General features: G+C 71.6%; 104 protein-coding genes and 1 tRNA gene. 55 read left to right on the top strand and 50 right to left on the bottom strand.

Annotated elements, in window-relative coordinates; translation table 11 throughout:
- Positions 1–289 precede the first annotated feature (289 nt).
- The 6 genes from pgl to tkt all read right to left on the bottom strand — a co-directional run bounded on the left by pgl (position 290) and on the right by tkt (position 8,619).
- A complete protein-coding gene (pgl, locus tag EDF64_RS07415; RefSeq protein ID WP_133519397.1) occupies positions 290–1,060 on the bottom strand; it encodes a 6-phosphogluconolactonase in 771 nt (256 codons plus the stop codon).
- A gap of 110 nt (positions 1,061–1,170) precedes the next feature.
- Positions 1,171–2,115: a glucose-6-phosphate dehydrogenase assembly protein OpcA gene (locus tag EDF64_RS07410; protein ID WP_133519396.1), complete on the bottom strand. Its 945-nt coding sequence runs from the start codon at positions 2,113–2,115 to the stop codon at positions 1,171–1,173.
- Positions 2,112–3,650, bottom strand: a complete 1,539-nt coding sequence (gene zwf, locus EDF64_RS07405; protein WP_133519395.1) for a glucose-6-phosphate dehydrogenase — start codon at positions 3,648–3,650, stop codon at positions 2,112–2,114. Before zwf ends, EDF64_RS07410 begins: the two co-directional genes overlap by 4 nt.
- 23 nt (positions 3,651–3,673) lie before the next feature.
- A complete protein-coding gene (locus EDF64_RS07400) occupies positions 3,674–5,272 on the bottom strand; it encodes a glucose-6-phosphate isomerase (RefSeq protein WP_133519394.1) in 1,599 nt (532 codons plus the stop codon).
- Entirely contained in the window at positions 5,272–6,384 is a 1,113-nt protein-coding gene (gene tal / locus EDF64_RS07395; RefSeq protein ID WP_133519393.1) for a transaldolase, read from the bottom strand. Before tal ends, EDF64_RS07400 begins: the two co-directional genes overlap by 1 nt.
- 141 nt (positions 6,385–6,525) lie before the next feature.
- Positions 6,526–8,619: a transketolase gene (tkt, locus tag EDF64_RS07390; protein WP_133519392.1), complete on the bottom strand. Its 2,094-nt coding sequence runs from the start codon at positions 8,617–8,619 to the stop codon at positions 6,526–6,528.
- Positions 8,620–9,023: 404 nt separating this feature from the next.
- Here tkt and EDF64_RS07385 point away from each other — a divergent pair, with 404 nt between their 5' ends.
- On the top strand, positions 9,024–9,950 hold the full coding sequence (locus EDF64_RS07385; RefSeq protein WP_133519598.1) for a heme o synthase: 927 nt from the start codon (positions 9,024–9,026) through the stop codon (positions 9,948–9,950).
- Between the two features lie 605 nt (positions 9,951–10,555).
- Here EDF64_RS07385 and EDF64_RS07380 read toward each other — a convergent pair.
- Complete coding sequence (locus EDF64_RS07380; protein ID WP_133519391.1) at positions 10,556–11,530, bottom strand: COX15/CtaA family protein; 975 nt, start codon at positions 11,528–11,530, stop codon at positions 10,556–10,558.
- Between the two features lie 268 nt (positions 11,531–11,798).
- On the opposite strand from EDF64_RS07380, the gene sufB reads away from it, so the two are divergent.
- From sufB to EDF64_RS07355, 5 genes are all read left to right on the top strand, one after another.
- Entirely contained in the window at positions 11,799–13,217 is a 1,419-nt protein-coding gene (gene sufB / locus EDF64_RS07375; RefSeq protein WP_133519390.1) for a Fe-S cluster assembly protein SufB, read from the top strand.
- Positions 13,218–14,504, top strand: a complete 1,287-nt coding sequence (sufD, locus tag EDF64_RS07370) for a Fe-S cluster assembly protein SufD (protein ID WP_208108855.1) — start codon at positions 13,218–13,220, stop codon at positions 14,502–14,504.
- Complete coding sequence (locus EDF64_RS07365) at positions 14,504–14,830, top strand: non-heme iron oxygenase ferredoxin subunit (protein WP_133519389.1); 327 nt, start codon at positions 14,504–14,506, stop codon at positions 14,828–14,830. Before sufD ends, EDF64_RS07365 begins: the two co-directional genes overlap by 1 nt.
- A gap of 86 nt (positions 14,831–14,916) precedes the next feature.
- Positions 14,917–15,693, top strand: coding sequence for a Fe-S cluster assembly ATPase SufC (sufC, locus tag EDF64_RS07360; RefSeq protein ID WP_133519388.1), 777 nt, complete (start codon positions 14,917–14,919; stop codon positions 15,691–15,693).
- Positions 15,693–16,022, top strand: coding sequence for a metal-sulfur cluster assembly factor (locus EDF64_RS07355; protein WP_071293993.1), 330 nt, complete (start codon positions 15,693–15,695; stop codon positions 16,020–16,022). Before sufC ends, EDF64_RS07355 begins: the two co-directional genes overlap by 1 nt.
- 255 nt (positions 16,023–16,277) lie before the next feature.
- On the opposite strand, the gene EDF64_RS07350 is transcribed toward EDF64_RS07355, so the two are convergent.
- Entirely contained in the window at positions 16,278–16,877 is a 600-nt protein-coding gene (locus EDF64_RS07350) for a biotin transporter BioY (RefSeq protein WP_133519387.1), read from the bottom strand.
- A gap of 115 nt (positions 16,878–16,992) precedes the next feature.
- On the opposite strand from EDF64_RS07350, the gene EDF64_RS07345 reads away from it, so the two are divergent.
- Positions 16,993–18,591, top strand: a complete 1,599-nt coding sequence (locus EDF64_RS07345) for an ABC-F family ATP-binding cassette domain-containing protein (RefSeq protein WP_133519386.1) — start codon at positions 16,993–16,995, stop codon at positions 18,589–18,591.
- Between the two features lie 120 nt (positions 18,592–18,711).
- Here EDF64_RS07345 and EDF64_RS07340 read toward each other — a convergent pair whose 3' ends face one another.
- The 3 genes from EDF64_RS07340 to EDF64_RS07330 are packed head-to-tail and all read right to left on the bottom strand — an operon-like array spanning position 18,712 to position 20,410.
- Positions 18,712–19,686, bottom strand: a complete 975-nt coding sequence (locus tag EDF64_RS07340) for an SURF1 family cytochrome oxidase biogenesis protein (RefSeq protein WP_133519385.1) — start codon at positions 19,684–19,686, stop codon at positions 18,712–18,714.
- Positions 19,683–19,991, bottom strand: coding sequence for a hypothetical protein (locus EDF64_RS07335; protein WP_432207018.1), 309 nt, complete (start codon positions 19,989–19,991; stop codon positions 19,683–19,685). The genes EDF64_RS07340 and EDF64_RS07335 overlap by 4 nt, the downstream gene beginning before the upstream one ends.
- Positions 19,991–20,410: a DUF3099 domain-containing protein gene (locus EDF64_RS07330; RefSeq protein ID WP_133519384.1), complete on the bottom strand. Its 420-nt coding sequence runs from the start codon at positions 20,408–20,410 to the stop codon at positions 19,991–19,993. Before EDF64_RS07330 ends, EDF64_RS07335 begins: the two co-directional genes overlap by 1 nt.
- Before the next feature lie 165 nt (positions 20,411–20,575).
- Between EDF64_RS07330 and fabG the strand changes: the two genes are divergently transcribed.
- Complete coding sequence (gene fabG, locus EDF64_RS07325; protein ID WP_133519383.1) at positions 20,576–21,289, top strand: 3-oxoacyl-ACP reductase FabG; 714 nt, start codon at positions 20,576–20,578, stop codon at positions 21,287–21,289.
- 103 nt (positions 21,290–21,392) lie between these two features.
- On the opposite strand, the gene serB is transcribed toward fabG, so the two are convergent.
- Together serB and EDF64_RS07315 are read right to left on the bottom strand one after the other, a co-directional pair.
- Positions 21,393–22,031, bottom strand: coding sequence for a phosphoserine phosphatase SerB (serB, locus tag EDF64_RS07320; RefSeq protein ID WP_133519382.1), 639 nt, complete (start codon positions 22,029–22,031; stop codon positions 21,393–21,395).
- An 80-nt stretch (positions 22,032–22,111) separates the two neighbouring features.
- The gene (locus EDF64_RS07315) at positions 22,112–23,353 is read right to left on the bottom strand and encodes a glucose-1-phosphate adenylyltransferase (RefSeq protein ID WP_133519381.1); all 1,242 of its coding nucleotides are present in this window, start codon (positions 23,351–23,353) and stop codon (positions 22,112–22,114) included.
- A 47-nt stretch (positions 23,354–23,400) separates the two neighbouring features.
- Here EDF64_RS07315 and glgA point away from each other — a divergent pair, with 47 nt between their 5' ends.
- The 3 genes from glgA to EDF64_RS07300 all read left to right on the top strand — a co-directional run bounded on the left by glgA (position 23,401) and on the right by EDF64_RS07300 (position 25,775).
- Positions 23,401–24,600, top strand: coding sequence for a glycogen synthase (glgA, locus tag EDF64_RS07310; protein WP_133519380.1), 1,200 nt, complete (start codon positions 23,401–23,403; stop codon positions 24,598–24,600).
- A 9-nt stretch (positions 24,601–24,609) separates the two neighbouring features.
- On the top strand, positions 24,610–25,392 hold the full coding sequence (locus EDF64_RS07305; protein WP_133519379.1) for an ABC transporter ATP-binding protein: 783 nt from the start codon (positions 24,610–24,612) through the stop codon (positions 25,390–25,392).
- A 134-nt stretch (positions 25,393–25,526) separates the two neighbouring features.
- On the top strand, positions 25,527–25,775 hold the full coding sequence (locus tag EDF64_RS07300) for a type B 50S ribosomal protein L31 (protein WP_071293968.1): 249 nt from the start codon (positions 25,527–25,529) through the stop codon (positions 25,773–25,775).
- Between the two features lie 511 nt (positions 25,776–26,286).
- Here the strand turns inward: EDF64_RS07300 and EDF64_RS07295 are convergent.
- Positions 26,287–27,045: a 3'-5' exonuclease gene (locus EDF64_RS07295; RefSeq protein WP_432207017.1), complete on the bottom strand. Its 759-nt coding sequence runs from the start codon at positions 27,043–27,045 to the stop codon at positions 26,287–26,289.
- A 140-nt stretch (positions 27,046–27,185) separates the two neighbouring features.
- Entirely contained in the window at positions 27,186–28,895 is a 1,710-nt protein-coding gene (gene treS / locus EDF64_RS07290) for a maltose alpha-D-glucosyltransferase (protein WP_133519378.1), read from the bottom strand.
- Positions 28,896–29,131: 236 nt separating this feature from the next.
- On the opposite strand from treS, the gene EDF64_RS07285 reads away from it, so the two are divergent.
- The gene (locus EDF64_RS07285; protein ID WP_347813180.1) at positions 29,132–30,325 is read left to right on the top strand and encodes an alpha/beta fold hydrolase; all 1,194 of its coding nucleotides are present in this window, start codon (positions 29,132–29,134) and stop codon (positions 30,323–30,325) included.
- Positions 30,322–31,404 carry a glycosyltransferase family 4 protein gene (locus EDF64_RS07280; RefSeq protein WP_133519377.1) on the top strand — a complete coding sequence of 361 codons (1,083 nt, stop codon included), beginning with the start codon at positions 30,322–30,324 and terminating at the stop codon, positions 31,402–31,404. Before EDF64_RS07285 ends, EDF64_RS07280 begins: the two co-directional genes overlap by 4 nt.
- A gap of 188 nt (positions 31,405–31,592) precedes the next feature.
- On the opposite strand, the gene EDF64_RS07275 is transcribed toward EDF64_RS07280, so the two are convergent.
- The 3 genes from EDF64_RS07275 to EDF64_RS07265 all read right to left on the bottom strand — a co-directional run bounded on the left by EDF64_RS07275 (position 31,593) and on the right by EDF64_RS07265 (position 33,913).
- The gene (locus EDF64_RS07275) at positions 31,593–32,342 is read right to left on the bottom strand and encodes a hypothetical protein (protein WP_133519376.1); all 750 of its coding nucleotides are present in this window, start codon (positions 32,340–32,342) and stop codon (positions 31,593–31,595) included.
- Positions 32,343–32,417: 75 nt separating this feature from the next.
- Positions 32,418–33,056: a histidine phosphatase family protein gene (locus EDF64_RS07270; RefSeq protein WP_133519375.1), complete on the bottom strand. Its 639-nt coding sequence runs from the start codon at positions 33,054–33,056 to the stop codon at positions 32,418–32,420.
- On the bottom strand, positions 33,053–33,913 hold the full coding sequence (locus EDF64_RS07265) for a Sir2 family NAD-dependent protein deacetylase (protein WP_133519374.1): 861 nt from the start codon (positions 33,911–33,913) through the stop codon (positions 33,053–33,055). The genes EDF64_RS07270 and EDF64_RS07265 overlap by 4 nt, the downstream gene beginning before the upstream one ends.
- A gap of 72 nt (positions 33,914–33,985) precedes the next feature.
- On the opposite strand from EDF64_RS07265, the gene EDF64_RS07260 reads away from it, so the two are divergent.
- The gene (locus EDF64_RS07260; protein WP_133519373.1) at positions 33,986–34,837 is read left to right on the top strand and encodes a TrmH family RNA methyltransferase; all 852 of its coding nucleotides are present in this window, start codon (positions 33,986–33,988) and stop codon (positions 34,835–34,837) included.
- On the opposite strand, the gene EDF64_RS07255 is transcribed toward EDF64_RS07260, so the two are convergent.
- The 3 genes from EDF64_RS07255 to EDF64_RS07245 are packed head-to-tail and all read right to left on the bottom strand — an operon-like array spanning position 34,834 to position 38,206.
- A complete protein-coding gene (locus tag EDF64_RS07255) occupies positions 34,834–36,411 on the bottom strand; it encodes an AtzH-like domain-containing protein (RefSeq protein WP_133519372.1) in 1,578 nt (525 codons plus the stop codon). The genes EDF64_RS07260 and EDF64_RS07255 overlap by 4 nt on opposite strands.
- Entirely contained in the window at positions 36,408–37,502 is a 1,095-nt protein-coding gene (locus tag EDF64_RS07250; protein WP_243736289.1) for an acetamidase/formamidase family protein, read from the bottom strand. The genes EDF64_RS07255 and EDF64_RS07250 overlap by 4 nt, the downstream gene beginning before the upstream one ends.
- On the bottom strand, positions 37,499–38,206 hold the full coding sequence (locus tag EDF64_RS07245; RefSeq protein ID WP_133519371.1) for a FadR/GntR family transcriptional regulator: 708 nt from the start codon (positions 38,204–38,206) through the stop codon (positions 37,499–37,501). Before EDF64_RS07245 ends, EDF64_RS07250 begins: the two co-directional genes overlap by 4 nt.
- A 144-nt stretch (positions 38,207–38,350) precedes the next feature.
- On the opposite strand from EDF64_RS07245, the gene EDF64_RS07240 reads away from it, so the two are divergent.
- The 4 genes from EDF64_RS07240 to EDF64_RS07225 all read left to right on the top strand — a co-directional run bounded on the left by EDF64_RS07240 (position 38,351) and on the right by EDF64_RS07225 (position 42,335).
- Positions 38,351–39,646, top strand: coding sequence for an amidohydrolase family protein (locus tag EDF64_RS07240; RefSeq protein WP_133519370.1), 1,296 nt, complete (start codon positions 38,351–38,353; stop codon positions 39,644–39,646).
- Positions 39,639–40,265, top strand: coding sequence for a DUF1097 domain-containing protein (locus EDF64_RS07235; protein ID WP_133519369.1), 627 nt, complete (start codon positions 39,639–39,641; stop codon positions 40,263–40,265). The genes EDF64_RS07240 and EDF64_RS07235 overlap by 8 nt, the downstream gene beginning before the upstream one ends.
- Positions 40,266–40,334: 69 nt before the next feature.
- The gene (locus EDF64_RS07230) at positions 40,335–41,252 is read left to right on the top strand and encodes a helix-turn-helix transcriptional regulator (RefSeq protein ID WP_133519368.1); all 918 of its coding nucleotides are present in this window, start codon (positions 40,335–40,337) and stop codon (positions 41,250–41,252) included.
- A 249-nt stretch (positions 41,253–41,501) separates the two neighbouring features.
- Complete coding sequence (locus EDF64_RS07225; RefSeq protein ID WP_133519367.1) at positions 41,502–42,335, top strand: helix-turn-helix domain-containing protein; 834 nt, start codon at positions 41,502–41,504, stop codon at positions 42,333–42,335.
- Between the two features lie 128 nt (positions 42,336–42,463).
- On the opposite strand, the gene EDF64_RS18135 is transcribed toward EDF64_RS07225, so the two are convergent.
- Entirely contained in the window at positions 42,464–43,150 is a 687-nt protein-coding gene (locus EDF64_RS18135) for a hypothetical protein (protein ID WP_166645642.1), read from the bottom strand.
- Between the two features lie 224 nt (positions 43,151–43,374).
- On the opposite strand from EDF64_RS18135, the gene EDF64_RS07210 reads away from it, so the two are divergent.
- Together EDF64_RS07210 and EDF64_RS07205 are read left to right on the top strand one after the other, a co-directional pair.
- Positions 43,375–44,652, top strand: coding sequence for an NAD(P)/FAD-dependent oxidoreductase (locus tag EDF64_RS07210; RefSeq protein WP_133519364.1), 1,278 nt, complete (start codon positions 43,375–43,377; stop codon positions 44,650–44,652).
- A 21-nt stretch (positions 44,653–44,673) separates the two neighbouring features.
- Entirely contained in the window at positions 44,674–45,354 is a 681-nt protein-coding gene (locus EDF64_RS07205; protein WP_133519363.1) for a hypothetical protein, read from the top strand.
- A gap of 39 nt (positions 45,355–45,393) precedes the next feature.
- On the opposite strand, the gene EDF64_RS07200 is transcribed toward EDF64_RS07205, so the two are convergent.
- Positions 45,394–45,753, bottom strand: coding sequence for a UBP-type zinc finger domain-containing protein (locus EDF64_RS07200; RefSeq protein ID WP_133519362.1), 360 nt, complete (start codon positions 45,751–45,753; stop codon positions 45,394–45,396).
- Between the two features lie 134 nt (positions 45,754–45,887).
- On the bottom strand, positions 45,888–48,740 hold the full coding sequence (locus tag EDF64_RS07195; RefSeq protein WP_133519361.1) for a helix-turn-helix transcriptional regulator: 2,853 nt from the start codon (positions 48,738–48,740) through the stop codon (positions 45,888–45,890).
- Positions 48,741–48,987: 247 nt separating this feature from the next.
- Here EDF64_RS07195 and EDF64_RS07190 point away from each other — a divergent pair, with 247 nt between their 5' ends.
- The gene (locus tag EDF64_RS07190; protein ID WP_133519360.1) at positions 48,988–50,214 is read left to right on the top strand and encodes an MFS transporter; all 1,227 of its coding nucleotides are present in this window, start codon (positions 48,988–48,990) and stop codon (positions 50,212–50,214) included.
- A 65-nt stretch (positions 50,215–50,279) separates the two neighbouring features.
- Here EDF64_RS07190 and EDF64_RS07185 read toward each other — a convergent pair whose 3' ends face one another.
- The gene (locus EDF64_RS07185) at positions 50,280–52,901 is read right to left on the bottom strand and encodes a helix-turn-helix transcriptional regulator (protein ID WP_243736288.1); all 2,622 of its coding nucleotides are present in this window, start codon (positions 52,899–52,901) and stop codon (positions 50,280–50,282) included.
- 285 nt (positions 52,902–53,186) lie between these two features.
- Between EDF64_RS07185 and EDF64_RS07180 the strand changes: the two genes are divergently transcribed.
- Complete coding sequence (locus EDF64_RS07180; RefSeq protein ID WP_243736287.1) at positions 53,187–54,338, top strand: Dyp-type peroxidase; 1,152 nt, start codon at positions 53,187–53,189, stop codon at positions 54,336–54,338.
- Positions 54,335–55,135: a family 1 encapsulin nanocompartment shell protein gene (locus EDF64_RS07175; protein ID WP_133519357.1), complete on the top strand. Its 801-nt coding sequence runs from the start codon at positions 54,335–54,337 to the stop codon at positions 55,133–55,135. The genes EDF64_RS07180 and EDF64_RS07175 overlap by 4 nt, the downstream gene beginning before the upstream one ends.
- Before the next feature lie 96 nt (positions 55,136–55,231).
- Here EDF64_RS07175 and EDF64_RS07170 read toward each other — a convergent pair whose 3' ends face one another.
- From EDF64_RS07170 to EDF64_RS07155, 4 genes are all read right to left on the bottom strand, one after another.
- Entirely contained in the window at positions 55,232–56,083 is an 852-nt protein-coding gene (locus tag EDF64_RS07170; RefSeq protein ID WP_166645640.1) for a helix-turn-helix domain-containing protein, read from the bottom strand.
- A 139-nt stretch (positions 56,084–56,222) separates the two neighbouring features.
- A complete protein-coding gene (locus tag EDF64_RS07165; RefSeq protein WP_133519355.1) occupies positions 56,223–56,609 on the bottom strand; it encodes a nuclear transport factor 2 family protein in 387 nt (128 codons plus the stop codon).
- Positions 56,593–57,309 (bottom strand): DUF1275 family protein, encoded by a 717-nt coding sequence (locus EDF64_RS07160; RefSeq protein ID WP_133519354.1) that lies wholly within the window; start codon positions 57,307–57,309, stop codon positions 56,593–56,595. The genes EDF64_RS07165 and EDF64_RS07160 overlap by 17 nt, the downstream gene beginning before the upstream one ends.
- Before the next feature lie 3 nt (positions 57,310–57,312).
- Entirely contained in the window at positions 57,313–58,470 is a 1,158-nt protein-coding gene (locus tag EDF64_RS07155; protein WP_133519353.1) for an FAD-dependent monooxygenase, read from the bottom strand.
- A gap of 309 nt (positions 58,471–58,779) precedes the next feature.
- Between EDF64_RS07155 and EDF64_RS07150 the strand changes: the two genes are divergently transcribed.
- From EDF64_RS07150 to EDF64_RS07140, 3 genes are read left to right on the top strand one after another with little or no spacing between them, the layout of a single operon-like run.
- Positions 58,780–60,012: a D-alanyl-D-alanine carboxypeptidase family protein gene (locus tag EDF64_RS07150; protein ID WP_166645639.1), complete on the top strand. Its 1,233-nt coding sequence runs from the start codon at positions 58,780–58,782 to the stop codon at positions 60,010–60,012.
- A complete protein-coding gene (locus EDF64_RS07145; protein WP_133519351.1) occupies positions 60,009–60,578 on the top strand; it encodes a GNAT family N-acetyltransferase in 570 nt (189 codons plus the stop codon). The genes EDF64_RS07150 and EDF64_RS07145 overlap by 4 nt, the downstream gene beginning before the upstream one ends.
- Positions 60,579–60,588: 10 nt before the next feature.
- Complete coding sequence (locus tag EDF64_RS07140; protein WP_133519350.1) at positions 60,589–61,965, top strand: serine hydrolase domain-containing protein; 1,377 nt, start codon at positions 60,589–60,591, stop codon at positions 61,963–61,965.
- A 4-nt stretch (positions 61,966–61,969) separates the two neighbouring features.
- Here EDF64_RS07140 and EDF64_RS07135 read toward each other — a convergent pair whose 3' ends face one another.
- Positions 61,970–62,611 (bottom strand): hypothetical protein, encoded by a 642-nt coding sequence (locus tag EDF64_RS07135; protein WP_133519349.1) that lies wholly within the window; start codon positions 62,609–62,611, stop codon positions 61,970–61,972.
- A gap of 47 nt (positions 62,612–62,658) precedes the next feature.
- Positions 62,659–63,453, bottom strand: coding sequence for an SGNH/GDSL hydrolase family protein (locus EDF64_RS07130; protein WP_133519348.1), 795 nt, complete (start codon positions 63,451–63,453; stop codon positions 62,659–62,661).
- 23 nt (positions 63,454–63,476) lie between these two features.
- On the opposite strand from EDF64_RS07130, the gene EDF64_RS07125 reads away from it, so the two are divergent.
- From EDF64_RS07125 to EDF64_RS07105, 5 genes are all read left to right on the top strand, one after another.
- Positions 63,477–64,640 carry an acyl-CoA dehydrogenase family protein gene (locus EDF64_RS07125; RefSeq protein WP_133519347.1) on the top strand — a complete coding sequence of 388 codons (1,164 nt, stop codon included), beginning with the start codon at positions 63,477–63,479 and terminating at the stop codon, positions 64,638–64,640.
- 39 nt (positions 64,641–64,679) lie between these two features.
- Entirely contained in the window at positions 64,680–65,930 is a 1,251-nt protein-coding gene (gene dinB, locus EDF64_RS07120) for a DNA polymerase IV (RefSeq protein ID WP_133519346.1), read from the top strand.
- Positions 65,931–66,085: 155 nt separating this feature from the next.
- Positions 66,086–67,885, top strand: a complete 1,800-nt coding sequence (locus tag EDF64_RS07115; protein ID WP_133519594.1) for a DEAD/DEAH box helicase — start codon at positions 66,086–66,088, stop codon at positions 67,883–67,885.
- Between the two features lie 34 nt (positions 67,886–67,919).
- On the top strand, positions 67,920–68,138 hold the full coding sequence (locus tag EDF64_RS07110) for a hypothetical protein (protein WP_071293938.1): 219 nt from the start codon (positions 67,920–67,922) through the stop codon (positions 68,136–68,138).
- A gap of 32 nt (positions 68,139–68,170) precedes the next feature.
- Complete coding sequence (locus tag EDF64_RS07105) at positions 68,171–69,499, top strand: NAD(P)/FAD-dependent oxidoreductase (RefSeq protein ID WP_133519345.1); 1,329 nt, start codon at positions 68,171–68,173, stop codon at positions 69,497–69,499.
- Between the two features lie 475 nt (positions 69,500–69,974).
- Here EDF64_RS07105 and EDF64_RS07100 read toward each other — a convergent pair.
- A tRNA-Leu gene (locus EDF64_RS07100) sits at positions 69,975–70,060 on the bottom strand.
- A 161-nt stretch (positions 70,061–70,221) separates the two neighbouring features.
- Here EDF64_RS07100 and EDF64_RS07095 point away from each other — a divergent pair.
- The 3 genes from EDF64_RS07095 to mshC all read left to right on the top strand — a co-directional run bounded on the left by EDF64_RS07095 (position 70,222) and on the right by mshC (position 73,672).
- The gene (locus EDF64_RS07095) at positions 70,222–71,538 is read left to right on the top strand and encodes a M20/M25/M40 family metallo-hydrolase (RefSeq protein WP_133519344.1); all 1,317 of its coding nucleotides are present in this window, start codon (positions 70,222–70,224) and stop codon (positions 71,536–71,538) included.
- Positions 71,539–71,600: 62 nt separating this feature from the next.
- Positions 71,601–72,431: an undecaprenyl-diphosphate phosphatase gene (locus EDF64_RS07090; protein WP_133519343.1), complete on the top strand. Its 831-nt coding sequence runs from the start codon at positions 71,601–71,603 to the stop codon at positions 72,429–72,431.
- Positions 72,428–73,672, top strand: a complete 1,245-nt coding sequence (mshC, locus tag EDF64_RS07085) for a cysteine--1-D-myo-inosityl 2-amino-2-deoxy-alpha-D-glucopyranoside ligase (RefSeq protein ID WP_133519342.1) — start codon at positions 72,428–72,430, stop codon at positions 73,670–73,672. The genes EDF64_RS07090 and mshC overlap by 4 nt, the downstream gene beginning before the upstream one ends.
- Positions 73,673–73,803: 131 nt before the next feature.
- Here mshC and EDF64_RS07080 read toward each other — a convergent pair whose 3' ends face one another.
- Complete coding sequence (locus EDF64_RS07080; protein ID WP_133519341.1) at positions 73,804–74,733, bottom strand: proteasome assembly chaperone family protein; 930 nt, start codon at positions 74,731–74,733, stop codon at positions 73,804–73,806.
- Between the two features lie 160 nt (positions 74,734–74,893).
- Here EDF64_RS07080 and EDF64_RS07075 point away from each other — a divergent pair, with 160 nt between their 5' ends.
- The 9 genes from EDF64_RS07075 to EDF64_RS07035 all read left to right on the top strand — a co-directional run bounded on the left by EDF64_RS07075 (position 74,894) and on the right by EDF64_RS07035 (position 85,378).
- Positions 74,894–75,604: an HAD family hydrolase gene (locus tag EDF64_RS07075; protein WP_243736286.1), complete on the top strand. Its 711-nt coding sequence runs from the start codon at positions 74,894–74,896 to the stop codon at positions 75,602–75,604.
- Positions 75,601–76,707, top strand: a complete 1,107-nt coding sequence (locus EDF64_RS07070; RefSeq protein WP_243736285.1) for a tRNA (adenine-N1)-methyltransferase — start codon at positions 75,601–75,603, stop codon at positions 76,705–76,707. The genes EDF64_RS07075 and EDF64_RS07070 overlap by 4 nt, the downstream gene beginning before the upstream one ends.
- Before the next feature lie 43 nt (positions 76,708–76,750).
- Entirely contained in the window at positions 76,751–77,680 is a 930-nt protein-coding gene (locus tag EDF64_RS07065; protein ID WP_133519340.1) for an FKBP-type peptidyl-prolyl cis-trans isomerase, read from the top strand.
- Between the two features lie 71 nt (positions 77,681–77,751).
- Positions 77,752–78,780 carry a helix-turn-helix transcriptional regulator gene (locus EDF64_RS07060; protein ID WP_133519339.1) on the top strand — a complete coding sequence of 343 codons (1,029 nt, stop codon included), beginning with the start codon at positions 77,752–77,754 and terminating at the stop codon, positions 78,778–78,780.
- Positions 78,773–79,744, top strand: coding sequence for a helix-turn-helix transcriptional regulator (locus EDF64_RS07055; RefSeq protein ID WP_133519338.1), 972 nt, complete (start codon positions 78,773–78,775; stop codon positions 79,742–79,744). The genes EDF64_RS07060 and EDF64_RS07055 overlap by 8 nt, the downstream gene beginning before the upstream one ends.
- Positions 79,745–80,053: 309 nt before the next feature.
- Positions 80,054–80,806, top strand: a complete 753-nt coding sequence (gene tatC, locus EDF64_RS07050) for a twin-arginine translocase subunit TatC (protein ID WP_133519591.1) — start codon at positions 80,054–80,056, stop codon at positions 80,804–80,806.
- Positions 80,803–83,244 (top strand): DEAD/DEAH box helicase, encoded by a 2,442-nt coding sequence (locus EDF64_RS07045; protein WP_133519337.1) that lies wholly within the window; start codon positions 80,803–80,805, stop codon positions 83,242–83,244. The genes tatC and EDF64_RS07045 overlap by 4 nt, the downstream gene beginning before the upstream one ends.
- An 11-nt stretch (positions 83,245–83,255) precedes the next feature.
- A complete protein-coding gene (gene lnt, locus EDF64_RS07040; RefSeq protein WP_243736284.1) occupies positions 83,256–84,923 on the top strand; it encodes an apolipoprotein N-acyltransferase in 1,668 nt (555 codons plus the stop codon).
- Positions 84,924–85,027: 104 nt separating this feature from the next.
- On the top strand, positions 85,028–85,378 hold the full coding sequence (locus EDF64_RS07035; RefSeq protein WP_071297044.1) for an RNA polymerase-binding protein RbpA: 351 nt from the start codon (positions 85,028–85,030) through the stop codon (positions 85,376–85,378).
- Between the two features lie 116 nt (positions 85,379–85,494).
- Here EDF64_RS07035 and EDF64_RS07030 read toward each other — a convergent pair whose 3' ends face one another.
- Positions 85,495–86,748: an SPFH domain-containing protein gene (locus EDF64_RS07030; protein WP_133519336.1), complete on the bottom strand. Its 1,254-nt coding sequence runs from the start codon at positions 86,746–86,748 to the stop codon at positions 85,495–85,497.
- A complete protein-coding gene (locus EDF64_RS07025) occupies positions 86,745–87,218 on the bottom strand; it encodes an NfeD family protein (RefSeq protein ID WP_243736283.1) in 474 nt (157 codons plus the stop codon). Before EDF64_RS07025 ends, EDF64_RS07030 begins: the two co-directional genes overlap by 4 nt.
- Before the next feature lie 154 nt (positions 87,219–87,372).
- Between EDF64_RS07025 and EDF64_RS07020 the strand changes: the two genes are divergently transcribed.
- From EDF64_RS07020 to EDF64_RS07000, 6 genes are all read left to right on the top strand, one after another.
- Positions 87,373–88,134 (top strand): SDR family oxidoreductase, encoded by a 762-nt coding sequence (locus tag EDF64_RS07020; protein WP_133519335.1) that lies wholly within the window; start codon positions 87,373–87,375, stop codon positions 88,132–88,134.
- Positions 88,135–88,161: 27 nt separating this feature from the next.
- Positions 88,162–88,617: an NUDIX hydrolase gene (locus EDF64_RS07015; protein ID WP_133519334.1), complete on the top strand. Its 456-nt coding sequence runs from the start codon at positions 88,162–88,164 to the stop codon at positions 88,615–88,617.
- Between the two features lie 80 nt (positions 88,618–88,697).
- Positions 88,698–91,064, top strand: a complete 2,367-nt coding sequence (locus EDF64_RS07010; protein WP_133519333.1) for an ATP-binding cassette domain-containing protein — start codon at positions 88,698–88,700, stop codon at positions 91,062–91,064.
- 117 nt (positions 91,065–91,181) lie between these two features.
- Entirely contained in the window at positions 91,182–91,496 is a 315-nt protein-coding gene (locus EDF64_RS07005; RefSeq protein ID WP_133519332.1) for a DUF4190 domain-containing protein, read from the top strand.
- A 120-nt stretch (positions 91,497–91,616) separates the two neighbouring features.
- The gene (locus tag EDF64_RS18130; RefSeq protein WP_166645638.1) at positions 91,617–91,793 is read left to right on the top strand and encodes a hypothetical protein; all 177 of its coding nucleotides are present in this window, start codon (positions 91,617–91,619) and stop codon (positions 91,791–91,793) included.
- Between the two features lie 216 nt (positions 91,794–92,009).
- On the top strand, positions 92,010–92,402 hold the full coding sequence (locus EDF64_RS07000; protein WP_133519331.1) for a VOC family protein: 393 nt from the start codon (positions 92,010–92,012) through the stop codon (positions 92,400–92,402).
- Between the two features lie 160 nt (positions 92,403–92,562).
- Here EDF64_RS07000 and EDF64_RS06995 read toward each other — a convergent pair whose 3' ends face one another.
- The 6 genes from EDF64_RS06995 to EDF64_RS06970 are packed head-to-tail and all read right to left on the bottom strand — an operon-like array spanning position 92,563 to position 98,741.
- Positions 92,563–92,976: an RbsD/FucU family protein gene (locus tag EDF64_RS06995; protein ID WP_133519330.1), complete on the bottom strand. Its 414-nt coding sequence runs from the start codon at positions 92,974–92,976 to the stop codon at positions 92,563–92,565.
- On the bottom strand, positions 92,973–94,031 hold the full coding sequence (locus EDF64_RS06990; protein ID WP_133519329.1) for an aldo/keto reductase: 1,059 nt from the start codon (positions 94,029–94,031) through the stop codon (positions 92,973–92,975). The genes EDF64_RS06995 and EDF64_RS06990 overlap by 4 nt, the downstream gene beginning before the upstream one ends.
- 49 nt (positions 94,032–94,080) lie before the next feature.
- Positions 94,081–95,631 (bottom strand): alpha-L-fucosidase, encoded by a 1,551-nt coding sequence (locus EDF64_RS06985; protein ID WP_133519328.1) that lies wholly within the window; start codon positions 95,629–95,631, stop codon positions 94,081–94,083.
- 20 nt (positions 95,632–95,651) lie between these two features.
- Positions 95,652–96,521: a carbohydrate ABC transporter permease gene (locus tag EDF64_RS06980; RefSeq protein WP_133519327.1), complete on the bottom strand. Its 870-nt coding sequence runs from the start codon at positions 96,519–96,521 to the stop codon at positions 95,652–95,654.
- Positions 96,514–97,473 carry a carbohydrate ABC transporter permease gene (locus EDF64_RS06975; protein WP_133519326.1) on the bottom strand — a complete coding sequence of 320 codons (960 nt, stop codon included), beginning with the start codon at positions 97,471–97,473 and terminating at the stop codon, positions 96,514–96,516. The genes EDF64_RS06980 and EDF64_RS06975 overlap by 8 nt, the downstream gene beginning before the upstream one ends.
- Positions 97,470–98,741: an ABC transporter substrate-binding protein gene (locus EDF64_RS06970; protein ID WP_133519325.1), complete on the bottom strand. Its 1,272-nt coding sequence runs from the start codon at positions 98,739–98,741 to the stop codon at positions 97,470–97,472. Before EDF64_RS06970 ends, EDF64_RS06975 begins: the two co-directional genes overlap by 4 nt.
- A gap of 266 nt (positions 98,742–99,007) precedes the next feature.
- Between EDF64_RS06970 and EDF64_RS06965 the strand changes: the two genes are divergently transcribed.
- Positions 99,008–100,003 carry a LacI family DNA-binding transcriptional regulator gene (locus EDF64_RS06965; protein WP_133519324.1) on the top strand — a complete coding sequence of 332 codons (996 nt, stop codon included), beginning with the start codon at positions 99,008–99,010 and terminating at the stop codon, positions 100,001–100,003.
- Between the two features lie 208 nt (positions 100,004–100,211).
- Entirely contained in the window at positions 100,212–100,622 is a 411-nt protein-coding gene (locus EDF64_RS06960) for an arsenate reductase ArsC (RefSeq protein WP_133519323.1), read from the top strand.
- Positions 100,623–100,647: 25 nt separating this feature from the next.
- Here the strand turns inward: EDF64_RS06960 and EDF64_RS06955 are convergent, their stop codons facing one another.
- Together EDF64_RS06955 and EDF64_RS06950 are read right to left on the bottom strand one after the other, a co-directional pair.
- A complete protein-coding gene (locus EDF64_RS06955; RefSeq protein ID WP_133519322.1) occupies positions 100,648–101,679 on the bottom strand; it encodes an alcohol dehydrogenase catalytic domain-containing protein in 1,032 nt (343 codons plus the stop codon).
- A gap of 98 nt (positions 101,680–101,777) precedes the next feature.
- Positions 101,778–102,458, bottom strand: coding sequence for an SDR family NAD(P)-dependent oxidoreductase (locus EDF64_RS06950; protein WP_133519321.1), 681 nt, complete (start codon positions 102,456–102,458; stop codon positions 101,778–101,780).
- A gap of 102 nt (positions 102,459–102,560) precedes the next feature.
- Here EDF64_RS06950 and EDF64_RS06945 point away from each other — a divergent pair, with 102 nt between their 5' ends.
- Positions 102,561–103,397 (top strand): helix-turn-helix domain-containing protein, encoded by an 837-nt coding sequence (locus tag EDF64_RS06945; RefSeq protein WP_133519320.1) that lies wholly within the window; start codon positions 102,561–102,563, stop codon positions 103,395–103,397.
- A gap of 3 nt (positions 103,398–103,400) precedes the next feature.
- On the opposite strand, the gene EDF64_RS06940 is transcribed toward EDF64_RS06945, so the two are convergent.
- From EDF64_RS06940 to EDF64_RS06925, 4 genes are all read right to left on the bottom strand, one after another.
- Positions 103,401–105,104: an endo-1,4-beta-xylanase gene (locus EDF64_RS06940; RefSeq protein ID WP_133519319.1), complete on the bottom strand. Its 1,704-nt coding sequence runs from the start codon at positions 105,102–105,104 to the stop codon at positions 103,401–103,403.
- A 45-nt stretch (positions 105,105–105,149) separates the two neighbouring features.
- On the bottom strand, positions 105,150–105,803 hold the full coding sequence (locus tag EDF64_RS06935) for a nuclease-related domain-containing protein (RefSeq protein WP_133519318.1): 654 nt from the start codon (positions 105,801–105,803) through the stop codon (positions 105,150–105,152).
- Positions 105,804–105,968: 165 nt separating this feature from the next.
- Entirely contained in the window at positions 105,969–106,565 is a 597-nt protein-coding gene (locus EDF64_RS06930; RefSeq protein ID WP_133519317.1) for a GNAT family N-acetyltransferase, read from the bottom strand.
- 61 nt (positions 106,566–106,626) lie between these two features.
- The gene (locus EDF64_RS06925; protein ID WP_133519316.1) at positions 106,627–107,847 is read right to left on the bottom strand and encodes a beta-ketoacyl-[acyl-carrier-protein] synthase family protein; all 1,221 of its coding nucleotides are present in this window, start codon (positions 107,845–107,847) and stop codon (positions 106,627–106,629) included.
- 56 nt (positions 107,848–107,903) lie between these two features.
- Between EDF64_RS06925 and EDF64_RS06920 the strand changes: the two genes are divergently transcribed.
- Positions 107,904–108,500 carry a TetR/AcrR family transcriptional regulator C-terminal domain-containing protein gene (locus EDF64_RS06920; RefSeq protein WP_133519315.1) on the top strand — a complete coding sequence of 199 codons (597 nt, stop codon included), beginning with the start codon at positions 107,904–107,906 and terminating at the stop codon, positions 108,498–108,500.
- A gap of 82 nt (positions 108,501–108,582) precedes the next feature.
- Here the strand turns inward: EDF64_RS06920 and dhaM are convergent, their stop codons facing one another.
- Genes dhaM through dhaK form a run of 3 tightly spaced genes read right to left on the bottom strand, consistent with a single transcriptional unit; the run spans position 108,583 to position 110,986 of the window.
- Positions 108,583–109,314 carry a dihydroxyacetone kinase phosphoryl donor subunit DhaM gene (dhaM, locus tag EDF64_RS06915; RefSeq protein ID WP_133519314.1) on the bottom strand — a complete coding sequence of 244 codons (732 nt, stop codon included), beginning with the start codon at positions 109,312–109,314 and terminating at the stop codon, positions 108,583–108,585.
- Positions 109,311–109,952: a dihydroxyacetone kinase subunit DhaL gene (gene dhaL, locus EDF64_RS06910; RefSeq protein ID WP_133519313.1), complete on the bottom strand. Its 642-nt coding sequence runs from the start codon at positions 109,950–109,952 to the stop codon at positions 109,311–109,313. The genes dhaM and dhaL overlap by 4 nt, the downstream gene beginning before the upstream one ends.
- 32 nt (positions 109,953–109,984) lie before the next feature.
- Positions 109,985–110,986 carry a dihydroxyacetone kinase subunit DhaK gene (gene dhaK / locus EDF64_RS06905; RefSeq protein ID WP_133519312.1) on the bottom strand — a complete coding sequence of 334 codons (1,002 nt, stop codon included), beginning with the start codon at positions 110,984–110,986 and terminating at the stop codon, positions 109,985–109,987.
- Positions 110,987–111,298: 312 nt separating this feature from the next.
- On the opposite strand from dhaK, the gene EDF64_RS06900 reads away from it, so the two are divergent.
- Together EDF64_RS06900 and glpK are read left to right on the top strand one after the other, a co-directional pair.
- A complete protein-coding gene (locus tag EDF64_RS06900; RefSeq protein WP_070418991.1) occupies positions 111,299–112,021 on the top strand; it encodes an MIP/aquaporin family protein in 723 nt (240 codons plus the stop codon).
- Positions 112,022–112,067: 46 nt separating this feature from the next.
- On the top strand, positions 112,068–113,579 hold the full coding sequence (glpK, locus tag EDF64_RS06895) for a glycerol kinase GlpK (protein WP_133519311.1): 1,512 nt from the start codon (positions 112,068–112,070) through the stop codon (positions 113,577–113,579).
- Positions 113,580–113,743 lie beyond the last annotated feature (164 nt).

The raw sequence follows: 113,743 nt of genomic DNA, 5'->3' as shown, positions 1-113,743 counted from the left end.
GCGGGGCGAGGGGTGCGGTGGCGGCGGCCGATCGTGCGACCTCGCGGCGAGGCGCCGCGCCGCGCCGCTCCCGCATCGTCGCGGTTGCACGACGCGCCGCGCGCGTTCCGCCGAGGTCGCACGAACTGCCGCGCGCACGCCGCGCGGGCGGCAGATCGCGCGACCTCGCGCCTGGCGCCTCGCGCCTGGCGTCTCGCGTTCGGGCGCGCGGCCCGAGACGCGACCGACAGACGGACGGGAGGCGCGGTGCCAGCTGGCACCGCGCCTCCCGTCCGGAATGCAGTCGCGTCTAGTAGGTCGACGCGATGAGGTTCTCGGGGACGTCGCGCGCGGCGTCCTGGTCGACGAAGAACACGGTGCGCTTGCGCCCCTGGACGCCCCCGACCGGGACCTCGTCGACGGCGGCACCCGCGAGCGCGAGCCCGAGGACGGACGCCTTCTCGGCACCGGAGAGGATGACCCACACCCGCTGCGACGCGTTGATCACCGGGAAGGTGAGCGTCAGGCGCTGCGGCGGCGGCTTGGGGGAGTCGTCGACCGACAGGACCGCACGGTCGGTGACCTCGAGCTGCGGGAACTCGGGGAACAGCGACGCGGTGTGGCCGTCCGGGCCGACGCCGAGCAGCGTGATGTCGAACCGCGGAGCGACCGCGCCCTCGGGGGCGGCGTCCTGCAGCTCGCGCTCGTACTGCGCGGCGGCCTCGTCGATGGTGATCCCCGCGTCGGACGCGGCGATCGGGTGGATGTTCGACTCCGGGATGTCGACGTGGTCGAAGAAGTCCGTCTGCGTGCCGGTGATGTTGCGATCGGCATCGCCCGCCGGGACCCAGCGCTCGTCGACCCACCACACGTGCACCTTCGACCAGTCCACGCTCTCGCGAGCCTGCGACTGGCCGATGGCGGCGAGGACGAGCGACGACACCGAGCCACCGCTGATGGCGATGTCCGCGCGCTCCTGCTCGTCCAGCACGTCGATGATCTTCGTGATGAAGCGTGCGGCGACCGAAGCGCCGAGGGCCTGCTTGTCCGGGTGCACCAGCACCCGCCGTTCGTTGGTCACGTGACTCCCGTGTTCGTGGCGGCCCATCGGTGCGAGGACCGCCTTCGGTCCGAACGACCGGCCGGTCCTGGTGCTCGGGCGAGCGGGACCGGCCGGTCGTGTGGGGTGTGTCAGCCGGCGATCGACTCGCGCAGCTGCGGCACCCCGTGCTTGACGACGTCTCCGAAGAGGACGTCCGGGTCGAGTCTACGGAGTTCCTCGGCCAGGCAGTCGCGCAGGTTGCGGCGCGGCAGCGACAGGTCGTGCGTCGGCTGCCCGGGCATCGAGAGCGTCGCGACGTCCACCAGGGACCGCTCGAGCTCGATGGTGCCGGACTCGCGCACGAGCTTCACGCCGTGGATGCCGCTCGACCCGGTCGCCCGCGGCGACGTGACGACCGACACGGGCACCTCGAGCTGCAGCTGCAGCCACGCGGCGAGGAGGATCGTCGACGGGCTGTCGTACGCCCCGGAGACCTCGACCGCGGTGACCGGCTCGTACGGCGGCTGGTCGAGCGCCGCGGCGAGCTGGTTCCGCCACAGGGTGAGACGGGTCCACGCGAAGTCGGTGTCGCCCGGCACGTACGAGGCGCCGAGGGCCTCGATCGCGCCGTTCGGGTCCTTCTGCGCGGCGGCGTCCGTGATCCGGCGCTGGGCGATGCGGCCCAGTGCCGACGCGGAGGGCTGCTCCGGCGCGGTCTGCGGCCACCAGGCGACGACGGGGGCGTCCGGCAGCAGGAGGCCCGTGACCAGGCTCTCCTCGTCGGTCGCGGTCTCGCCGTACGCACGGAGGACGATGACCTCGCTCGCGCCCGCGTCGCTGCCGACTCGGATCTGCGCGTCGAGGCGACCCGGCGACTTGGTGTCGCCGTCGTTCTTCGACACGATGATGACGCGCATCGGGTGCTCGCGCGAGGCTTCGTTCGCGGCCTCGATCGCCTCTTCCTCGTGGCCCAGGGCCGTCGAGATGATGAGGGTCAGGACACGACCGAGGGCGACGGCGCCGCCCTCCTCGCGGATGTGGACGAGCTTCTTCTGGATCTTCGAGACCGTGGTGTTCGGCATGTCGATCTTCATGGACGCCTCCAGGTCCGGCCGTCGCGGGCGAGCAGGGCATCGGCGGACGCCGGACCCCACGTGCCGGGACGGTACTGCTCGGGCTGGCCCTGCGTGGCCCAGAACTCCTCGATCGGGTCGAGGATCTTCCAGGACAGCTCCACCTCTTGGTGCCGGGGGAACAGGGGCGGGTCGCCGAGGAGCACGTCGAGGATGAGTCGCTCGTACGCCTCGGGGGACGCCTCGGTGAACGCGTGGCCGTAGCCGAAGTCCATCGTCACGTCGCGCACCTGGGTGCCGACGCCGGGGACCTTCGAGCCGAAGCGGAGCGTGACGCCCTCGTCCGGCTGCACGCGGATGACGAGCGCGTTCTGGCCGAGGGGCGACTGGGTGTTGCCGTAGACGTCCTCGGGGACGCGCTTGAACACGATCGCGATCTCGGTGACACGACGGCCGAGACGCTTGCCGGCGCGCAGGTAGAACGGGACGCCCTGCCAGCGACGCGTGGCGATGTCGAGCTTGATCGCCGCGTACGTCTCGGTGCCTGACTCCGGGTTCATCCCGGCTTCGTCGAGGAACCCGAGCACCTTCTCGCCGCCCTGCCATCCGCCGGCGTACTGCCCGCGGGCGGTCGACGTCGCGAGGTCGGCGGGGAGCCGCACCGCCGACAGCACCTTCTCCTTCTCGGCGCGGAGGTCCGCGGCCTTGAACGAGACGGGTTCCTCCATCGCGGTGAGCGCGAGGAGCTGCAGCAGGTGGTTCTGGATGACGTCGCGCGCCGCACCGATGCCGTCGTAGTACGCGGCACGTCCGGCGACGCCGATGTCCTCGGCCATCGTGATCTGCACGTGGTCCACGTAGTTCGAGTTCCAGATGGGTTCGTACATCTGATTCGCGAACCGGAGCGTCAGCAGGTTCTGGACGGTCTCCTTGCCGAGGTAGTGGTCGATGCGGAACACGTCGTCCGGAGCGAAGACGCTCTCGACGATCGCGTTGAGCTCGCGCGCGGTGCGGAGATCGGAGCCGAAGGGCTTCTCGACGACCACACGGCTCCAGGACCCGTCGCGCTTCTCGGTCAGCCCGGACAGCTTCAGCTGCTCGGTGACGACCGGGAACATCTTCGGCGGGATCGACAGGTAGAACGCGTGGTTGCCGAGCGTGCCGCGCTCCGCGTCGAGGTCGTCGACGGTGCGCTTGAGCTCGCGGAACGCCTCGGGGTCGTCGAACGATCCCTGGACGAAGCGGATGCCCTGTTCGAGCTGACGCCAGACGTCCTCGTCGAACGGGGTGCGGGAGTGCTCCTTGACGGCGTCGTGGACGAGCTGGGAGAAGTCTTGGTCCTCCCAGTCACGCCGAGCGAACCCGACGAGGGCGAACCCGGGCGGCAGGAGCCCCCGGTTCGCCAGGTCGTAGACCGCGGGCATCAGCTTCTTGCGGGACAGGTCGCCCGTCACGCCGAAGATGATGAGGGTGCTGGGTCCCGCGATCCGGTTCAGTCGACGATCCGTCGGCAGCCGGAGCGGGTTGTGCTCCGGGGTGATTGCCACCGGTGACATGAGTCGGTGAACTCCTTCGAGAGTCAGAGGGTGACGGCGGACGCGAGTGCTGCTGTGGCAGCGGCGACGTCCGACGTCGTGAGGGTCAGGACCGGGCGGCCGTGCTGCGCGAGGACACTCGCGTCGCCGGAGGCCTGGGCCTGGATGAGCTGCCCGAACGTGAACGGACGGCCCGGGATCGCCAGGTCGTCGGGTTCGTCGGCCACGATTTGCAGGAACACGCCGTTCGCAGGCCCGCCCTTGTGGTACTGGCCGGTCGAGTGCAGGAACCGCGGGCCGTAGCCGAAGGTGACCGGACGGCCGGTGCGCGCCGCCAGGGCGTCGCGCAGCGCTTCGAGCTCGCGGTTGGCGGTGCGGTCCACGTAGGCCTGCACGGCCAGGTAGCCGGTCGCGTCCACCTGGGACAGGAGGCCCGTGACGGCTTCCGCGATCGAGGTCCCGACCGGCAGTCCCGGCGTCGCGCGGACGGCGGTGCCGCCCTCGGTCAACGCGGGCTCGGTGGGGGCCGGACGGTCGTCGAGCAGCGCGCGCGCCGCGACCTTGGCGGCCTCGACGTCGGGCTGGTCGAACGGGTCGATGCCGAGCAGGCGCCCGGCGACGGCGACGGCGTACTCCCAGACGAGGAGCTGCCCGCCGAGGGTGCCGGTGATCTCGACCTCGCCCTCGGCGACGTGGCGTTCTTCCTCGCGTGAACCGACGAGGCGGATGATCTGCACGTCGGGCAGACCGGCGGTGACCTCGGGGGAGTCGACGTCGAGGACCACCGGGAGCAGGCCGCGGCCGCTCTTGCCGGTGGACTCGGCGATCAGCTGCTCCACCCAGTCGCCGAAGCCGACGATGTGGGTGCCGTCGGGGACGATGCCGATCTTGTCGCGCAGCGGGCTCGTGCCGCCGAGGACCGCGCCGAGCACGAGCCCCGGGTTCTCGTCGATGTCGACGGAGAGGAGCGCCGAGATGGCGTCGGCCTCGTCGAGGAGCTCGGCGATGTCCGCGCCGGCGAGGCCGGACGGCACGAGGCCGAACGCGGTCAGCGCGGAGTAGCGGCCGCCGACGGTCGGGTCGGCGGTGAAGACGCGGTAGCCGGCCGCGGTCGCCTCGGCCTCGAGCGGGGAGCCCGGGTCGGTGACGACGACGATGCGCCCGGCCGGGTCGATGCCGGCGTCACGGAAGGCCTGTTCGTACACACGACGCTGCGAGTCGGTCTCGAGGGTCGAACCCGACTTCGAGGACACGACGAGCACCGTGCGCGCCAACTCGTGCTCGACGGCGGCCCGGACCTGTGCCGGGTTCGTCGAGTCGAGGACCGTGAGCGGCACGCCGGAGGTCCGGGTGATGACCTCGGGCGCGAGCGAGGAACCGCCCATGCCGGCGAGGACGACGTGGTCGATCCCCTCGGCACGGAGGCTCTCGCGCAGGGCGACCACCTCGGCGACGAGCGGGCGGGAGACCGAGACGGCCTCCACCCAGCCGAGGCGCTTCGACGCCTCGGCCTCGGCGTCCGGACCCCAGAGTTCCGGGTCCTGGGCGGTGATGCCCGAGGCCACCAGGTCGGCGACGAGGCGCGGGACCACCGAGTCGATGGCCCGCGCCGCGTCACCGCTGGCAGCGATGGAAACCGTCACTACTTGGCGCCCTCGAGCGCGGTCTTGACGGTGTCGACGAGCTCGCCCCACGAGACGTTGAACTTGTCGACGCCCTCCTTCTCGAGCAGCGCCACGACGTCGTCGTAGTCGATGCCCTGGGCGGCGAGCTGGTCGAGCACGCCCTGCGCGGCGTCGAACGTGCCGGCGATGGCGTCGCCGTGGATCTCACCGTGGTCGAACGTCGCGTCGAGCGTCTTGCCCGGCATGGTGTTGACGGTGTTCGGGGCGGCGAGCTCGGTCACGTAGAGCGTGTCGGGGAGCGACGGGTCCTTGACACCGGTCGAGGCCCAGAGCGGACGCTGCGTGTTGGCGCCGGACTCGAGCAGGCCGAGGGCACGCTCGGAGGCGAACGCCTCGGTCCAGACCTGGTAGGCGAGCTGCGCGTTGGCGATGCCGGCCTTCGACTTGAGGGCCCTCGCCTCGTCGGTGCCGACGGCGTCGAGGCGCTTGTCGATCTCGGAGTCGACGCGCGACACGAAGAACGAGGCGACCGAGTGGATCTTCGAGAGGTCGTGGCCGGCGGCCTTGGCCTTCTCGAGACCACCGAGGTAGGCGTCGATGACGGCGCGGTACCGCTCGAGCGAGAAGATCAGGGTGACGTTCACCGAGATGCCGGCGCCGATGACCTCGGTGATCGCCTCGAGGCCCTCGAGCGTCGCGGGGATCTTGATGAGGACGTTCTCGCGGCCGACCTTGTCGAACAGGAACTTGGCCTGCTCGATGGTCTTCGCGGTGTCGTGGGCGAGGCCCGGCTCGACCTCGATCGAGACGCGGCCGTCGAAGCCCTTGGTCTCGTCGTAGATCGGCTTGAAGACGTCGGAGGCGTTCGCGACGTCCTGCGTGGTGATCTCGAAGATCGCGCTGGTCACGTCGGTGCCGGCGGCGGCCAGCTCCTTGACCTGTGCGTCGTAGCGCTCGCCCTTGGCGAGGGCCGAGGCGAAGATCGTCGGGTTGGTGGTGACGCCGACGACGTTCTTCTGCTCGATGAGCTCGGTCAGCTTGCCGGTCTCGAGGAGCTCGCGGGAGAGGTCGTCGAGCCAGATGCTCACGCCGACCGCGGAGAGGGCGGCGGTGGGGGTGTTCTCAGCCATGTGTTTCTCTTCTTCTTTCATCGACTGGTCCGGAAGGACCGTGAAGTCGGGGTCTGGGGGACCGGGAGGCGCGTGGCGGGGCCGAACCGCGCCTCCCGGAAGAAGGGCCGGATCCGGCGAACCGGACCCGGCCCCTGCGGGTCAGGAAGCCGCGAGCGATTCCTTCGCGGCGGCCACGACGTGTTCCGTCGTGAAGCCGAACTCCTTGAACAGCGTCTGGTAGTCGGCCGAGGCACCGAAGTGCTCGATCGAGACGCTGCGGCCCTTGTCGCCGACGATGTCGCGCCAGCTCATCGAGATGCCGGCCTCGACGGAGACCCGCGCGGTGACGTCCTTCGGCAGGACCTGGTCCTGGTAGTTCTCGCTCTGGGCGCGGAACCACTCGAGCGACGGGGCGCTCACGACACGGGCGTTGATGCCCTCGGCCTTGAGCTGCTCACGGGCCTCGACCGCGATCTGCACCTCGGAGCCGGTCGCGATGAGGATGACGTCCGGGGTGCCGTTCGGCGCCTCGGCCAGGATGTACGCGCCCTTCGAGACGTTCTTCGCCGAGGCGAAGACCTCACCGGAGGCCTCGCCCTCGCCGCGCTCGAACACCGGGAGGTTCTGACGGCTCAGCGCGATGCCGGCCGGGCGGTCCTGGTGCTTGAGCATCTCGAGCCACGCGTACGCGACCTCGTTGGCGTCGGCCGGACGGACGACGTCGAGACCCGGGATCGCGCGGAGCGCGGAGAGCTGCTCGATCGGCTGGTGCGTCGGACCGTCCTCACCGAGGGCGACGGAGTCGTGCGTCCAGACGTAGATCGCCGGCGCCTGCATGAGCGCGGCGAGACGGACTGCCGGGCGCATGTAGTCGCTGAAGATGAGGAACGTGCCGCCGAAGGGGCGGGTGTTCCCGTGCAGGACGATGCCCGACAGGATCGAGCCCATCGCGTGCTCGCGGATGCCGAAGTGCAGCACGCGGCCGTACGGGTCGGTGCTCCATGCCTTGGTGGCAGCGTCGAGCGGGCCGAAGGACTTGGCGCCCTCGATCGTGGTGAGGTTCGACTCGGCGAGGTCGGCCGAACCGCCCCAGAACTCGGGCATCAGCGGCGCGATGGCGTTGATGACCTTGCCCGACGCGGCGCGGGTCGAGACGGCCTTGTCGGTCGGGAAGACCGGCAGCGCGCCCTCGAGGCCCTCGGGGAGGGTCTTGGACTGCACGCGGTCGAACAGCGCCTTCTGCTCCGGGTGGGACTCTGCCCACGCGTCGAAGGTCTCCTGCCACTCGGCGTGCTGCGCCTGGCCCTTGGCGATCGCGCCACGGGTGTACTCGAGGACCTCGGGGTCGACGTGGAAGGTCTGCTCGGGGTCGAAGCCGAGGACCTCCTTCAGGCCCTTGATCTCCTCGGCACCGAGCGCGGAGCCGTGGATCTTGCCGGAGTTCTGCTTGGTCGGCGACGGCCAGCCGATGATCGTCTTGAGGACGATGAGCGACGGCTTGTTCGACTCCGCCTTGGCGGCCTCGATCGCGGCGTACAGGGACTCGACGTCCTCGGTGTACTCGCCGGTCTTCTTCCAGTCGACGGTCTGGACGTGCCAGCCGAGGGCTTCGTAGCGGTCCGGCACGCTCTCCGAGAAGGAGATGTCGGTGTCGTCCTCGATCGAGATCTGGTTCGAGTCGTAGAAGACGACCAGGCGACCGAGCTGCTGGCGACCCGCGAGGCTCGCGGCCTCGTTCGTGACGCCTTCCTGCATGTCGCCGTCACCGGCGATCACGTAGGTGAAGTGGTCGAAGGGCGACTGGCCCTCGCCGGCTTCGGCATCGAAGAGACCGCGCTCGTAGCGCTGCGCGTAGCCGAAGCCGACGGCGGACGCGAGGCCCTGGCCGAGCGGGCCGGTCGTGATCTCGACGCCGTCGGTGTGGCCGTACTCCGGGTGACCCGGGGTCTTCGAGCCCCACTTGCGGAGGTGCTGGAGGTCTTCGAGCTCGAGGCCGTAGCCGTGCAGGTAGAACTGCACGTACTGCAGGATCGAGGCGTGACCGGCCGACAGGATGAAGCGGTCGCGGCCGATCCAGGTGGAGTCGCTCGGGTCGCGACGCATCACCTTCTGGAAGAGCAGGTGTGCGAGCGGTGCGAGGCTCATCGCGGTGCCGGGGTGACCGTTGCCAGCGGCCTCGACCGAGTCTGCGGCGAGTACGCGGGCCGTGTCGACGGCCTTCCGGTCGATGGCGTCCCAGGTGAATTCAGCCACTTGGATGTTGACCCTTCTTGATGCGACATGTGCGAGGGCTCGTGCCATCGCACGGACATGATCGCCATCCCGGGGCCTACGTCGTGTCGCCGTCTCGCGGCCACCGACCGGCTCTTCGCGGCCGACGTCATCGGGGCACGCACTGCGGGAGGGCGACTCCAGCATAGTGACCATGCACTCAGAAGGGGTTCAGGTGACGCGAGTCGTGGACTCGGCATCGTCGTCGCACCAGCCGAGCCGGGCGTGTCGATCAGGAGCGGGGCACCTTCGCGGCGCTTCGATCACGTAAACTGTCGGAGACCCGTGGACATTCCGGGTCAGCGCACGCCCGGACGCCGCCGCAGTCGTCCACCGAGTGTGCGAGCTGATGCGAACAGACTGAGGTTCCCTTGCCGACTGCCACCGTGACCCGGCCCGACACCGATCGACCCCGGTCGGCGCTGTCCCGCAAGGTCCGTGCGTACGTCTCCCTGACGAAGCCGCGGGTCATGGAGCTCCTCCTCGTCACGACGGCGCCGACGATGTTCCTCGCCGAGCGCGGCGTCCCGGACCTCTGGCTCGTCTTCTGGACCATGCTCGGTGGCGCGATGTCCGCCGGCTCGGCCTCGGCGTTCAACTGCTACATCGACCGCGACATCGACCGCCTGATGAAGCGGACGAGCACCCGACCGCTCGTCACCGGCGAGCTCTCCGACCGCGAGGCCCTCGTGTTCTCGTGGGTGCTCGGGGTCCTGTCGACCGCGGTGCTCGGCTTCCTGGTGAACTGGCTCGCCGCCGCCCTGAGCGTCATCGCGATCCTCATCTACGTGTTCGTCTACACGCTGTGGCTCAAGCGCCGCACCCCGCAGAACATCGTCTGGGGTGGGTCGGCCGGCTGCATGCCCGTGCTCATCGGCTGGGCGGGCGTCACCGGTTCGCTGACCTGGGCGCCGGTCATCCTCTTCATGGTGATCTTCCTCTGGACGCCGCCGCACTACTGGCCGCTGTCGATGAAGTACCGCGACGACTACGACGCCGCCGACGTGCCGATGCTCGCGGTCGTCCGGGGTCGCACCGTCGTCGGGCTGCAGGTCGTCCTGTACGCCTGGGCGACGCTGGTCTGCTCGCTGCTCCTCATCCCGGTCGCGCACATGGGGCCGCTCTACACGGTGGTCGCGCTGGCCGGCGGGATCTGGTTCGTGGTCGAGTCGCACCGCCTGTACTCGCGGGCGATCCAGCACGTCGAGCACGTGCAGCCGATGCGGGTCTTCCACAGCTCGATCACGTACCTGACGCTGCTCTTCATCGCGGTGGGCATCGACCCGCTGCTGCCGCAGGTCTTCACCTTCTAGCCGGGCGCGGGCGCGCGCTAGCCGGGCGCGGGCGCGCGCTGCGCTTGCGGGCTGGCGCTGGGTCCGTCGACTCGGTGCGACATCGTCGTCGTCGTACGACAGCGATGGTGTCGTCCGTTGCGTGCGCGGGTCGTTGCGCACGCGTGGTTGCGACAGGGTCGTCGTCGTACGACAGCGACGGTGTCGTCCGTTGCGTGCGCGGGTCGTTGCGCACGCGTGGTTGCGACAGGGTCGTCGTCGTACGACAGCGACGGTGTCGTCCGTTGCGTGCGCGGGTCGTTGCGCACGCGTGGTTGCGACAGGGTCGTCGTCGTACGACATCGGCGATGTCGTACCGGGTGCGCGGCAGACCGCCTGCGCGCGGCGCGTGCGGTGGGCGCGACCGGTCGCCGGCCTGGAGGCGCGTGGCGGGGCCGCACCGCGCCTCCAGGCCGGCCGCTGGTCGCGTCCCGCGCCGCGCTGCCGATGCGTGCGCACACTGCGACGTCCCACGCGTCGATCGACGGGTGGGACGTCGTTCGATGCACCCGCACCGGATGCGTGCGCAACGAACGACACCCCACGAGTCGATCGACTCGTGGGGTGTCGGACGTGCGACGTGCCGATCAGGCGGGGAGCGCCTCGCGCACCGCGTGGCGGCCGCCGGTCCCGCGCGTCGAGAGCGCGACCACCGTCGTCGCTCCCACGAGGAGACCGGCCAGGACCATGTGCGTGCCGACGAGCCCGACCGGCAGCCCGGTGCGCGCCTGGGTGAGGCCGACCGCGATCTGCAGGAACTCGACGACGAGGAGCAGCAGCGCCCAGCGGCTCGACAGGCGCAGGCGGACGGCGCCGACGACGAGCACGAGGGTGAGCGCGAAGAGCACGTAGGCGGGGATCGCGTGCAGGTGCTCCATGACGGCGGGGTCGAAGCCGGTGCGGTGCAGGCGGCCACCGTCCACGGCTTCGTCGGCGCCGGCGTGCGGGCCGCTGCCGGTGGTGAGGATGCCCACGAGGACGGTCACGACGACCGCGGCGATCGTGCCGCGGACGACGCCCGTGTACCAACCGGGGACGAGCCTGTCCGCGGTGCGCGGGCCGTTCATCGCGCGGAACACGAGCGTGGCGGTCACGGCGGTCAGCGCGGCGGACACGACGAAGTGCAGCCCGACGACGAACGGGTTGAGGTTCGTCCAGACGCTCATGCCGCCGATGACGGCCTGCACCGGGATCGCTGCGCCCTGGGCGAACGCGAGCCAGAAGAGCTCCGGGCGCGTCCGGCGCATCCGGACCACGAGCAGGAACATCGCGATGGCCACGATGACGAGCACGAAGGTGAGGAGCCGGTTGCCGAACTCGATGATGCCGTGGACGCCCATCTCCGGCGTCGACACGAGCGAATCCGCCGTGCACTTGGGCCAGGTCGGGCATCCGAGGCCGGACGCGGTGAGGCGCACGAGGCCGCCGGTGCCGATGAGGACGACCTCGACGACGAACGACGCCCAGGCGAGCACGACGACGCGCTGGTCGACGATCCGGGGGAGGGACCACCACCGCGGGGTCCGGACGTCCTGGTCGACGGGGGAGACGACGCGAGTCACGAGGGTGGTGCCTTCCTGTTGTTCCGTGCGGCGAACCTGTAGGATTCGAGGGTTCAGCAGCAGTCAAGTCTAGGCAGGCGCCGGCTCCGAATGGGCCGAGATCGCCGGTGGAACCCAGGACTGCGTGGAACCATCGACGTTGCGAGGGAGCAACACCGTGCCCGCCGTGCACAGATCAGCGTGTCGGCGGTCCGCGGTGGAATGGCGTCCAGACGCCACGGGTTGACACCCGGAAGACGCTGCCCCGCGAGAAGGAAACGAGGAGACCATGTCCGACGTGCTCATCGACCGTCCCGAGCTCGAGGGGCTCGGCCAATACGAGTTCGGCTGGTCCGACTCCGACAAGGCCGGGGCCTCCGCCCGTCGTGGCATCTCGGAAGAGGTCGTCACCGACATCTCGAACCTCAAGAACGAGCCCGAGTGGATGCTCAAGAACCGGCTCAAGGGCCTGTCGCTCTTCGGCCGCAAGCCGATGCCGACGTGGGGTGCCGACCTGACCGGCATCGACTTCGACAACATCAAGTACTTCGTGCGCTCCACCGAGAAGCAGGCGCAGTCGTGGGAGGACCTCCCCGAGGACATCCGTGCGACCTACGAGAAGCTCGGCATCCCCGAGGCCGAACGTCAGCGCCTCGTCGCCGGCGTCGCCGCGCAGTACGAGTCCGAGGTCGTCTACCACCAGATCCGCGAGGACCTGGAGCAGCAGGGCGTCATCTTCATGGACACGGACACCGCGCTCCGTGAGCACCCGGAGATCTTCGAGGAGTACTTCGGCACCGTGATCCCGGCCGGCGACAACAAGTTCGCCGCGCTGAACACGGCCGTCTGGTCCGGCGGCTCGTTCGTCTACGTCCCGAAGGGCGTGCACGTCGAGATCCCGCTGCAGGCCTACTTCCGGATCAACACCGAGAACATGGGCCAGTTCGAGCGGACGCTGATCATCGCGGACGAAGACTCCTACGTCCACTACATCGAGGGCTGCACCGCCCCGATCTACAAGTCGGACTCGCTGCACTCGGCCGTCGTCGAGATCATCGTGAAGAAGAACGCCCGCGTTCGCTACACGACGATCCAGAACTGGTCGAACAACGTCTACAACCTCGTCACCAAGCGTGCGATCGCGCACGAGGGCGCGACGATGGAGTGGATCGACGGCAACATCGGCTCCAAGGTCACGATGAAGTACCCGTCGATCTACCTCGCCGGTGAGCACGCCAAGGGCGAGACGCTCTCCGTCGCCTTCGCCGGCCCGGGTCAGCACCAGGACGCCGGCGCGAAGATGATCCACATGGCGCCGTACACGACGTCCTCGATCGTCTCGAAGTCGATCGCCCGTGGCGGTGGCCGTGCGGGCTACCGCGGCGAGGTCCGGGTCGACCCGAACGCGCACCACGCGGCGAACACCGTCCGCTGCGACGCCCTCCTGGTGGACACGATCTCGCGGTCGGACACCTACCCGGCGATCGACATCCGCGTCGACGACGTCCAGCTCGGGCACGAGGCGACGGTCTCCCGCGTGAGCGAGGAGCAGCTGTTCTACCTCATGTCGCGCGGCATGCCCGAGGACGAGGCAATGGCGATGATCGTCCGCGGCTTCATCGAGCCGATCGCCCGCGAGCTCCCGATGGAGTATGCACTCGAACTCAACAAGCTCATCGAGATGAGCATGGAAGGATCCGTCGGCTAGATGTCCAGCTCCACCCCTCCCCACATCGACCAGCCGATCGCTCCGGCCGAGTCCGCGCAGCCGACCCCGGCGACTCCCGCGCAGCACGGTGCCGGCGCGCACTCGGACGGCGGCTGGGACGCCCCGACGGGCAAGGACATCCCCGTCCAGACCCGTTCGGAGCGCCCGCAGTCCGGCGACATCGACGCCTTCCCGACGGTCACCGGGCGTGAGGTGAACTGGAAGTTCGCGCCGCTCGCGAAGCTCCAGCCGCTCCTCGCCGGTGGCCTCGACGGATCCGCCTACCCGTTCCTCGCCCGTCAGTCCGACGGCGCCGACGTCGAGTGGGGCCGCAGCGACGACCCCCGCGTCGGCACCGCCGGTCTGCCCGAGGACCGCGCCGCCGCGGCCGCCTGGACCGCGCGTGACGCGGTGCTCGCGATCACCGTCAAGGCGACCGAGGCGCACGAGTTCCTCACGCTCACTCGTTCGGACTTCGGCACGCAGCCCCGCGCGGCGCACACGGTCATCACGGCCGAGGCGCACGCACAGGGCATCGTCGTGCTCGACAACCGCGGCTCGGCGCTCCTCAGCGAGAACGTCGAGATCGTCGTGCACGAGGGTGCACGCCTGACCGTCGTCAGCCTGCAGGACTGGGCCGACGACGCCGTGCACGTGTCGACGCACTTCGCCGAGGTCGGCCGCGACGCCTTCCTCAAGCACGTCGTGGTCTCGCTCGGCGGTGACGTCGTGCGGGTCAACCCGTCGACGCACCTCGGCGCGCAGGGCGCGGACACCGAGATGTACGGCGTGTACTTCGCCGACGCCGGGCAGTACATCGAGCAGCAGGTCTACGTGAACCACGACGCGCCGAACACGCGCGGTCGGGTCAACTACAAGGGCGCGCTGCAGGGCCAGGGTGCGCACACCGTCTGGATCGGCGACGTCCTCATCGGGCGCGCCGGCGACGGCACGGACTCGTACGAGCAGAACCGCAACCTCGTCCTCACCGACGGCACGCGCGCGGACAGCATCCCGAACCTCGAGATCGAGACGGGCAACATCGAGGGCGCCGGCCACGCGAGTGCGACCGGTCGCTTCGACGACGAGCAGCTGTTCTACCTGCAGTCCCGCGGCATCCCCGAGGAAGAGGCACGCCGACTGGTCGTGCTCGGCTTCCTCGTCGAGGTCATCCAGAAGATCGGCGCGCCCGAGCTCGAGGAACGCCTCATCGCAGCCGTCGAGCAGGAGCTCCTCGAAGGGCGCACGGTCCTCGCCGCGCCCGAGACGGAAGCAGCCACGGCCTGATGTCGACGAAGGTCTGCGCCGAGGCGGACATCGCGGTGGACAGCCCGATGCGCGCCGTGGTCGACGGCACCGCGGTCGCCATCGTGAAGGACTCCGCGGGTACCGTGCACGCCATCGGCGACACGTGCACCCACGGCGACATCTCCCTGGCGGAGGGGTTCGTCGAGGGTGACTCGCTCGAGTGCTGGGCGCACGGCTCCCGGTTCTCGCTGGTCACCGGCAAGCCGCAGAACTTCCCGGCGTACGAGCCCGTCCCGGTCTTCCGGGTCGAGGTCCGCGACGGCGACGTCTACGTCGACGTGCACGACCCCGTGCCGGTCGACTGACCGGTCTCCGCCCCCGGGCGACCGGGGACCCCCACACTCTCTTCCCGCGGCTGACGCCGCACCACAGCTGCAACCGAAGGAACGCAATGTCCACTCTCGAAATCCGCGACCTGCAGGTCTCGATCGACACCGACCAGGGTGTCAAGGAGATCCTCAAGGGCGTCGACCTCACGATCAACGAGGGCGAGATCCACGCGATCATGGGGCCGAACGGCTCCGGCAAGTCCACTCTCGCCTACACGATCGCCGGCCACCCGCGCTACAACGTCGTCGGCGGCTCGATCACCCTCGACGGCCAGGACGTCCTCGCGATGAGCGTCGACGAGCGTGCCCGCGCCGGCATGTTCCTCGCCATGCAGTACCCGGTCGAGATCCCCGGCGTCACGGTGTCGAACTTCCTCCGCACCGCGAAGACCGCGATCGACGGCGAGGCCCCCGCGCTCCGCAGCTGGGTGAAGGACCTGCGCCAGTCGATGGCCGACCTCAAGATGGACTCGGCCTTCGCCGAGCGCAACGTCAACGAGGGCTTCTCCGGCGGCGAGAAGAAGCGCCACGAGATCATGCAGCTCGAGCTCCTCAAGCCGAAGTTCGCCGTGCTCGACGAGACCGACTCCGGCCTCGACGTCGACGCGCTGAAGATCGTGTCCGAGGGCGTCAACCGCGCGAAGGCGGCCACCGGCCTCGGCGTGCTGCTGATCACCCACTACACGCGCATCCTCCGCTACATCAAGCCGGACTTCGTGCACGTGTTCGTCGCGGGCAAGGTCGCCGAGCAGGGCGGCCCCGAGCTCGCCGAGCGCCTCGAGAGCGAGGGCTACGACCGCTACGTGCAGGCCGCCGCGGCCGCAGCTGCGGGGAACTGATGATCACCGCACTCGCACCGGACAAGTTCGACGAGGTCGTCGAGGGCCTGAAAGAGGTGCAGGACCCGGAGCTCGGCGTGAACATCGTCGACCTCGGGCTCATCTACGACCTCGCCTGGGACGACGAGGCGACGGCCCTCGTGATCAGCATGACGCTCACGAGCGCGGGCTGCCCGCTGACCGACGTCATCGAGGGTGACACCGCCAACGCGCTCGACGGCATCGTCGACGCGTTCCGCATCAACTGGGTGTGGATGCCGCCGTGGGGTCCGGAGCGGATCACCGACGACGGGCGCGAGATGATGCGCGCGCTCGGGTTCTCGATCTAGACGCCACCACACGACGGACGGGAGGCGCGGTGCCAGCTGGCACCGCGCCTCCCGTCCGTCTGTGCGCCGGCCCACAGCCGGGCGTGAGCGGGCCGAATACGGCACGCTCGGTGCGCCGTAGCGGCGCGTCCCGCCCGCTCGGCGGACGGCGCCTGGCGCGTCGCGCCCGCTCGGCGGACCCCCGGCGCCGTCGTGCGCCCCGCGCACGCAGGAGGGCCCCGCACCGGGATGGTGCGGGGCCCTCCTGCGTGCGGGTCAGCGGCGGCCGACGGCCTTCCACGCCAGCGGTAGGGTGCCCGCGGCGATGAGCGCCTTCGCCACCCCGCCCACGATGAACGGGTACAGGCCGGCGGCGAGCACCGACTGCAGGTCGTTCGGCGCGCCGAGCTGCCCGAGCACGACGGCCAGGTAGGGCAGGCCGGTCACGAACGGGATCGCGCTCGCGAGCGTGAACGCCACCGCGGCACGGCCGACGTGGCGGTCCCAGTTGCGGCGGGCGAGCCAGCCGACGACGCCCGCGGCCGGGATGAAGCCGATGACGTACCCGAAGCTCGGGACGGCGAGGGCCTGCAGACCGCCGGTCATCTCGGCGAAGAACGGCGCACCCGCCAGGCCGGCGACGGCGTAGACGAGCAGCGAGAGCATGCCGCGGCGGGCACCGAGGGTGGCGCCGACGAGCACGACGGCCAGGGTCTGCCCGGTGATCGGCACCGGCCACATCGGGACCTGCACCTGCGCCATGACGGCCGTGAACAGGGCGCCTCCGGCGATCAGGGCGGCGTCGGTGGCCAGGCCGTGGGTGCGCAGACGGTCGGCGAGGACTGCGCGGGGAGCGAACCCGGTGGCGTTCGTCATGGATTCTCCTAGAATGGACTGCTGGTCCTGTTCAGGACCATCGGTCCCGTCAGCGTAGCGGTGCACCTCCGGCACACACCGTTGTGCAAACCCACCAACTGATTGGACGTCCACTGTGCTTGCCGTGCACGAACTCGAGATCCGCGTCGGGGCTCGCCTCCTCATGGAGGATGTCTCCTTCCGCGTCGAGAAGGGCGACAAGATCGGTCTCGTCGGCCGCAACGGCGCGGGGAAGACGACGATGACGAAGGCCCTCGCGGGCGAGACCCAGCCCACCGGCGGCACGATCGACCGCGGTGGTGAGATCGGGTACCTGCCGCAGGACCCGCGCTCCGGTGACCCGGAGGAGACCGCGCGGAAGCGCATCCTCGACGCCCGTGGGCTCGGCGAGCTCGTGGAGGGCATCCGCCTCGCGACGCTCGACATGGCGAGCACCGACCCGGCCGTGGCCGAGAAGGCGATGCGCCGGTACAGCCGGCTCGACGACCAGTTCAACGCGCTCGGCGGCTACGCGGCCGAGGCCGAGGCCGCGTCGATCGCGTCGAACCTCAAGCTGCCGGACCGCATCCTCGACCAGCAGCTGAAGACCCTGTCGGGTGGCCAGCGGCGTCGCATCGAGCTCGCCCGGATCCTGTTCTCCGATGCCGAGACGATGATCCTCGACGAGCCGACGAACCACCTCGACGCCGACTCGGTCGTGTGGCTCCGCGAGCACCTGAAGACCTACGCCGGCGGCGTCATCATCATCTCCCACGACGTGGAGCTGGTGGACGAGGTCGTCAACCGCGTCTTCTACCTCGACGCCAACCGTCAGTCGATCGACGTCTACAACATGGGCTGGAAGCTCTACCAGCGGCAGCGTGCCGCCGACGAGGAGCGCCGCCGCAAGGAACGCGCGAACGCCGAGAAGAAGGCCGCCACGCTGAAGGACCAGGCCGCACGGTTCGGCGCGAAGGCCTCGAAGGCCGCCGCCGCGCACCAGATGGTGGCGCGCGCGGACAAGCTGCTCGCCGGCCTCGAGGACGAGCGCGTCGCCGACCGCGTCGCGAAGCTCCGGTTCCCGACGCCGGTGCCGTGCGGCCGCACGCCGCTCATGGCCGAAGGCCTGTCGAAGTCGTACGGGTCGCTCGAGATCTTCGCGGGTGTCGACCTGGCGATCGACCGCGGCTCGCGCGTCGTCATCCTCGGGTTCAACGGTGCGGGCAAGACGACGCTGCTGCGGATCCTCGCGGGCGCCGACCAGCCGGACACGGGCGAGATCCTGCCCGGGCACGGCCTGCGCATCGGGTACTACGCCCAGGAGCACGAGAACATCGACGTGAACCGCACCGTCATCGAGAACATGGTGTCGGCGTCGACGGAGCTCAACGAGACCGAGGCCCGTCGGGTCCTCGGCTCCTTCCTGTTCACCGGCGACGACGGCTACAAGAAGGCCGGCGTCCTGTCCGGTGGTGAGAAGACCCGCCTGTCGCTCGCGATGATCGTGGTGTCGGGTGCGAACGTGCTCCTGCTCGACGAGCCCACGAACAACCTCGACCCGGCCTCGCGCGAGGAGATCCTCGGCGCGCTGGCGGGCTACGAGGGTGCGGTCGTCCTCGTCTCCCACGACGCCGGTGCGGTCGAGGCGCTCAACCCCGAGCGCGTCCTGCTGCTGCCGGACGGCACCGAGGACCACTGGAACAAGGACTACGCGGAGCTCATCGAGCTCGCGTGACACGCGTGGTGCGTTGAGCCGGACTGGAGGCACGTGGCGGGCCCGCGACGTGCCTCCAGTCCGTCCGTGGCTGGCTCCGCAGCTGGCCAGTCAGCGGCCGGCGCATCAGCAACCGGCGCGTCAGCGGCCGGTGCGGAGCAGCTCGTCCTCGATCTCGGCGTCCGTCTTGGGCTTGGCGTCCTTGCGGCGCTGCCGCTCGAGGGCGCGCTCGCGCTCGTCCGGGTCGTCCTGGTTGAGGTTCCGGTACTCCTGCACCATGAGGTACGCGAGGAAGCCGAAGCCACCGGCCGCGAACATGAACCACTGGATGAAGTAGCTGAGGTGCAGGCCGGTGTCGGCGGTCGGCCGGTCCCAGCCGAGCGGGCGGGCCTCGGCCGGGGCCGGGGACTCGGACGCGAGCTGGCCGTAGGCGCCGGTCCAGATCGGCGGGTCGACCTTCTTCGCGACGTCGGACAGCGTCACCGACTGCACCTGGTCGGTGTGGGCCGGGTCGGTGCGGCCGGGGATGCGCGGCTCGCTCTGCTGCAGCCGCACGATCGCGGTGACCTCGCCGGTGGGGGGAGCCGGCACGTGGTCGGGGGCGTCCTGCGCGTTGCCGGTCGGGACCCAGCCCCGGTCGACGACGAACGCGCGGCCGTCGTCGGTGACGAGGGGCGTCAGGACCTCGAAGCCGGGCTGCCCGTTGTGCACGCGGTTGCGGACGAGCAGCTGGTCGTCGACGTCGTAGCGACCGGTGACGCTCACGCGGAGCCAGGTCTGCGAGTCGTCCCAGCTGGTGGCCCGGGGGAGCGCCTGGTCGAGCGGCACGGGGGTGTGCTCGTAGTTCTGCGCGACCTGTTCGTTCTGACGGACGGCCTCGTTGCGGCGGTCCCACTGCCACATGCCGAACAGCGTGCAGACGATCGCGAACGCCACGGCGATGGCGAAGTAGCCGAGCCACCGCCGGCTCTGCACGAACCGCCAGCCGACGAAGGGTTCGTCCGGGTCGCGCTCCGCACGGGTGTCCGCACGCGCACGGTCGGCAGCGGCCGCGCGTTCGAGCTTCTGGGCGTGCCGACGGCCGTACCGGGAGCCGGGGTCGAACTGATCCGTCACCGGCGCTCACCGGCCGCACGCGCACCGACGTCGTTCTTCGGGGCGTCGGCCGGGTCACGCTCGTCGTCGAGTCGGTCCACGTCCTCGTGCATGCCCGTCACCCGCACGGGGAAGGACCGGGAGCGCAGGTAGTCGGCGAGGAAGTCGCGGTGCTCGTCGCACGCCGCCCAGATCTTCACCCGGTCGATCGCGTGGATCCGCGGGTTCCGCCAGTTGACGCGCCAGGCGGCGGTCGAGACGCAGCCGGCGCGCGAGCACACCGGGGTCGAACCGGGTTCGGTGACGAGGTCGAAGGTCGCGCCCATCAGCGACGACCCCAGACACGGGACCGGTCGCCGGTGCGCTGCCACTCTTCCTGCGCGTGCTGGGCCTGTTCACGCAGACGGTCCTGCTCGGCGCGGTACGCCTCGGCACGGGCGTCCTCCTGCTGTTCGCGGAGGCCCGGGTCGACGGCGTCGTACAGCTCGATGGCACCGGCGGGCGAGACGATGTCGCTCTCGGTGTGGTTGCCGGCGTTCGCGATCACCACGGCGACCCACGGGATGACGCCGGCGAGGACGATCGGGATGACGGCGAGCCAGGTGTGCCAGACGGACCACACGAGCACTGCGCCGACGAAGAAGACCACACGGACGGCCATCTGCCAGACGTAACGGGACAGGCGGTGCGCGCGGTCCTGCTCCGGTGAGTCCGGGAGGGACGTGATGCTGTTCGTCTGCTTCATCCGATGTTCTTTCCTCTGCCCTGGTCCAGCCTAAGCCCGACCACTGACAGATGTGGGCAGCACGCGGGGGACAGGTGCGTCCATCGGCTCCGGTACGCTCGTCCGGGCGTGTCCGACCGGTCCCGGCATCGGCGCGCCGAGCACCCCACCCCGAACGGAGCGACCATGAGCACCCCCCGTACCGTCCTCGTCACCGGCGGCAACCGCGGCATCGGCCACGCCCTCGCCGCACGGTTCGTCGCCGCCGGACACCGCGTCGCCGTGACGTCCCGGAGCGGGCAGGGTGGCCCCGAGGGTGCGCTCACGGTGCAGGCCGACATCACCGACAGTGCCTCGGTGGACGCCGCGTTCACCCGCGTCGAGGCCGAGCTCGGACCGATCGAGGTGCTCGTGGCGAACGCCGGCATCACGAACGACCAGCTGCTGCTCCGGATGTCCGAAGAGGACTTCACGAGCGTGATCGACACCAACCTGACCGGCACCTTCCGGGTCGTCAAGCGCGCCACCAAGGGCATGATGAAGGCCAAGTTCGGTCGCATCGTGCTGATGTCGAGCGTCGTCGGCGCGTACGGCCAGGTCGGCCAGGTCAACTACGCCTCGTCGAAGGCCGCCCTCGTCGGCATGGCCCGCTCGATCACGCGGGAGCTCGGCTCGCGCGGGATCACCGCCAACGTCGTCGCGCCCGGGTTCATCCAGACCGACATGACGGCGGCGCTGCCGGACGAGCTGCAGGCCGAGTTCAAGAAGCAGATCCCGGCCGCCCGCTACGGCACGGTCGACGACGTCGCGGACGCCACGCTGTTCCTCGCCGGGGACGGTGCCGGGTACATCTCCGGAGCGGTGATCCCGGTCGACGGTGGCCTCGGCATGGGGCACTGACCCCGCCAGCGCCTGCGCCTGCGCGTCGTTTCGTGCCCAGCGACAGTTCACGGGTGCTCGCGCGCGTGAGGTGCCGCTGAGCGCGAAGAACCGGACGGTCCGCTCAGCCGCGGAGGCCGAGCGTCGCGAGCACCGCGGACAGGTCGCGGTCGACGACCGCCACGTCCGCCTGCTCGCGCACCCGCGGCTTCGCGTCGAACGCGACCGACAGGGCGGCGACGCGCATCATCTCGAGGTCGTTCGCGCCGTCGCCGACCGCCACGGTCCGCGCCGCGTCCACGCCGCCGGCCGCTGCCCACTCCCGCAGCGCCACGGCCTTGGCGTGCGCGTCGACGACGTCGCCGAGCACCCGCCCGGTGAGGACGCCGTCGGTCACCTCGAGCCGGTTCGCCCGGCAGTGGTCGAGCCCGAGTCGTTCCGCGAACGGGTCGAGGACCTCGTGGAACCCGCCGGACACCACCCCCACGGTGCCGCCGGCGGCGTGCACCCCGCGGACGAGTTCGTCGGCTCCGCGCGTCACACGGACCGCGTCCTGCGCACGACGGAAGACGTCGACCTGGAGGCCCGCCAGGGTCGCGACACGCTCCCGGAGGCTCTCGGCGAAGTCGATCTCCCCGCGCATGGCGCGCTCCGTGATCGCCTCCACCTGTGGCCGGGTTCCCGCGCTGTCGGCCAGCAGCTCGATGACCTCGTCCTCGAGGAGCGTGGAATCGGCATCGAGGACGATGAGGAAGCGGGGCACGCACCAACGGTACCGACTGCAGGAGGCGCGGTCGTCCGTGTGACGTGCGCCGCGCCTCCAGGCAGTGTGCTGGTGCGCATCTACGCGTCGACGCGGACGCCCTTGCCGACCACGGTGATGCCGGATTCGGTGACGGTGAAGCCGCGGGCTTCGTCCGCCTCGCGGTCGACGCCGACCTTCGCGCCCGGCGCGATGACCACGTCCTTGTCGAGGATCGCGCGGTTCACGACGGAACCGGCGCCGATCGACGCCCGCTCGAACACGATCGAGTCGAGCACCTTCGCGCCGGAGTCGATGCCGCACCACGGGCCGATCATGCTGCGTTCGACCTGCGCGCCGGAGACGAGGCAGCCGAGCGACACGAGCGAGTCCACGGTGGACCCGGTGTTGCCGTTCGCGTCACGGACGAACTTCGCCGGGGGCAGGTTCGTCTGCTGGTTGAAGATCGGCCAGTCCTGGTTGTACAGGTTGAACACCGGCACCGGCGCGATGAGGTCCATGTGGGCGTCGTAGAACGAGTCGATCGTCCCCACGTCGCGCCAGTAGTACCGGTCGCGCTCGTTCGACCCGGGCACGTCGTTGCGCTTGAGGTCGTACACGCCAGCGTCGCCGCGGTTCACGAAGTCGGGGACGATGTCGCCGCCCATGTCGTGGTCCGACGTCTCGATCTGACCGTCGCGGAGGACCGCGTCCACCAGGGCGTCGGCGTTGAAGACGTAGTTGCCCATCGACGCGAGGATCTCGCCGGGGGAGTCGGCGAGCCCGACGGCGTCCTTCGGCTTCTCGAGGAAGGCCTCGATCTTCGTCGGGTCGTCGTCGGCGACCTGGATCACGCCGAACTGGTCGGCGAGGCCGATCGGCTGCCGGATCGCGGCGACGGTGGCGCTGCGGCCGGAAGCGATGTGCGCCTCGACCATCTGGTGGAAGTCCATCCGGTACACGTGGTCCGCGCCGACCACGACGACGATGTCGGGTCGTTCGTCACGGAGCAGGTTGAGTGACTGCAGGATCGCGTCCGCCGAGCCGGCGAACCAGCGCTTGCCGAGTCGCTGCTGCGCCGGCACCGAGGCGACGTAGGAGCCGAGCAGGCCCTCCATGCGCCAGGTCTCGGCGACGTGGCGGTCGAGGCTGTGGGACTTGTACTGGGTCAGGACCACGACCTTCTGCAGCCCGGAGTTCACCAGGTTCGAGAGCGCGAAGTCGATGAGACGGAAGTTCCCGCCGAACGGGACAGCGGGCTTCGCGCGGTCGGCCGTGAGCGGCATGAGCCGCTTTCCCTCGCCTCCGGCGAGCACGATGCCGAATACCTTCTTTGGTGCCATGCCGCTCACAGTAGGCGTCAGCACTGGGAACCCGTTACGTTGAACGCGTGCGAGTCGATCTGCTGACCAGGGAGTATCCGCCGGAGGTCTACGGCGGTGCGGGTGTCCACGTGGCCGAACTGACCGCGGCGCTGCGGTCCGGGACGGACACCGAGGTGCGCGTCCGCGCCTTCGGGGCGTTCCGCGACGAGGCCGACGTGTGGGCCTACCGGACCCCGGACGGTCTCGAGCAGGCCAACGGCGCGCTGCAGGCGCTCGGCACCGACGTCGCCATCGCGGCCGACGTCGAGGGCGCCGACGTCGTGCACTCGCACACCTGGTACGCGAACGCGGCAGGCCGGATCGCGCAGTTGACCTACGGCGTCCCGCACGTCGTCACCGCGCACAGCCTCGAGCCGCTCCGCCCGTGGAAGGCCGAGCAGCTCGGCGGCGGGTACCGCCTGTCGAGCTGGATGGAGCGCGAGGCGTTCGAGCAGGCCGACGGCGTCATCGCGGTGTCGAAGGCCATGCGCGCGGACATCCTCCGCTCGTACCCGTCGATCGACCCGGCGAAGGTGCACGTCGTCTACAACGGCATCGACATCGAGGAGTGGAAGCCGACCGTCGACGACGACGCCGTGCGCGGCCTTGGGATCGACCCGTCGAAGCGGAGCGTCGTGTTCGTCGGCCGCATCACGCGGCAGAAGGGCCTGCCCTACCTGCTCCGTGCGGTGGCGTCGCTGCCGGAGGACGTCCAGATCGTCCTCTGCGCCGGCGCCCCGGACACGCCGGAGATCATGGCCGAGGTCACCGCGCTGGTCGACTCGCTGCGTTCCACCCGGGACGGCGTCGTCTGGATCGACCGGATGCTCTCCCACCAGGAGATCGTGAACGTGCTGTCCTCCGGCACGGTGTTCGTCTGCCCGTCGGTCTACGAGCCGCTCGGGATCGTCAACCTCGAGGCCATGGCGTGCGGGATCCCCGTCGTCGGCACCGGCACCGGCGGCATCCCCGAGGTCGTCGCCGACGGCTTCACCGGACGCGTCGTGCCGATCGACCAGGTGCAGGACGGTACCGGCACGCCGACGGACCCGGACCGCTTCGTGGCCGACCTCGCGGCGACCCTCGAAGAGGTCCTCGCCGACGAGGGGCTGGCGAAGCTCATGGGCCGCGCCGGACGGCTCCGCGTCGAGACCGAGTTCACCTGGGACGCGATCGCCCAGCGGACACGGCAGGTCTACGACGAGGTGCTCGGCCGGACCCCGTAGGCTTGACGCATGCCCTCGGTCGTGCGCTTGTCAGACGTCTCCGTGGTCCGCAACGGGGCCACCATCCTCGACGAGATCTCGTGGGAGGTGCAGGACGACGAACGCTGGGTCGTGCTCGGTGCCAACGGTGCCGGCAAGACCACGCTGCTGCAGGTCGCGGGCGCGCAGACCTTCCCGACCTCGGGTGAGGTCGAGGTGCTCGGCACGGAACTCGGCGGCGCCGACCTGTTCGAGCTCCGGCCCCGCATCGGCTTCGCGTCGACCGCCCTCGCGCGTCGGATCCCGGTGACCGAGAAGGTCATCGACGTGGTCCTCACCGCCGCGTACTCGGTCACGGGTCGCTGGAACGAGGAGTACGAGGAGCTCGACGTCCGCCGTGCGCAGCGCGTGCTCGACGAGTGGGGCCTCGGCGCGTTCACCGACCGCACGTTCGGCGAGCTGAGCGACGGCGAGCAGAAGCGCGTCCAGATCGCCCGCGCCGTGATGACGGACCCGGAGATCCTGTTCCTCGACGAGCCCGCGGCGTCGCTCGACCTCGGCGCACGAGAGAGCCTCGTCCGCACCCTCGGCGGCTACGCCCAGAGCGACGACTCGCCCGCGATCGTCATCGTCACCCACCACGTCGAGGAGATCCCCGCCGGGTTCACCCACGCGCTGGTCCTCGCCGACGGCCACGTGCAGGCCGCTGGGCCCATCGACGAGGTCCTCACCGCCGAGACCCTCACCCAGGCGTTCGGCATCGACCTGACCGTCACGAAGGACGCCGGCCGCTACACGGCACGCGCGGCCTGATCCTGCTCCCGTTGCGGCTCGCTGTCTGGTAACGTAGACGGCTGGCGCAAGCCGCAGACTTCCCGCGTCGTGCGCGTGCACGTGCTCGTGCGAGTGCCGCGCACCTTTCCACAACCGCTATCCGAGGAATCTCCATGAAGACCGACACCCACCCCGAGTACCGCGCCATCGTCTTCCGCGACCTGGCTTCCGGTGAGACGTTCCTGACGCGTTCGACCGCGAACAGCGACAAGACCATCGAGCTCGACGGTGCGACCTACCCGGTCATCGACGTCGAGATCTCGTCCGCGTCGCACCCGTTCTACACGGGCAAGCAGCGCATCCTCGACTCGGCCGGTCGCGTCGAGAAGTTCAACCAGCGCTTCAAGGGCTTCGGCAAGTAAGCAGCCCTTCGCTCCACGAGACGGGCGGCTCTCCTTCGGGAGGGCCGCCCGTTTCGTCGTGCGGGCGGCCGGTCGCGCGGCGGCGGCGGGGCGGCGGCGGGGCGCTTCGCACAACCAAAGTGCGTTCGAACCGCGGCGACGCACGGCTCAGCGGCACTTTGGTTGTGCGCGGCGGCGGCGGCGCGGCAGCGTCAGCGGCGGCGGCGTGGTGGCGGCGAACGGTGCGGCGATGGCGGTGCGGTGCGGTGCGGTGGCGGCGCGGCGGTGCGGCGGCGGGGCGCTTCGCACAACCAAAGTGCGTTCGAACCGCGGCGACGCACGGCTCGGCGGCACTTTGGTTGTGCGGGGCGGCGGCGCGGCGGCGGCGACGCGCAGCACCAGCGGCGGCGGGCCGGGTCGAACCACGGAAACGACATCGAACCGGGCGCGTGACCCGGTTCGATGTCGTTTGCGTGGTTCGGCGGCGGCGGCGGTGCCAGCGCCAGGCGCGCGAGAGCGTCGCGCCCGCGGCTCAGCCGGCGTTGCGGTGCGGCCAGCGACCGTCGGCCGTGAAGGACGGGTCGCGCTTCTTCCGCATGTAGTCCTGGAACGAGCTGGCCTGCTCGGCGCACCAGCCGACCTGCTTGCGGTGGAGCTCCTCGGCGGAGACACCGAGCTCCTGCGGGTACTTCGCCGCGATGGCCTGCGCGACACGCCCGGCAGCGATGGCGTCGGCCCCGGCGTCGTGCGCGTCGTCGAGGGTGACGCCGTAGAGCTCCGACGCGGCCTCGAGCGTGCGCTTGCCCTTCCGGAAGGTGTCGAGCGCCTTGTCGATCACGAGCGGGTCGACGACGTTGCCGATGACGGGGGAGGCGATGCCGTGGCGCTTTGCCTCGCGATCGAGGACGGTCAGGTCGTACGGGGCGTTGTAGATCACGAGCGGGATGCCTCGGGCGAACACGGCCTCGACCGCGGCGATGATCTCCGCCACGACCTCGGCCGCGGGACGACCGTCGGCGCGAGCGCGTTCGGTGGTGATGCCGTGGACCGCGGCGGCGCCCTCGGGGATCTCGACGCCGGGGTCGGCGAGCCAGGCGCCTTCGACGATGGAGCGGCCGGTCATGTCGATCAGGCCGACGTGGGCGGTGACGATGCGTGCGGTCTCGACGTCGACACCGGTGGTCTCGAGGTCGAACACCCCGAGTGCGTGCCACCAGGGGCGGCCGGCGAGGTCCTGCGGCGCGCCGGGTTCGGTGGCGGGCGTGTCGAGCGCGGTTGCGGAGTACGTCACGTGACGAGGCTAACGGCGCGCACCGACACGCCGGACGCGACCCGCCCGGCGGGGGCGAGCCGCGCCTCCAGGCCGACGGACCGAGCCGGCCGACGGACCGAGCCGGCCGACGGACCCAGCCGGCCGACGGACCGAGCCGCCTACTGGACCGGCGCGCCGACGTGCAGCCAGTAGAAGGACTGCGTGCCCATCGTGAGCGTGACCTCACCCGAGGCGTCGAACGACGGGAACGAACCCCCGCCGAACAGGTCGTAGAGCGGCCGGCCCGCGTACTCCGGCGCCGAGATCGTCACCGAGGTCGGGTTCGTCGCGAACGAGAAGACGCAGAGGACGTCCTCGGCGGAGGGCCCGAACTGCTGCCCGGAGCCCTCCCACGAGCGGACGAACGCCAGGACCGAGTCGTTCGTGGTCTCCTGCACCTGCAGGGTCCCGAGGCCGAACACCGGGTGGGCCTTCCGCACGTGGATGACGTTCCGCACCCAGTGCAGGAGCGAGCGGGACTGTGCGAGCTGCGCTTCGACGTTCACCTGCGCGTAGTTGTACACGAGCGACTGCACGACGGGCAGGTACAGCTTGCCGGGGTCCGCGGTGGAGAAGCCCGCGTTCCGGTCCGGCGTCCACTGCATCGGCGTGCGCGAGGAGTCGCGGTCCGGCAGCCAGATGTTGTCGCCCATCCCGATCTCGTCGCCGTAGTACAGGAACGGGGACCCGGGCAGCGAGAACAGCAGCGCGTGGATGAGCTCGAGCTCGGCGCGGGAGTTGTCGAGCAGGGGCGCGAGGCGTCGGCGGATGCCGATGTTCGACCGCATCCGCGGGTCGTAGCCGTACCAGCCGTACATCGCCTGCCGGTACTCCTCGCTGACCATCTCGAGGGTGAGCTCGTCGTGGTTGCGGAGGAAGACGCCCCACGCGGCACTGGCCGGCACGTCGAGGGTCTCGGAGAGGATCGCCTTGAGCTCGGCGGCGTGCTGCGCCCGGAGCGAGTAGAAGATGCGGGGCATCACGGGGAAGTCGAACGCCATGTGGCACTCGGGCTCCTCGTCGGTGCCGAAGAACGCGGCGGTCTCGCGCGGCCACTGGTTCGCCTCGGCCAGGAGGACACGCCCGGGGTACTCGTCGTCGACCATCGCGCGGAGCTTCTTGATGAACTCGTGCGTCTCCGGTTCACCCTCGCCGTTGCCCTCCTCCGACTCGAACAGGTACGGGATGGCGTCGAGCCGGAGCCCGTCCACCCCGAGGTCGAGCCAGTGCCGGACGACGTCGTACACCGCCTCGACGACCGCCGGGTTCTCGAAGTTGAGGTCGGGCTGGTGCGAGAAGAAGCGGTGGAAGAAGAACTGCCGGCGGACCGGGTCGAACGTCCAGTTCGACTCCTCGGTGTCGACGAAGATGATGCGGATGTTCTCGTACTCGGTGTCCGTGTCGCGCCAGACGTAGAAGTCGCCGTAGGGGCCGTCCGGGTCCTCGCGGGACTGCTGGAACCACTCGTGCTGGTCGCTGGTGTGGTTGATCACCATGTCGATGACGATGCGCATGTTGCGCTCGTGCGACTTCGTGACGAGTTCGCGGAAGTCGTCGAGGGTGCCGAACTCCGGCAGGATCGCCTTGTAGTCGGCGATGTCGTACCCGCCGTCGCGCATCGGCGACTTGAAGAACGGCGGCAGCCACAGGGCGTCGACGCCGAGCCACTGCAGGTAGTCGAGCTTGCCGATGACGCCCTGGAGATCACCGATCCCGTCGCCGTTGGAGTCGACGAAGGAGCGGATCATGCACTCGTAGAAGACCGAGCGCTTGTACCACTGCGGGTCCAGTGTCAGGCCGGGGAGCTGGATCGGGGCGGTGAACGTCACCCTGGACACGCTAGGCCGCCACGGGTCCGGTTGTCCGCAGAAAGGGCGGACTGCAGGGCGGACGGGAGGGCAGCAGGGCGGACAGCAGGTCGGACCGGCTGTCGGACCGCAGGGCGGACGGCAGGACGGACGGGAGGCGCGGCTCGCCCTCCACAGGCGGCTCACGTCGACGAGTTGTCCACGTTCTCCCGCGGGGTGCGGAGAGCGTCCGGGCGTGCGTTCGTAGACTGGCCGGGATGCAACCGCCCGTGCTCTCCCCGTACCAGTCGCTGATGGCCGCCACCCCGGTCGTCCACCGCTCCGTGCAGGTCGACGGCCGCACCACGCACTACTGGGTCTACGGCCCGGAGGACGCCGACCGGACGGTCCTCGCCGTGCACGGGTTCCGCGGGGACCACCACGGGCTCGAGACGATCGCGGCCCACCTGCAGGGCGTCCGGGTGATCGTGCCCGACCTGCCCGGGTTCGGCGTGTCGGATCCGCTGCCGGTGTCGGACATCGACTCGTACGTCGGGTGGCTCACCGGACTCCACGCGGCGCTCGGGCTCGGACGCGACACCGTCGTCCTCGGGCACTCGTTCGGCTCGATCGTCGTCGCCGCGACGGTGGCCGCTGGGCTCGACACGCGGTTGCTCGTCCTGGTGAACCCGATCGCGGCTCCCGCCCTGCAGGGTCCACGGGCCGTCGGCACCGGCATCGCGATCGGCTACTACCGCGCGGGTGCCGTGCTGCCGAAGCCACTCGGGCTCGGCCTGCTGCGGAACCCGGCGATCGTCCGGGTGATGAGCATCGCGATGCTCAGGTCGCACGACCGTGATCTGCGTCGGTGGGTGCACAACCAGCACGACCGGTACTTCTCGGCGTTCGCGAACCGCACGAGCGTGCTCGAGGCGTTCCGTACCTCGGTCACGCACGACGTCTCGGAGTTCGCGGACCGCATCACGGTGCCGGTGCTCATGATCGCGGCCGAGCACGACGACATCACCGCGGTCCCGGAGCAGCGGGCGCTGGCCGCACGGTTGCGGGACGCCGAGCTCGTCGTGATCCCGCAGGTGGGGCACCTGGTGCACTACGAGACGCCGGACGTGGCGGCCGAGGCGGTGCTGCGGCGGATGGCAGACGCGCCCCGGCGGACGAAGCGGGACGGTCGGACCAAGGCGGGTCGCGCCTCCAGGCGGCCGACGGCCACCGACGCGCGCGCCGACGCTGCGCGCGCCGACGCTGCGCGCGCCGACGCTGCGCGCGCCGACGCTGCACGAGCCGACGGCGCGCGCGCCGACGCTGCGCGCACGGACGCAGCTCGTACCGATGTCGCTCGCGCCGACGCAGCTCGCACCGCCCCGCGTTCCGACGCACGCGACCGGACGGGCACCGACACCGCCGCGGGCGACTCGGCCGCCGGTGGCCCGACCGACGGCGGCGTGTCGTGACGCGCCTCCGCATCGGCATCGACTGCCGCTACGTCCGCATCGGCCGCCACGACGGCATCAGCCGCTTCACCGCCGGCGTCGTCGCGCACCTGCCGGATCGGCACGACTACACCCTGCTCGTGCACGACGAGCGGCAGCTCGAGTCCCTGCCCGCCGGCCTGCCGTGGGAACTCCTGCCCACGCCGACCGAACCGAGGGAGCCGCTCGTCGCCCGCCGGGTGAACCGGCTCGGCCTCGACGCCGTGTTCTCGCCGATGCAGACCATGGGCTCCCGCGGTCGCGACTACGCGCTCGTGCTGACCCTGCACGACCTCATCTACTACCGGAACCGGACGCCTCCGCGGGAGTTCTCGTGGCCGCTCCGGCTCGGATGGCGGGCGTTCCACCTCAGCTGGGTGCCGCAGCGGGTGCTCCTCAACGGCGCCGACGGCGTCGTGACGGTGTCCGAGACGACCGCCGGGCTCATCGCGGAGCACCGGCTCACGAAGCGCCCCGTGACGGTCGCGTACAACGCCGCCGACCCTGCTGCACGTCGACCGGCGAACGGCGACCGCGAGAAGACCCTCGTCTACATGGGGTCGTTCATGCCGTACAAGAACGTCGAGACCCTGGCGGCGGCGCTCCCGCTCCTCGGTGCCGACTGGGTGCTGCACTGCATGTCGCGGGTGTCGGACGCGGACCGCGCACGGCTGAGCAGCCTCGCGCCGGCGGGGTCGATCGTGTTCCACGACGGCGCGACCGACGACGAGTACCTCGCGGTGCTGCGGTCGGCGACTGCCCTGGCCACGGCCTCGTACGACGAGGGCTTCGGCATCCCCCTGGTCGAGGCGATGGGTGTCGGCACGCCCGTGGTCGTCAGCGACGTGCCGATCTTCCGCGAGATCGGTGGCGAGGCGGCCGAGTACTTCGACCCGTCGTCACCGTCCGCGGTCGCTGCTGCGGTGCGCCGCCTGGAGGCACGGTGGGACGCCGCCTCGGAGGCCTCGGTCGCGCAGGCGGCCCGGTTCCGGTGGGACGACTCGGCCGAGCAGGTCGTCCGGGCGGTCGAGCGGGCGGTCGCGGAGCGCGGCGCGCGCTGACGCGCGCGGCCCGCGGCCCGCGGCCCGCGGCCCGCGGCGCGCGGCCCGGTCGGCGGCCCCGGCCGCGTTGTTTCGGGGTGAGCGACAGTTCACGGGCGCTGCGGCCCGTGAGGTGTCGGTGAGCGCGAAAGAACGCGCGGGGCGCGGCGGCGGCGGGCGCGGGCGCGGCGGGCGCGGCGTGCGGCGCGTCAGGGCGACGGGGGCGCCGACCGCAGCGTCGCGCCGGGGAACACGGCGTGGGCGTCCTGCTTCGCCTGCTCCATGATGGCGCCGAGCGCGTCGCCGGTGCCGACCGTCTCGACGGTGATCGTCTGCGCCCCGGGGTCGTCCGAGGGGGCGTCGTCGGTCCAGGCGCAGCGCACGCCGGTCACCCCGCCGATGGTGTCGAGCTTCCGGGCGAGGGCCAACCGCTTGCCGGTGGCGTCGCCGTCGCCGGACACGCCGACCTCGAGCGCGCCGAGGTCCGCCACCGCGAACACCCGCACGCCGTTGCCGCTCGCGTCGTCCGCCGCGGCGCTGAGGGCGTCGACGACGGCGGTGCGCTCGGCATCGGAGAGGGTCGGGGCCACGGCGACGGTGGACTCCACGTCGTAGCTGGCGAACGAGGTCTTCGTGGGCTCGTCGCTCCGGACGCGCTGGACACCCTCGACGTCGCCCGCCACGGAGCCGAAGCGATCGAGTGCTGCCTCTGGGCGGGGGAACACCCCGCCGACGCCGTTCTGCACGCTGCCGACGATGGTGACGAGCACGAGGGCGATGACCCCGGCGGTGACCACCACGCCGACCGCGATGAGGCCCCCGCGGCCCAGGCGCTGCCGCGGTGTGCGCACCGCGACCGACTCGGTGTCCGGTCCGAAGGCGCGGTCGAGGTCGTCCGCCTCGGTGGACTGCGACCAGGCCGGTCGGGCACCACCGGTGCCGGGTTCGTCGACGGTCATGTCAGCCCCCTCACGCGCACGGGTCTGCGAGTGCCTCGGAGCCTAGTACGACGGGTCCGACACCGGTGCGGGGGTTCAGCCGCGGCGCTCGAGCGGGTTCTGGTACTCGAAGGCGTAGCGGCCCGGGCCGTCGGAGACGTCGTCGATCGGGTCGTCGAACCGGACGAGCTCGGCGTGGAAGCGTTCCGGGTCCCACCGGAAGGAGTGCACGGACCCGTTCCGGATCGGGGTGGAGTGCCGGTCGGCGGTACCGGGCACGGCGGCGTTCACGATGCTCCGGATGACGGCGCCGTGCGTGGCGACCACCACCGAGCCGGCGTCGTAGCGCACGGCGATCTCGGCGAGGGTCTCGGTCACGCGGGCGAGGAGCGCGCTGCGGGACTCGCGTCCGGGGATGTCGTCGTGCGGGTACCGCTCGAGGACCTCGTCGTTGGTGAGCCCCTCGGCTTCGCCGTAGGACCGTTCGGCCAGCCCGGCGTACGTCGACGGCGCGGCGAGCCCGAGGTGCTCGGCGATGATCGAGCCGGTCTCGAACGCCCGCGACAGCGGCGAGGCAACGACCGCGTCGAAGCGTCGGCGCTCGAGCAGGGTCGCGGTCGCTGCGGCCTGGCTGCGTCCGGTCGCGTTGAGGGGGATGTCCGTCGAGCCCTGGATGCGTCGCTGCGCGTTCCAGTCGGTCTCGCCGTGCCGGACCAGGTACAGGAGCGTCGTCACCGCTCGATCATCGCAGACGGGTCGAGTCGTTCCGCCAGGGCCTGGAGGGTCTCGGTGGTGCCGGCGTCGAGCTTCACGGCTGCCCGGCGGTCGCTGCGGGTCTCGCCGCGGTTCACGATGACGACCGGGTGCTTCCGCCGTGTGGCGTGGTCGACGAGCCGGACGCCGGAGTTCACGGTGAGCGAGGAGCCGACGACGACGAGGGCCTCGGCCTCGGCCACGATCGACACGGCCTCGCGGAACTTCTCGGCGGGCACGAACTCGCCGAAGAACACCACGTCGGGCTTCAGCACGCCGCCGCACACCGAGCAGTCGGGGACGCGGAACCGCTCCACGTCGGTGATCTCGACGTCGCCGTCCGGCTGGAGCTGCACGGAGCCGGGTTCGTCGATCCACGGGTTCTCGCGGTCGAGCACGGTCGCGAGGTCGGCGCGGGAGAACACCTGCCCGCACGTCAGGCAGACCGCGCGGTCCATCGAACCGTGGACCTCGACGACGCGGCGGGAGCCGGCGCGGAGGTGCAGTCCGTCGACGTTCTGCGTGATGACGCCGGTGACGATGCCGTCGCGCTCGAGTCCGGCGAGCGCCCGGTGCCCGGCGTTCGGACGCGCGGCGGCGAAGGTGCGCCAGCCGAGGTGCGACCCGGCCCAGTAGCGCTGCCGCTTCGCCGGGTCGGCGCGGAACTCCTGGAAGGTCATCGGCTTCCGGACGACCCGGCCTGCTCCGCGGTAGTCGGGGATGCCGGAGTCGGTGCTCAGGCCGGCGCCGGAGAGCACGGCGATCCGCTTGCCGGCGAGCAGCTCGACCGCACGGTCGAGATCCGCGTCCGCGGTGCTGGGCTGTTCGCTCGTGGCCATCGTGTTCACGGTACCCTCAACAGCCGACCGTCCCGGTCACTTCCCCGCACGCACCACACCGAATCGAGCCCCGTGCACGCCGTCCGCATCGACTCCCTCGACGACCCCCGCCTCGACGACTTCGCCCGGCTGACGGACGTCGCGCTCCGCCGGGTCACCGAGGTCGAGGGCGGCCTCTACATCGCCGAGTCGAACACCGTCATCGAGCGGGCCGTCCGTGCCGGACACGTGCCCCGCAGCGTGCTGGTGCAGGAGAAGTGGCTCGACAGCGTGATGCCGCTCGTCGCCGAGCACGACGGACCGGTGTTCGTCGGCCCCGACGCCCTGCTCGAGGAGCTCACCGGCTTCCGCATGCACCGGGGTGCCCTGGCGGCCGTGCAGCGTCCGGTCCTGCCGGAGGTCGCCGACGTGGTGCGGGACGCGAAGCTCGTCGTCGTGCTCGAGGACATCGTCGACCACACGAACGTCGGCGCGGTGTTCCGGAGCGTCGCGGGCCTCGGCGCGGACGCGGTCCTCGTCAGCCCGCGGTGCGCCGACCCGCTGTACCGCCGGAGCGTCCGGGTGAGCATGGGCACGGTCCTGCAGGTCCCGTGGACGCGCATCGGCGAGTGGCCGGCCGCCGGCGAGGAGCTCCGCGCGCAGGGCTTCCACCTGGCCGCGATGGCGCTCACCGACCGGTCGGTGGACCTCGACGCGTTCGTCGCGGACGTCCCGGAGAAGGTCGCCCTGGTGATGGGCACCGAGGGGCAGGGCCTGACCGACGCGGCGGTCGCCTCGGCGGACACCACGGTCCGGATCCCGATGTCCCACGGTGTCGACTCCCTGAACGTCGCCGCGGCGAGCGCGGTGGGTCTGTGGGCGGTCGCCCACGCGCAGCGCTCGCGGTGGTCGGGTGCGACTGCCGGGAGGCGCGGCTCGGCCTAGTCGCGCAGCATCCGTCCGGCGGTGCGCACGATGGTGCGGTCCGTGCCGGCTGCACCGACGAGGCAGACCCCGACGGGGGCGTCGTCGACCGTGAGGGCCGGTGCACTCACCGCGGGGAGGCCGCCGACGCTCGCGAGGCTCGTCATCGCCGTGGTCGCGGTCCGTGCGCGTTCGAGCGTGGCGGTGTCGGCGGTCAGTGACGGTGCCGGTCCCGGCGCGGTCGGGAAGAGGAGCACGCGGCCGACGACGGCGCGGCGGATCGTCGCGCGCAGGTCCGCGAGTCGTGCGACGGCGGCGGCGACCTGCTCGGGCGGGTTCGCGGCCGCGGCGGCGAACCGGTCGCCGACCACGGTGCTCAGCGCGCCCGGGTGTGCGGCGATCCAGGGACCGTGGGCGGTGGTGGCCTCGGCGGCCTGCACGAGGCGCATCGTCTCGCGCAGCTCCTCGAGCGGTGGGATGCCGAGCTCGGCGAGCGTCACCTCGTCGAGCGTCACCTCGGCGACGGCGCCACTGCCGTCGGTTCCGGCGACGGTGCCGACGAGGGTGCGGAAGGCGGCGCGGGTGGCCGGTTCGGCGGCGTCGACGAGGTCGGTGACGACGGTGACGACCGCGGGGGAGTCGTCCTCCGTCAGCCGGGGTGCCGGGACCGAGGCGTCGAGGACCCGGAGGATCAGGTCCGGGTCGCGGGTGAGCCAGCCGACGGTGTCGAACGACGGCGCGAGCGGCAGGAGTCCCTGGCGGGGGACGGCGTCGTGGGTCGTCCGGAGGCCCCAGAGTCCCTGGTACGAGGCGGGGACCCGGACCGATCCCGCGGTGTCCGTGCCGAGTCCGATGTCGGCCATCCCGAGACGGACGGCCGATGCGGAGCCGCTGGACGAGCCTCCGGGCAGTGCCGTCGGGACCGCGCCGTTGGGCGGGGTGCCGTGGTGCTCGTTCCGCCCGGTCAGGTTGTAGGCGAACTCGTCGGTCCGGGCGATCCCGCGGATCGACGCGCCCGCATCGAGGAGCGCCGCGACGGCTGCTGCGGGCACGGCCTGCGGCGTGGACTCGCGCAGGTGCGTCGGGTTGCCGGCCCCGACCGGGTGGCCGGGGACGGCGTAGAGGTCCTTCACGGCGACGGTCGTGCCGTCGAGCGGGCCGGTCCCCGTCGCGGGGAGCAGCGGGTCCCCGACGGCGCGCCAGATCGTCGGGTCGAAGGCCCGGGGGCGTCCGGTGACGTGCGCTGCCGCGATGCGCCAGGTGCCGTCGGTGCGTCGCCACAGCTGGGTCTGCAGGCCGTTCCCGCCGGCGGTGAACCCGGACACCGAGACGACGAGGGCGAGGTCGTCGGCGAGGGGTCGGACCTCGACGCGGGTGAGGTGCCGCTCGGCCACCCCGCCGCGGGCGCCGCGGAACGCGCTGATCGCGTCGTGGCCGACGAGGAGCCCGCGGTCGTCGCCGCGGAGCGTGTCGGGTGCGCGGACGAAGGCGTCGTCGAGGGCGTCGAGGTCGTTCGCCATCAGGGCGGCCTCGTACGCGTCGAGGGCGTCGAGGAGGCCGTCGGGGAGGTGCTCGGCGGTCGGTTCGGGGCTCATCGGGCTCCTTCGAAGTCGCTCTTGCGGATGCGGGCGTGGGCTCCGGTCACGAGGTCGACCACCTGCGAGATGTTGAAGTCGGTGGCGGCGCTGAGGTAGGCGTACGCCAGGTGCGGCTCCATGCCGTGGCGCGCGCCGAGGATCGCGACGGCGTGCCGGACGCAGGCCCGCACGGCCTCGTCGAGGTCTGGGTCGAGACCGGTCGGCACGAGGTACTCGTGCGTCTCGACGAGCGGCCACACGAGGTCGCCGAACTGCGTCGCCGCCTCGCCGGCCGGCGTGAGGTCGAAGCGGACGGTCGCGCGGAGGGAGGCCTCCATGGCGGTGAGCGCGACCTCGCCGTCACCCTGGGCGAAGTGCGGGTCGCCGACGTACGCGAGCGCACCCGGCACGAGGACCGGGAGGTGCAGCTGCGCGCCGACCTGCAGCAGGTTCACGTCGATGTTGCCGCCGTGGCGGCCGGGCGGGACCGAGTGCAACCGGTCGCCGGGGGTCGCGACGCCCATGATGCCGAGGAACGGGGCGAGCGGGAACCGGGCGAAGCGCTCCCGCGCCGACGTGAGGGGGATCCGCCCCCAGGTGCCGTCGTCGTCGGTGACGACGTCGGCGAAGACGCTCACGGTGCGGCCGTCGACCGGGTACTCGCCGTGCAGGGCGCCGCGGCCGTGCCGGTTCGACACCACGCCGTACGGCACGCGGGGGAGCGTCTCCACGACGGTCATGGTGAGTACGTCGCCCGGCTCGGCGCCCTCGATCGCGATCGGCCCGGAGACGACGTGCGGCCCGTCGTGCTCCGGGTCGCGGCGGCCGGTCCGGGTGACCGCCACGGCGTCCTCGAGCACGGACTCCGGCGCCACGCCGTGCCGGGCGAAGAACGCCAGCGGGTCGCTGCCCTGGTCGGGGAGGATCCCCTCGTGGCTGACCGTGTCGATCGTCACCTCGGTGCCCGCCGGCACGGTGAGGGCCGGTCGGGAGTCGCCGTTCGGCAGCCGCCCCCAGGCCACACGCTCGGCGTCGACGGGGAGGTAGTGCTCGGCGCGGATCGGTCCGGTGCCGGGCTGGAGCGGGGTCACGGGTGCTGCTGCGGTCACGGGTGGTGGGTCCTCTCGACCAGGTGGGCGACGTCGGTCAGGTGGTCCGCCATCGCCTGCCGGGCGGCGGCCTCGTCGTGCCGGCGGATCGCGTCGTGGATGCGCTGGTGCCACTCGAACGAGGAGCGGCGCCCCCGGCTCGTGCTGTGCGACTTCGCGCGGACGTCCTCGACCCAGCCGCTGCTGAGCTCGCAGAGCGACACGAACAGCGGGTTGCCGGAGGCCCGGGCGACCTGCACGTGGAAGGCGACGTCCTGCGCGAGGGACTCGGCGGGACTGAGGCCGGCGTGCGTCGACGCGAGGACGCCCTCGAGCTGCAGGAGGTCGGACTCGTCGGCGCGGCGGGCGGCGAGCGCGGCGATCTGCGGTTCGACGAGGGCTCGGAACTCCGACACGTGCTCCGTCTCGGACGGGTCCCGCTCGGACCGGTCTCCGTCGATCAGCCCGAGGACCTGGGCGGCCTCGACCGACCGCGGCAGCACGACGGTGCCACGGCCGGGGGTGCGCGAGACGAGTCGGCGGCGCTCGAGTTCCTGCAGGGCCTCGCGGACGGTCGTCCGCGAGACGGCGAGGTCCTCGGCGAGGGTGCGCTCGGGTGGCAGCTTGTCGCCCGGGGACAGCTCGTCGAGCACCAGGCGTCCCAGGTGTGCGGCGGTGGCCGCGCTGAGGGTCCGTCCCCGGTGGAGGGTGCGTCCGCGTTCCATGTGCAGAACCCTAGGGCGCGTTGGTCCGCTTGGTTCATTGGTACGACCATCTTTTACACGGCTGTCACACGGGGCGGCGCAGCCCGAAACACGAGGGGCGGAGGGTGGTCCGGGTCAACCCGCAACGATCAGGAAGGGGTCGACATGGACCTGGTCCTCCGGAACGCCCGACTCGTGGACGAGCCCGCGCTCGTGGACGTCGTCGTGGCCGGCGGGGTGGTCGCGACCGTCTCGCCGAGCGACTCCGTGCCACGCGCCGAGGCACCCGACGGGGTGGAGGTCGTCGACTGCGCCGGACGCGTCGTCGTGCCCGGGCTCGTCGAGGCGCACCTGCACGTCGACAAGGCCCTGCTCGACCGGGAGCGTCCGAACCCGGACGGCACGCTCGCCGGCGCCATCGCGGTCACCGGTGAACTCAAGCGCGGGTTCACCCACGACGGCGTCCGCGACCGGGCCCGTGCCCTGCTCGACCAGGCCGTGACGAACGGCACCACGCTCGTCCGCGCCCACCCGGACGTCGACCCGATCGTCGGACTCCTCGGGGTCGAGGTCCTGACCGGGCTCCGCGACGAGTACCGGGACGTGCTCGACCTGCAGATCGTGGCGTTCCCGCAGGAGGGCATCCTGAAGGCGCCGGGGACCCTCGAACTCCTCCGCGAAGCACTCACCATCGGCGCCGACGTCATCGGCGCCTGCACCTACAACGAGGTCTCGCTCGCCGACTGCCACGCCCACGTCGAGACCGTCCTCGACCTCGCCGAGGAGTTCGACGTCCCCGCGGACATGCACGCCGACTTCGCCGACGACACCGCCGACCCGCGGTTCGCGCTCGCCGGGCACGTCGCCGACGCCGTCACGGCCCGGGGACTGCAGGGCCGGGTCGCCCTCGGACACGTGACCTCCGTCGCGAGCATGTCGTCGGCCGACCGCGCCGCGCTCTTCGCCCGGCTCGCCGCCGCCGACGTCGCGGTCGTCCCGCTGCCGGCGACCGACCTGCACCTCGGCGGACGGAACGACGACGCCGACGTCCGCCGCGGCGTCGTGCCGGTCCGCGAGCTCTGGGCCGCCGGGGTCACCGCCGCGTACTCGTCGAACAACGTCCGGAACGCGTTCACGCCCTTCGGCAACGCGGACCTGCTCGACGTCGGGCTGCTGCTCGCACAGGTCGGGCACCTGTCCGGGCCCGACGACCTCGCTCGTGTGCTCGCGATGGCCACCACCGGAGCCGCCCGCGTGGTCGGGATCGCCGACCGGTACGGGATCCGCCCCGGCGCCGACGCCGACCTCGTCGTGCTGTCCACCACCGACCCGTCCGGCGTCCTGCTCGACCGGCCGGACCGGAACCTCGTCGTCAAGCGTGGCCGCATCGTCGCGCGCACGGTCCGCACCACCACTCTCACCCGCAGCACCACCCCGATCGAGGAGTTCAGCCATGCGTGAACGGATCCCCCACGAGATCGTCGCCTCCGTGCTCGCCGGCGCCACGGCGTTCATCGGCGGCACCGCCCTGAACCTGCCCACCTGGGCGATCTTCATCAGCTGGGCGGCGATGTTCCTGCTCGGCGCGAAGCCGACCCTGCGGAACGCCACCCGCCTGTGGGCGACGATGCCGATCGGCTCGGCGTTCGCGCTCGTCATCGTCCTCGTCGACCAGCAGCTCGGCACCGTGCTCGGCGAGGGGCAGCTCGCGAAGAACGTCGTGCTCGGCGTCGTCATCCTCGTGTTCAACTCCGCGCTGATGTTCACCGGCCGGGTCCGGGCCTTCGCGCTCGTCCCCGGGATGTTCCTCGGCTTCGCGTCGTTCTTCGCCACCTACTTCGGCGGCTTCGGGTTCGCACCGGGCAACCTCTGGGCCGCGTGGGTCTCCGTGGTCGTGATGAACGCCGCCGGACCGGTGTTCGCGTACCTGTCCCGCCGGTGGACGTTCCCGCGCCGGACGTCGGCCGCCGACGCGACCGGACCAGGAGCCGGGGTCGGCACCGGCCACGAGGCGGACGCGAGCGACGCCGAACGGGCCGCCACGCGCCTCCCGGCCGAACCGGAGACGAGCCGCGTGTAGGCGGGGCCGCCGTCGGGACGGGTCGATCGACGCACCCCGCGGAGGACGCCGGGCAATAGGCTCTGGACAGTGACCCGGGAGGGGAGGACCAGCGTGTACCTGCCCTTCGCGCGTCGTGAGGACGGCCGGTTCCCCGGCCGCAGCGTCGCCGTCGTCGAGAGCCGCCGGATCGGCCCGGTGACCGTCACCCGCACCCGCGCACCCACCGCGTCGGACCCGGACGAGTACGCCTACGTCGACCCGGGCGACGCCGTGGTCTGGGCGTTCATCGCCTCCGGCGCCATCACCGTGCGGCGGTCGTCGAGCGAGACCGTCAACACGGCCGGCACGCTGAGCGTGGACCGCATGCAGCGCATCCACGAGTTCGGGGTGACGCCCGGGTTCGTGGCGGTGTCGGTGCGGATGGAGCGGAGCGCGCTGCACCTCAGCGGCAACGAGCTCGACGACCTCACCGACGGTGTGTTCCCCCTGACCTCCGGCGTCCCCGTGATGATCGCGTCGGTGGCGACGAGCGTGCTCCGGTCGGACCTCGGGGACGGGCGGGACGCGGCGAGCGAGGCGGCCGCCGGGCAGGCGCTCATCGCGCTCGCCAACGGGTTCGCCGTCGACGCGACCGTCCGGCAGGTCCCGGCGGACGCCGCGGCGCTCGCGCTCCGGATCCGGGCGAAGCGGCACATCGACCTGTTCTCGACCGACCCCGGCCTCACCGTCGGAGCCGTCGCGAGGGCGATGCAGGTGTCGCCGCGGACACTGCAGAAGGCGTTCGAGGGTGAGGACGCCGGGCCCGGGCGCCTCATCGCCGAGTCCCGGCTCCGGCGGGCGGCGGGGATGCTCCGCGACCCGGAGCTGCTCGACCACGTGGGGGTCGAGGCCATCGGGCGGCGGGCCGGGTTCGGTTCCGCGTCGAGTTTCAGTCGGGCGTTCCGGGTGCGGTTCGGGGTCGGGCCGCAGGAGTACCGGGCCGGGCGGGGGCGGGACGGGTCCTAGCGGGGCTTGCCTGGCTCGGTGGCTGGGTGGCTGGGTGGCTCGGTGGGTCGGTGGGTCGGTGGGTCGGTGGCTCGTTTGCCTGGTGCTCGTTTGCTGGGTGATCGTTGGTTCGGGTGCTTGCCGGATCGCGCAGGGGGTCTTGTCCGATCGCGCCGCGCTCGTCTCGGTCGTCACCCCGGGGCGGGACGATGAGCGTCCGGCCCCCTCCCAGCGGGGACCGGCCTCGTTCCCCGGTGAGAAGGAGCCGAGATGCCGTCGCACGCTTCCCTGGTCGGTGAGTACCTCCGCGCACGGCGCGACCTGACCCAGCCCGAGGACGTCGGGCTCCCACGTGAACCGAACCGGCGCGTGCGCGGGCTCCGCCGCGAGGAAGTGGCCGCCCTCGCCGGCATCAGCGCCGAGTACTACCTGCGGCTCGAACAGGGCCGAGACCACCAGCCCTCCGACCAGGTGATCGTCTGCCTCGGCCGCGCGCTCGCGCTCGACGACGTCGCCGTCGCGTACCTCCGCCGCCTCGCCCGACCGCCCATCGGTCCGCGACGACGGGGCCGCAACGCCGCCGACGAACCCGCGATCCAGCGCCTGCTCGCACGACGGTCCGACATCCCCGCGTTCGTCGTGGACGACCGGCTCGACGTGGTCGCCTCCAACCCCCTCGCGGCTGCCCTCAGCCCGAGCATGCAGGTCGGCGCGAACCGGCTGCTCCGGATGTTCACCGAGGTCGACCGAGACGCCTACCCGGACTGGCGGTGCCGGGCGCAGGAGATGGTCGCGGTGCTGCGGCGGCGCGCCGACCCGACCGACCCGCGGATCCAGGAGCTGGTCGGGCGCCTGTCCATCGGGGACGCGACCTTCGCCGACATGTGGGCGCGGCACGACGTGCACGTCTACACGTCGGGCACCTGCATCGAACACGTGGAGCCGTTCGGGTCGATGGAGTTCGAGTGGGAGGACCTCGTGATCCCCGGACACGACGGGCTGACCGTGAACCTGCTCTACGCGCCGCCGGGGTCGCCCGGGGCGGCGGTGCTCGCGTACCTGACCGAGGTGATCGCGCTCGGTGCGGGCGCCGTCGGGCGGTGAGGGGTTCCGTCTGACTGGTGCCGCCGGACGGGTGCTGTCGGACGGGTGCCGTCGGGCCCGTGCCGTCGGACGGGTGCTGTCGGACGGGTGCCGTCGGGTCGGTGCCCCCGGGCCGTGGCCGGGGGTGGTCAGTCTCCGGCGGTGACGGTCGTGCGCAGTCGGTCGAACGCGCGGTGCGACGACGGGGCGCCGGCGGGTCGCCAGAGCAGCAACCGGAGCGCGAAGTCGTCCGGGATGAGGAGCTCCTGGAAGGCCATCGACAGCGGCCCGACCGACGCCGGGGCGAAGCGGACCTCGCCGGTGCGCGCCGGCCGGCGGTGGTCGTGTGCCCACGTGCGGGCGAAGAGGATGCTCTGCGACGACAGCTCTCCCACGAGGCGGCGGAAGCCGTCGTCCTCCTCGTGCTGCTCGAGGGAGTCCCGGAGCATCGCGGCCACCTGCGCGATCGTGTCCAGCCGTCCGGTCCCGGCGGCGCGCCCGTCGGTGTCGGGTCGGTACGCGTCCGTCCCGTCCGGTTCGGTCCGGTCCGTGTCTGCCCGGTCCGTGTTTGCCCGGTCCTCGTCCTCGTCCTCGTCCTCGTCTTCGTCTTCTTCCTCGTCCTCGTCGACGTCGTCGTCGTCGCCCGACGGTCCGAGGAACGCGTACCTGGCGAGGTTCACACCGGGACGGAACGCCCCGGTGAGCGCCTGGGCGAGTGGGTTCGACGTGACCACGGTGAGGTGTCGGTCGGTGACCACGGCAGGCAGGCACCCGAGCGAGACGACCAGCTCGCGGACACCGGCAGGGGCGACGCCCTCGGCGCCGTTGCGGCTCATGCGAACACGGTAGCGCCGTGCGGTGCACCGGAGGGTGGCCCTCGGAGGACCAGTGCTCGGCCGGGCACCCGCCCCGGAGCCCCTCCCGGCACCTGGACGGCGGGCACGGACGGACCGGGGGCCGGTGGGTGACGCCCGGCCCGCGCGCCCCGCGCACCGCCCGGTCCTGAGAGGGCCACGTGCGACCCGCACGGTCCTCTTTATCGTGGCGGTCAGGAGGACCCATGACCGACTTCCCCGACCCCGGGCCGGAGCTGCCGTCACGGCGCATCCGGGTCTACGGGCGCGAGTTCGACGCGAGCGCGCACGCGATCACGGACTTCCTGTCGCGCTCCGTGGTGCACTTCGACTGGATCCCGCTCCGCACCGACACACAGTCCGTCGAGGTCACCGGGGACCGGCTGGCCGACGCGACCCTGCCGGTCGTCGTGTTCCCGGACGGCGCACGGCTCGTCGCCCCCGACCTCCGCCAGGTGGCCGACCGCCTGGGCTGGATCCACGCTCCCCGCCGAACCGAGTACGACCTGTCGATCTACGGCGCCGGCCCCGCCGGCCTCTCCGCCGCCGTCTACGCGGCGTCCGAGGGGCTCCACGTCGTCCTGCTCGAGCGCGACGCCGTCGGGGGACAGGCGGGCTCGAGCAGTCTCATCGAGAACTACCTGGGGTTCCCGGACGGCATCCCCGGCGCGGACCTCGCCGAACGCGCCCGCGAGCAGGCCGTCCGCTTCGGCGCCGAACTCCTGCTCATGCGCGAGGGGATCCGGGGCGCCTTCCACGGCGACCGGATCCACGCCGACCTGGCCGACGGCACCCGGGTCGTCGCCCGCGCCAACATCTGCGCCACCGGGGTCGAGTGGCGTCGACTCGGCCTCGAGCGCGAAGACGACCTGCTCGGCCGCGGGGTCTACTACGGCGCCGGCACGAGCGAAGCCGACCGGTGCGCGGGGGAGCAGGTCTTCGTCGTCGGGGGAGCGAACTCGGCGGGGCAGGCCGCGATGAACCTCTCCCGCTCAGCGTCGCACGTGACGATGCTGGTCCGGGGCGACTCCCTGTCCTCGACGATGTCCGAGTACCTCACCAGCAGGATCACGCAGGCACCGAACATCTCCGTGCAGACCAGGAGCCGCGCGACCCGCCTCATCGGCGACGACCGACTCCGGTCGATCGAGGTCACCGACGGCTCCGGCGCCGCCGACGAACGACCCGCCACCCGGCTCTTCATCTGCATCGGCGGGCAGCCGGACACCCGCTGGGCCGCCGACACCGCCATGATCCGCGACCGCCTCGGGTACCTCGTCACCGGCCCCGACCTCGACGCCGTCCCCGGAGCCCTCGACGCATGGCCCCTGGCGCGCCGCCCGTACCACCTGGAGACCAGCGTGCCGGGGTCGTTCGCCGCCGGCGACGTCCGCGCCGGCTCCGTGAAACGCGTGGCCGCAGCCGTGGGTGAAGGCGCCACCGCCGTCACCCTCGTGCACCGCTACCTCGCCGAGACCGACTGACCCGCACCCGGAGGACCGACGATGACCGACGACGCCGAGCCCTCGCTGCCGACCGCAGCCGAGTCGGCCGACCACCTCGACCGACCCGCCGCCTTCTTCAGCGCACTCCTCACCGAGCACTTCGTCCTCGAGAGCGCCCGGAGCATCACCGTCAGCGAGTCGAGCAGCAGGTCCTCGCTGTACCTGACCACGCTCTCCAGCTCACTCGTCGCGTTCGGCTTCCTCGCCCACACCCCGTTCGCGCTCGGGTTCCTGGCAGCCATCATCCCGGTGATCGTGCTGCTCGGTGTCTTCACCTACGAACGACTGGTGGAGACGTCGCTGGAGGACGTCGCAGCGCTCGCCGCCATGCAGCGCATCCGCCGCTACTACGGTCGCCTGCTGCCGGGAGCGGGCACCTACTTCACCATGCCCCGCGGTCGGCACGCCGCGAACGAACTGCTCGACATCGGCCGCGCACCGTCCTGGTACCGGCTGCTCTTCACGATGTCGTCGGCGGTCGCGTTCGTGAACTCGATCGTCGCCGGCGCGGGGGTGGCGATCCTGATGGACCAGCTCGGCGCCGCCGACCCCGGCTCGATCGTCTGGGGTGTGGTGGCGACGGTGGCGCTCGCCGCGGCGCACCTGGCGTACCAGCGCCGGTCCTACCGCACGGCGCACCGGCTCATCGCCCAGGCCGAGGCGCTGGACGAGTGGAAATGAGTCGGGCGGAACGGACGCGCCGAGGCGGTCGGAGCGCGCTCAGGGACGCTCGGCGAGTTCCTGCACCCAGTCGGACGGGACGCGGTCGGCGGGTCCGGGGACGGACTGCCGCCGCGGGTGGCTCTGCGGGTCCGCCAGGCGTGGCCCGGTCACCGTCTGCAGGGTCGCGAAGTCCCAGAACCAGTCCTCGCCGGGCTCGAACGACTGCATGACCGCGTGGCCGGTGGTCTCGTAGTGGGCGGTGGCGTGCCGGCCGAGGGAGTCGTCGCAGCAGCCGATGTGGCCGCACGCCGCGCACCGCCGGAGGTGCACCCACCAGGAGCCGGACGCATCGCACTCCACGCACCCCTTGCCGGAGGGCGGGACGGAGGCGTCGATCGTGTTCTCGGGGTTCGTCATGCGGGAACGATGCCCCACCGCGTCGTTGCTGCGCGTCGGTCGTTCGACTGCACTTCGGTCGTTCGACGGCGGTCGATCACGACGACGGCTGCTCGGTCACGACGCCCGTGCCCGGTCACGACGCCCGTGCCCGGTCACGGCGATCGCTGCGCGTGGAACCTGGCGGCCAGCTCGCGGCGTGAGGAGACGCCCCACTTCGAGTAGACGTGGCGGACGTGACTGATCACGGTGTGCGAGGAGATGAACAGGTCCGACGCGATCTGCTGGGTCGTGAGCCCGGCAGCGACGCGCTCCACCACCTGCTGCTCCCGCGACGTCAGACCGCCCTGGGCCTGGTCCGCGACGACCGGCCTGGTCGTCACACCCACGTCGCGGAGCCGCCGTCGGACGCGCTCGACATCGCGGGTCGCGACCGCGTCCCCGAACAGGGTGACGGCCTCCTGCCAGGCGTCGACGGCGGCCGTCGGGTCCGCCGCCGCGGCCAGGCCTCCGAGGTCCTCCAGCGCCGACGCGAGCACCAGCGGGCGTCGCACGCGCCGAAGCCGGAGCACGGCCGCGCGGAGGCTCTCGACCGACCCGTGCGCGAGACCGTGCACGTGCAACGCGATGCCCGCGGCGATGTCGTTCTCCGGGTTGGCCTCTGCGCGGGCGCGGGCGACCGATTCGATCCGGCCGACCCGGTCGCCGCGTCCCGCTCGGAGGGAGAGCCGGAGCAGGTGCACGTCGTCCGCGAAGTCCGCCGGGCTCGACATCGACGCGACGGGGTCGCCCAGCGTCTCCCACGCCTCCTCGGTCAGGGTCACCGCGTCGTCGACGGCGTCGAGGGTCTGCGCCTCGAGCGCGAGCAGCCAGGCCCCGGCGCGGTGCAGCGCCGGGTTGGCCCGGAGGTCCTCCGCGAAGTGCCGGTACCGCTGCACGGCCGGGCGGTCGGACTGGACGAGCGCGATCCGGAAGAGGACGGACCCAGCGGTCAGGTCCGCGAAGCCGCCGAGCTCCAGGTCCTGCGCGATGTCGAGCACGGCTTCGGCGACCGTCTTCGCCTCCTCGAGTTCGCCCTGGTCGAACAGCACCCGCGTCCGGAGCATCATCCACGATGCCGACGCCCGAGCCAGGTGGTTGTTCCTCGTCTCGAGTGCGTTGGCCTCGGCGATGCGGCCCGCGCGCTCGGTGTCGCCCATCCCGTTCACGAGGAAGGCGACCCAGAGTCCCTCCGGCAACCACGCCGTCGCCGCTGCCTCTGCTGACCCGGCGATCCGGCGCATCGCCGAGGTGATCAGCCTTGTGGCGTCACCGAAGCGTGCCTCGTTGAACGCGAGGACGGACTCGCTCGCCTCGAGCGTGGCGATCGCCCGTGGGTCGGGACCGATCCGAGCGGCCTCCCGCGCCTCTGTCAGGGTCGTCCGGAGCGCCTCGTGGTCGCCGGCGTGGGCGAGGTTGAGCGCCCGCAGCGCGAGGAAACGGGTCCGGGCGGCAGCGGGCAGTCCCGGCAGGTCCAAGCCGGACTGCACGGAACGCAGTGCGTCGGACGTCGAACCGTCCGTCTGGAGCCGTGCGATCGCGAGCCGGAGCCGTGCGTCGTCGTCGACGTCGAGGTGCCCGTCGACGCACGTCGTGAGCGCGCGGGCTTCCTGTACCCGGCCGCTCTGCCAGAGCAACGGCAGGACGTCGGCGACCAGTCCGGGAAGGACCGGCGTCCCGCGTGCGACCTCGGCCGCGCGGAGCGCGAGCGTGCTCGCCTGGTCGGCGTCCGTCTCGGCGAGCTCCAGCGCCGCGGACCGGAGGAGGTCGGCGGCCTCCACGTCGCCGGGTCGGGCGACCGCCGCGACCCGGGACGCGACCGTCAGCGGCTGGACCCCCTGGCGGAGCAGGGCCGTCACGCCCTGGCGGACGAGTGCGTCCCGAGCGGCCGCCGGGATCATCGACTCGGCGACCTCACGGATCACGTCGTGCCGGAAGGAGAGCACGCGTCCCTCGTCGACGAGCACACCGGCCGCGAGCGCCTCCTGCAGGTCGGGGAGCAACCGGTGCACGGGCTCGCCGAGCACCGCGGCGAGCGCCTGCACGTCGAAGGTGCGTCCCAGCGTCGAGCCCACCTGGACGACCTGCCGTGCCGAGCTGGACAGCCGACGGAGGGTCTCGCGGACGGACGCCCCGAAGGCTGCGGGGAGCGCGGGCGACGGCAGCGTCGCGACGCCGTCGTGGAGGTCGACCAGGTGCTCGTCGACCAGCCCGCGGACGAGTTCGACGATGAGGAGCGGCACGTTGTCGGCGCGCCGGGCGGCGTCGAGCACCGACCGGTCGGGGACGGCGTCGAGCAGGTCACCGATCACCACGGCGGTGGCCTCGTCGGTGAGTGGCTGCAGGTCGATCACGCGGCCCCGCGTCGCGAGCTCCTCGACCGTGGCCGCCACGGACGGGTCCTGGTCCTCCGAGCGCACCGCGACGACCCACAGGACCGGCACGTCGGAGAGGCGAGCGGTGAGCGACCGGAGGACGGCCAGGGAACTCGTGTCGCACCACTGCAGGTCGTCCAGGACGACGACGACGCCGGTGGCCGAGGCGGCGCGTTCGAGGTCCTCCTGCAGCTGCTGGAGGAGCCAGTACCGCGACTCGGGGTCCCCGGCGACCGCTCCCGACCGACGCGTGTCGAAGATGGGGCGTGGTCCGGTCCCGAACGCGTCCAGAACCGGAGCGAGTGGGATGAGGTTGGCGTCCCGGTCGGTGCGCGCGACGGCGAGCCGTGCGCCCGCGGCGGTGGCCCCGGCGATGGCTTCCTGGAGCAGACGCGACTTCCCGATGCCCGACGGCCCCCGGACGACGATCACGTCACCGGCGCCGGCTGCGAGGCCGAGGATCCCGGCGGCGATCCCCGCCTGTTCGGCGGCACGACCGCGGAGCGGCGGCTCCGGGTGTCGACCGGGGAGTGCCGGCGGGGCGAACGGGCCCTCTCGCACGGCATGCTCCTCGTTCGTCAACACGGTGTCCACCAGTCCTCCTCGGGTGGCGAGAGTCTATGGACCAGGTGTGGACTGGCGACTGGCCCTGTCACTACCCCAGCGGGACCGACAGGGGCGTGGCGGGGCGGGTCGCGGGGCCCGCTTCCGCGCCGGATCGGCCCCGGCGGGTGTCCGGCGTCCCCGGGCGACGCCGACCCGGCCGGAGGGTGGCCCCGGCAGGACCACGACGAGCCGTTTGACGCTTGGGGTCGGGCGCGGCGGTGTGCAGGCTCGTCCCATGACTGCGTTGCGAGAGGGATCCGCGCTGCGGCCGCTCCCGGTGGTGCGCCACGGGACCGGGTTCTGGATCGTCGCCGTGACGTTCACCGCGGTGATGGCCTACTCGACGGTGCCGACGCCCCTGTACGGCCTCTACGAACGGGCGGACGGCTTCCCGCAGTTCGTCGTGACCTTCGTGTTCGCCGCCTACGCGGTCGGGGTCGTCGCGGCGTTGTACCTGGCGGGGCACCTCAGTGACGTGGTGGGGCGTCGACGGATGATCCTGATCGCCGTCGCGGTCGAGATCGTGGCCGCGGTCGTGTTCCTCGTCTGGCCCGCGCTGCCGGGCCTCCTCGTCGCTCGCCTGGTCAGCGGGGTCGGGGTCGGGCTCCTGACGGCGACCGCGACCGCGCACCTCGGTGAGTTGCGGTCACGCGCCCATCCGGAGGAGGACGCGGCGAACGCCGTGACGGTCTCCGGCGTCGCCAACCTCGGCGGACTCGGGCTCGGCCCCCTCGTCGGTGGGCTCTTCGCGGAGTTCCTCCCCGCTCCGCTGGTGCTGCCCCACCTGGTCTTCCTCGTCGTCTTCGTCCTCGGGCTCGTGGCGATCGCGATGGTCTCCGAGACCGTCGTGCCGCCGGCTGAGCGACGCCCCTACCGGCCGCAGCGGATCGCCGTCCCGGAGGGCGACCGGGCGACGTTCGTCGCTGCGGGTGCCGCGGCGTTCTCCGCGTTCGCGGTCTTCGGGCTGTTCACGTCCCTCGCACCGACGTTCCTGGTGGTCTCGCTGCACCAACCGGACCGGCTCGTCGCCGGCATCGTCTCGTTCTCGGTGTTCGCCGCCGCGTGCCTCGCACAGGTGCTCCTGCGCTCGGTGGCGATCGAACGCCAGCTCCGGGTGGTGCTCGCGGTCCTCCCGGCCGGGCTGGTGCTCCTCGCGATCGGCGCGGTGATCGGCGCGTTCCCGCTGTTCACGGTCGGGGGAGTCCTCGCCGGCGCCGGGGTGGGGCTGCTGTTCCGGTGCGCCCTGGCCCGTGCGGCCTCGACCGCCGATGCGGGTTCGCGGGGGGCGGTCCTCGCCGCGGTCTTCCTGATCGCCTACGCGGGACTGTGCGTGCCGGTCCTGCTCGTCGGTGGTGCGCTCGTCGTCTTCCAGCCGGTCCCCGTGCTGGTCGTCTTCGTCGTCCTGGTGCTCGTCGCGGTGGTGGTCTCGGCGCTTGGGATGCTGCGTCGGACGGACGGCTAGACACCCCGGACGTCGAGACGCGCGGCGCCCGGACGTCGAGACGCGTGGCGCCCCGAGCCCGACGCCTAACCCGCCCGTTCGAGCCCGAGCAGCGCATCGCGGAGCCCTGCCCGGGTCGTGACGCCGAGCTTCGGGAACAGCCGGTACAGGTGCCCGCTGACCGTGCGCGGCGACAGGAAGAGCTGGTTCGCGATCTGCTTGTTCGTGAGCCCCGCGGCGGCGAGGGACGCGACGCGGCGCTCCTGTTCGCTGAGGTCGGCCGACTCGATCGAGACCGTCGGTTCGCCCGCACCGCCCGCGACGCGGAGCTCGGACTGCGCCCGCCGCCGCCACTGCTCGGCCCCGAGCCCCTCGAACACGCTCGCGGCCAGCCGGAACTGCGTGCGTGCGTCCAGCGGGTGCATGTTGCGCCGCAGCCAGTCGCCGTACGCGAAGCGGACGCGCGCGACCTCGTACGGTGCCGTGTCGACGTCGACGGTCGCGAGGGCGTCCTCGAACGCGCCCCGGACGTCAGGACCGACGTCGAGGACGGCTCGCGCCGCCCGCAGGATCAGCGCCTGGCGCGGGGAGACGCGGCTCCCGATCCGCTGCTCGGCCGTCTCCAGCAGCGCGATGCCGTGGTCGTGGAGCCGGAGCCGCGCCGCGCACTCGGCGGCGTCCAGCAGCTCGACCGGGCCGTAGCCGTCCGCGACCCAGCGACTGCCCACCGGTGGCCGCGTGACGGACCGGGCATGCGCCTCCTCGAATCGTCCCATCGCGACGTCCAGCGACGTGCGCGCGTGGTCGGCGGCGCGCGCGACGAGCGGGGCGCCGTGCTCTCGCGCCCACCGCGTCGCCGTCTCGGCCTCCTCCACAGCCCGCTCCGCCTCGCCCTGCACGGAGTGGACCACTGCTTGGAGGGCGTCGGTCAGTGCGACGAAGGTCGAGGCGCCCCACCGGTCGGCGGTGTCGCGGAGCCGTTCGAGCACCGCGGTGGCGGCGCTCAGCCGCCCGGCCTGGAACGCCGCCACCGCGTCGCGGCAGGACCGGAAGTACCCGAGGAGACCCGTCGTGCCGGCCCGACCGAGCATCGCCTCGACCAGGTCGCGCCGCGGGTCGGTCGCGTCGAGGAGAGACCAGGCGACGTGCAGCGCCACCGCCTTCCAGGGCTGGGCGTCGGCGGCCGAGGCGCGGGCGTCCCGGTACAGGGCCGCACGCTCGTGCTCCGACCGGGTGCCGTCGACGCAGTCCTCGACCAGGCGCAGCACCGGGTCGAGGTCGCGGTCGGCAGCGAGCGAGCGGGCGTCGTCCCACCACGAGTGGTCGCCGCGCAGGAAGCAGAGGACGTACAGGGTGGTGACGAGCAGGTCGTCGTCGGTGCGGTCGTCGTGGTCTGCGGCGACGAGGGCGGCGAGGACGGCGCGTCGGCAGTCGCGGACCTCGCCCGAGCGGACGGCTCGGACGAACTCCGTCGCGGCCGTCATCGCCGGCAGCTGGTCCGCACCGGATCCAGCGAGCCGGTCGCATTCGGCGTCGACGACGTCGAAGTCACCGATGAACGCCGCGACCGCCGTCGCTCGGGCACGCAACCGGCACTTGCGGTCGTCGGAGGACGCCAGGCGCGCGGCCTCGGTCAGTGCGGTGACGGCGTCGTCCGGTCGCCGGAGCCGGAACGACTCGTCGACGAGGGCCGTCAGGCGGTCGGCCAGGCGATCGTCGTCTCTCGGGGACACCGCTGCGAGGGCGAGGACCCGGAGACGTTCCGGCACCCCGGCGGTGGTGGCGACCACCGACCGGACACGTCGGAGTTCGGCCTCGGACGCCGTCGAGAGCAGGTACGCCCGCACGACGGGGTCGCGGACCAACGACCCCGTTCCGGCCGAGGAAGCCGACGGGCCACCGGTCGTCGACGTCCGGTCCGCAGCGGAGAGTTCGAGTTCCGAGTCGGGCGGGAACTCGACGGACGCGATCGAGGCGAACAGGGCTGCCTCGCGCTCGTCGCGCGTGAGCCGGTCCACGACCCGGGCAGCGCGCTCCGCCGCCGGGCCGAGGGGCGGGTAGGCGACGGGGAACGGAGCCGAGCGGCTCGTGCGGGACTCGGCGGTCCAGGCCTGACCGACGAGGCGCAGCAGGAACGGGTTGCCGGCGGCGAGGCGGCGGAGGAGCGCGACGCGGGTGGCGGGGAGGTCGACGCGGTCCCGCCGGAGCAGGTCGTCGATCGCCGCTGCCCCGAGCGGGCGGAGCGGGACGGACCGCAGGCCCTCCCAGCCGGGGACGGTCTCCCGGTCGTCGACGGCGACCACGCACACCGTGCCGGGGACGTGCACCATGTCCGCGAGCAGGCCGTGCAGCTGGGTCCGAGCGCCCTCGGCGAGCGTGTGGAAGTCGTCGACGAGGATGACGTGCCGGCCGGCGCGGGACGAGCCGCGCTCGGTGGTGCCCTGGACGAGCGCGACCCACGGCTCGAACGAGGACGCCGAGATCACCGGGTCGCCCCCGGACGCACGCAGCTGCACGACCCGGTGCCCGTCGGCCCGAGCCGCTGCGGCGATCCCGGCGAGGGCATGGGTCTTCCCGGCACCGATCGCTCCTTCGACGATCATGAAGCGGTCGTCGGCCGTGGACGACGGGTGGACCGCCCGGCGGAGCAGGTCGTCGTCGTGGTCGTCGCCGCGCGTCGGTCGCGCGTCCGAGATGCTGATGGTCATCGTTCGCTCCTCGATCATCGGTGGTCGTCCCGGTCGGCCGGTGCGCCCGTCCGGTGCGTTCGGACGATACTGAGCGGTCGTTCATCCGCACATCACCCCTCGACGGTGAGCGCATCCCCTCCCCGGGCAGGGTCACGGCGAGTCATCCGACTCAGGCGTCGGCATCCGCACGCCTGCGACGCTCGGAGCAGCACCACCGTGAGCAGGAGAGGCGGAGCCCATGACGTCGACCCACGTCGCACCACAGACGCGTCGTGCTCGCCGGACGACCAGCGAGGACCACCGGTGACGCCGTCGGGAGCGCGGGTCCCGATCGACGCGCAGAGCGTCGACGCACCGCTGTCACGGTCGGCCGTCTTCCTGACGATGTCGATCGGACCGGACGACGACGACCTCGACGCCGTGCGCGACGTCATCGCGGACCTCGACGGGCTCATCAAGACCGTCGGCTTCCGAGACCTCGGGGCGCACCTGTCCTGCGTCGTCGGCATCGGCGCGACCGCCTGGGACAGGTTCATCCCGCACGCCCGGCCGCGCGAGCTGCACCCCTTCACACCGATCGCCGGCGGGAAGCACGACGCCCCGGCGACGCACGGCGACCTGCTCTTCCACATCCGGGCCGAGCGGCAGGACTTCTGCTTCGAGTTCGAGCGGCTCCTGCTCGCGGCCCTCGGCGACCACGCCGTCGTCACCGACGAGGTCTCCGGGTTCCGGTACTTCGACACCCGTGACCTCCTCGGGTTCGTCGACGGCACCGCGAACCCCGTCGCGCAGGACCTCGACGCCTCCGCGCTGGTGGGGGAGTCCGACCCGGCCTGGGCCGGTGGCAGCTACGTCGTCGTGCAGAAGTACCTGCACGACCTGGCGGGCTGGGACGCGCTCGGGACGGACGCGCAGGAACGGATCATCGGGCGGTCGAAGTCCGACAACGTCGAACGCGACAGTGCGACCGAGGCGAGGCCGTCGCACAAGACGCTGGCCACGATCGTCGACGACGACGGCGTCGAGCACGACATCCTCCGGGACAACATGCCGTTCGGGCGGCCGGGCAGCGACGATTACGGCACGTACTTCATCGGGTACAGCGGCGAGCTCTGGGTGCTCGAACGCATGCTCGAGCGGATGTTCGTCGGCGATCCCCCCGGCACGTACGACCGGCTGCTCGACTTCTCGCGCGCGGTGACCGGGGCGACGTTCTTCGCGCCGACGCACGACCAGCTCGTGGACCTCGAGGCCCTGGCCGCGGCTCCGCCGCAGGGACCAGACGCGGCCCCGGAGCCGAACGCACCGGAGCCGTCCCCGGCCCCGTCCCCGGGGCCGGACGCGACAGTACCGGCCCCCGCTCCCGACCACGACCTCGGCATCGGATCCCTGCGACGACCGCAAGGACGGACACGCCCGCACGGACCGACACCACCGCAAGGACGGACACCATGAACCACCTCCTCCGAGAACTCGCACCGTTCGGCCCCGACGCGTGGGCGATGCTCGACGCCGAAGCACGGGACCGCCTCGTCCCCGCCCTCACCGCCCGCCGGGTCGTCGACTTCGACGGTCCGTACGGCTGGCAGCGGTCCGCGGTCGACCTCGGCCGGACCGACGCGATCGAGGGCACGCCCGGCATCAGTGCCCGTCGACGGCGGGTGCTCCCGCTCTGCGAGGTCCGCGCCGAGTTCACGGTCCGGGTCGAGGAGATGGTCGACTTCTCGCGGGGCGCGACCGACGTGGACCTCGGCGCGCTCGACCAGGCGGCACTCCGCATCGCCGCGCTCGAGAACGGGGCGGTCCTCCGCGGGTGGGACGCCGGCGGGGTCGTCGGCGTGGGCGGCGCATCGACGCAGCCCACCCAACCGCACGACGGGACCGCGGAGTCGGTCCGGGTCGCGGTCACGAACGCGGTCGCAGCGCTCCGCGACGCCGGGGTCGACGGTCCGTACTCGTTCGTCTGCAGCCCGCTCGACTGGGCGTCGGTCGTCGAGACCGACGACGCGGGCTACCCACTGCGGAAGCAGATCGAGGGCATCATCGGCGGGCACGTGGAGCGGGCGCCGGGGGTCGAGGAGTCCGTGGTGATCAGCCTGCGGGGTGGGGACTTCGACCTGACGATCGGCGAGGACCTGACCCTGGGGTACCTCCACCACGACCGCGACGACGTCTCGCTCTACGTCGAGGAGACCTTCGCGTTCAAGGTCAACACCCCGGAAGCAGCGGTGCGCGTGGTCCGGACGCTCTGACGCCGATCGGGAACGAGCCGGAGCCGGCGGACGCCCGACGACGACCCGTCCCGCACCGCACGATCGTCAGGATGACGACAGCGACGACAGCGACGACTACGGCGACCACGGCGACGACGGCGACGGGACCGTGCCCCTCCGCGCATCGAGGAACGCGACCGCGGCCGCGCTCTCCGGCGAGGACGGGAACAGCGGCGTGATCGTCAGCCCGTCCGTCCCGGGGACGACGAGGAGCGACCACTCGAAGTCGAGCCGGCCGAACGGCGGCACGTCCTGCACGAACGCACCGTTCGTCAGGATCGCCACGTCGTAGCGTCCCCAGAGCTCGGCGAATTCGGGGGAGTGCGTCACCAGTCCGCCGAGCACCTCGTGCATCCGCTCGTCGCCGGGGTCGGCGCTGAGGCGGAAGACGGCGACGATCTGCGCGGCCCGCGCCTGCCACTCCTCCGGGGAGTACTTCGCTCGGCAGGCGTCGGAGAACACGTACTCGATCCGGTTCTGCCCGCGACTGAGGGCGCCTCCGCCGATCGCCTCGCAGAGGGCGTTCGACGCGACGATGTCGAGGTTCCGGTCGGCCACGAAGACCGGGGTGCCGTCCCACCGGCGCACGAGCCGGCGGAGTTCGTCGTCGCTCGGTCGCCGCCCGCGCCCCGGAGCGTCGGGCATCGGAGCGGGGTCCGCGATGCTCCTGAGGTACGCGGCGCCGTCGGCGTCGAGTCGGAGAGCACGTGCCAGCGCGGCGAGGACCTGGGCGGAGGGGACGTGCTCCCGTCCCTGCTCGAGCCGCACGTAGTACTCGGTGCTGATGCCGGCGAGCTGCGCGACCTCGGCCCGCCGCAGGCCCTGGACGCGACGCCGGTCGTCAGCCGGAAGTCCGGCATCGGACGGGCTGACCGCCGCTCGTCGTGCCCGCAGGTAGCTGCCGAGCAGCGAGGAGTCGGCCGTCACGCGGACAGCCGCCGGTACTCGGGTCGGAACACGCTCCGATCCTAGACAGCCGCACAGCCGCACAGCCGCACAGCCGCCCGCGCACGCGCGCCCGCGCACACGCCCGCCCGCCTGCCTGCCGCGCACCCGCGCCCACCCCTCACCCCTGCAACTGCCGCCACGCCGTGATCTGGAAGTCCCGCACCTCGAAGCAGGCGAGACTCATGAGCGTCCGTTCCGGCCCCCCGGGGAACCGCACGTGGATCGTCTGGTCGAGCATCACGATCGACCCGCTGGACGCGACCCGGTCCGGCACGATGTCGAACACCTCGAAGCTCTCCAGGATCGCGGCGCACAGCTGCAGCACCGCCGCACGCCCCCGGATCTGACTGCAGGTGGCGGGTTGGTAGACCACGTCCGTGTCGAGGAACGGCACGAGCTGGTCGAGGTCACGGGCGCGGAAGTTGTCGAGGAAGTCGCGCACCACGAGTTCGTTCTCGAGCGACGCCGTCATCCTGGACAGCGCGTCGTCAAGCGGGTCGAGCACGAGGTCCCCTCCGTTCGTCTCGGGTGAGCACGACCAGCGCGGAGCCGGTCGTGACGAGTGGGAGCAGCGGGACGACCAGCGGCGCGGCGTGGACGAGCGCGGTCCCGGTGACGGCGCCGACCAGGAGCGCCAGGACGACCATCAGTTGCACCAGTCGCACGCCGGGTCGGCGCGCCGCGAGCTCCTCGACGAGCGAGGTCAGCGTCCCGGTGACGAACGTCGTCGTCACGCCCGAGGCGCCGGAGATCCGTTTCGCCAGCACCGTCTGCGTGCCGAGCGCCGCGGCCGAGAGCGCGATCATCCCGCACGCCCCCACGGTCCCGACGTGACCGCGGGTCGCCGCCCACGCGACGAGCAGGCCGACCTGCAGGGTGACGCTGGCCAGGGCGAGCAGCCGGGAGGCGCGGGGCGGGTAGGTCGTGCCGGTCACCGGCTCGGGTGACGCCCGGAAGGCCGTGAACGCCGCGGCCGCGAAGACCACCAGCGCGGTCGCCGCGCCGGCGACGGTGACGAGCCAGCCGGGGCGTGTGAACATGCCGAGGAGCACGAGGTTGCCGGTCATGTTCGCGGTGAAGATGCCGCCGAGGAGCAGGAACGCGAACGCGTCCGCCGCCCCGGACCCGAAGGCGAGCAGCACGAGCACGGTGCCGAGGCGTGCGCCGGGCGCCGCCGCGGCGTGCGTGTCGCGACCGCCCGGCATGCGTCAGCCCTCCCGTGCGAAGGGCATCGAGCGGCCGAGTCGGACGCCGTACTGCGCGACCGCGCGGGCGACGTCGAGCCGGTCGCTGGCGTAGGTGGACAGTGCGGCGTCGAGCGGTCGTCGCGCCAGGGCGTCGCTCAGTGCGAGGGCGTCGCCGGCCGCCTTCGCGGCGCCCATCGCGGTGTGCGGCCGCACGACGGCCGCCGCATCGCCCGTCAGCAGGGCGCGTCCGGCGACGAGGCGCGGTGCGACGTAGTCGACGATGGCCTGGAGGAACGGGGCCGGTTCCGCCAGGACGGCTGCGGCGAACTGCGGGGGCAGTTCCGACACCGCGTCGGAGTGCAGCTCGTCCCGGAGCAGGTCCGGCAGGTCGCCGGGCGCGAGGGAGCTCCCGGTGGGCGGACGCCCCGATTCGCGCATGATCCGTTCGAGCCGACTCGGCCCGAGGGGTCGGTACCAGACCCAGTTGTACCGGCGGAGACCGGGTTCGGTCTCGCCGCCGGGTCCCGGCACCAGGTAGCCGAGCACGTGCGAGTGCGGACCGGTGAAGAACGCGAAGCGCTCCAGCAGCACGTCGGCGGCGTCACCGTGCAGCGCCCGCTCCGGGATGAGTCCGCGCCAGGTGCTGTAGCCGACGTACCGGTTCGTGTGCGCCTCGGGCGCGACGAACCGGCGGACCGCGGAGTTCGCGCCGTCGGCCCCGACGACGAGGTCGAAGGACCGGGCGCGCCCGTCGGCGGACACCACCTCGGCGTGGGCGTCGTCCGCACGGACCTCGTCCACCCGGTGGTCGAGGAGGTACTCGTCGGCGTCGAGCTGGTTGCGGAGGGTCACCCAGAGGTGGTCCCACGAGACCTGCGTCTGCGGGGTCCGGTCACGGGAGACCACGTGACCGGACTGGTCGAGCGTGATCCGTTCGTGCGCGAGGACCCCGACGTCGGCCGCACGGTCGAGTCCGAGGCGGCGGAGCACGAGGAAGAGGTCTTGCTGTGCGACCAGTCCGGCCCCTCGTCGCTCGAGGCCGGTCGGGGACCGCTCGAACACCGTCACGTCGTGGCCGTCCTGCTTGAGCAGGGTCGCGGCGAACAGGCCGCCGAGCGATCCGCCGACGACGGCGACCCGGCGCCGGGTCGGCGACCGGAAGGGGGTGGAGGTCGTCATCGGCGCAGCCCTACTCGAGGCGCTTCTCTTCGGCTTCCTCGGCGCGTCGTTTCTCCTCCTCGTGCGCCTCCTCGACCTTCTCGATCGCTTCCTCGCGGGGCTTCTTGTCGGTCATCGTGCGTGTCCTCTCCAGGTTGGTTCGGGAGTCCCTCGGAACGCCATCCCATCGAGACGCCGGGCGGCGCACCAGAGTCGCTTGACTGCACTTCCGCGATCCGCACCGGGGCGTGCCCGAACACGAGCAGAACTCGACACCAGCGGCATGTCCTCGCAGGCTCCCGCGGCCGGCCCCCGGTACGCTCGGTTCCCGTGTCACGAGTCGTCCGCCGCCCCCGTTCCGCCGTCCGGAGGCCGGTGACGATCTCGGTCGTGGCCGTGCTCGTACTGGCGATCGCCTACCTCGTCGCCGCGGCCGTCGTGCCGTTCGCCCCGGCGAGCGCCTCGACCACCACGTACTCGGCGCCGACGTCCTCGGTGCCGGACCTGACCTTCCCGGGCTACGGCGCCACCGCGGTCGAGGCCACCGATTTCCCGGAGAGCCTCCGGACCAGTGGCGACACGAAGCCCCGGTCGATCGCCAGCATCTCGAAGGTCGTCACGGCACTCGTCGTCCTCGACGCGAAGCCGCTGCAGCCCGGCCAGCCCGGACCTTCGATCTCGTTCACCCCGGAGATGCAGGGCCTCTACGCGAAGTACCTCGCGGTGAACGGCGAGGTCGCGCCGATGCCCGCCGGCCTGAAGCTCTCCGAGTACCAGACGCTCCAGGTCATGCTGATGAAGTCGGCGAACAACTACGCGGGCTCGCTGGCGATCTGGGCGTTCGGGTCGCTCGGCGCCTACGACCGTGCCGCCGACTCGTGGCTCGAGCGGCAGGGCCTCGACCACACGACGATCGACGAACCGACCGGGCTCGACGCGGACAACACCTCGACCGCGTCGGACCTCGTGAAGCTCGGCCAGCTCGCGCTCGCGAACCCGGTGGTGAAGGAGGTCGTGGGCACGAAGCAGGTCACCGTGCCCGGTGCCGGCGAGATCGAGAACTCGAACAAGCTCCTCGGACTGGACGGCGTCGAGGGCATCAAGACGGGCACCCTCGACGAGGCCGGTGCCTGCCTGCTGTTCGCGGCGACGTACGAGCGCGGCGGCAAGTCCGTGACCGTGGTCGGCGCGATGCTCGGCGGGGTCGACCACGACTCGCTCGACGTCGACGTGCAGCGCCTGCTCCGGTCGGTGGCGGACAACTTCCAGGTCGTCACGCTCACCCACGCCGGGCAGACGTTCGGCACCTTCGCCACGCCGTGGCAGGACGAGGCCGACGCGGTGGCGAAGTCCGCGTCCGAGGTCCTGGTGTGGGGGAAGACGACGGTCTCCGCCAAGGCGCACCTCGACCGCATCACGCTCGGCACGAAGGGGGAGCGTGTCGGGAAGGTGCGGTTCACGATCTCGGACCACGACCCGGTCACCGTGCCCCTCGTGCTCGAGCGCTCGATCGACGACCCTGGCGTGTGGTGGCGGTGGACGAACCCGTTCCAGGGCGCGTGACGAAGCCACCGGCCGCGCACCTCCGCCCGTGGGCGCCGGCGGATGCACCGGGGCTCCGCGCCGCGTCGGCCGATCCGGAGCTCGCACGCCAGCTCGGCGGCGCGCCGTTCGACGACGTCGCCGCGGCCGCCGCGTTCATCGCCACCCGGTACCGGCACGACGAGCACGCCCGCACCTGGGCCGTCGTCGACGAGCACGGCACCGTGGTCGGCTCCGTGAGCGCGACGGCCGTCGAGTACGGGCACGGCACCGCGTGGATCTCGTACTGGCTCGTGCCCTCGGCACGGGGCCGCGGGCTGGCGACCCGCGCTCTGGTCGCCGCCGCCGAGGACGCCTTCGCCCTCGGGCTGCACCGCCTCGAACTCGGGCACCGCACGAACAACCCCGGCTCGTGCGGTGTGGCGCGCCGCGCCGGCTTCGCGGCGGAGGGGATCGAGCGCGAGAAGCTCCGGTACGGCGACGAGCGGTTCGACGTCGAGACCCACGCCCGACTCACGACCGACCCGGCCCCCGACGTCCGTCCGCTGCCGATCGTGCCCCGGGCGATCGTGGCCGCGGGGTCGTAGTGTCGGACGCGTGACGACGACGTTCCCCCGCACTGCCCCGTCCACCCTCGGCATCGACGCCCGCGGCATCGCGGCGTTCCTCGACGCCCTCGAGTCCACCCCGGGCGTGGAACCGCACGGTCTCGTGCTGCTCCGCCACGGTCAGGTCGCGGCGGAGGGCTGGTGGCGGCCGTACGACCGCGACCGCGTCCACCTGCTCTACTCGCTGAGCAAGAGCTTCACCGCCGCGGCCGTCGGGATCGCCGTCCGCGAGGGGCGCATCGACCTCGACGCCACCGTGCTGTCGTACTTCCCGGAGCTCGACGCCGAGGTCACCGACGACCGCAGCCGCCGCATCCGCGTCCGGCACCTGCTGGCGATGGCGAGCGGCCACCGCGAGGAGACGATCGACCGTGTCCGTGCCCTCGACCCGGAGGACACCGTCCGTGGCTTCCTCCTCCTGCCGCCCGACGAGGAGCCCGGCACGGTCTTCGCCTACAACCAGCCCTGCACGTACACCCTCGGCGCGATCGTCCGCCGGGTGAGCGGCGTGTCCCTCGTGGAGTACCTCCGTCCCCGGCTGCTCGACCCGCTCGGCATCGACGACCTCGCCTGGCGGCGGGACGACTCCGGCGCCGAGCTCGGGTACAGCGGCTGCTACGCCACGACGGAGTCGGTGGCGAAGCTCGGGCAGCTCTACCTGCAGCGCGGCGTGTGGGACGGCGAGCGGATCCTCGACGAGGGCTGGGTCGCAGCGGCGACCAGCACGCAGGTGGCGAACCCCGACGAGGCCAACCCGGACTGGCGACAGGGCTACGGCTTCCAGTTCTGGATGGCCCGCCACGGCTTCCGCGGCGACGGCGCGTACGGCCAGTTCTGCGTCGTCCTGCCGGAGCAGGACGTCGTCCTCGCGATCACCGGTCAGAGCCTCGACATGCAGGCGGTCCTCGACGCGGCCTGGCAGCACCTGCTGCCCGCTGTCGACGCCGACACGGCCGGGGACACCGGCCTGGAGGCGCGACTCGCCTCCCTCGGACTGCCCGCGGTCGCGGGTGGTCGGCTCCCCGACCTCGCTGCCGCCGGCCCGTTCCGGCTGCGGGCGGGCGCGGCGCTCGACCGTGTCGGCTTCCAGCGGGACGCCGACGGACTCCGGCTCGGCTTCTCGGCCGACGGGGCTCCGGAACGGGTGTCGGTGCCGGTCGGTGAGGGCGAGTGGGCCGTCGACCACGGCCTCGCTGCGAGCGGAGCGACCCAGCCGGACGGCACGGTGCTCGTCGCGCTCCGCTTCCTGGAGACGCCGCACCTGCTGTGGCTCAGCGTCGACCCCACCGCCGGCACCGTCGGCGGGCGGTGGAAGACCGAGCCCCTGCACGACGGCGCATCGTCGCTCCACCGCCCGGCCGACTGACCGCTCAGGCGAGCGGTTCCGGGGCGATCACCGCAAGCGCCGCCCCGACCAGCACGAACACCCCCGCGAGCCACAGGAGCAGCATGAGCGCGCCGAGTCCCCACTCGCCGAGGACCCGGTGGAACCGCGTCGGGCCCGCCCGTCCGATCACTGCGTCCACCTGCGATCGCCCGCCCGTCTCGATCGGCCCGAGCAGGACGAGGACCGAAGCCGCTCCGGTCAGCACGACGGCGCCGTGCACTGTGCCCAGTTGGGTGAAACCGCGGTACGGCAGGACCAGCGCGCGCGACACGCGCACCCGACGCTGCCCGAGCACGGTCGGCGCAACGATGACGTCACCCTCCCGCCAGCAGGCGCCGGGGGGAGCCGCGATGCCGAGGAGCCATGGCCAGAAGACACCCGTGATCAGGACCACGACGACGGCGCCGTTGGGGAGCCACGCGACCGGGAACCCGTCGGCGTCGACGCCGAGCCGTGCCCACTCGCCCCGGGTCGCGATCGCGGAGACGACGGCGACGGCGGTGACCACCAGGAGTGCTCGTCCGGACCAGAGCACGACCCGCAGGAGCGGCGAACGCCTGCGCGGCGGCGGCTCGCCGAGGTCGGTCGCACGGTGTCGGGGAGCCGGTTGGGTGATCGGGTTCATGACGACTCGATCCTGCCGGACACCCGGGCCGCGCCGCGTTCCCCCGACTACGGGGTGTCGGACTTGTGGTGGATGACGTCCTGCAGCTCGGGACGCTTCGGGGTCACGCCGTCGCCGGAGGACGTGTGCTTGATGCGCCGGACGACCCAGGGGACGAGGTACTCCCGCGCCCAGCCGAGGTCCTCGGCGCGGGCCTCACGCCACGGCCGGGCCTCGAGCGGCTCCGGGTTGAACGGCGCGAGCCCGTGCTCGACCCCGAGGGCGTCGAGCACGGCGGCGGCGACGGTCGCGTGGCCCATCGGGGAGTGGTGCAGGCGGTCGGGAGCCCACATCCGCGGGTCGCGGAGGACGCGGAGCGCCCACATGTTCGCGACGAGGGCGCCGTGCTTCAGCGCGATCGCATGCAGGTTCTCGTTGTAGATCGCCGTCTTGCCGCGCACCATGCCGAGCACCGGGGTCATCCCGACGTCGGGCCCGGTGAAGAGCACGACCGTGGCGCCGTCGCTCCGCAGCCGCTCGACCATCCGGTCCACCCGCTCGGCGAGCTCATCCGGGTCGGAGCCGGGCCGGATGATGTCGTTGCCGCCCGCGGACACGGTCACGAGGTCGGGGCGGAGCGTCAACGCCGGTTCCACCTGCTCGTCGATGATCTGCTGCAGCAGGCGACCGCGGATGGCGAGGTTGGCGTACGCGAAGTCCTCGGTCTGGTTCGCCAGGACCTCGGCCACCCGGTCCGCCCAGCCGCGGTTGCCGCCCGGCACCGTGGGGTCGGGGTCACCGATCCCCTCGGTGAACGAGTCACCGATCGCGACGTACCTGGACCACGGATGACGATCTGACACGTCTCGGACCATAGTCTCGTGCCATGACGAAGGCCAACACGGCACCCACGGGCTGGACCGCGCCGGAGGACCTGCTCGACCGCATCGCCGCGCGCGCCCCGGGCTTCGACGCGGCCAACGCGTTCTGCACGGAGGACCTCGAGGAACTCCGGGCAGCGGGCTACCTGCGGATCGGCGTGCCGGTGGACCAGGGCGGGTCCGGTCTCGGGCTCGCCGCCACGAGCGCCGTGCAGCGGCGCCTCGCCCAGGCCGCGCCGGCGACGGCGCTCGGTCTCGGGATGCACCAGGTGTGGGTGCAGGCGGCGCGGGCCGTCACCGCGCGAGGTGAGTCGTTCCTCCAGGCCGTCACCGACCACGCGTCGGACGACCACCTGCTCGCGTTCGGGGTGAGCGAACCCGGCAACGACGCCGTCCTGTTCGACTCGTCGACGACGGCGGAGCCGGACGGCGACGGCGGCTACCGCTTCACCGGCACCAAGGTGTTCACCTCGCTCGCCCCCGCGTGGGACGTCCTCAGCGTGTTCGGCAAGGACGAGACCGGGCCGGAGCCGCGGCTCGTGCACGGCTTCGTGCTCCGCTCGGACGGCGACGTCGAGCACCTCGACGACTGGGACACGCTCGGGATGCGGGCGACGCAGAGTCGGACGACGAAGCTGCACGGCGTGCGCGTGCCGGCGGAGCGGATCGTGCGGTCGCTGCCCGTCGGGCCGAACCAGGACCCCCTCGTGTTCGGGGTCTTCGCGTCGTTCGAGCTGCTCATCGCGTCGGTGTACGTCGGCATCGCCTCGCGTGCGGTGTCGCTGGCGGTGTCGGCGGTGCAGTCGCGCACATCGCTCGACGGGACGCCACGGTCGCAGGACCCGGACGTGCGCCGGGCGATCGCGGACGTGCGCGGGTCGGTCGACGCGATCGAGCTGCAGGTGTCCTCGCTCGCGCGGTCGGTCGACGACCTGGACGACCTCGGAGCGCGGTGGTTCCCGCTGCTCGTGGGGACCAAGGCGCGGGCGGTGGACACGGCGCAGCACGTCGTGGACGAGGCGATGCGGGTCGTCGGGGGAGGCGCCTACCGCGCGGGCAGCGAGCTGGCGCGGCTGGCGCGGGACGTCCGGGCGGGGCAGTACCACCCGTCGTCGCGGGACTCGGCGGCGCGGACGATCGCGGCGTCGGTGCTCGGCCCGCTCGGCTGAGGCGCGGGCGATGTCGGTGGGGGCTGGCATCATCACCGTGTGAGCAAGCAGGACGGACGAAACCGGCTGGTGTCCGACGCGCCCGTCGACGACGTGACCGCCACCGTGCTGCACGTCGACATGGACGCCTTCTTCGCCTCGGTCGAGCTCCTCGACCGCCCGGACCTGGTCGGGCTGCCCGTCATCGTCGGGCACGACTCCGACCGCTCGGTCGTCACCGCCGCCACCTACGAAGCCCGCAAGTACGGCGTGAACTCCGCGATGCCGATGGCCGTCGCGAAGCGCCGCTGCCCCGCCGCGATCATCGTCGAGCCGCACTTCGAGAAGTACCGGGCCAAGTCGGACGCCGTGATGGCCGTCTTCGACCGCTTCACGCCCCGCGTCGAGAAGCTCGGCATCGACGAGGCGTTCCTCGACGTCGCCGGGGCGCTGCGGCTCTACGGCACACCGTGGGAGATCGGTCGTGCGATCCGGGCGGCCGTGTTCGCCGAGACGGGGCTGCACTGCTCCGTCGGCGCCGCGTCGACGAAGTTCGTCGCGAAGCTCGCGTCCAGCCGGTCCAAGCCGGACGGGCTGCTCGTGGTTCCCGCGGCCGACACCGTGTCGTTCCTGCACCCGCAGCCGGTCTCCGCGCTCTGGGGCGTCGGCGGCAAGACGCAGGAGACCCTCGAACGCCGGGGGATCCGCACCGTCGGCGACCTCGCGACCACACCGCTCGGGTCGCTCGTCTCCGCCCTCGGTCCCGCCGGCGGGCAGCGCCTGCACGACCTGTCGTGGGGGCGGGACCCCCGCACGGTCGAGAGCGGCGTCGGCGAGAAGTCGATCGGGCACGAGGTCACGTTCGGACACGACCTGACCGAGCGCGACGACGTGGCGCGCGAGCTCCTGCGCCTCGCCGACAAGGTCGCCGTGCGCCTCCGCCGTGCCGACGTGCAGGCCCGCACGGTCGCGCTCAAGGTGCGGTACACCGACTTCACCACCCTCACCCGCTCCCGGACCCTGGCCGAACCCACCGACGTGGCGAAGCGCCTGCACCGCGAAGCCGTCGAGCTGTACGACGTGCTGCACCGGCCGGGCAACCAGATCCGCCTGATCGGTGTCCGCGGCGAGAACCTCGTACCGGCCGCGGCGAGCAACGCCCTCTGGGACGACGACGCGCCGTGGCGCGAGACGGAGACCACGGTCGACGCGGTCGCGGCGCGCTTCGGTGCAGGCGTGCTCCGACCGGCGTCCCTGGTCCGCGGCACGCCCGAGGGGCACGTCCCGCACGCTCGGCAGGACCGAGGGTGACGGTAGAATCTGCTGAAGTGAGCGCAGCCGAGTACACCGATCAGCCAGGGCCCGGGGACCAGCCCGCGTCCCTGTGGGACGACTCCGCAGCGGCCGACCAGGCGTTCTCCGGGGTCGACGCCGACGGCACCGCAGCAGCTGCTCACGACGACGCCGTGGCCGCTGCCGAAGCAGCCGGCAACGCGGCCGTCCAGCACCTGTCGCCGGCCTTCCCGGACCGCGCTGCCTGGGGCACCGCGTCCAAGCTCCGCGCCTGGCAGGTCGAGGCCCTGACGAAGTACTTCGAGAAGGAGCCGCGCGACTTCCTCGCGGCGGCGACCCCCGGGGCCGGCAAGACCACGTTCGCCCTCCGGCTCGCGACCGAGCTGCTCGCCCGCGGCACCGTCGACCGGATCGTCGTCGTCGCGCCGACCGAACACCTCAAGCGGCAGTGGGCGGATTCGGCGGACCGGGTCGGCATCCGGATCGACCCGATGTTCAAGAACGGCGACGGCATGTTCGGCCGGCACTACCAGGGCGTGGCGATCACCTACGCCCAGGTCGGCATGAACCCCGAGGTCCACCAGAAGATCACCGAGGGCGGCCGCACGCTGGTCGTCCTCGACGAGGTCCACCACGGCGGGGACGCCCTGACGTGGGGCGACGGCATCAGAGAGGCCTTCTCGAAGGCCACCCGACGGCTCTCGCTGTCCGGCACCCCGTTCCGCTCCGACACCGCGCCGATCCCGTTCGTGCAGTACGCCCCCGACGAGCAGGGCATCCGCACCTCGATCTCCGACTACAACTACGGCTACGGCCGCGCTCTGAAGGACGGCGTCGTCCGCCCGGTGCTGTTCATGGCGTACGCCGGGCAGATGCGCTGGAAGACGCGCATGGGCGACGAGATGTCGGCGTCGCTCGGCGAGCAGGTCACGAAGGACATCACCGCCCAGGCGTGGCGGACGGCACTCTCGCCCGAGGGGGAGTGGATGCCCGCCGTGCTCTCGGCGGCCGACAAGCGCCTGACCGAGGTCCGCCGCGGCGTCCCCGACGCCGGCGGGCTCGTCATCGCGACGGACACCACCACCGCCCGCGCGTACGCACGCATCCTGCAGCAGATCACCGGCGAGCGACCCACGGTCGTGCTCTCCGACGAGGTCGCGGCCTCGAGCCGGATCCAGGCCTTCGCCGACGACACCTCGCGCTGGATGGTCGCCGTCCGCATGGTGTCCGAGGGCGTGGACGTCCCACGGCTCTGCGTCGGCGTCTACGCCACCAGCGCCAGCACGCCGCTCTTCTTCGCCCAGGTCATCGGCCGTTTCGTGCGCGCCCGTCGTCGCGGCGAGACCGCGAGCGTGTTCCTGCCGAGCGTGCCCGGGCTGATGGCACTGGCGGCGACGCTCGAGCTCGAGCGGGACCACGCCCTCGACCGCCCGAAGGACGCCGACGACGGGATGTACAACCCCGAGGACGCGATGGTCGCCGAGGCCAACAAGGAAGACCGCGCGTCGGAGAGCCTGCTCGAGGTCCAGCCGTTCGAGGCGCTCGACTCGCAGGCGTCGTTCGACCGGGTGCTCTACGACGGCGGTGAGTTCGGCACCGGGGGAGAGGTCGGCTCGCTCGAGGAACTCGACTTCATCGGCATCCCCGGGCTCCTCGAACCCGACCAGGTGCGCGACCTGCTCCGCGCTCGACAGGCCACGCAGGTCAAGCGTGCGAAGGGCCGCGCCCCGAAGGACGGGATGCCCAAGCAGGCAGAGCCGGAGAACCGTCCGATGTACCAGACGATCAAGGAGCAGCGGTCCGAGCTGCACCGGCTCGTCTCCATCTGGTCGCGGCACTCGAACGAACCGCACGGCGCGATCCACGCCGAACTCCGGCGGATCAGCGGCGGACCGGCCGTGGCGCAGGCGAGCATCGAGCAGATCCAGAAGCGCATCGACGTGCTGCGCTCCCGGATCGGCGGACGCCGGTGACCCGGACCCCGTCGGTGACCACCGGGACGCGTCCGTGATCGAACCCGTCGACGACCGCACCTGGTACGTCAAGCGCGACGCGGAGTCCTCACCCGAGGCGATCATCGACCGCTTCGGCGGCGGGTACCGCCTCCGACGGTTCTCCCTGACCGAGTCCCGCCGCACCCCGCACGGCGTCTACACGGGCGTCGAACTCGCCGAGACCGCCTGGTGGCGCCTGCGGGATCGGCCGCGCGGCGGCGCGGCCTCATGACACACCAAGGCATTCTCCGGTAGACCGGGGGAATGGCAGACTCGATCCCTCACGTCCTCGTCCTCGGCGGCGGCTCCGCTGGCTACACGACCGTCAAGCAGCTGCAGAAGCACGCGGCCACGGTGCCGATGCGCATCACGCTCGTGGACCAGAACACGTACTACACGTACCTGCCGTTCCTGCCGGAGGTCGCCGGCGGCCACATCGCGCCGAAGGACGTCACGGTGGAGCTGCGTCGCGCGCTCCGGAAGACCCGCGTGATCCAGGGCAAGGTCACCGGCATCTCGTCGGCCGACAAGACGGTCACGATCGCCACGGCCGGCGGTGACGACCGCACCCTCGGCTACGACCAGCTCGTCGTCGCGCTCGGCTCGGTCACGCGCACCTTCCCGACCCCCGGGCTCGAGGAGTTCGGCGTCGGCTTCAAGAGCGTCGAAGAGGCGGCGTACGTCCGCGCGAAGCTCCTCGACAACATCGCCAAGGCCGCGGCCACCCGCGACGAGGACGAGCGTCGCCGTCTGCTCACGAGCATCTTCGTCGGCGGTGGCTACACCGGCGTCGAGGCGATCGGTGAGCTCTTCGACGTGTCTCAGGCCGCCATCAAGACGTACCCGTCGCTCGCCGGCGAGCACCCTCGTTGGGTCCTCATCGACGCCCTCGACCGTGTCGCCCCCGAGGTCGGCCCCGAGCTGTCGAAGTGGACCCTCGAGTCCCTCCGCGCCCGCGGCATCGACGTCCGCCTGAAGACCACGATGCCCAGCTGTGAGGGCGGCGTCGTGAAGCTGTCGGACGGCGACGAGTTCGCCACCGGGCTGCTCGTCTGGACCGCTGGCGTGAAGCCGAACCCGCTCCTCGACGCGTCCGACCTGCCGCGCGGACCGAAGGGGCACCTCGCCGCGAACGCGAAGCTCCAGGTCGAGAACGAGGAGACCCACGAGGTCGTCCCCGGCGTCTGGGGTCTCGGCGACGTCGCGCAGGTGCCGGACCTCACGGCCGACAAGCAGCCGGCGTACTACCCGCCGAACGCCCAGAACGCCGTCCGTCAGGCCGTCGTGGCCGCGGACAACGTCGTCGCGACGATCACGGGCAAGCCCCTCGAGGAGTACCGCCACCCGTCGATCGGCACCGTCGCGTCGTACGGTGTCGCCAAGGGTGCGGCGAACATCAAGGGCATCAAGATGACGAACCTGCTCGCGTGGCTCGCGCACCGCGCGTACCACGTGTACGCGATGCCGACGCTGAACCGGAAGGCCCGCATCATCATCGGCTGGGTCACCGGTGCCGTGTCGGGTCGCGACGCGACGTCGCTCATCAAGGAGACGGACCCGCGCCGCAACTTCGTCGAGGCGTCGAAGAGCTAGACGCGACCGTCTGACTGCCTGGAGGCGCGGTGCCAGCTGGCACCGCGCCTCCAGTCCGTCCCGGGGTCACGTGTGCGTGTGCATGGTGCGTCATCCCACTCGTCGTTCGACGCGTGCGTCGTCGCCTGATGCGCGCGCATCGGCCTCGTCGGCACCGCAACCGTCCGTACGACAACGTCGACGTCGTACGACATCGCGTGTGTCGCACCCCTGCGTCGGCAACAGTTGCAAGCGCGGGGCAGCGACATTGTCGACGTCGTACGACATCGCACGTGTCGCATCCCGTCGACCAGCGCGCCCGTCCTGGAGCCCCACGCCGCACCCTGAGCGCAGCGAAGCGGTGCCCGGCCGCGAGCGCAGCGAAGCGGTGCTGGCCGAGGCGGTGATGCCCTGAGCGCAGCGATGGCGGCACTCGCCGGGAAGACCCAACAGAAAATGCCCCCCGACCGCAAGGTCAGGGGGCATTAATTTTCTGTGTCCGAGGGGGGACTTGAACCCCCACGCCCTAATACGGGCACTAGCACCTCAAGCTAGCGCGTCTACCAATTCCGCCACCCGGACAGGGTGTCTGGTGTCTGTTTCCCGGGTTTTCCCCGGCGTTCCTGCCGAGAGAAGACACTAGCACGGGTCTGAACGCTCGATGAACACGGCAGCGCATCCCGGGCGCGTCCCGCGGTGTCACGCGCCGCAGCGGGGTCGGCACCGACCGGTAGCGTGGGGGCATGACCAACCCGGAGGCCACGCTGACCGACCTCGAGGCCACCGCGGCGATCGCCCGCGACCTCATCCGCATCGACACGACGAACTGGGGCGAGGGGAAGTCCCGCGGCGAGACCGAGGCGGCGCACTACGTCGAGGCGAAGCTCCGGGCGCTCGGGCTCGAGCCGCAGTTGTTCGAGTCGGAGCCGGACCGGGTGAGCGTCGTCGCGCGGGTCCCCGGGCGGAACCGCGACAAGCCGGCGCTGGTCGTGCACGGACACCTCGACGTGGTGCCGGCGGACCCGGCGAACTGGTCGGTGGACCCGTTCGGCGGCGAGGTGAAGGACGGCATGCTCTGGGGTCGCGGTGCCGTCGACATGAAGAACATGGACGCGATGATGCTGACGTCCCTCGGCGACGTCATCGAGCAGCACGGCGCCCCCGAGCGCGATCTGGTCATCGCGTACTTCGCCGACGAAGAGGCCGGCGGGGTCCTCGGGGCGCACCACGTCGTCTCGCACCACCCCGAGGTCTTCGCCGGGGCGACGGCGGCGATCAGCGAGGTCGGCGGCTACTCGATCACGCTCGGCGACCGACGCGCCTACCTCCTGCAGACCGGCGAGAAGGCCCTGATGTGGATCAAGCTCACCGCGACGGGCACGGCGGCGCACGGGTCGCACGTCATCCGCGACAACGCGGTGACGAAGCTCGCGGCGGCGGTCGCCCGCATCGGCAGCGAGGAGTGGCCGGTTCGGTTGTCGGCGACGACGGACGCGATGGTGGCCGAGGTCGCCCGGTTCCTCGGGGTCGACCCGACGGTGACCGGCCCGGACGAGGTCGCCCTGGCGACGGGTTCCGCCTCGCGCTTCATCCACGCGGCGCTGCACACGACGACCAACCCGACGGTGCTCTCCGCGGGCTACAAGCACAACGTGATCCCGGACCAGGCCGAGGCACTGGTCGACATCCGCTGCCTGCCGGGTGACGAGGACGCGGTGCTCGCCCGGGTCCGTGAGCTCGCCGGCGACGACGTGACGATCACGATGACCCACCAGGACGTCGGCCTCGAGCAGGACTTCGGCGGCCCGCTGGTCGACGCCGTGCGCGACGTCCTCGACCGCCACGACCCCGGCGCCCCGGTGCTGCCGTACCTGCTCTCCGGCGGGACGGACAACAAGGCGCTCTCGACGCTCGGCATCGCGGGCTACGGCTTCGTGCCGCTGCAGCTGCCGACCGGTGTGGACTTCCCGGCGATGTTCCACGGCGTCGACGAGCGCGTGCCGCTCGCGTCGCTGGCGTTCGGTCGGCGCGTCCTCGGCGACCTGTTGGCCACGTACTGATATTGTTCGTGGTCGCCTTCGTGGCGGTGTCCTGACCGACCTTCGCGCGAAAGGCCAGCCCGATGCACATCCTCGAGGCGATCTTCCTCGGCTTCGTCCAGGGACTCACCGAGTTCCTGCCCGTCTCGTCGAGCGCCCACCTGCGGATCGTCGGGCTGTTCCTGCCCGACGCGAAGGACCCGGGAGCCGCCTTCACCGCGGTGACGCAGCTCGGCACCGAGACCGCGGTGCTCATCTACTTCTGGCGGGACATCACCCGGATCATCGGGCGCTGGTTCCGCTCCCTGTCGGGGAAGACGGTGCCGCGGAACGACCCGGATGCCCGCCTCGGCTGGCTCGTGATCATGGGCACGATCCCGATCGGGATCGCCGGGCTGCTCCTCAAGGACTCCATCGAGACCACGTTCCGGTCGCTCTGGATCGTCGCGATCGTCCTCGTCGTGTTCGGCATCGTGCTCGGGCTGGCCGACGTGCTCGGACGGAAGGTCCGTCGCATCGAGCACATGACCTTCGGCGGCGGCATCCTGATCGGGCTGGCCCAGGTGCTCGCCCTCGTCCCCGGTGTCTCGCGCTCGGGCGCGACGGTGTCGATGGGTCTGGCGCTCGGGTACACCCGTCCGGCGGCCGCTCGGTTCGCCTTCCTGCTCGCCGTGCCCGCGGTGTTCCTGTCGGGGCTGTACGAGGCGGCGACGAGCCTCGGCGACACCGGTGCCCCGTTCGGCCTCGCCGACACGCTCATCGCGACCGTGGTGGCGTTCCTGGTCGGCTTCGTCGTGATCGCGGCGTTCATGAACTACATCAGCAAGCGCAGCTTCCTGCCCTTCGTGGTCTACCGGATCGCACTCGGTATCGTTCTCCTCGTGTTGTTGTCGCTCGGAGTGATCCAGCCGTGAGGGCCTGGCAGGTCCCGTCCGTCCCCGAGGTCCCGGGTTCCGCGCCCCGCCCCGTCGTGCACGACACGGCGAGCGGCAAGCCCGTGGACCCCACCGGCGGCGAGGAGCGTGCCGCGCTCTACGTGTGCGGCATCACCCCGTACGACGCCACCCACCTCGGTCACGCGGCCACCTACCTGGCGTTCGACACGCTCGGCCGGGTCTGGCGCGACGCCGGGCTCGAGGTCGAGTACGCGCAGAACACCACCGACGTCGACGACCCGCTCCTCGAGCGTGCGACCCGCGACGGTGTCGACTGGCGGGAGCTCGCCGCGTCCCAGATCGACCTGTTCCGTCGCGACATGGAGTCGCTGCGGGTCCTGCCGCCGGACGACTTCGTGGCCGTCACGGACGAGGTCGAGCGCATCGCCGAGGCGGTCGCGTTCCTGCAGGAGACCGGCTACGCCTACGCCGTGCCGACTCCCGAGTCCGAGGGCGACGACCTCTACTTCGACGTGAACCGCCCGACCGAGGCCTGGACCCTCGGCGACGAGAGCGGCCTCGACCGCGAGACGATGCTCGCCCTGTCGGCCGAACGCGGCGGCGACCCGGACCGTGCCGGCAAGCGCGACCCGCTCGACCCGCTGCTCTGGCGTGCGGCCCGTGCGGGGGAGCCGAGCTGGGACAGCGCCGTCGGCCCCGGACGCCCCGGCTGGCACATCGAGTGCAGCGTCATCGCCGGTGACCGGCTCGGCCTGCCGATCAGCGTGCAGGGCGGCGGCAGCGACCTGGTCTTCCCGCACCACGAGATGAGCGCGGGGCACGCAGCCGCGCTCGCGCACCAGCCGCTCGCGGCCGCGTTCGTGCACACCGGCATGATCGCGTACCAGGGCGAGAAGATCTCGAAGTCGCTCGGCAACCTCGTCACCGTGCGAGGGTTGCTCGACGACGGCGCCGACCCGCGGGCGATCCGGCTCGCGCTCCTGTCGCACAAGTACTCCGACGACTGGGAGTGGTTCGACACGGAGCTCACCAGCGCCACCACCCGCCTGGCGACGTGGGACGCGTGGGCCTCCGGAGCCGACGCCGGACACGCGGACGACGCGGCCGAGGTCGCGGCACGCGTCCGTGCGCGGGTCGCCGACGACCTCGACACGCCCGGCGCCGTCGCGGCGGTCGACACCGCCATCGCCGGCGGGACCGCGGTCACGCCCGACCTCGTCGACCTGGTCGACGCCCTGCTCGGCATCCGCCTGGGCTGAACGCCTGGGCTGAACGCCTGGCTGAACGGTGCTGGCGACCACGCGGGGCGCCCCGCGCCCGTCGTCACCCCGGACGGACTGGAGGCGCGGTGCCAGCTGGCACCGCGCCTCCAGTCCGTTGCCGGTCGCGTCTACTGCGGCGGCTGCGGGGGACGGAACCCCTCACCGCCGGCGGTCCCGCCGTCCTTGCCGTCCTTGCGCTCGCGACGACGGAGGTACTGCTCGAACTCCTGCGCGATCGCGTCGCCGGAGGCCTCGGGCGAGTCGACCGTGTCGCGGGCCTGCTCGAGCTGCCCGATGTAGGACGCCATGTCCTCGTCGTCGGCGGCGAGGGCGTCGATGCCCTCCTCCCACTCGGTCGCGTCGTCGAGCAGGCTGCCCCGCGGGACGGTGACGTCGGTGAGTTCCTCGATCTTGTCGAGGAGCGAGAGCGTGGCCTTCGGCGACGGCGAGTTGTGCACGTAGTGCGGCACCGATGCCCAGAGGGAGAGCGTGGTGAGCCCGGCCTTGTCCATCGAGTCGGCGAGGACCCCGAGGATGCCGGTCGGCCCCTCGTACGAGGACTTGTCGACGTCGAACGCCGCACGGACGCCGGCGTTCTCGCTCGACACGAAGACCGAGATCGGACGGGTGTGCGGCACGTCGGCGAGCATCGCCCCGACGAACACGACGGCGTCGATCGAGTACACGTCGGCGAGGTCGATGATCTCGGCGCAGAAGCCGCGCCACGTGCGGGAGGGCTCCGGACCGACGAGCACGAACACGTCCCGCTCGGTGGGGGAGCCGGTCGCGCCGATCACGGGACGGCCCTCGGCGCCGGGGCCGTACAGCACGATGCGGGGCCACTGCACGCCGCGGACGCCGTTCTCGTCGATGCCGACGGTCGGCCGGTTGAACTGGTAGTCGACGTACCGCTCACCGTCGAGCTCGCGGAGCTCGTCGAGACCGAGCGACTCGACGATGCGCCTGGCGAGACCGCTCGCCGCTTCTCCGGCGTCGTTCCAGCCCTCGAAGGCGACGACGAGCAGTCGTCCGTCGCTGAAGGGGGAGTGCTGTGACACGGACGGGACCTCCTGGTGGTGGAGCGGGGCGGGAGCGGCGGAGGCCGCGCACGGCCGGACACGATTCAGGCAACAAGGATAGGGCCGTGGCGAGTCCGCGCGCCCGCCCGTCCGCGCTGAGCGGAACGGCGCTCCACCCGCCCCGGTAGACTCGTCGCCCGTGACCGCGCATCCCTCCGCCCTCGTCCCGCCCGCAGCCGTGCTGTGGGACATGGACGGCACGATCATCGACACCGAGCCGATCTGGCAGCAGTCCCAGGTCGAACTGACGGAACGCTACGGCGTCGTCTGGACGCACGAGGACGGCCTGGCGCTCGTCGGCAGCGGCCTCGAGCGCTCGGGGGAGATCCTCCGCGACAAGGGCGTCGACATGGAGGTCGAGGAGATCATCCAGTGGATGACCGAGTACGTCATGGTGCGGCTCCGCGACGCTGAGCTGCCGTGGCGTCCGGGTGCGCGGGAACTCATCGAGGAACTGCACGCACGGGGCATCCCGACCGCGCTCGTGACGATGTCCCGTCGGAAGATGGCGCTCGTCGCCGCCGACGCCCTGGGCGAGCGCGGCTTCCGCACCGTCGTCGCGGGTGACGACGTCGAGCGTCCGAAGCCCTTCCCGGACGCGTACCTCGCGGCCGCGGCGCAGCTCGGCGTCGACGCGACCGCCTGCGTTGCGATCGAGGACTCGGCGACCGGCGTCGCCTCGGCCGTCGCGTCGGGGGCCGTCACGGTCGCCGTCGAGCACATCGTGCCGCTGTCCGACATCACCGGCGGTGACGTGCACCTGACCACCCTGGCCGACGTGGACGTCGACCGTCTCATCGAGCTGACCGGCCCGGCCCTCGCGGCCCGCACCCAGGAGGTCGCACGATGACCGACGCCCCGTCCGACCCCACCGCCGCGCTGCCGCACACCGTCGGCGGTGCCCCGCACACGCCGCCGCGGGGGCCGTTCCGCGCCGGTGACCGGGTCCAGCTGACCGGGCCGAAGGGCAAGCTCACCACGCTGTCGCTCGAGGTCGCCGGCGAGTACCACACCCACCGCGGCGTGCTCCGGCACGACGACGTGATCGGCCAGCCGGACGGCTCGGTCATCCGGGCGAGCACGGGCGACGAGTACCTCGCCCTCCGGCCGCTCCTCAACGACTACGTCATGTCGATGCCCCGCGGTGCCGCCATCGTCTACCCGAAGGACGCCGCCCAGATCGTCGCGTTCGCCGACGTCTTCCCCGGTGCCCGCGTGGTCGAGGCCGGCGTCGGGTCCGGAGCGCTGTCGCTGTTCCTGCTCCGCGCCATCGGCCCGACCGGCCAGCTGCAGTCGTTCGAGCGCCGAGAGGAGTTCGCCGCGATCGCCCGCGGCAACGTCGGCACGTTCCTCGGCGCCGTGCCGGACAACTGGTCGGTGACCGTCGGTGACCTCGTCGAGGAACTGCCGGACGCCGCCGAGCCGCAGAGCGTCGACCGCGTCGTGCTCGACATGCTCGCGCCCTGGGAGTGTGTGGACGCCGCGGCCGACGCGCTCGTGCCCGGCGGCCTCGTCGTCTGCTACGTCGCGACGGTCACGCAGCTGTCCCGCACGGCCGAGGCGCTCCGCGACACCGGCCGCTTCACCGACCCGCAGTCGAGCGAGACCCTCGTGCGCACCTGGCACGTCGAAGGGCTCGCCGTCCGTCCGGACCACCGCATGGTCGGGCACACCGGGTTCCTCGTCACGGCGCGCCGCCTCGCCGACGGCGTCGTCCTCCCCAACCTGAAGCGTCGCGCAGGCAAGGTCGAGTTCTCCGACGAGGACGTCGAGGCCTGGACCCCCGGCGCCGTCGGTGACCGGTCCGCCAGCGACAAGAAGCTCCGCAAGGTCGCACGGCAGGCTGCCGCCCAGGCCCGGAAGGTCGCGGCCGCCGAGGCCGGCTCCGCCGGGGACGGCCCTGCTGCGGGACCGGGCGCCGCCGCGGACGGTCCTGCTGCGGGCGACCGGTAGGCTACGCGTCGTGCCCGTCCTGCATCGAACGGAAAGAGGGTCCGTGCGCATCATCCCCGCACTCCTGGTCACCATCGGCCTCGCCGCAGCACTCACCGGGTGCGCGGCCAGCGGGGCCGGCACCACGCCGTCGAGCTGCGCCGCACCCGGTGCCGCGTCCGAGGCCGTGACCGCCACCGGCTCGTTCGGCAAGGAGCCGAAGGTCTCCGTCCCCGGTGGCCTGACCACCAAGGGCACGCAGGTCTCCGTGCTGCGCCAGGGCGACGGGCGCGAAGTCGAGGACGGCACCCCCGTCCTGATCGAGTACACCCTGGTCGACGGCGCCACCGGCCAGGTCGCGCAGACCAGTGGCTACACGGGCTCGACCGCCCCGATCACGGCCGGCGCGAGCAACTACGGTGCCCTCGGTGCCGCGGTCGAGTGCGCCCACGTCGGGGACCGCCTGGCCGTCGCGCTGCCGAAGAGCGCCCTCAGCTCCGGCGCCAGCGGCGACACCGACACCTCGTCGAAGAAGACCGAGGACGCCGTCGTCGCGGTCATCGACGTGAAGCGCGCCTTCGACTCGCGCGCCACCGGCACCCCGCAGCTCGCGGGCGACAAGATGCCCGCCGTCGTGCTCGCCCCCTCCGGTGCGCCCGGCATCACGATCCCGTCGTGGAACGCCCCGACCTCCGACGAGACCCACCTGCTCCGCAAGGGCTCCGGTGCGGTGCTCACCGCGAAGGACACCGCCCTCATCAAGTACACCGCCGTGACCTGGGGCACCGACGGCACGGAGGCCTCGGTCGCGGGGTCCAGCTGGACCGACGGCTCGGGCGCGCAGACCGTCCCGCTCGCCAAGGGCCAGGTGCAGGAAGGCGTCCGGAACGCCATCGTCGGACACCGCGTCGGCGACCAGGTGCTGGCGATCGTGCACCAGCAGGGCACCGCGTACGCGTACGTGATCGACGTCCTCGGCGCGGTGTCGAGCTGACGTCGTCCGACCGTCCACGGACCGCGGCGCGGGTGCACTCCGGTGCACCCGCGCTGCCGTAGGATCGGCTCGTGCCAGCGACCCGTGTGCCCCGTGTGCCTGCCGAGGAACGGCTGTTCAGCCTGGTCCTCGCGCTGCTCTCCACGGAGTCCGGGCTGACGAAGTCCGAGATCCTCGCCAACGTCCAGGGCTACCGCCAGCGGTTCAGCACCGGCGGTGACAACGCGTCGCTCGAGCGCCAGTTCGAGCGCGACAAGGACGACGTCCGCGAACTCGGCATCCCGCTCGAGACCATCGAGACGCCGGGTGCCGCCGGCAACAACCAGACCCTGCGCTACCGGATCCCGAAGGGCGAGTACGACCTGCCCGACGACGTCCGCTTCACCCCGGACGAGTCCGCGCTGCTGTCGCTCGCGGCGATGGCCTGGCGCGAAGGCGCCCTGTCCGCCGACTCCCGCCGCGGCCTCCTCAAGGTGCGCTCGGCCGGCTCCGAGGACGACGACGGCGCCGGAGCGATCGGCGTCGACGCCTACGCGCCCCGGCTCCGCGCGCGCGACGTCGCGTTCGAGCCGCTCCGCTCCGCGCTGGACCGCGCTGCCGCGGTCCGGTTCGACTACATCACGCCCGGTCAGCACGAGGCCCGTCGGCGCGAGGTCGCCCCGCTCGCGCTCGTGCAGCACGGCGGCCGGTGGATGCTCGCCGCGCACGAGTTCGCGACCGACAGCGTCAAGAACTACCTGCTCTCGCGGATCGTCGGGCCTGTCGCCCAGTACGCGGTCGGGCAGCACCCGGCGCCGGCCGGGGCAGGGGAGCGCGCACTGACCGAACTCGAGCGGATCTGGTCCGAGCGCACCGCACGCATCCGGGTCGCCCCGGGCTCCGACGCCGAACGCCGGCTCGCGCGCCGCCGCGACACCGAGACCGACGACGCCGGCGTGCTCGTGCTCCACCACGTCGACCCGCAGATCCTCGCCGAGGAACTCGCGGCCTTCGGGCCCGAGGTGCGGGTCCTCGAACCGGCCGAGCTCCGCGAGCGGGTGACCGAGCGGCTCCGTGCCCTGGTGGCCGACCACAGCGACGAAGGGGATCCCCGTGGCTGAGCAGCAACCGCTCCAGGCGCAGGACAAGCTCGCGTTCCTCCTCGCGCTCGTGCCGTACCTCATCGACCGCGAGCGCGTCTCGGTTGCCGAGGCCGCGCGTCACTTCGGCGTGCCCGAAGCCCGGATCCGTCGAGCCGTCGAGCTCATCGCGGTGTCCGGCGTGCCCGGCGAGACGATGCAGTACCAGCACGGCGACCTGTTCGACATCGCCTGGGACGACTTCGACCAGAACGACATGATCGTCCTGACGAACCTGGTCGCGATCGACGACTCCCCGCGGCTCTCCGCACGCGAAGCATCAGCCCTCATCGCCGGCCTGCAGTACCTGTCGGCGCTGCCCGAGGCCGCCGACCGCGACGCCATCCGCGCCCTCATGGCGAAGCTGTCCCGCGGTGCCGGGGGAGCGGCCGCGAACGTCGCCGTCGGGCAGGACCTGCACGACGTCGCCCTCGCCACCATCCGCCGCGCGATGTCCGACGGCCGGGGCCTCGCGTTCGAGTACGCCGGTCCGCGCACCCAGGGCGGTCCGCGACGGGTGGACCCGCTCCGCGTCGAGTCGATCGACACCGACTGGTACCTCCGCGCCTGGGACCTCGACCGGCAGGCGCTCCGCACGTTCCGGCTCGACCGGATGTCCGGCGTCCGTGTCGACGACCGCGCTGCCGAGAAGTCCATCGAGGACGTCGTCATCCCGGACACCCTGTTCCAGCAGGCGGCAGAGGACGTCATCGTCACGGTGGAGCTCGACTCGTCGTCGCTGCCGCTCGTGGCCGACTTCCTGGCCGACACCGCCGACGCGCCCGACGACGGCGGTCGGGTCCGTATCCGGCTCGCGGCGTCGAACGGCTTCGACGGGGTCGTGCGGCTCGTCGCCGGGCTGCCCGGTCGTGCCGTGGTGCTCGACCCGCCGGCGGCCCGCGTTGCCGTCCGCGAGTTCGCAGCGGCGGCCCTCGCCGCCGACTGAGCGCTGGGGAGCCGGGTTCGCGCGTACCGAGTCGAATCGGGCGTACCTGGTCATTCCGGGCGTACCTGGTCGTTCCGGGCGTACCTGGTCGGAAGTTCTGACCAGGTACGCCCGATCTCATCAGGCACACGTCGTTGCGGGGACCTGCGCGGAGCGTCGCGGAGCCCCGCGGGGCACCCGAGGTCCGCCGGGCCCGACAGTCGCGGCGGACTGTCGGCCCCGGTCCCGTAGGATCGGGGCATGGCTTCGACGACCGCGCGCGGGCGAGCGAGGCGGACCGGACGTCCGACGAAGGACACCGAAGGCCGCATGTCGCTCGGGCAGCACCTCATCGAGCTGCGCAACCGCCTGTTCAAGGCCGTCATCGCAGTGGCGGTGTGCGCCGTCGGCGGGTGGTTCATCACCCCGTTCGTGCTCGATGCGCTGCGGTCCCCGGTCGCCCAGCTCGCCAAGGTCGGCGGGCACACCGCCGAGTTGAACTTCCCGATGATCACGGGGGCGTTCGACCTCAAGCTACAGATCGCGATCACGATCGGCATCGTCATCTCGAGTCCGGTGTGGCTCTACCAGATCTGGGCGTTCATCGTCCCGGCGCTGGTGCGGCGCGAGAAGCAGTACGTGTTCGGGTTCCTCGGCACCGCCATCCCGCTCTTCTTCGCGGGCTGCTGGTTCGGGTGGTACATCCTGCCGCACGTGGTGGGCATCCTCGGCAGCTTCGTGTCGAGTCAGGACACCTCGATCGTCGACGCGAAGGCGTACTACGACTTCGTCATCAAGCTCATCGTGGCGGTCGGCATCGCGTTCGTCCTGCCGGTGTTCCTCGTGCTGCTCAACTTCGTCGGCGTGCTGTCGGCGTCGTCGATCATCAAGTCCTGGCGCGTCGCGATCCTCTGCATCCTGGTGTTCTGCGCGATCGTCACACCGAGCGCCGACGTCATCTCGATGTTCCTGCTGGCCGTGCCGATGATCGTGCTCTACGTCGCGGCGTGCGCGGTGACGTGGCTGCACGACCGGCGGATGGCGAAGCGCCAGGCGAAGCTCGACGAAGAGTACGGCCTGTGAGCTCCGCACCCAGCCCCGCCGAGCGGTTCGCGGCGGCGAAGGTCCGCAGTCGCTCGCGCAACCTCGAGTTGTTCCGCTCCGACCTGCGCTTCGACCTCGACCCGTTCCAGATCGCCGCGTGCGACGCGCTCGACCAGGGCCGCAGCGTCCTGGTGGCGGCGCCGACGGGTGCCGGCAAGACGATCGTGGCGGAGTTCGCGATCTGGCTGGCGATGCGGCAGCCGACGGCGAAGGTGTTCTACACGACGCCGATGAAGGCGCTGAGCAACCAGAAGTACGCCGAGCTCGTCGCGGTCTACGGCGAGTCCGAGGTCGGTCTGCTCACCGGCGACACGAACGTGAACCCCCGCGCCCGGGTGGTCGTGATGACCACCGAGGTCCTCCGCAACATGATCTACGCGGACTCCGACCTGCTCGACGACCTCGCCTGGGTGGTCCTCGACGAGGTCCACTACCTGGCAGACCGCTTCCGCGGCGCCGTCTGGGAAGAGGTGATCCTGCACCTCCCGACCGAGGTCCGCCTGGTGTCCCTCAGTGCCACGGTGTCCAACGCGGAAGAGTTCGGCGACTGGCTCCAGACCGTCCGCGGCGACACCGACGTGATCGTGTCCGAGGACCGTCCGGTGCCGCTCGAGCAGCACGTGCTCGTCGGCTCGAAGATGGTCGACCTCTTCGACTCCAGCGGTGCCGCGGCGACGAACCGGGTGAACCCGGAGCTCCTGCGGCTCGTCGGCGGGGCGTCCCGCAGCGAGCGGCACGGCGGCGGACACCGCGGTGGCCGTGGTCGTGGCGGCTACCACGACCGTCGGGGTCCGCGCACCGAGAAGCTGCACCGCGAGCGGATCGCACACATGCTCGACGAGCGGATGCTGCTGCCGGCGATCTTCTTCGTCTTCAGCCGGAACGGCTGCGACCAGGGCGTCCGCAACGTCGTGCGCTCCGGCCTGTCGCTGACCACGGTGCAGGAGCGCAACGAGATCCGCGAGACCGCGGAGTACCACTGCCGCACCCTCCTCGACGAGGACCTCGCCGTCCTCGGCTACTGGGAGTGGCTCGAGGGGCTCGAGCGCGGGGTCGCCGCACACCACGCCGGCCTGCTCCCCGCCTTCAAGGAGGTGGTGGAGGACCTCTTCCAGCGCAAGCTCCTCAAGGTCGTGTTCGCGACGGAGACCCTGGCGCTCGGCGTGAACATGCCGGCGCGCACGGTCGTGCTCGAGAAGCTCGAGAAGTTCAACGGTGAAGCCCGCGTGCCGATCACACCGGGGGAGTACACCCAGCTCACCGGTCGGGCCGGCCGCCGTGGCATCGACGTCGAGGGGCACTCGGTCATCCAGTGGTCCGACGGACTCGACCCGCAGGCCGTGGCGTCCCTCGCCAGCCGACGGACGTACCCGCTCAACTCGTCGTTCAAGCCGACGTACAACATGGCCGTGAACCTCATCGACCAGTTCGGGCGCCAGCGCACGCGCGAGGTCCTCGAGACCTCGTTCGCGCAGTTCCAGGCGGACCGCTCGGTCGTCGACCTGGCGCGCAAGGTGCGGTCGCAGCAGGAGTCCCTCGACGGCTACCAGCAGGCGATGCAGTGCCACCTCGGCGACTTCACCGAGTACGCGGCGCTCCGGCGTGAGCTCTCCGACCTCGAGCGGACGAACGTCCCCGGCGGTCGCGAGGCCTCGCACGGTGCGCGTGCCGAACGACAGGCGGCGATCACCGAGGTCCGACGGCGGATGCAGCGGCACCCCTGCCACGCCTGCCCCGACCGCGAAGCCCACGCCCGCTGGTCGGAGCGCTGGTACAAGCTCAAGCGCGTCAACGACAAGCTCGTCCAGCAGATCCGTTCCCGCACGGGTGCCGTCGCGACGACGTTCGACCGTGTCACCGACGTGCTGCTCCAGCTCGGCTACCTGGTCGACACCGGCAACGGCGAAGCGACCGTCGCTCCGGGTGGCCGCCGGCTGCAGCGGATCTACGGCGAGCGGGACCTGCTCGTCGCCGAGTGCCTCGAGGCCGGGGTCTGGAAGGACCTCACCCCCGCGCAGCTCGCCGCGATGGCCGCCACGATCGTCTACCAGCCCAGGCGCGAGGACGCCCCCGGCACCGAGCACGCCCTGCCGCGCGGTGCGTTCCGTCCGGCGCTCGACGAGACCCTGACCATCTGGTCCCGCCTCGACGACATCGAGCGCGACGCCCGGCTCGCGGGGTCGCAGCCGCCGACGCCGGCCGCCGCGGTCGGCATGTTCCGGTGGGCGTCCGGCTCCGCGCTGGACGACGTCCTGCGGACGCTCGACCTGCCCGCCGGTGACTTCGTCCGCTGGTCGAAGCAGGTCATCGACCTGCTCGACCAGATCCGCAACGCGGGCGACGAGGACCTCGCACAGACCGCCCGACGGGCGACGGACGCGGTGCGCCGCGGCATCGTCGCCTACGCGGCGGTCTGACTGGAGGCCCGGTGCCCGTTCCCGAGTCCGACGTGCGTCCGCGGGACGCCGACCCCACTGCCCGGCGCGGCTCCGTGGGGGAGCGTCCAGTCCGTGCCGCGCAGCGTCCGTCCGACGGTGTCGCCCGGCCGGGCCGGAACCCCTTCGCGGCCCTGCCGCTCGCGCAGGCGTTCCCGCTCGCGGTGATCGGTGGTGTCCTGTTCGCGCTGTCGTTCCCCTCGCCGGGCTGGTGGTTCCTGGCGTACCCGGCGCTCGCGTGCATGCTGCTCGCCGCGATGGGCCAGCGCGCGCGCCGGGCCGCGTGGCTCGGGTACGTCGCCGGTGCCGCGTTCTACGTCCCGGCCATCTCGTGGGCCGGGCGCTACCTGGGACCGGTCCCGTGGTTCGCGCTCGCGTTGTTCGAGGCCGTGTTCTTCGCCCTCGGCAGCGTGGCGATCGCCCTCGCCTACCGCTGGGTGGCGCGCGTGCTGCCGTCGACCGCCGGACGCGTGTGGGGCCTCCCGGCCGTCGTCGCCGCACTCTGGACCGGACGCGAGTGGTTCTCCGGGAGCTGGCCGTACGGCGGGTTCGCCTGGGGGCGTGTCGGGCTGTCGCAGTCCGAGAGCCCGTTCGCCCACCTGGCCGCGTACGTCGGCGTGCTCGGCGTGACCTTCGTCGTCGTGTACTGCACCGCCGTGGTGCTGTCGCTCGCGCTCGTCGCGCCGAGCACCCCGGGCGCCGTCCTGCGGCTGCCGACGCGAGTGGCGACCGCCGGGCTCCTCGTTGCAGCGGTGCTCGCCGTGCCCGCCTGGCCGACCGCGACCAGCGGTTCGATCCGCATCGAGTCGGTGCAGGGCAACGGCCCGGCCGGGTACTTCGATCGGGCGACCCCGGGCGAGGTGCTCGAGTCGCAGGTCGCCGCCACCGACGTCGACGCGAAGGGCGTCGACCTGGTGGTGTGGCCGGAGGGCTCCGCCGAGTTCGACCCCCGTCAGCAGCCGGTCATCGCCTCGGCACTCGATTCGGTCGTCGACTCCGTCGGGGCACCGATCGTCGCGGGCGCGATCACGCAGACCCGGTCGGGGGTGCTGCACAACACGTCCTTCGTCTGGACGGCGGACGGGTGGCAGTCGTCCTACGACAAGAAGCGCCCCGTGCCCTTCGGCGAGTACGTGCCCGACCGCTGGTTCTTCTCGAAGCTCGCCCCGTCGCTCATCGGTCTGCTGCAGCGCGACTACACGCCGGGCACGAAGCCGAACGTGCTGTCCGTCGCCGGGGTTCGTGCCGGCATCGCGATCTGCTTCGACATCGTCGACGACGGCCTCACGCGCGACATGGCGCGCGGGGGAGCGCAGGTGATCCTCGCCCAGACGAACAACGCCGACTTCTCGGGTACCGACGAGAACTTGCAGCAACTCGAGATCGCCCGGATGCGTGCGATCGAGACCGGTCGGTCGCTCGTCAACATCTCGACGGTCGGCGCGTCCCAGGTCATCGACCCCACCGGCCGGACGATCGACCGGGTGCCGGAGTACACGGCGACCTCGATGATCACCGACGTCCCGCTCGGCACGACCACGACCCCCGCGACCGTCGCGTCCGGAGCGATCGCGTTGCTGCTCTCCCTCGGTGGGCTCCTCGTGCTCCTCGCCTGCGCCCCGTGGTCCCGCAGCACCGTCCGGAGCCGACGCCGACCCTGAGCGCCGGTCGGTCCCACTGGGAACGCACTGTGAATGCACCGGTCCGGGATTGATGCTGCGTGGGACAGTGTTGGAGAGGGCAGACGAGCGAGAGGAGCACACACATGGCTGATCGGAGTCTCCGCGGCATGCGGCTCGGGAGTCAGAGTCTCCAGAGCGAAGAGGGCGTCGAGCTCTCGGACCGCAAGCGCGCGGTCTACCAGACGGAGTCGGGAGAGACGTTCGACATCGTCTTCTCTGCCGACGCGGACGTCCCCCAGACCTGGTCGGAGCCCCGCTCCGGACGTGAAGGCCGGCTGCTCGGCGACGACGGGATCCCCGTCGAGGTCGCCGCGGAGGACGTGAAGGCACCCAGGACCCACTGGGACATGCTGCTCGAACGGCGCTCGCGCGAGGAGCTCGAGGAGCTGCTCGAAGAGCGTCTCCAGTTCCTTCGCGCGCGACGCGGCGCCTGACCCACTGGCCGTCAGACGCACTGACTGCTTGACGCACTGACCGCCTGACGCACTGACCGCACACCACGACGCCCGCCCCGGTTTCCCGGGGCGGGCGTCGTGGTGTGCGGTCCGGGTTACCGCCGACCGGAGCCGTCCGTGAACCGGTGGCCAGAGGCATCGTCGGGCTTCGACACGGTGTCGGGATCCGCCGCGTCGTGCTTCGCCGCCGTGTCGTGCTTCGCCGCGGCGTCGGCACCGAGCTGCTGCTCGGTCTCGTCGTCGGCCGCCGCGAGGTGCGCGTCGACGCTGCGGTTCGACTCCGCCAGACGCTGGTCGAGCTCGGACGCGGGGACGATGTCCGCCGCGGTGGCGTCCGCACGCGGGGCCGATGCGGTTGCGGCATCGGCCGACGCGGTGTTCGCCAGGCTCTCGTTCGCGAGCTTCGAGATCCGCGAGAGGAAGTCGCCGCCCCCGGCTCCGGCGACGGGTCCGCTGCCGGACCGGCCGCCCGAGAAGCCCTTCGCGATGCCGGAGAGCGCCTCGGTGAACTCGCTCGGGATCATCCAGAGCTTGTTCGCGGTGCCCTCGGCGATCTTGGGCAGCATCTGCAGGTACTGGTACGAGAGCAGCTTGTCGTCCGGGTCGCCGGTGTGGATCGCCTCGAAGACGGTCGCGATGGCGGAGGCCTCACCCTCGGCGCGGAGGACCTGGGCCTTCGCGTCACCCTCGGCCGCGAGGATCGCGGCCTGCCGCTGACCCTCGGCCTCGAGGATCTGGGACTGCTTGGTGCCCTCGGCCTGCAGGATCGCGGCACGACGGCTCCGCTCGGCACGCAGCTGCTGCTCCATGGCGTCCTGGATGGACACGGGCGGCTCGATCGCCTTGAGCTCGACACGACCGACGCGGATGCCCCACTTGCCGGTGGCCTCGTCGAGCACCACGCGGAGCTGGCCGTTGATGTTGTCGCGGCTGGTCAGGGCCTCTTCGAGGTTGAGGCCACCGACGACGTTGCGGAGCGTGGTCGTGGTGAGCTGCTCGACGGCGCCGAGGTAATTCGCGATCTCGTACGTCGCGGCCCGGGCGTCGGTGACCTGGAAGTAGACCACGGTGTCGATCGACACGACCAGGTTGTCCTCGGTGATCACGGGCTGCGGCGGGAACGAGACCACCTGCTCGCGCATGTCGAGAAGGGGACGGAGGCGGTCGATGAACGGGACCAGAAGATTCAACCCGGGGTTGAGGGTCTTGTGGTACTTCCCGAGTCGTTCGACGATGCCCGCGGTCGCCTGCGGCACGATCCGGATCGCGCGGGACAGGACGACGATCACGAAGATGACGACGACCAGGATGAGGACGAGCAGAGCGATCGTCCCGGCTGAGATGGTCACGAGGTGGCCCTTTCTCCGAGGCGGACGACGGCCGTCGACCCCTCGATGGACTCGACGACCACGGGGGTGCCGAGCGGCGGTGTTCGGTCGGTGGAGTCGGAGGCGATGCGGGCGCTCCACGTCTCGCCGTTGGCCAGGCGCACCTGGCCCGGCGCGGACGACGTGAAGGCGACGGCGACGGTGCCGCGCAGGCCGATCAGCCCCTCGACGTTGGTGCGGTGCGGGTCGGCGCCACGGCCGAGTGCCGTGAGGAGGCGCGGGCGGACCAGCGAGAGCAGCACGAGCGCCAGGACGGCCGCGATGATGGCCGACAGCCACCACGGGGCGCCGAGCAGTGCGGCGATCAGTCCACCGGCAGCCCCGGCCGCGAGCATGATGAAGATGAAGTCGAGGGTGAAGATCTCGACCACCCCGAGCAGGAGCACCAGTCCGATCCAGATGATCGTCTGGATCCAATCGATTGTGTTCACGCGATCTCCCTCCCTCGGTCGCGCGCGGCTGCTCGCTGCGTCGCGACGGCCGGTCCAACTCCGTTCAACATATCAGCAACGGGTGTCGGGTGCCCAGGCGATTGGTAGGCTCGACGGCGGCCGACCCGCCGGAACGAACCTGGAGAACACGACTGTGAGCAACCCCCTCGCCCCCGGATCCCTCGCCGACAAGCGCGCCCTCGTCACGGGGTCGTCCCGCGGCATCGGTGCGGACACCGTCGGCTACCTGGCCGAGGCCGGTGCCAAGGTCGTCGTGAACTACCGGAACAAGGCCAAGCGCGCCGAGCAGATCGCCGAGAAGATCGTCGAAGCCGGCGGCTCGGCCCTCGCGGTCGGAGCCGACCTGACCGAGCACGACTCCGTCCAGGCGATGGTCGACGCCGTCGTCGCCGAGTGGGGCGGCATCGACCTGCTCGTGCTCAACGCCTCGGGCGGCATGGAGTCCGGGCTGGGGGAGGACTACGCGCTCCGCCTCAACCGTGACGCCCAGGTCGACATGCTCCAGACCGCCGTGCCGCACATGCCCGCCGGCTCGCGCGTCGTCTTCGTCACGAGCCACCAGGCGCACTTCGTCGAGACGGCGGAGACGATGGACGAGTACGTCCCGGTCGCGAAGAGCAAGCGCGCCGGCGAACTCGCCCTCCGCGAACTCATCCCGCAGCTCGAGGCCGCCGGCATCGAGTTCGTGGTCGTCTCCGGCGACATGATCGAGGGCACGATCACCGCGACGCTCCTCAACCGCCTCAACCCGGGCGCGATCGAGGGCCGTCGACAGGAGGTCGGCAAGCTCTACAGCGTGTCGGAGTTCGCGGCCGAGATCGCCCTGGCCGCCGTGGAGCCGATCCCGGCCGACCACACCAAGCTCGTCGGCGACGTCAGCGGCTTCGCACAGTAGCGTTCGTCGTCCGCTAGCGTCGGTCGGGTGACTGCGAAGCCCGGACTGCGACTGACCTCCCGGATCATCCTGCTCGACCCCGAGGGCCGCGTGTTCCTGATGGACACGAAGTCGCCCTCGTCGGACGGTGCCCACCGGTGGATCACGCCCGGCGGCGGTGTCGACCCGGGGGAGGACCACCGGGACGCGGCGATCCGCGAACTCCGCGAGGAGACCGGCATCGTCATCGACGACCCGGGTGAGCCCGTGTGGTCGTGGGACTTCGACGTCGAGTGGGACCTGGCCGACCACGACCGGGGCCACTCCGAGTTCTACGTGGTGCGGACGCCCGGCTTCGTCCTGTCCGACGCGGAGTGGACCGATGACGAGCAGGTGGACATCCTGCAGTCGCGCTGGTGGACGGCCGACGAGCTCGAGGCGACCGACGAGGCCTTCGAGCCCGCCGAGCTGCCCGAGCTGGTGCGGCGGCACGCAGGGTCCTGACCCGGAGCCTCCGTCGGCCGGGCGGTTCCACTGCGGAACCGTCCTGTAGAACGTCACACGCCACCGGTAGCCTGACCGGCATGGAACCCAGCGCCGACCACGCCGCCGACAGCCACGACCGCATCCGTGTGCGGGGTGCGCGTGAGAACAACCTGCGGGACGTCGACGTCGACCTCCCGAAGCGGCGACTGACCGTCTTCACGGGTGTGTCCGGTTCCGGCAAGAGCTCGCTCGTCTTCGCGACGGTGGCGGCCGAGTCGCAGCGGATGATCAACGAGACGTACAGCGCCTTCGTGCAGGGGTTCATGCCGTCCCTGGCCCGGCCGGACGTCGACGTCCTCGACGGCCTGACCACCGCGATCGTCGTCGACCAGGAACGCATCGGCGCGGACCCGAGGTCCACCGTCGGTACGGTCACCGACGCGAACGCCATGCTCCGGGTCCTGTTCAGCCGCCTCGGCACACCGCACATCGGCGGACCGAACGCCTTCTCGTTCAACCTCGCGACCGTGACCGCGGGCGGTGCGATCACCGTGCAGAAGGGGAAGGACGCGACGGCCGAGAAGGTCTCCTTCACACGGCTCGGCGGCATGTGCGCCGACTGCGAGGGACGCGGCTCCGTCACGGACATCGACCTCAGCCAGCTGTACGACGACACCAAGTCCCTCGCCGACGGCGCCATCACGATCCCCGGGTACGGCACGGACGGCTGGAACGTCCGGATGTTCGCCGAGTCGGGCTACGTCGATAAGGACACCCCGATCCGCGACTTCACCGAGCAGCAGCGCGCCGACTTCCTGTACCGCGAGCCGACCAAGCGCAAGATCGCGGGCATCAACATGACGTACGAGGGCCTCGTGCCCCGCGTCCGTCGATCGTTCCTGCAGAAGGACCGCGAAGCGATGCAGCCGCACATCCGCGCGTTCGTCGACCGTGCCGTGACCTTCACCACGTGCCCCGCGTGCGACGGCACCCGTCTGAACGACGTCGCCCGGTCGTCCACGATCGCGGGCAAGAGCATCGCCGAGGTCTGCGCGATGCAGATCACCGACCTCGCGACCTGGCTGCACGGACTCGACGAGCCGACCGTCGGTCCGCTCCTCGACGGGCTGCGCGACGCGGTCGACTCCTTCGTCGAGATCGGGCTGGGCTACCTGTCGCTCGACCGGCCGACGGGCACGCTGTCCGGCGGCGAGGGGCAGCGGGTCAAGATGGTGAAGCACCTCGGGTCCTCGCTGAGCGACGTCACCTACGTGTTCGACGAGCCCAGCACGGGCCTGCACCCGCACGACATCGAGCGGATGAACGGCCTGCTGCTCCGCCTGCGCGACAAGGGCAACACCGTGCTGGTGGTCGAGCACAAGCCCGAGGTCATCGCCATCGCCGACCACGTCGTCGACCTCGGGCCGGGTGCGGGCACCCACGGTGGGACCCTGTGCTACCAGGGGCCGGTGGACGGACTGCGGGGGAGCGGCACCGTGACGGGGAAGCACCTCGACGACCGCGTGACCCTCAAGGCCGCCATCCGCGACCGGACCGGCGCCATCGCGATCCGCGGCGCCGACGCGCACAACCTGCAGGGGGTCGACGTGGACGTCCCGACCGGGGTGCTCACGGTCGTCACGGGCGTGGCGGGCTCCGGTAAGAGCACGCTCATCCACGGATCGCTCTCGCCGCGCGCGGACGTCGTCGCGATCGACCAGGGGGCGATCCGGGGCTCCCGACGCAGCAACCCGGCGACGTACACCGGGCTGCTCGAACCGATCCGCAAGGCGTTCGCGAAGGCGAACGGTGTGAAGCCGGCGCTCTTCAGCGCGAACTCCGAGGGGGCATGCCCGGCCTGCAACGGCGCCGGCGTGATCTACACCGACCTCGGCATGATGGCCGGCATCGCGACGCCGTGCTCGGAGTGCGGCGGCAAGCGGTTCGACCAGTCCGTGCTCGAGTACCGCCTGGGCGGGAAGGACATCAGCGAAGTCCTCGCGATGCCCGTGGCCGAGGCGGAGCAGTTCTTCGCGACGGGGGAGTCGAAGATCCCGGCCGCGCACGCGATCCTCACCCGCCTGGTGGACGTCGGCCTCGGCTACCTCACGATCGGACAGCCGCTCACGACGCTGTCCGGCGGGGAACGCCAGCGCCTGAAACTCGCCACCCACCTCGGCGACCCGGGCGTCATCCTGGTGCTCGACGAGCCCACGACCGGCCTGCACCTGGCGGACGTCGACCAGCTGCTCGGCCTGCTGGACCGCCTCGTCGACTCCGGCAAGACCGTCGTGGTCATCGAGCACCACCAGGCCGTGATGGCGCACGCCGACTGGCTCATCGACCTCGGGCCGGGCGCCGGGCACGACGGCGGACGCATCGTGTTCGAGGGCACACCGGCCGAACTCGTGCGGGCGCGGTCGACGGTGACGGGGGAGCACCTGGCCGCCTACATCGGCGCCTAGTGCGCGCTGAGCGGCACCGGACCTGAACACGAGCCGTGTGTTCGGTCTAGCGTTTCGAGTGACGCTCATGCTCGGCTGCCCGGCCATCGGCGAGCGTCCTCACCGAAGGAGCTCTCCATGTCCACGAACGGATACCCGCCCGCCCAGAACGCCGCCGGTCAGACCCCCGCGACGAACGGCGGCAACGGTCTCTCGATCGGCTCGCTCGTCCTCGGGATCGTCGGCGTCGTCTTCTCGTTCCTCTTCGTCTGGGTCGGCCTGATCGCCAGCATCATCGGCCTCATCCTCGGCATCATCGCCCGCCGTCGCCCGGCGAGCAGCCGCGGCATGGTGCTCGCCGGCATCATCCTCAGCGCGATCGGCCTCGTCCTGTCGATCGTCTTCATCATCATCGCGCTCGTGATCGTCGTGCCGGCCGTCACCAACAACTGACGCTCCCGCACATCGGACCGGAGGCACGTGGCGGGGTCGCCACGTGCCTCCAGTCCGTCACCGGTGCGTCTGTCGGACCGCCGGACGACCGTCCAGCTCGCCGCGCGTAGCGTCCCGCGCATGACGTACAGCCAGCCCGACCCATCGGAAGAGACCACCCAGGCCGAAGCGCCCGAGCAGCCCGACACGGACCGCGAGGACCTCGAGGAGCGCGACGACCAACAGGCCGCGCTCGAGATCGATGCCGACGACGTCCCGACGGACGGTGAGGACCCCGGCGCCGACGCCGAGTCCTGAGCGACCGTGCGCCTCGCGCGCGCTGTTGACGTTCGGTGCGAGGTTGTGGACATGGTGCGGGGGTTCTTGCGAGGCGTGACTCGATACGTCCGGGCTTGAACCAGGTTGTTCCGTCTGCGCCGATAATGCATATTATGTCAGGTCACGTGAACTGGGAGCCTCGACAGTGCTCCTCCGTTCGCGTTGATCGGAGGCGCGCCGAGTAGGTTCCGCGGCATGGGACTGCGCTGGTACACGACCGTCGTCGACAGCCACGACGTCGCCACACTCGGACACTGGTGGGCGGAGACGCTCGGCTGGCTCGTCGCGGTGGAGACGGACACCGAGGTGATCCTCGTTCCGCCGCATGCGTTCGACCAGAGCCGGTCGATCCCCCTCGATGAGCACGGCCCGGGGCTGGCGTTCGTCTCGGTGTCCGATGACCGAGCAGGCAAGAACCGACTGCACATCGACCTCGCCCCGGCCCCGGGCGACGATCAGGCGGCGCTCGTCGACGGCTTGATCGGGCGTGGCGCGACCCTGGCCGACGTCGGGCAGGGGAACGTCGCGTGGACGGTCCTCCGCGATCCCGAGGGAAACGAGTTCTGCGTGCTGACGCCGCGGGCGTGACCGGGTCGCCGACGTTCCAGCGGGCCTCCGCCACCCGCAGCACTCCCCTGCCGGCACCGTCGGTGCGTGCTACCCCGCGGCTGTCGGTCTTGTTCGCGCTGTCCTGCGGCCCCCTGTGCCAGGGAGTCGTGCACCGTCGTGTCGTCGCGGTCCACGTGCGTCACCGCAGACCGACGGTCACGAGGAGGTTGCCGTACAGCCGTTCGTCCCCGGTCGCGATCACTACGCCGACGTCCGGGGAGCGCACCCGGTCGTAGAACGCGAACCGGTCGACCTTCTCCACGGGGACGTCGCCGCCCAGCAGCCGTGCGTAGTCGTCCTGCGCCGGCGTAGTGACGCCGTCCGGAGTCTGCATGACCGTCGCCGACTCGACGTTGACGACGGTGAGGACGGCGTCGAGCACCGTCGTCACGTCGAGCAGTCCTGGGCGGAGGTTGAGGTGGATCAGGCGCACGCCCGGTCCGGTGGCGGTCAGGTACGGGTAGTTGCCGTCCGCGATGAGGACCCCGGAGCCGTGGCCGGACGAGGCGAGTGCCTCGAGGAGCGGCGGGTGCACGAGTGGCCCCGTGATCATGCGGTCACGCCCGCTGCGGTGCGGCCGGCTGCACGATCGGCGGCGTACCCGTCCCAGCCGGGGATGGTGCCGTCGACGTCCCACAGGTCGAGCCAGCTGTCCGCCCCGGGCCACAGGAACACCTGGCCCTTGATGAGGCGGTTGTTCCGTTCGGCCGACCGCAGCGCCTCGAGTTCGGCGGGCGTCAGCGGGTCCTCCGTCACGGCTCGGAGGTTCGCGACGAACTGCGGCTCCTTCACCGAGAACGGGATCGGCACCTGGCCGCGCTGCACCGCCCACTTCAGGCAGACGAGCGCCGGGTGGACCCCGTGGGCGCGGGCGATGGAGACCACCACGGGGTGCTCCATGTCGGACACGTCCGAGGCGATCCGGTCGCGGTCGGGTCGCGACGGTGAGCCGAGCGGCGAGTAGCCGACCGGCTGGATCCCGTGGTCGAGACAGAACCGGAAGAGCTCGGGCTGCTGGAAGCAGGGGTGCAGCTCCATCTCGTTCAACGCCGGACGGATCCGTGCGTCGGCGAGGATCGCCGTCAGCTTCGGGATGGTGACGTTCGAGGTCCCGAGGTGGCGCACGACCCCCTCGTCGACGAGTCCCTCCAGCGCGCGCCACAGGGTCATGTACTCCTCGTGGACGTACGGGCGTGCGTCCGCGTCGCGGTCGGCGGCATCGGCGAACGGGGCGTGGTGGTTCGGGAACGGCCAGTGCACGAACACCGCGTCGAGGACGTCGAGCCGGAGGTCGCGCAGGGACTGACGGACCGAGGCGACCGCAGCGTCCGGCTCGTGCGCGTCGTTCCAGACCTTCGACATGACGAAGAGGTCGTCGCGCGGCACACCCTCGTCGATCGCTGCCTCGAGGACGGCACCGACCTCCGCCTCGTTGCCGTAGACCGACGCGCAGTCGATCAAGCGGTACCCGGCCCGGATCGCGCCGCCGACCGCCGCGGCCACGTCCTCCGCCCGGTAGTGGTCGGACCCGAACGTGCCGACCCCGATCGCGGGCATCTCCGCCCCGCTCGCGAGTCGCCGAGTCGGGACGCTGTCGGTGTTGGTCATGTGGTGTTCTCCGATTCGGTTCAGGGCTGCGCGTCGACGGTGACGCGCGCTAGATGTTCAGGCCGTGGAAGAAGTCGATGCGCGGAGCAGCAGCCTCCGGCGCCAGCTCGAGCCGCACAACGGCGCCGCCGGGACCGGTCAGCTCGGCGTCGGGGAGCACGACCTCCAGGTGTTCCTCGGTGCGGGTCCACTCCGGCTGCTCCCCCGAGCCCAGGACCCGAACGTCGACGATCGGTCGGTCGACGAGGGGGCTGCCCGAGCCGAAGCTCCGGATCCGCATGCGGCCGTCGACCGGACGGACGAGCCCGATGCCGTACACGTAGTCGTGGCCGACCTCGGTCATCCGCGTGAAGCGGACGTCCTCGGCGGTGTACGCGGGCGCTGCGGCGTCGGTGAAGGATCCGGCGGCGGGCGACGTCGGTCCCTCACCGAAGACGACCCAGGGGCTGGAGCCGTAGATCGCTTCGCCGTGCACGGCCAGCCAGTCGCCGACCGACTCCAACAGCGCGACCTCTTCCTCCGGGATGGTCCCGTCCGGGCGTGGACCGATGTTCAGGAGCAGGTTCCCGTTCTTCGCGACCACGTCGACGAGTTCCTGGATGAGTTCGGAAGCGCCCTTGTAGTCGTGCCCGTCGACCCAGCTCCAGGACGTCCGCGAGACCGACGTGTCGTTCTGCCAGACGTCCGACCGGATGCCGCCCATCGTGCCCCGCTCGATGTCGAGCACCGCGGAGCCGGGACGGAACGCGTCCCACTTGGCGTTGATGACGACTTCGCGCCCCCACTCGGCAGCCCGGTTGTAGTAGTAGGCGGCGAGTCGCCGGATGTACGGCTCGAACGACGGTTCCTCGATCCCGGTGTCGAAGTAGAGCACCTGCGGTCGGTAGGAGTCGATGATCTCGACCGTGCGCAGGAGCCAGTCCTCCAGGAACCGTTCGGTGGGGTTCATCTCCTTGCGCAGCGCCGGGCCGTACAGGTCGGCGTAGGCGGGGTCGCGGACGTCGGAGTCGAACTCCGCTCCCCCGTTCATGAAGAACCAGTGCTCCGCCCGGTGGGTGGAGGCTCCGGTCACCAACCAGGACCGGTCGACCGCCGCGAGCAGGTCGCCCATCACGTCCCGCTCCGGCCCCACCTGGGTCACGTTCCAGCGTGAGCGCGCGGTGTCGTACATCGCGTAGCCGTCGTGGTGCTCCGCGACCGGCACGACGAACTGCGCACCCGCACGCTTGAACAGCGCCACCCACTCCTCCGGGTCGAAGTGCTCCATGCGGAAGTGCGGGAGGAAGTCCTTGTACCCGAAGCGGTCGTGCGGGCCGTAGGTCGCCACGTGGTGTTCGAACGTCGGGGTGCCGCGGCGGTACATGGTGCGCGGGTACCACTCGTTGCCGAACGCCGGGACCGAGAACGCTCCCCAGTGCAGGAAGACGCCGAACTTCGCGTCGCGGTACCACTGCGGTGCCCGGTACCCGGACAGCGAGTCCCAGGTGGCGTCGTACGGTCCGGCGGCGATGACGGCGTCCACCATCGCGAGCGCAGCGCGGTTGTCCGACACGTCGATCGGTGCCGGCAGGGTCGTGGGGTCGAGGGGTTCGAGGTGCACGGTTCTCCGTCCGTCGGGGCTCATCGGCCACCGAAGGCGCCCGCGCCGATCGCGGCCACCAGTTGTCTCTGCGCGAAAGCGACCACGATCACCACGGGAGCGATCGTCATCACGCACGCCGCCATCAGCAGTTGCCACTGCGTGCCGGTCTGGGTGGTGAACCCGGCGATGCCGATCGGGATCGTCCACTTGTCCGAGCTGTTCAGGATGATCAGCGGCCAGAGGAAGCTGTTCCAGCTGCCGAGGAAGGCGAAGATCGACAGCACCGACAGTGCGGGCCGCACGAGCGGGACGATCACGCTGATCAGGATGCGCCACGTGGACGCTCCGTCGAGCCGCGCCGCCTCCTCCAGCTCCGCCGGGATCTGGAGCATGAACTGTCGGAGCAGGAACGCGCCGAACGCGCCGAACAGGCCCGGCAGGATCAGGGCGACCCAGGTGTCCGCCAGCCCCGCTTGGTCGAAGCCGAGGAACAGCGGCACGACCGCGACCTCGCTGGGCAGGGTCAGGGTGATGACGAACAGCAGGAAGACCGCGCTGCGGCCCGGGAACCGGAGCCTCGCGAACGCGAACGCCGTGATCGTCGCGACGACGAGGGTGAGCACCGTCGTGATCGCCGCCACGACCAGGCTGTTCAGGAGCAGGCGCCCGAAGTCGACCTCGACCCACGCGTCCACGAAGTTCGACCAGAGGACCTTCGAGCCGATGAAGCTGATCTGTGCGCCGAACACCTCGTTGGCCGGCTTCAGCGCCGTGAAGAAGGTCCAGATCAGCGGGAACGAGAACACGAGGGCGAAGAGCCACGCCGCGGTGCTGTTGGCGACGAACCCGATCGCTCGTCCTCGGTGTCGTCGAGGCGGACCCGGTGCCGGGAGCCGGTGATCAGTCATAGTGCACCCACTTCTTCTGCCCCCAGAGCTGGAACAGCGTGAAGATCGCGATGATCACGAACAGCACGGTGGCGATGGCCGACGCGTAGCCGAGCTGGTTGTTCGTGAAGGCGGTCTGGTAGAGGTAGAGCATGATCGTCATCGTGCTGTTGCCGGGTCCCCCGCCCGTGATGACGTACGCCTGAGCGAAGGTCTGCCAGGCGCCGATCACGGTCAGCACCGTGGTGAAGAACAGTGCGGGGCTCACCAGCGGCAGCGTGATCGAGACCAGCCGACGGAACCGGCCGGCCCCGTCGATCTTCGATGCCGCGATGACGTCCGGGCTGATCGAGTCGATGCCGGCGCCGAGCACGATCATGTTGTAGCCGAACGACTGCCAGAGCGAGACGCCGATCACGGTGGCGAGTGCCCAGTTCCCGTCGCTGAGCCACGGGATCGGTCCGAGGCCGATCCCCGCGAGCAGCTGGTTGACGGCGCCGTCCTTCTGGAACAGCAGCCGGAAGACCGCGGCGTTCGCCACCATCGGGGACAGCGCCGGGATCAGGAAGAGCACGCGGAGCCAGTTCCGACCCGCGATCCGCGTCTTCAGCCAGAGCGCCATCGCCATCGAGATCGCGATGTTCGCCGGCACGTAGACGAGGACGAAGATCGCCGTGACGATGACGCTGTTGAGGAACTGCGGGTCACGCAGCAGCCGGAGGTAGTTCTCGGTGCCGGTGAACACGGTCCCGCCCAGCAGGCTCGAGTCGGAGAAGCCGAGGACCAGCGAGGCGACCTGCGGGATGACGATGAACACCGCCAGACCGATGAGTCCCGGCAGGACGAAGGCCCACCCGACCCAGCGGGGACCGCCGAGGGGCCGGCGCCGACGCCGGCCCCTCGGCGGATCGGGCTGGTCGACGGATCCCTCCGAGACCTGCTCCTCTGCCCGGTCGAGACGCACGAACGTCATTGCGTGAGCCCGGCCTTCACCTGCTGCAGGACCTCGGCCACCGTGCTCTTGCCGGAGAAGGCGTTCACCTCGTACTGGGTCAGGAGGGTGTCGAGCTGCGACTGGTTCGACGGCACGGGCGACGGGGTCGCGTCACCGGTCATCTGCTTGATCACCGCGGCGAACTCCGGCGATCCGGCGTTGGCGGACCAGGCGTCGAGGGCGTCGAGCCGAGCCGGCACGGAGGCCTGCGACTTCGTGACGAACTCGAGTCCGCTCTTGCTCGTCATCGCCTCGATGGCCTTGAACGCCTTCTGCTTGTCGCCGCAGGTCTTCGTGATGCCGAAGCCCGACCCGCCGATGAAGCCCTTCGATGTGCCGTTCGTGCTCGGGATCACGGCGATGCCGACGTTGTCCTTCCCGAGCGCCTGCTGCTCGTGCTGCAGGTCCCACAGCCCCTGCATCTCCATGGCGGACTGCCCGGTGCTGAAGGCGTCGATGTCCGGGAACGTCCCGCCGGCGGCCGCTTCGAGCGGCTTCGCGACCTTGTACTTGTTCGACAGGTCGACGAGCAGCTGGAGCGCCTCGCGGAAGTTCGGGTCGTCGAGCTTCGGACCCTTCTCGTCGGCGTAGGGGTGGCCGTCGGCTGCCATCAGCGTGCTGATCGGGTTGGATCCCTGCGGGATCGCGAAGCCGTACACGCCGTCCTTCGTGGTGGCCTTCGCCGCCGCGATGAAGTCCTCGGTGGTCCAGTCGTTGGTCGGTTCGGCGACCCCGGCGGCCTTGAAGAGCTTCTTGTTGTAGAACATCACCGTGGGCCCGGCGTTGAACGGGATGGCGTAGAGCTTGCCGTCGTCGCTCAGCTGGTCGAGCATCGCCGAGCTGTACTTCGTCAGGTCGAGCCCGTTCTTCTTCGCCAGGCCGTCCAGCGGCTCGAGTCCCTGCACGTACTGGTTCACCCGGCCGTTCTGGAAGGTCACCAGGCAGGGGGCGCTGCTGCCCCGCATGACGGTGGGCAGCTTGGTGTAGTAGTCGCCGATCGGCGGTCCGGTGAAGCTCACCGCCATCTCGGGATCGGCGTGCTTGCCGCCGGCGATGTAGTCGCTCCACTGCTGCTTGTCGGCCTTGCCGCCGATCCACGTGTACATCTTGAGCGTGGAGCCGTCGAGACCCGAGCTCGCGCTGGCGCCTCCCGAGCACGCTGCGAGCCCGAGGGCGAGCGCTCCCGCGACCACGATGGAGACGCCGATGCGACCCCGTCGCCTCGTGTTGTTCAACCGTGACTTCATGAACTCCTCCTTGAGTTCTAGAGCGAAACGTTACGACTTCCGAGGAGGCTAGGAGGTGAATCCGTAGAAGTCAACGCCTCGGTACAGCACGAAACGTTTCGCTCACACGATCGAGTGCCTCGAACCTCAGCACCCACGCCGAGGCACACCGCCCGGCACATCAGCGCCGGTCCGGCCCTGCCCTACGCTGAGCGAACGGGGTCCCCGGGATCGCCAGCGCCGGCGACCGAGCGGGGAACGAGCAGCACACGAGAGAGAGGACGGCCGTGTCGACGTACAAGGACATCCAGCAGGCCACCGGCCTCTCGCTCGCCACGATCTCCAAGTACTACAACGGGCGGAACGTCCTGGCAGCGAACCGCGAAGCCATCGAAGCGGCGGCCCGCGAGCTCGACTTCCGCCCCAACCAGCACGCCCGCATGCTGCGCTCGCGACAGTCGCGGACGGTCGGGGTGCTCCTGCCGGCACTCGACAACGACTTCCACCTGACGATCATCGCCGGCGTCGAGGAAGCGCTCCGCCCGCGGGGCATCAGCGTGATCGTCGCCGCGAGCCCCGATCCGGCCGACGATCCCGTCAGCCTGCTGATGGACCGGATGGTCGACGGGATCGTCGCGGTCACCGCGCCGCACGACGTCCCCGCGCTCCGCGCAGCGGCCACGCGCGTGCCGGTCGTGATGGTCGACTGGCACATCGACGACATCGACGCCGACGGCGTCTTCATCGACAACGTGGCGGCGGGAGCACTCGGCGCCCGGCACCTCCTCGACCACGGGCACCGCCGCATCGGGTTCGTCGGCGGTAACCCGACGATCTCCTCGATGCGCCTCCGCACCGAGGGGTTCGAGCGCGCACTGACCGCTCACGGAACGCCGGTGGATCGCGCCCTGGAGCGTCTCGTCCCGCTGACGGTCGACGCCGGGTACCGCGCCGCGCAGGAGCTCCTCGCAATGTGGCCGCGCCCCACCGGGCTGTTCACGGCGAACTACGAGCTCACCCTGGGCGCCGTGACCGCCGTCAACGACTCCGGACTGCGCATCGGCCGCGACATCTCGGTGGTCGGGTTCGACAGTCGCGAGCTCGCCCAGGCCCTCGTCCCGAAGTTGACGGTCATCGTGCAGCCCACCCGCGAGATCGCCCGGCACGCCGCACGCCTGATCGCGGACCACATCGAGCTGCCCGGCGGGCGTCCCGCCCCGACGATCGAGTACCTCGAGGCCAACCTCCTGCCCGGGGCATCGGTCGCCCGCCTCAACGAGTGACCGCGCGGATTGGTCGCACCGTCGCGGCGGCACTGGTGGCCACCCGGATCCGGACCGCCTGACGGACGGGAGGCGCGGTGCGGGCCGGCACCGCGCCTCCCGTCCGCCAGATGGTCGCGATCGCGACCCTCGCTGCTGCTCGAGCAGCAGCTCGCCCTCCGAAGGGGCACCCTGTCAAGGCAGCCTTCCACGTGGGATGCTCGTCGACATGACCACGAGGCCCACGATCCTGTTCGTCTGCGTGCACAACGCCGGACGCTCCCAGATGGCAGCCGGGTACGCGCAGGCACTCGGCGGCGCCCGGGTCGAGGTGCTCTCGGCGGGTTCGGAACCGAAGGACCGGATCAATCCGGTGGCGATCCGCGCGATGGCCGAGGACGGCATCGACATCGCCGGCAACCAGCCGAAGGTCCTCACGACCGACACCGTCCGCGATGCCGACGCCGTCGTCACGATGGGCTGCGGGGACGCCTGCCCGGTGTTCCCCGGCAAGCGCTACGAGGACTGGGAGCTCACCGACCCGGCCGGCAAGGACATCGAGGACGTCCGTCCGATCCGCGACGAGATCAAGCGCAGGGTGACCGCGCTCCTCGCCGAACTCGTCCCGTCGCCGGCGTGACGACGGGGCCGGTCACGCGTCGACGTCAGACGACCGCGACGGTCATGCCGGCCTGACCGGCGGGTCCGTCCATCGCGACGAGCGCTGCCGGCAGGTCCTCGAACGCGATCGTCCGCCCGATCGACTCCGCCGGCCGCAGCCGTCCGGTGACGACGTCGTCGAGCATCGCGGCGTACTCCCCCACGGCGATCCCGTGGCTGCCGAGCAGCTCGAGCTCCTCGCCGATCACGCGGCCCATCGGGATCGCCGGTGCTGCCTCGTCGTCGAGCAGCAGCCCGACCTGCACGTGCCGACCCCGCGGGCGGAGCGACGCGACGGCCGCGACCGAGGTGGCCCGGCTGCCGAACGCGTCGACGGAGACGTGCGCGCCGCCACCGGTCAGGGACCGCACGGTGCCGACGGCCTCGTCGTCCATCGGCACGGTGACCGCTCCGAGCACCTCGGCCCGGGCGAGCGCGGCGGACGAGACGTCCACGGCGACGACCCGGGCACCGGCGGCGACGGCCACGATGACGGTCGACAGGCCGACACCGCCGCACCCGTACACGACGACCCACTCCCCCTCGGCCACCCGGCCGCGGGCGTGCAGCGCGTGGTACGCGGTGCCGAACCGGCAGCCGAGCCCAGCCGCCTCGGCGAAGCCCACGGCGTCGGGCAGCCCGACGAGGTTCACGTCGGCGTGCGGCACGACCACGGCCTCGGCGTACGAGCCGGGCAGGGTGAAGCCGGGCTGCTGCTGTCGCGTGCAGACCTGGGTCGCGCTGTCGAGGCACTGCTCGCACCGGCCGCACGCGAACACGAACGGCGCGGTGACCCGGTCTCCCACGGCGAATCTCGTGACGCCGGACCCGACGGACGCCACGACGCCGGCGAACTCGTGCCCGGGGACGTGCGGCAGGACCACGGAGTCGTCGTGGCCCTTCCAGGCGTGCCAGTCGCTCCGGCACACCCCCGTCGCGGCGACCCGGACGACCACGCCGTCAGCGGGCGCCACGGGGTCCGGCACGTCGACGACGACGGGGGTGGAACCGAAGGACTCGTACTGGACGGCGCGCATCCGACCATCGTCGCAGACGAGGACGCAGCGCTGCCCTCGACCCGGCCACGCGACGGGCCGAGCGCACGTGCGCGCGGTGATCCGTGCCTCCAGGCCCCTCAGTACTCGATGCGTCCGGTCCGGTCGTGGAACTCGCCGGTGGGACCGTCCGCACCCAGCGTCGCCAGCGCCACCGTCGCGTCCGTCCCCTCGGTCACCGTCTGGTGCCCACCGAAGCCGTTGAACTCGGTCGACGTGTACCCGGGGTCGCTCGCGTTCACCCGGAACGCGGGCAGGTTCTTCGCGTACTGCACCGTCAGCGCGATCAGCGCTGCCTTCGATGCCGCGTACGGGATCGAAGGCACCGGGAACTCGTCCCGCCCCGGCGTCGTCAGCCACCGCGGGAACCCGACGCCCGAGGCGACGTTCACGACGACCGGGTTCGCCGACTCGCGCAGCAGCGGCAGCGCCGCCTGCGTCACCCGCACGACGCCGGTCACGTTGGTGTCGAGGACGGCTGCGATGGCTGCGGCGTCGAGGTCGTCCACTCCGAACGACGTTCCCAGGATGCCCGCGTTGTTCACGAGGACGTCGAGCGACGGCAGGGACGCGACCGCCGCGTCGACGCTCGCCTGGTCGGTGACGTCCAGCTGGACGACGTGGGCGCCCAGCGCACGGGCGTCGTCGCCGCGGGACGGGTCGCGCATCCCGGCGTACACGGTGTGCCCGGCCTCGACGAGCCGTCGGACCGTCTCGAGGCCGAGACTGCGGTTGGCTCCGGTGATCAGTGTCGTTGTCATGCCCCCACCCTGCGCCCCCGTGTCCGGGTCCCCCAGGCACCGCTCGACAGTGGGACCACCAGTACCAGGGAGGCCGGGAGGCGCGGGGCGATGATGGTGGGCATGAGCGAGTTCGCGAGTGTGCTGCGTTCCTGGCGCGACCGGGTGCGTCCCGAGGAGGTCGGCCTGCCCGCCGGCCCCGGCCGGCGCACGCCGGGCCTCCGCCGCGAGGAGCTCGCCGCGCTCGCCGGGGTCAGCGTCGACTACGTCGTCCGCCTCGAGCAGGGACGCGCCACGAACCCGTCGGCGCAGCTCCTCAACGCGCTCGCGACGGCGCTCCGCCTCACCGAGGAGGAGCGCGACCACCTCTGCCTCGTCGCCTCCGTCGTGCCGCCGTCCCGACTGGTCGTTCCCCGGCACGTCACCCCGGGCGTGCAGCGCATCGTCGATCGCCTCGGTGACGTCCCGCTCGCGGTGTTCACGGCCACGCACGACATCGTCCTGTGGAACGACCTCTGGGCAGCGATGAGCGGCGACCCGAGCCGGTACACGGGCATCGAGCGGAACCTGGTGTGGCGGCACTTCATGCACGGCCACGACGGCGTGGAGTGGGACGACACCCACCAGGAGGAGTTCTCCAGCGACCTCGCCGCCGACCTCCGCGCCGCGCTCGGCCGCTACCCCGCCGACCGGGACCTGGCGGAGCTCGTCGCCCGGCTCCGCCGCGACTCCCCCGAGTTCGAGCGCCGCTGGAACACCGGCCGCGTCGCCGAGCACCGTGCGAGCCGCAAGACCGTCCGGACGCCCGTCGGGCCGATCGAGATCGACTGCGACGTGTTGAGCGTGCCCGGCGGCGACCTGCGCATCGTCGTCTACACCGCCGTCCCGGGCACGGAGGACGCCGCGAAGCTGGACCTCCTCCGGGTCACCGGGCTGCAGGAGCTCGCTCCGCGCACCTGACGGTCAGCCCCCGAGTGCGGCCCGGACCGCGTCGTACGCGTGCGTCGGCTCGCCGTCGTCGAACAGCAGGTCGTGGCCGTGCCGCAGATCACCGTCATCGTCCGTCCACCAGTCGTACCGGTCGTCGACGCCCCAGGTCGTGTACGCGACGCAGGTCTCCGAGCGGATGCAGGTCCCGAGCACCGTGGCGTACTGCTCCGCTTGGGCGTCGTGGCCATCGCTGTCCGTGACGTCGTTCTCGGAGATCCGGACGCCAAGGCCAGCACGCTCGAAGGTGTGGAGCGTCGTCGTCAGGTCAGCGGCCGAGACGGCGTCGGTGTCGAGGTCGTAGACGTGGGCCTGGAGACCCACTCCGTCGATGTGCCCACCGTGCGCGTTGGTGTCGAGCGCGAGTTGACGGAGAGCATCCTGACGCGGCCCCGGCACGTCCGCGCCGTTCTCGTTGATGAACTGTCGGACGTCCGGGTCCGCGTCGTGCACCGCCTTCGACATCACCGCCGGGTACGTCGCTCCGAAGACGCGATACCAGACGTTCTCCTGCAGGCTGGTGCCCTGGTCGACGTCGAACGGTTCGTTGACGACGTCGAGCGAATCGAGCCGACCCCGGAAGTGCGTCACCACGGTGGTCAGGTAGTCGAGCAGGGCATCGGCGCTGTCGTGGCGATCCTGCGGCGAACCGGTGGGCAGGTCACGCATCCACCGGGGCATCGCCTCGGTGAACGCGATGGTGTGCCCGTGCACCGTGATCCCCTTGCTCGCCGCGAGGTCGAGGAGCGCGTCGGCCTCGGCGAACGTGTACTCGCCCTGCCGGGGCGAGAGCGCCTGCGGCTTCATCGCGTTCTCGGGGGTGAGCGCGCCGAAGTTCCCCACGAAGGCACGTGCGTAATCCGCGTCCGAGGCAAGCGGCCCGAGCGCCACAGCGGCGCCGATCCGGAAGCCCGGACGAGCACGCGACGCCAGGGCCCGCAGACCGCTGACGGACGGTTCCGCCTCGGCAGCGACCGGGCCCGCGGCGGCCAGGCGACGACCCGTCTGGGACGCGGTGAGCGAACCGACCCGGAAGGAACCGTCGTCGCTCGACAGCCCGAGCCAGAGCTCCCCGGAGCCGAACACGTCACCATGCGGCACGGAAGCGACGGTCCGACCGCCACTCCTGACCTCGAGCCGATCGCCGGAGCGCCGGACGCTGAGCTCCGCTTCCGGGTCGGAGAGCGTGACGTCCTCGTCGACCACCGGCTGCGGGTCCGTCGGATCGTGCTCTCGGGTCCCGTCGAAGACCCTGATGCGCAGGTCGTCTCCGCGGAGGGTGAGCCGCAGGCCCGCCGGCTCGATCCGGAACTCGTCGGAGATCACCGGCGGACTGTCGAGGACCGAGAGCGAGGCATCGCCGGTGATGTCCGCGAGGGATGCACTGAGCGTGAAGTCCTCCGCACCGACCACGTGCGTGTCTGCGAGGTCGACCGGGGGATCCGCCTGGCCGCGTCCGCCGTCCTGTTCGACGATGCTCCTGCCGGTCGCCGCCACACGGAGGCCGTCGCCGTCTGCTTCGACCCCCGCGACGTGGCGCCAGTCCTGGTGCAGCAGGTCGACGACGGTGACTGGTCCCGTCGGCCGGTCCGCCGACGTGCACCCCACCACGGCGAACAGGAGGCCGACTGCCGCGAGGCTCGCCAGACGCCCTCGTCGGTGCACGCGTCTTCCCACCATGTCCCCATCCTCCGGTACCGGCCGCGCTCAGGCGATCGTTCCTCCTCAGGCGCGCGGGAAGCGCGCCGCGACCGCCGCAGCCACAGCGGGGACGTCGACCTCGCCCTGCCCCGCTCCGAGCCGCGCGACGAGCTTCTGCGGCCAGCAGACCAGCACCCCACGGGTCGTGAAGGATCCGCCGAACAACGGCCAGTCCGCGTCCACGAAGCACAGTGACGCCAGGACGGGCACCGGCCCGACGACGGCTGCGACGAGGTCTCGCTGCCGGAGCACGCCGTCGACGAGTGCCGTCCGGTCCCCGCCGACGACGAGCTTCTCCACCCGGGGGCGGAGGAGGCCGCCCTCGACACGGAGCGCGGGACGCTTGCTGCGGTAGCGCTTGGTGTCGATCACCCAGACACCGCCGCGCGTGACCACGATGTGGTCGATGTTGGCGCGACTGCCGGGGACACGACGGTCGTGGACCACCGCGACGTCCGGCGAGGCGATCGAGTCGAGTGCGGCTCCGACGCGTGCTTCGCCGTCCGCACCGGTCTTCCACGCCGCGGTGCTCTGCCGCTCGTCCGACAGTGCGACCGCGATGTTCCCGAGCTTCCCGTGCCCCCACCGGTCACGGATCCTTGCTTCGTCACGCGCCTGTCGACGCTCGTACTCGCGCCGAGCCGAAGCGCCGGCCGCGTTCCTGTCCTGCTGTGCCATGCGACCATCCAGCCCGACCCGACCACACGGGTCGAGTCCCAGAGCGAGGGTCGGGACCCGCGGAGCGACGGACGGGAGGCGCGGTGCGGGCCCGACCCGCGCCTCCAGTCCGGTCGTGGCCCGGTCCAGAGCCGCAGCGGCGCGCCGAGCGCCCCGGCAGGGGGCTCAGCGGTCCGCCGCGGCGGAGCCGACGGTCCGTGTGACGACCCACCGGTGCTTGCCGACCATCCGGTCCCGGACGAAGCCGGCACGCTCGAACGTCGACAGCGCGCCGTGGAAGAGGAACCCTGCGGGGACCGCCCCGGCGGGCTCGGGGTAGCCTTCGACCCGTCCACCGCCCGCTGCCGCGATCAGCTGCAGCGCACCCTCGAGCGCCATCGTGGCGACACCCTGGCGTCGATGCCCGGCGCGCGCGTAGTTGCACCCGATGCGCCAGTCCGGCGGGTCTCCGTCCTGCGACGCGTCGTACTGGCGGCGGTTCTTGATCCGGACGACCTCCGACGCCGGGCCGTACTGGCACCACCCCACGCACTGGTCGCCCTCGAAGACCAGTGCCGCGTGGGTCGTGCCGGCGGTCACCCGGTCGAGTTTCCGCTGGCGGTTGCACGAGGCGCCGCCGGCGGTGCCCTCCTCGTGGAAGCCGATGCACCAGCAGCCGCTCGGGTAGCCGTCGCTGCTGGCGCAGAGCTCGGCGAAAGCCGCCCACGTCGAGGCGTCGAGGGGGCGCACGGTGCGGGCGGCCGCGGGGTCGTGGCCGGACATGCACGGAACCTACCGCGGACGACCTCGGACGGCTCACGCCGGCGTGACGACCCGCTGTCGCTCACGCCGCCGTGAACACCAACGACGCGTTCTGCCCGCCGAACCCGAACGAGTTGTTGAGCGCCGACCGGATCGGGGCCGTGCGGGCCGTCCCCGTCACGACGTCCAGGTCGACCGCCGGGTCCAGGTGTTCCAGGTTGAGCGTCGGTGGGACGACTCCGGTCTCGATCGCCCGGACGGACAGGATCGCCTCGACCGCGCCGGCCGCCCCGAACATGTGGCCGATCGCGCTCTTCGGCGCGGTGACGAGCGCTCCGGTCCCGACGGCCCGGGTGATGGCGGCGGCCTCGCCGACGTCCCCGACCGGCGTACTGGTCGCGTGCGCGTTGACGTGGTCGATGTCTCCACCGGTGAGCCCGGCCATCCGGATCGCCGCCGTCATCGCCCGTTCCTGCTCGCTGCCGTCGGCGAGCGGCGCGGTGATGTGGTGGGCGTCCGAGGTGATCCCCCAGCCGGCGAGCGTGCCGTGCGACCGCTGGGCTCGAGCTGCGGCGTGCGCGGCGCGTTCGAGCACGACGAACCCCGCACCCTCGCCGAGGACGAACCCCCGACGGGAGACGTCGAACGGCCGCGACAGTGTCGTCGGATCGTCGTCGCCCGGCTTCGCGAGCGCCTGGGACTGCGCGAAGGACGCCATCGTCACCGGGGTCACCGCGGCCTCGGTCCCACCGGCGATGACGACGTCGGCCTCGCCGGTGACGATGAGCCGCGCGGCCATCGCGATGGCCTCGGCCCCGGACGCGCAGGCCGACACCGTCGTGTAGGCGCCGGCTCGGGCGCCGAACGCGATGCTGATCTGGGCTGCCGCGCCGTTGGCCATGAGCATCGGCACCGTGCGGGGTGACACCCGTCGGGCGCCGGAGGCACCGAGGACGTCGTGGGCGTCGAGCAGGGTCTCCACTCCCCCGATGCCGGTCCCCACGACGACGGCGAGGCGGTCACCCTCGACCGACGGTGCGCCGGCGTCCGCCCAGGCCTCCTCGGCGGCGACGAGCGCGAGCTGCTGGCTGCGGTCCAGTCGGTTCGCGCGGACCCGGCCGAGGGCACCGTCCGCGTCCAGGGCGGCGTCCGCCCCGACCATGATCGGGACCTGCGCCCACAGTGCGCCGGGGCGTTCGAGGACGTGCACGCCTGAGCGCCCGGCGACGAGCGCGTCCCAGAGGGCGTCGACGCCGTGGCCGAACGGGGAGACCGCGCCGTAGCCGGTGATGGAGATGTCCACGGAAGACTCCTTCTTGTACGTTGAACAAGTTGAGTTGTACCACGTACAATTCCGGCATGGCAACCACGACCGACGCTCCCGGCACGGCCCGCGGTGCTGCGACACGCGCGAAGATCCTCGCCGCGACCGCGGGACTGCTCACCGCGCCGACCGGCGACGGCGGCACACGTCGACCCGTCACGGTCAGCGAGATCGCCCGCGCGGCCGGGGTGTACCCGAACCAGATCACGCACCACTTCGGCTCGAAGGACCGACTCGTGCTCGACGCGTCGTTCGCGCTCTTCCTCCGCGACACCACGCGGCTGCAGGCAGCGGGACGACGCGCCCGGTCGGCCGACGCGTTCCGGCAGGTGCTCGCGCGCACCGCGCTGGCGATGCCCTCGACGCTCCTCGTCGTCCGAGCGCTCGCGGCGACCGGGGACGACGGCGGGCAGCGGGAGCGGGTGCGGCTGCTCCTCGCGGTGCTGTTCCGGCAGTCGGAGCGCTACCTCGACCGGGTCGTCGCCGAGCGGGGCTGGACGAGCGGCAGCGGGGTCGGTCGCGACGCCCGGACCTTCTGGAGCGCGGTCTTCGGCGCCACGCTGCTGGCCGACGCCGGGGTCACCGGCGGCCCCTCCGACCTCGACCTCGCCGGCACCGTGTCGATCGCCTGAGGGCGCGGCCGCGCCGTCGCCGCCGCACCGCCCCACCGCCGCGCCGCAGTGCTGACGCGCCGCAGGACCGCCGCGCCTCGGGCTACTCGCCGAAGCCGGAACGGACGAGCTCGACGAGCGCGTCCACGGCCTCCTGAGCGTCCGGCCCCGTCGCCTCGATGGTGACGGACGCGCCCTTCGGCAGCGCCAGCGCCATGATCGCGAGCAGGCTCTTCGCGTCCACACCGTTCACCCGCACCGCGGCTTCGTGCTTCGCAGCGGCCTTCACGAACTCCGCGGCGGGTCGCGCGTGCAGGCCGCTCTCGTTGACCAGGTCGACGGTCGCGGACGCGCCGGAACCGGCCACGTCGTCGCCGGTGCCGGTCCCGGGGACCGGATCCGCGCCTCCAGGCTGGTCACCGGACAGACTGGAGGCGCTGCTCGCGTCCGCCTTGGACGCTGCGGCAGACGCGGCAGCGGCCAGGACGGCGTCGGCGTCACCACCCGTCTGGGCGGCGACCGCCGCAGCCACCGCGCCTTCGACCAGCGGTGCCTGCGAGACGTGCACGCGCGCGCGGAGGTCGTCGTCGAGAAAGTCGAGCGCCGTGTCGGTGGTGAGGTAGGCGGATCCGAGGTCGCACAGGACGACCACGGCGTCCGCGGCGGCGAGCTCCTCGATGCCGGCGGTGATCGCCTCGAACGAGGTGCCGATGCCGCCGTCGTCGGTGCCCCCGGCGGCGACGAGCGGGACGTCCGAGGCCATCTGCCGGGCGAGTTCGACCGTGCCGGTGGCGATCGCCGCGCTGTGCGAGACGATCAGGATGCCGACGGTCACGCCGCGGCGCCCGTCGTCGCGTCGACCGCTGCGCGCAGGATGTACACCGTCGACTGCGCGCCGGGGTCGCGGTGCCCGACGGCACGCTCCCCCAGGTAGCTGGCCCGGCCCTTGTGCGCGACGAGGGCGTCGGTCGACTCGGCGCCGGTGACGGCGGCGTCCGCGGCGGCGGCGAGCACCTGCTCGGGGGCGTCGCCGGCGGCGGCAGCGGCTGCGGCGGCGTCGACGGCAGGCGACCAGGCGTCGACCATCGTCTTGTCGCCGACCGCGGCCTTGCCTCGGGAGACGATGCCGTCGCGCGCGGCGGTCAGCACCGCGACCACGCCGTCCGCGTCGAGCTCGGCCGCGTCGCCCGCGGCCTGTGCGGCCTTGAGGTACGCGGTCCCGAACAGCGGACCGGCCGCGCCACCGACCGTCGAGATGAGCTTCGTCGCCACGACCTTGAGCACGGCACCCGGCGTGTCGAAGGAACCGGCGTCGACGGCCTCGAGCACGGCGCGGAAGCCGCGGTCGAGGTTCTCACCGTGGTCGCCGTCGCCGATCTCCCGGTCGAGCGTGACGAGCTCGGCACGGTGTTCGTCGATGGTCGCGGCGGTGCGTCGGACCCATTCGGTGGCCCATGCGGTGTCGAGCGCCAATTCGTGTTCCTTCCTGGATGGTGGGCGGTGGCTCAGCGTCCCCAGCGCAGTGCCGGGGTCTCCACCGGTGCGTCCCAGAGGGCGGTGAGTTCGTCGTCGAGCACCGTCACGGTGAGCGAGAACCCCTGCATCTCGAGGGACGTCACGTAGTCGCCGACCAGGCTACGCGCGACGTCGTACCCGCGGTCGGACAGCACCTCGGCGGCGCGTCGGTACACGATGTAGAGCTCGGACAGCGGGGTGCCGCCCATGCCGTTCACGAGCAGCAGGAGCTTCGAGCCGGCCGGTGCGTCGAGGTCGGTGAGGATCGGTTCGAGCACCCGGTCGACGAGCTCGTCGGCCGGGGCCATCGCGATCCGTTCGCGTCCGGGCTCGCCGTGGATGCCGATGCCGAGCTCGACCTCGTCGTCGGCCAGCGTGAAGGACGGTTCGCCGGCGTGCGGCACGGTGCCCGAGCTGAGCGCCAGTCCCATCGAGCGCGTGACCTCGTTGACGTGCCGGGCGACGGCGGCGACGGCGTCGAGGTCGTCCCCGCGCTCCGCGGCGGCGCCGGCGCACTTCTCCACCACGACGGTCCCGGCGACCCCGCGGCGGCCCGCGGTGTAGAGCGAGTCCTGCACGGCGACGTCGTCGTCGACCACGACGGACTCGACCCGGATGTCCTCCATCCCGGCGAGCTCGGCGGCGGTCTCGAAGTTGAGCACGTCGCCGGTGTAGTTCTTCACGATGTGGAGCACGCCCGCTCCCCCGTCGACGGCCTTCGTGGCGGCGACGATCGGGTCCGGGGTCGGACTCGTGAACACCGGGCCGGGCACCGCGGCGTCGAGCATGCCGTACCCGACGAACCCGGCGTGCAGGGGTTCGTGCCCGCTGCCGCCGCCGCTGACGATCCCGACCTTGCCGGAGACCGGCGCATCGGCGCGGTGCAGGTGGATCGGGTCCTCGACCAGGACGACGTGACCGGCGTGCGCACGGGCGAACCCGCGGACGGTCTCGGTGACCACGGCCTGCGGATCGTTGATGAGCTTCTTCATGCTGACCTCCACGGGGCGGGGCGATCGCGAGGCAGCACACCGCCGTCGTCGACCGGATTGCCTCAATCTACATCGCGACGGCGCTCACCCGTTCGGGTCCGGTGCACGTTCGTGCAGTGCGTTCTCCGCGGTGGGGTGCCCCCGTCCCCCTCGACGCACAGCCCGCATGCACGTTCGTGCACTTTTCCGCAGTTCCCTCAACAACCCATCGCCGCGCGGGAAGCAGCGTCACTATGCTCGGCGTCAATCACTCAACGGGGAGTGCCGGCGCAGCACCACCGGACCCCCACCCTCACGCACTGGAGGTCACCGATGGACGGCATCGGCGTCAATTTCCTGTCTGAGCTCGTCGGTACGGCGATGCTCATCATCCTGGGTGGCGGTGTCGTCGCCGCTGTCTCCCTGACGAAGTCGAAGGGCTTCGGCGCGGGCTTCCTCATGGTCACGATCGGTTGGGGCTTCGCGGTCTTCGCCGGCGTCACCGTGTCGTACAAGTCCGGTGGTCAGCTCAACCCGGCGGTCAGCCTCGCGCAGGCCATCCTCGGCAACATCACCATCGGCGAGATGTTCCTCTACTGGCTCGCCCAGTTGATCGGCGCGATCATCGGTGCGGTCATCGTGTGGCTCGCCTACAAGCAGCACTTCGACGAGGAGCCCGACGCGGCCGCCAAGCTCGGCGTCTTCTCGACCGGCCCGGCGATCCGCACCTACGGCTGGAACCTCGTCACCGAGATCATCGGCACCTTCGTGCTGGTCTTCGTCGTGATCGCCTTCACCAACGGCAAGACCCCGGCCGAGCTCGGCGCCATCCCCGTCGCCTTCCTCGTGATCGCGATCGGTGTCAGCCTCGGTGGCCCGACCGGGTACGCCATCAACCCGGCACGTGACCTCGGTCCGCGCATCGCGCACGCCTTCCTGCCGATCAAGGGCAAGGGCTCGAGCGACTGGGCCTACGCCTGGGTGCCGGTCGTCGGTCCCCTCGTCGGTGGTGCCCTCGCCGCCGGCCTGTCGTACGCGCTGCTGCCGCTGGCCTGAGCGCTTTCCGCTGAACACCCACCGAACGAACCCGTAAGGAGCACCAATGGCCGACTACATCGTCGCCATCGACCAGGGAACGACCAGCACACGAGCGATCGTCTTCGACCACTCCGGCTCGATCATCTCCGTGGGCCAGAAGGAACACGAGCAGATCTTCCCGCGTGCCGGCTGGGTCGAGCACGACCCGTCCGAGATCTGGGACAACACCCGTGAGGTCATCGGCCAGGCCCTGTCCCGCGCCGACATCACCCGCCACGACGTCGCGGCGGTCGGCATCACGAACCAGCGCGAGACCGCGGTCGTGTGGGACAAGACGACCGGCAAGCCGGTGTACAACGCCATCGTCTGGCAGGACACCCGCACGCAGTCGATCGTCGACAAGCTCGCCGACGGCGACACCGACCGCTACAAGGCGATCGTGGGCCTGCCGCTCGCGACCTACTTCGCGGGCACCAAGATCATGTGGATCCTCGAGAACGTCGAGGGTGCACGCGAGAAGGCCGAGGCCGGCGACCTGCTGTTCGGCACCACCGACACCTGGGTCCTCTGGAACCTGACCGGTGGCGTCGACGGCGGCGTGCACAAGACCGACGTCACGAACGCGTCCCGCACGCTGTTCATGGACCTCGAGACGCTCCAGTGGCGCGACGACATCCTCGCCGACTTCGGCGTGCCGAAGTCGATGCTCCCCGAGATCGTCAGCTCCTCCGAGGTCTACGGCCACGTCGAGTCGTCCAACCTGCTCCGCGAGGTCCCGATCGCCGGCATCCTCGGCGACCAGCAGGCCGCGACCTTCGGCCAGGCGGCGTTCGACCAGGGCGAGTCGAAGAACACCTACGGCACCGGTAACTTCCTCATCTTCAACACGGGCACCGAGATCGTCCGGTCGGAGAACGGGCTGCTCACGACCGTCGGGTACAAGCTCGGCGACCAGGAGACGCACTACGCCCTCGAGGGGTCCATCGCCGTCACGGGCTCGCTCATCCAGTGGCTCCGCGACAACCTCGGACTCATCGGCAGCGCCCCGGAGGTCGAGGCCCTCGCCAAGACCGTCGAGGACAACGGCGGCGTGTACTTCGTGCCGGCGTTCTCGGGCCTGTTCGCGCCGTACTGGCGTCCGGATGCCCGCGGCGCAATCGTCGGCCTCACGCGCTACGTCAACAAGGGCCACATCGCCCGTGCCGCCCTCGAGGCGACGGCGCTGCAGACCCGCGAGGTCCTCGACGCCGTCAACGCGGACTCCGGCGTGGACCTGACGGAGCTCAAGGTGGACGGCGGCATGACCGCCAACAACGAGCTCATGCAGTTCCAGGCGGACATCCTCAACGTGCCGGTCGTCCGTCCGGTCGTCGCCGAGACGACGGCGCTCGGCGCCGCTTACGCGGCCGGCCTCGCGGTCGGCTTCTGGGCGAACCTCGACGAGCTCCGTGCCAACTGGCAGGAGGACCAGCGCTGGGAGCCGACGCTCGACGACGCCGAGCGCGACCGCCAGATCCGTCTCTGGAAGAAGGCCGTCACGAAGACCTTCGACTGGGTCGACGAGGACGTGCAGTAACACGCTGCTGCGGTGACCGCCTGGAGGCGGGGGGGGGGGGGGGCGCCCCCCCCCCCCCCCCCCCCCCCGGGGGGGGCCCGCGCCCCCCCCCCCCCCCCCGCCGGGGGGCCGGGCCCGGGGGGGCGGCCCCCCCCCGGGGCCCCGGCCGGCCCCCGCCCCCCCCC

Origin of the sequence: Curtobacterium flaccumfaciens (genome assembly GCF_004361695.1) — a bacterium.
GTDB classification, from domain to species: domain Bacteria; phylum Actinomycetota; class Actinomycetes; order Actinomycetales; family Microbacteriaceae; genus Curtobacterium; species Curtobacterium flaccumfaciens_B.
The sequence above is the reverse complement of the archived record's forward strand: the minus strand, read 5'-3'. Positions and strand labels throughout refer to the sequence as shown.

Excerpts from the sequence above, each read along its gene's own strand:
- EDF64_RS07410 (WP_133519396.1), bottom strand. The coding sequence starts at position 2,115 with ATGAAGATCGACATGCCGAACACCACGGTCTCGAAGATCCAGAAGAAG.
- zwf (WP_133519395.1), bottom strand. The coding sequence starts at position 3,650 with ATGTCACCGGTGGCAATCACCCCGGAGCACAACCCGCTCCGGCTGCCG.
- tal (WP_133519393.1), bottom strand. The coding sequence starts at position 6,384 with ATGGCTGAGAACACCCCCACCGCCGCCCTCTCCGCGGTCGGCGTGAGC.
- sufB (WP_133519390.1), top strand. The coding sequence starts at position 11,799 with ATGTCCGACGTGCTCATCGACCGTCCCGAGCTCGAGGGGCTCGGCCAA.
- sufD (WP_208108855.1), top strand. The coding sequence starts at position 13,218 with ATGTCCAGCTCCACCCCTCCCCACATCGACCAGCCGATCGCTCCGGCC.
- EDF64_RS07365 (WP_133519389.1), top strand. The coding sequence starts at position 14,504 with ATGTCGACGAAGGTCTGCGCCGAGGCGGACATCGCGGTGGACAGCCCG.
- sufC (WP_133519388.1), top strand. The coding sequence starts at position 14,917 with ATGTCCACTCTCGAAATCCGCGACCTGCAGGTCTCGATCGACACCGAC.
- EDF64_RS07355 (WP_071293993.1), top strand. The coding sequence starts at position 15,693 with ATGATCACCGCACTCGCACCGGACAAGTTCGACGAGGTCGTCGAGGGC.
- EDF64_RS07350 (WP_133519387.1), bottom strand. The coding sequence starts at position 16,877 with ATGACGAACGCCACCGGGTTCGCTCCCCGCGCAGTCCTCGCCGACCGT.
- EDF64_RS07335 (WP_432207018.1), bottom strand. The coding sequence starts at position 19,991 with ATGGGCGCGACCTTCGACCTCGTCACCGAACCCGGTTCGACCCCGGTG.
- EDF64_RS07330 (WP_133519384.1), bottom strand. The coding sequence starts at position 20,410 with ATGAAGCAGACGAACAGCATCACGTCCCTCCCGGACTCACCGGAGCAG.
- fabG (WP_133519383.1), top strand. The coding sequence starts at position 20,576 with ATGAGCACCCCCCGTACCGTCCTCGTCACCGGCGGCAACCGCGGCATC.
- EDF64_RS07315 (WP_133519381.1), bottom strand. The coding sequence starts at position 23,353 with ATGGCACCAAAGAAGGTATTCGGCATCGTGCTCGCCGGAGGCGAGGGA.
- EDF64_RS07305 (WP_133519379.1), top strand. The coding sequence starts at position 24,610 with ATGCCCTCGGTCGTGCGCTTGTCAGACGTCTCCGTGGTCCGCAACGGG.
- EDF64_RS07300 (WP_071293968.1), top strand. The coding sequence starts at position 25,527 with ATGAAGACCGACACCCACCCCGAGTACCGCGCCATCGTCTTCCGCGAC.
- EDF64_RS07285 (WP_347813180.1), top strand. The coding sequence starts at position 29,132 with ATGCAACCGCCCGTGCTCTCCCCGTACCAGTCGCTGATGGCCGCCACC.
- EDF64_RS07275 (WP_133519376.1), bottom strand. The coding sequence starts at position 32,342 with ATGACCGTCGACGAACCCGGCACCGGTGGTGCCCGACCGGCCTGGTCG.
- EDF64_RS07265 (WP_133519374.1), bottom strand. The coding sequence starts at position 33,913 with ATGGCCACGAGCGAACAGCCCAGCACCGCGGACGCGGATCTCGACCGT.
- EDF64_RS07255 (WP_133519372.1), bottom strand. The coding sequence starts at position 36,411 with ATGAGCCCCGAACCGACCGCCGAGCACCTCCCCGACGGCCTCCTCGAC.
- EDF64_RS07245 (WP_133519371.1), bottom strand. The coding sequence starts at position 38,206 with ATGGAACGCGGACGCACCCTCCACCGGGGACGGACCCTCAGCGCGGCC.
- EDF64_RS07240 (WP_133519370.1), top strand. The coding sequence starts at position 38,351 with ATGGACCTGGTCCTCCGGAACGCCCGACTCGTGGACGAGCCCGCGCTC.
- EDF64_RS07235 (WP_133519369.1), top strand. The coding sequence starts at position 39,639 with ATGCGTGAACGGATCCCCCACGAGATCGTCGCCTCCGTGCTCGCCGGC.
- EDF64_RS07225 (WP_133519367.1), top strand. The coding sequence starts at position 41,502 with ATGCCGTCGCACGCTTCCCTGGTCGGTGAGTACCTCCGCGCACGGCGC.
- EDF64_RS18135 (WP_166645642.1), bottom strand. The coding sequence starts at position 43,150 with ATGAGCCGCAACGGCGCCGAGGGCGTCGCCCCTGCCGGTGTCCGCGAG.
- EDF64_RS07210 (WP_133519364.1), top strand. The coding sequence starts at position 43,375 with ATGACCGACTTCCCCGACCCCGGGCCGGAGCTGCCGTCACGGCGCATC.
- EDF64_RS07205 (WP_133519363.1), top strand. The coding sequence starts at position 44,674 with ATGACCGACGACGCCGAGCCCTCGCTGCCGACCGCAGCCGAGTCGGCC.
- EDF64_RS07200 (WP_133519362.1), bottom strand. The coding sequence starts at position 45,753 with ATGACGAACCCCGAGAACACGATCGACGCCTCCGTCCCGCCCTCCGGC.
- EDF64_RS07190 (WP_133519360.1), top strand. The coding sequence starts at position 48,988 with ATGACTGCGTTGCGAGAGGGATCCGCGCTGCGGCCGCTCCCGGTGGTG.
- EDF64_RS07185 (WP_243736288.1), bottom strand. The coding sequence starts at position 52,901 with ATGACCATCAGCATCTCGGACGCGCGACCGACGCGCGGCGACGACCAC.
- EDF64_RS07175 (WP_133519357.1), top strand. The coding sequence starts at position 54,335 with ATGAACCACCTCCTCCGAGAACTCGCACCGTTCGGCCCCGACGCGTGG.
- EDF64_RS07160 (WP_133519354.1), bottom strand. The coding sequence starts at position 57,309 with ATGCCGGGCGGTCGCGACACGCACGCCGCGGCGGCGCCCGGCGCACGC.
- EDF64_RS07155 (WP_133519353.1), bottom strand. The coding sequence starts at position 58,470 with ATGACGACCTCCACCCCCTTCCGGTCGCCGACCCGGCGCCGGGTCGCC.
- EDF64_RS07135 (WP_133519349.1), bottom strand. The coding sequence starts at position 62,611 with ATGAACCCGATCACCCAACCGGCTCCCCGACACCGTGCGACCGACCTC.
- EDF64_RS07125 (WP_133519347.1), top strand. The coding sequence starts at position 63,477 with ATGACGAAGGCCAACACGGCACCCACGGGCTGGACCGCGCCGGAGGAC.
- EDF64_RS07105 (WP_133519345.1), top strand. The coding sequence starts at position 68,171 with ATGGCAGACTCGATCCCTCACGTCCTCGTCCTCGGCGGCGGCTCCGCT.
- EDF64_RS07095 (WP_133519344.1), top strand. The coding sequence starts at position 70,222 with ATGACCAACCCGGAGGCCACGCTGACCGACCTCGAGGCCACCGCGGCG.
- EDF64_RS07090 (WP_133519343.1), top strand. The coding sequence starts at position 71,601 with ATGCACATCCTCGAGGCGATCTTCCTCGGCTTCGTCCAGGGACTCACC.
- EDF64_RS07070 (WP_243736285.1), top strand. The coding sequence starts at position 75,601 with ATGACCGACGCCCCGTCCGACCCCACCGCCGCGCTGCCGCACACCGTC.
- tatC (WP_133519591.1), top strand. The coding sequence starts at position 80,054 with ATGTCGCTCGGGCAGCACCTCATCGAGCTGCGCAACCGCCTGTTCAAG.
- EDF64_RS07035 (WP_071297044.1), top strand. The coding sequence starts at position 85,028 with ATGGCTGATCGGAGTCTCCGCGGCATGCGGCTCGGGAGTCAGAGTCTC.
- EDF64_RS07010 (WP_133519333.1), top strand. The coding sequence starts at position 88,698 with ATGGAACCCAGCGCCGACCACGCCGCCGACAGCCACGACCGCATCCGT.
- EDF64_RS07005 (WP_133519332.1), top strand. The coding sequence starts at position 91,182 with ATGTCCACGAACGGATACCCGCCCGCCCAGAACGCCGCCGGTCAGACC.
- EDF64_RS18130 (WP_166645638.1), top strand. The coding sequence starts at position 91,617 with ATGACGTACAGCCAGCCCGACCCATCGGAAGAGACCACCCAGGCCGAA.
- EDF64_RS07000 (WP_133519331.1), top strand. The coding sequence starts at position 92,010 with ATGGGACTGCGCTGGTACACGACCGTCGTCGACAGCCACGACGTCGCC.
- EDF64_RS06995 (WP_133519330.1), bottom strand. The coding sequence starts at position 92,976 with ATGATCACGGGGCCACTCGTGCACCCGCCGCTCCTCGAGGCACTCGCC.
- EDF64_RS06990 (WP_133519329.1), bottom strand. The coding sequence starts at position 94,031 with ATGACCAACACCGACAGCGTCCCGACTCGGCGACTCGCGAGCGGGGCG.
- EDF64_RS06980 (WP_133519327.1), bottom strand. The coding sequence starts at position 96,521 with ATGACTGATCACCGGCTCCCGGCACCGGGTCCGCCTCGACGACACCGA.
- EDF64_RS06975 (WP_133519326.1), bottom strand. The coding sequence starts at position 97,473 with ATGACGTTCGTGCGTCTCGACCGGGCAGAGGAGCAGGTCTCGGAGGGA.
- EDF64_RS06970 (WP_133519325.1), bottom strand. The coding sequence starts at position 98,741 with ATGAAGTCACGGTTGAACAACACGAGGCGACGGGGTCGCATCGGCGTC.
- EDF64_RS06960 (WP_133519323.1), top strand. The coding sequence starts at position 100,212 with ATGACCACGAGGCCCACGATCCTGTTCGTCTGCGTGCACAACGCCGGA.
- EDF64_RS06955 (WP_133519322.1), bottom strand. The coding sequence starts at position 101,679 with ATGCGCGCCGTCCAGTACGAGTCCTTCGGTTCCACCCCCGTCGTCGTC.
- EDF64_RS06950 (WP_133519321.1), bottom strand. The coding sequence starts at position 102,458 with ATGACAACGACACTGATCACCGGAGCCAACCGCAGTCTCGGCCTCGAG.
- EDF64_RS06945 (WP_133519320.1), top strand. The coding sequence starts at position 102,561 with ATGAGCGAGTTCGCGAGTGTGCTGCGTTCCTGGCGCGACCGGGTGCGT.
- EDF64_RS06940 (WP_133519319.1), bottom strand. The coding sequence starts at position 105,104 with ATGGTGGGAAGACGCGTGCACCGACGAGGGCGTCTGGCGAGCCTCGCG.
- EDF64_RS06935 (WP_133519318.1), bottom strand. The coding sequence starts at position 105,803 with ATGGCACAGCAGGACAGGAACGCGGCCGGCGCTTCGGCTCGGCGCGAG.
- EDF64_RS06930 (WP_133519317.1), bottom strand. The coding sequence starts at position 106,565 with ATGTCCGGCCACGACCCCGCGGCCGCCCGCACCGTGCGCCCCCTCGAC.
- EDF64_RS06920 (WP_133519315.1), top strand. The coding sequence starts at position 107,904 with ATGGCAACCACGACCGACGCTCCCGGCACGGCCCGCGGTGCTGCGACA.
- dhaK (WP_133519312.1), bottom strand. The coding sequence starts at position 110,986 with ATGAAGAAGCTCATCAACGATCCGCAGGCCGTGGTCACCGAGACCGTC.
- EDF64_RS06900 (WP_070418991.1), top strand. The coding sequence starts at position 111,299 with ATGGACGGCATCGGCGTCAATTTCCTGTCTGAGCTCGTCGGTACGGCG.
- glpK (WP_133519311.1), top strand. The coding sequence starts at position 112,068 with ATGGCCGACTACATCGTCGCCATCGACCAGGGAACGACCAGCACACGA.